Origin of the sequence: Desulfotruncus arcticus DSM 17038 (genome assembly GCF_900113335.1) — a bacterium.
Classification (GTDB): Bacteria; Bacillota; Desulfotomaculia; order Desulfotomaculales; family Desulfallaceae; genus Desulfotruncus; species Desulfotruncus arcticus.
The window spans coordinates 1-108,394 of the sequence record NZ_FOOX01000020.1 but is presented as its reverse complement, the minus strand read 5'-3'; the positions used below and the strand labels follow the sequence as shown (position 1 = coordinate 108,394).

149 protein-coding genes, 1 tRNA gene and 2 pseudogenes are annotated in these 108,394 nt (G+C 44.9%); 135 read left to right on the top strand and 17 right to left on the bottom strand.

Translation table 11 applies throughout. From position 1 onward, the window contains the following. Window positions 1-242: pseudogene (locus tag BM056_RS26680) on the bottom strand (hypothetical protein); the annotation flags it as partial. 306 nt (window positions 243-548) lie between these two features. On the opposite strand from BM056_RS26680, the gene BM056_RS21575 reads away from it, so the two are divergent. The 8 genes from BM056_RS21575 (at window position 549) to BM056_RS21540 (ending at window position 8,548) form a co-directional block, all read left to right on the top strand. Then, on the top strand, window positions 549-1,415 hold the full coding sequence (locus BM056_RS21575) for an amidoligase family protein (RefSeq protein WP_238456595.1): 867 nt from the start codon (window positions 549-551) through the stop codon (window positions 1,413-1,415). 72 nt (window positions 1,416-1,487) lie between these two features. Then, entirely contained in the window at window positions 1,488-1,769 is a 282-nt protein-coding gene (locus tag BM056_RS21570) for a hypothetical protein (RefSeq protein ID WP_092474357.1), read from the top strand. A gap of 101 nt (window positions 1,770-1,870) precedes the next feature. Next, complete coding sequence (locus BM056_RS21565; RefSeq protein ID WP_092474355.1) at window positions 1,871-2,530, top strand: gamma-glutamylcyclotransferase family protein; 660 nt, start codon at window positions 1,871-1,873, stop codon at window positions 2,528-2,530. Window positions 2,531-2,664: 134 nt separating this feature from the next. Then, the gene (gene terL / locus BM056_RS21560; protein WP_092474353.1) at window positions 2,665-4,377 is read left to right on the top strand and encodes a phage terminase large subunit; all 1,713 of its coding nucleotides are present in this window, start codon (window positions 2,665-2,667) and stop codon (window positions 4,375-4,377) included. 56 nt (window positions 4,378-4,433) lie between these two features. Continuing rightward, the gene (locus BM056_RS21555; RefSeq protein ID WP_238456594.1) at window positions 4,434-5,963 is read left to right on the top strand and encodes a phage portal protein; all 1,530 of its coding nucleotides are present in this window, start codon (window positions 4,434-4,436) and stop codon (window positions 5,961-5,963) included. Then, window positions 5,963-6,856, top strand: a complete 894-nt coding sequence (locus BM056_RS21550; protein ID WP_092474351.1) for a phage minor capsid protein — start codon at window positions 5,963-5,965, stop codon at window positions 6,854-6,856. Before BM056_RS21555 ends, BM056_RS21550 begins: the two co-directional genes overlap by 1 nt. 92 nt (window positions 6,857-6,948) lie before the next feature. Beyond that, complete coding sequence (locus BM056_RS21545) at window positions 6,949-7,566, top strand: OmpH family outer membrane protein (protein WP_092474349.1); 618 nt, start codon at window positions 6,949-6,951, stop codon at window positions 7,564-7,566. Between the two features lie 82 nt (window positions 7,567-7,648). After that, window positions 7,649-8,548 carry a major capsid protein gene (locus tag BM056_RS21540; protein WP_092474347.1) on the top strand — a complete coding sequence of 300 codons (900 nt, stop codon included), beginning with the start codon at window positions 7,649-7,651 and terminating at the stop codon, window positions 8,546-8,548. Window positions 8,549-8,673: 125 nt separating this feature from the next. On the opposite strand, the gene BM056_RS21535 is transcribed toward BM056_RS21540, so the two are convergent. Then, window positions 8,674-9,681: an ATP-binding protein gene (locus BM056_RS21535; RefSeq protein WP_092474345.1), complete on the bottom strand. Its 1,008-nt coding sequence runs from the start codon at window positions 9,679-9,681 to the stop codon at window positions 8,674-8,676. A 248-nt stretch (window positions 9,682-9,929) separates the two neighbouring features. Between BM056_RS21535 and BM056_RS21530 the strand changes: the two genes are divergently transcribed. The 24 genes and pseudogenes from BM056_RS21530 to BM056_RS21420 all read left to right on the top strand — a co-directional run bounded on the left by BM056_RS21530 (window position 9,930) and on the right by BM056_RS21420 (window position 30,616). After that, entirely contained in the window at window positions 9,930-10,280 is a 351-nt protein-coding gene (locus tag BM056_RS21530; RefSeq protein WP_092474343.1) for a hypothetical protein, read from the top strand. Next, window positions 10,280-10,597: a hypothetical protein gene (locus BM056_RS21525; protein WP_092474341.1), complete on the top strand. Its 318-nt coding sequence runs from the start codon at window positions 10,280-10,282 to the stop codon at window positions 10,595-10,597. The genes BM056_RS21530 and BM056_RS21525 overlap by 1 nt, the downstream gene beginning before the upstream one ends. Beyond that, on the top strand, window positions 10,598-11,041 hold the full coding sequence (locus BM056_RS21520; RefSeq protein WP_207648232.1) for a hypothetical protein: 444 nt from the start codon (window positions 10,598-10,600) through the stop codon (window positions 11,039-11,041). It begins immediately after the preceding gene. Between the two features lie 13 nt (window positions 11,042-11,054). Next, on the top strand, window positions 11,055-11,417 hold the full coding sequence (locus tag BM056_RS21515; protein WP_092474340.1) for a minor capsid protein: 363 nt from the start codon (window positions 11,055-11,057) through the stop codon (window positions 11,415-11,417). A 39-nt stretch (window positions 11,418-11,456) separates the two neighbouring features. Further along, a complete protein-coding gene (locus BM056_RS21510; RefSeq protein ID WP_092474339.1) occupies window positions 11,457-11,876 on the top strand; it encodes a phage tail tube protein in 420 nt (139 codons plus the stop codon). Window positions 11,877-11,956: 80 nt separating this feature from the next. Continuing rightward, complete coding sequence (locus BM056_RS21505; RefSeq protein WP_092474337.1) at window positions 11,957-12,247, top strand: GTA-gp10 family protein; 291 nt, start codon at window positions 11,957-11,959, stop codon at window positions 12,245-12,247. Then, on the top strand, window positions 12,247-12,570 hold the full coding sequence (locus BM056_RS21500; protein WP_092474335.1) for a phage tail assembly chaperone: 324 nt from the start codon (window positions 12,247-12,249) through the stop codon (window positions 12,568-12,570). Before BM056_RS21505 ends, BM056_RS21500 begins: the two co-directional genes overlap by 1 nt. 87 nt (window positions 12,571-12,657) lie before the next feature. After that, a complete protein-coding gene (locus BM056_RS21495; protein ID WP_165613653.1) occupies window positions 12,658-15,192 on the top strand; it encodes a phage tail tape measure protein in 2,535 nt (844 codons plus the stop codon). A 1-nt stretch (window position 15,193) separates the two neighbouring features. Next, a complete protein-coding gene (locus BM056_RS21490) occupies window positions 15,194-18,424 on the top strand; it encodes a distal tail protein Dit (protein WP_165613652.1) in 3,231 nt (1,076 codons plus the stop codon). Between the two features lie 51 nt (window positions 18,425-18,475). Then, entirely contained in the window at window positions 18,476-21,772 is a 3,297-nt protein-coding gene (locus BM056_RS21485) for a phage tail spike protein (RefSeq protein WP_092474329.1), read from the top strand. A 17-nt stretch (window positions 21,773-21,789) separates the two neighbouring features. Beyond that, entirely contained in the window at window positions 21,790-22,146 is a 357-nt protein-coding gene (locus tag BM056_RS21480; RefSeq protein ID WP_092474327.1) for a hypothetical protein, read from the top strand. Between the two features lie 18 nt (window positions 22,147-22,164). After that, window positions 22,165-22,911 (top strand): cell wall hydrolase, encoded by a 747-nt coding sequence (locus BM056_RS21475; protein ID WP_238456593.1) that lies wholly within the window; start codon window positions 22,165-22,167, stop codon window positions 22,909-22,911. 67 nt (window positions 22,912-22,978) lie between these two features. After that, window positions 22,979-23,221 (top strand): BhlA/UviB family holin-like peptide, encoded by a 243-nt coding sequence (locus BM056_RS21470; RefSeq protein WP_092474325.1) that lies wholly within the window; start codon window positions 22,979-22,981, stop codon window positions 23,219-23,221. A 2-nt stretch (window positions 23,222-23,223) separates the two neighbouring features. Beyond that, a complete protein-coding gene (locus BM056_RS21465; RefSeq protein ID WP_092474323.1) occupies window positions 23,224-24,000 on the top strand; it encodes an N-acetylmuramoyl-L-alanine amidase in 777 nt (258 codons plus the stop codon). A gap of 75 nt (window positions 24,001-24,075) precedes the next feature. Continuing rightward, window positions 24,076-24,309, top strand: a complete 234-nt coding sequence (locus BM056_RS21460) for a hypothetical protein (RefSeq protein ID WP_092474321.1) — start codon at window positions 24,076-24,078, stop codon at window positions 24,307-24,309. Window positions 24,310-24,385: 76 nt separating this feature from the next. Continuing rightward, entirely contained in the window at window positions 24,386-25,066 is a 681-nt protein-coding gene (locus tag BM056_RS21455; RefSeq protein ID WP_092474319.1) for a CAP domain-containing protein, read from the top strand. Window positions 25,067-25,092: 26 nt separating this feature from the next. After that, the gene (locus BM056_RS25905) at window positions 25,093-25,527 is read left to right on the top strand and encodes a hypothetical protein (RefSeq protein ID WP_131820813.1); all 435 of its coding nucleotides are present in this window, start codon (window positions 25,093-25,095) and stop codon (window positions 25,525-25,527) included. Continuing rightward, window positions 25,473-25,655 carry a hypothetical protein gene (locus BM056_RS21450; protein ID WP_165613651.1) on the top strand — a complete coding sequence of 61 codons (183 nt, stop codon included), beginning with the start codon at window positions 25,473-25,475 and terminating at the stop codon, window positions 25,653-25,655. The genes BM056_RS25905 and BM056_RS21450 overlap by 55 nt, the downstream gene beginning before the upstream one ends. 115 nt (window positions 25,656-25,770) lie before the next feature. Next, a complete protein-coding gene (locus tag BM056_RS21445; protein WP_092474315.1) occupies window positions 25,771-26,007 on the top strand; it encodes a hypothetical protein in 237 nt (78 codons plus the stop codon). Further along, window positions 26,004-26,816 (top strand): helix-turn-helix domain-containing protein, encoded by an 813-nt coding sequence (locus tag BM056_RS21440; RefSeq protein WP_092474313.1) that lies wholly within the window; start codon window positions 26,004-26,006, stop codon window positions 26,814-26,816. Before BM056_RS21445 ends, BM056_RS21440 begins: the two co-directional genes overlap by 4 nt. 2 nt (window positions 26,817-26,818) lie before the next feature. Further along, window positions 26,819-27,598 carry an ATP-binding protein gene (locus tag BM056_RS21435; protein WP_092474311.1) on the top strand — a complete coding sequence of 260 codons (780 nt, stop codon included), beginning with the start codon at window positions 26,819-26,821 and terminating at the stop codon, window positions 27,596-27,598. Then, window positions 27,595-28,848 (top strand): DnaB-like helicase C-terminal domain-containing protein, encoded by a 1,254-nt coding sequence (locus BM056_RS21430; protein WP_092474309.1) that lies wholly within the window; start codon window positions 27,595-27,597, stop codon window positions 28,846-28,848. Before BM056_RS21435 ends, BM056_RS21430 begins: the two co-directional genes overlap by 4 nt. 318 nt (window positions 28,849-29,166) lie before the next feature. Continuing rightward, window positions 29,167-29,553, top strand: a pseudogene (locus BM056_RS21425) (HIT family protein); the annotation flags it as partial. A gap of 118 nt (window positions 29,554-29,671) precedes the next feature. Continuing rightward, window positions 29,672-30,616 (top strand): toprim domain-containing protein, encoded by a 945-nt coding sequence (locus BM056_RS21420; protein WP_092474306.1) that lies wholly within the window; start codon window positions 29,672-29,674, stop codon window positions 30,614-30,616. A 16-nt stretch (window positions 30,617-30,632) separates the two neighbouring features. Here BM056_RS21420 and BM056_RS21415 read toward each other — a convergent pair whose 3' ends face one another. Further along, a complete protein-coding gene (locus BM056_RS21415; protein WP_092474304.1) occupies window positions 30,633-31,121 on the bottom strand; it encodes a hypothetical protein in 489 nt (162 codons plus the stop codon). After that, the gene (locus tag BM056_RS21410) at window positions 31,122-31,550 is read right to left on the bottom strand and encodes a helix-turn-helix domain-containing protein (RefSeq protein WP_092474302.1); all 429 of its coding nucleotides are present in this window, start codon (window positions 31,548-31,550) and stop codon (window positions 31,122-31,124) included. Window positions 31,551-31,904: 354 nt separating this feature from the next. Between BM056_RS21410 and BM056_RS21405 the strand changes: the two genes are divergently transcribed. The 13 genes from BM056_RS21405 to thyX all read left to right on the top strand — a co-directional run bounded on the left by BM056_RS21405 (window position 31,905) and on the right by thyX (window position 42,138). Further along, on the top strand, window positions 31,905-32,534 hold the full coding sequence (locus tag BM056_RS21405) for a hypothetical protein (protein ID WP_092474300.1): 630 nt from the start codon (window positions 31,905-31,907) through the stop codon (window positions 32,532-32,534). A gap of 66 nt (window positions 32,535-32,600) precedes the next feature. Next, complete coding sequence (locus BM056_RS21400) at window positions 32,601-33,290, top strand: hypothetical protein (RefSeq protein WP_238456591.1); 690 nt, start codon at window positions 32,601-32,603, stop codon at window positions 33,288-33,290. A gap of 64 nt (window positions 33,291-33,354) precedes the next feature. Continuing rightward, window positions 33,355-34,101: a PhoH family protein gene (locus tag BM056_RS21395; RefSeq protein ID WP_165613650.1), complete on the top strand. Its 747-nt coding sequence runs from the start codon at window positions 33,355-33,357 to the stop codon at window positions 34,099-34,101. Further along, a complete protein-coding gene (locus tag BM056_RS21390; RefSeq protein WP_092474296.1) occupies window positions 34,088-34,477 on the top strand; it encodes a group I intron-associated PD-(D/E)XK endonuclease in 390 nt (129 codons plus the stop codon). The genes BM056_RS21395 and BM056_RS21390 overlap by 14 nt, the downstream gene beginning before the upstream one ends. Window positions 34,478-34,488: 11 nt before the next feature. Then, entirely contained in the window at window positions 34,489-36,756 is a 2,268-nt protein-coding gene (locus tag BM056_RS21385; RefSeq protein ID WP_092474294.1) for a DNA polymerase, read from the top strand. Next, entirely contained in the window at window positions 36,744-37,649 is a 906-nt protein-coding gene (locus BM056_RS21380) for a PD-(D/E)XK nuclease family protein (protein WP_092474292.1), read from the top strand. The genes BM056_RS21385 and BM056_RS21380 overlap by 13 nt, the downstream gene beginning before the upstream one ends. Then, window positions 37,649-37,984 (top strand): PDDEXK family nuclease, encoded by a 336-nt coding sequence (locus BM056_RS21375; RefSeq protein WP_092474290.1) that lies wholly within the window; start codon window positions 37,649-37,651, stop codon window positions 37,982-37,984. The genes BM056_RS21380 and BM056_RS21375 overlap by 1 nt, the downstream gene beginning before the upstream one ends. Before the next feature lies 1 nt (window position 37,985). Next, on the top strand, window positions 37,986-38,354 hold the full coding sequence (locus tag BM056_RS21370; protein ID WP_092474288.1) for a hypothetical protein: 369 nt from the start codon (window positions 37,986-37,988) through the stop codon (window positions 38,352-38,354). A gap of 2 nt (window positions 38,355-38,356) precedes the next feature. Then, window positions 38,357-38,800: a 4Fe-4S single cluster domain-containing protein gene (locus tag BM056_RS21365; protein WP_092474286.1), complete on the top strand. Its 444-nt coding sequence runs from the start codon at window positions 38,357-38,359 to the stop codon at window positions 38,798-38,800. Next, window positions 38,797-40,704, top strand: a complete 1,908-nt coding sequence (locus BM056_RS21360) for an anaerobic ribonucleoside-triphosphate reductase (protein ID WP_092474285.1) — start codon at window positions 38,797-38,799, stop codon at window positions 40,702-40,704. The genes BM056_RS21365 and BM056_RS21360 overlap by 4 nt, the downstream gene beginning before the upstream one ends. A gap of 142 nt (window positions 40,705-40,846) precedes the next feature. Continuing rightward, window positions 40,847-41,332, top strand: a complete 486-nt coding sequence (gene dut / locus BM056_RS21355; protein ID WP_092474283.1) for a dUTP diphosphatase — start codon at window positions 40,847-40,849, stop codon at window positions 41,330-41,332. Beyond that, a complete protein-coding gene (locus BM056_RS26390) occupies window positions 41,333-41,488 on the top strand; it encodes a hypothetical protein (RefSeq protein WP_165613649.1) in 156 nt (51 codons plus the stop codon). A gap of 11 nt (window positions 41,489-41,499) precedes the next feature. Further along, the gene (gene thyX / locus BM056_RS21350) at window positions 41,500-42,138 is read left to right on the top strand and encodes an FAD-dependent thymidylate synthase (RefSeq protein WP_238456597.1); all 639 of its coding nucleotides are present in this window, start codon (window positions 41,500-41,502) and stop codon (window positions 42,136-42,138) included. On the opposite strand, the gene BM056_RS21345 is transcribed toward thyX, so the two are convergent. Further along, on the bottom strand, window positions 42,135-42,356 hold the full coding sequence (locus BM056_RS21345) for a helix-turn-helix domain-containing protein (RefSeq protein ID WP_092474279.1): 222 nt from the start codon (window positions 42,354-42,356) through the stop codon (window positions 42,135-42,137). The two genes, thyX and BM056_RS21345, sit on opposite strands and share 4 nt — an antisense overlap. A gap of 149 nt (window positions 42,357-42,505) precedes the next feature. Between BM056_RS21345 and BM056_RS21340 the strand changes: the two genes are divergently transcribed. The 6 genes from BM056_RS21340 to BM056_RS21315 are packed head-to-tail and all read left to right on the top strand — an operon-like array spanning window position 42,506 to window position 45,628. Continuing rightward, window positions 42,506-43,018 carry a hypothetical protein gene (locus BM056_RS21340; protein WP_092474277.1) on the top strand — a complete coding sequence of 171 codons (513 nt, stop codon included), beginning with the start codon at window positions 42,506-42,508 and terminating at the stop codon, window positions 43,016-43,018. Beyond that, on the top strand, window positions 43,008-43,238 hold the full coding sequence (locus BM056_RS21335) for a hypothetical protein (RefSeq protein WP_092474275.1): 231 nt from the start codon (window positions 43,008-43,010) through the stop codon (window positions 43,236-43,238). The genes BM056_RS21340 and BM056_RS21335 overlap by 11 nt, the downstream gene beginning before the upstream one ends. After that, on the top strand, window positions 43,239-43,802 hold the full coding sequence (locus BM056_RS21330; protein ID WP_337833536.1) for a deoxynucleotide monophosphate kinase family protein: 564 nt from the start codon (window positions 43,239-43,241) through the stop codon (window positions 43,800-43,802). Next, window positions 43,712-44,158: a sigma factor-like helix-turn-helix DNA-binding protein gene (locus BM056_RS21325; protein WP_238456590.1), complete on the top strand. Its 447-nt coding sequence runs from the start codon at window positions 43,712-43,714 to the stop codon at window positions 44,156-44,158. The genes BM056_RS21330 and BM056_RS21325 overlap by 91 nt, the downstream gene beginning before the upstream one ends. Next, window positions 44,151-44,534 (top strand): hypothetical protein, encoded by a 384-nt coding sequence (locus BM056_RS21320; protein WP_174549990.1) that lies wholly within the window; start codon window positions 44,151-44,153, stop codon window positions 44,532-44,534. Before BM056_RS21325 ends, BM056_RS21320 begins: the two co-directional genes overlap by 8 nt. After that, a complete protein-coding gene (locus tag BM056_RS21315; protein WP_092474271.1) occupies window positions 44,519-45,628 on the top strand; it encodes a DNA-methyltransferase in 1,110 nt (369 codons plus the stop codon). The genes BM056_RS21320 and BM056_RS21315 overlap by 16 nt, the downstream gene beginning before the upstream one ends. Window positions 45,629-45,825: 197 nt before the next feature. Here the strand turns inward: BM056_RS21315 and BM056_RS21310 are convergent, their stop codons facing one another. Next, window positions 45,826-46,251, bottom strand: a complete 426-nt coding sequence (locus BM056_RS21310; RefSeq protein ID WP_092474269.1) for a hypothetical protein — start codon at window positions 46,249-46,251, stop codon at window positions 45,826-45,828. Window positions 46,252-46,500: 249 nt separating this feature from the next. Here BM056_RS21310 and BM056_RS21305 point away from each other — a divergent pair, with 249 nt between their 5' ends. Together BM056_RS21305 and BM056_RS21300 are read left to right on the top strand one after the other, a co-directional pair. Next, entirely contained in the window at window positions 46,501-47,778 is a 1,278-nt protein-coding gene (locus BM056_RS21305; protein ID WP_092474267.1) for a hypothetical protein, read from the top strand. A 512-nt stretch (window positions 47,779-48,290) separates the two neighbouring features. Beyond that, window positions 48,291-48,365 (top strand) — tRNA-Cys (locus tag BM056_RS21300). On the opposite strand, the gene BM056_RS25900 is transcribed toward BM056_RS21300, so the two are convergent. The 7 genes from BM056_RS25900 to BM056_RS21270 form a co-directional block, all read right to left on the bottom strand. Further along, window positions 48,344-48,568: a hypothetical protein gene (locus BM056_RS25900; RefSeq protein ID WP_131820812.1), complete on the bottom strand. Its 225-nt coding sequence runs from the start codon at window positions 48,566-48,568 to the stop codon at window positions 48,344-48,346. The two genes, BM056_RS21300 and BM056_RS25900, sit on opposite strands and share 22 nt — an antisense overlap. A 173-nt stretch (window positions 48,569-48,741) precedes the next feature. Further along, the gene (locus BM056_RS26385; protein WP_165613648.1) at window positions 48,742-48,891 is read right to left on the bottom strand and encodes a hypothetical protein; all 150 of its coding nucleotides are present in this window, start codon (window positions 48,889-48,891) and stop codon (window positions 48,742-48,744) included. 44 nt (window positions 48,892-48,935) lie between these two features. After that, window positions 48,936-50,135: a recombinase family protein gene (locus tag BM056_RS21290; protein WP_092474263.1), complete on the bottom strand. Its 1,200-nt coding sequence runs from the start codon at window positions 50,133-50,135 to the stop codon at window positions 48,936-48,938. A gap of 83 nt (window positions 50,136-50,218) precedes the next feature. After that, the gene (locus BM056_RS21285) at window positions 50,219-50,455 is read right to left on the bottom strand and encodes a hypothetical protein (protein ID WP_092474262.1); all 237 of its coding nucleotides are present in this window, start codon (window positions 50,453-50,455) and stop codon (window positions 50,219-50,221) included. Beyond that, window positions 50,455-50,910, bottom strand: coding sequence for a hypothetical protein (locus tag BM056_RS21280; protein WP_092474260.1), 456 nt, complete (start codon window positions 50,908-50,910; stop codon window positions 50,455-50,457). The genes BM056_RS21285 and BM056_RS21280 overlap by 1 nt, the downstream gene beginning before the upstream one ends. Before the next feature lie 84 nt (window positions 50,911-50,994). Beyond that, window positions 50,995-51,735: an ImmA/IrrE family metallo-endopeptidase gene (locus BM056_RS21275; RefSeq protein ID WP_092474258.1), complete on the bottom strand. Its 741-nt coding sequence runs from the start codon at window positions 51,733-51,735 to the stop codon at window positions 50,995-50,997. A 70-nt stretch (window positions 51,736-51,805) separates the two neighbouring features. Further along, the gene (locus BM056_RS21270; protein WP_092474256.1) at window positions 51,806-52,195 is read right to left on the bottom strand and encodes a hypothetical protein; all 390 of its coding nucleotides are present in this window, start codon (window positions 52,193-52,195) and stop codon (window positions 51,806-51,808) included. Window positions 52,196-52,363: 168 nt separating this feature from the next. Here BM056_RS21270 and BM056_RS21265 point away from each other — a divergent pair, with 168 nt between their 5' ends. Continuing rightward, entirely contained in the window at window positions 52,364-52,630 is a 267-nt protein-coding gene (locus BM056_RS21265) for a hypothetical protein (protein ID WP_092474254.1), read from the top strand. A gap of 93 nt (window positions 52,631-52,723) precedes the next feature. On the opposite strand, the gene BM056_RS21260 is transcribed toward BM056_RS21265, so the two are convergent. Both BM056_RS21260 and BM056_RS21255 read right to left on the bottom strand, forming a co-directional pair. Beyond that, the gene (locus BM056_RS21260; protein ID WP_092474252.1) at window positions 52,724-53,011 is read right to left on the bottom strand and encodes a hypothetical protein; all 288 of its coding nucleotides are present in this window, start codon (window positions 53,009-53,011) and stop codon (window positions 52,724-52,726) included. 35 nt (window positions 53,012-53,046) lie between these two features. Continuing rightward, complete coding sequence (locus BM056_RS21255; RefSeq protein ID WP_092474250.1) at window positions 53,047-53,388, bottom strand: helix-turn-helix domain-containing protein; 342 nt, start codon at window positions 53,386-53,388, stop codon at window positions 53,047-53,049. A 113-nt stretch (window positions 53,389-53,501) separates the two neighbouring features. On the opposite strand from BM056_RS21255, the gene BM056_RS21250 reads away from it, so the two are divergent. From BM056_RS21250 to BM056_RS21220, 7 genes are all read left to right on the top strand, one after another. Beyond that, window positions 53,502-53,717, top strand: a complete 216-nt coding sequence (locus BM056_RS21250) for a helix-turn-helix transcriptional regulator (RefSeq protein ID WP_165613647.1) — start codon at window positions 53,502-53,504, stop codon at window positions 53,715-53,717. A 17-nt stretch (window positions 53,718-53,734) separates the two neighbouring features. After that, entirely contained in the window at window positions 53,735-53,941 is a 207-nt protein-coding gene (locus BM056_RS21245; protein WP_092474248.1) for a hypothetical protein, read from the top strand. Window positions 53,942-54,084: 143 nt separating this feature from the next. After that, a complete protein-coding gene (locus BM056_RS21240) occupies window positions 54,085-54,294 on the top strand; it encodes a hypothetical protein (protein WP_092474246.1) in 210 nt (69 codons plus the stop codon). 40 nt (window positions 54,295-54,334) lie between these two features. Beyond that, on the top strand, window positions 54,335-54,670 hold the full coding sequence (locus BM056_RS21235; RefSeq protein ID WP_092474244.1) for a ParB N-terminal domain-containing protein: 336 nt from the start codon (window positions 54,335-54,337) through the stop codon (window positions 54,668-54,670). Further along, the gene (locus BM056_RS21230; protein WP_131820811.1) at window positions 54,637-54,879 is read left to right on the top strand and encodes a helix-turn-helix domain-containing protein; all 243 of its coding nucleotides are present in this window, start codon (window positions 54,637-54,639) and stop codon (window positions 54,877-54,879) included. Before BM056_RS21235 ends, BM056_RS21230 begins: the two co-directional genes overlap by 34 nt. Before the next feature lie 686 nt (window positions 54,880-55,565). Beyond that, entirely contained in the window at window positions 55,566-55,934 is a 369-nt protein-coding gene (locus BM056_RS21225; RefSeq protein WP_092474240.1) for a hypothetical protein, read from the top strand. Continuing rightward, complete coding sequence (locus BM056_RS21220) at window positions 55,924-56,139, top strand: DUF3970 family protein (RefSeq protein WP_092474238.1); 216 nt, start codon at window positions 55,924-55,926, stop codon at window positions 56,137-56,139. Before BM056_RS21225 ends, BM056_RS21220 begins: the two co-directional genes overlap by 11 nt. Before the next feature lie 239 nt (window positions 56,140-56,378). Here the strand turns inward: BM056_RS21220 and BM056_RS21215 are convergent, their stop codons facing one another. Further along, window positions 56,379-56,831, bottom strand: a complete 453-nt coding sequence (locus BM056_RS21215) for a ferritin-like domain-containing protein (protein WP_092474236.1) — start codon at window positions 56,829-56,831, stop codon at window positions 56,379-56,381. A 510-nt stretch (window positions 56,832-57,341) separates the two neighbouring features. Between BM056_RS21215 and BM056_RS21210 the strand changes: the two genes are divergently transcribed. From BM056_RS21210 to BM056_RS21195, 3 genes are all read left to right on the top strand, one after another. After that, window positions 57,342-57,530: an aspartyl-phosphate phosphatase Spo0E family protein gene (locus tag BM056_RS21210; RefSeq protein WP_165613646.1), complete on the top strand. Its 189-nt coding sequence runs from the start codon at window positions 57,342-57,344 to the stop codon at window positions 57,528-57,530. Between the two features lie 1,470 nt (window positions 57,531-59,000). Then, complete coding sequence (locus BM056_RS21200; protein ID WP_238456589.1) at window positions 59,001-60,911, top strand: DNA cytosine methyltransferase; 1,911 nt, start codon at window positions 59,001-59,003, stop codon at window positions 60,909-60,911. Window positions 60,912-60,990: 79 nt separating this feature from the next. After that, window positions 60,991-61,848: a tyrosine-type recombinase/integrase gene (locus BM056_RS21195; RefSeq protein ID WP_092474228.1), complete on the top strand. Its 858-nt coding sequence runs from the start codon at window positions 60,991-60,993 to the stop codon at window positions 61,846-61,848. Between the two features lie 619 nt (window positions 61,849-62,467). On the opposite strand, the gene BM056_RS21190 is transcribed toward BM056_RS21195, so the two are convergent. Continuing rightward, window positions 62,468-63,172: a helix-turn-helix domain-containing protein gene (locus BM056_RS21190; protein ID WP_092474226.1), complete on the bottom strand. Its 705-nt coding sequence runs from the start codon at window positions 63,170-63,172 to the stop codon at window positions 62,468-62,470. Between the two features lie 259 nt (window positions 63,173-63,431). Here BM056_RS21190 and BM056_RS21185 point away from each other — a divergent pair, with 259 nt between their 5' ends. From BM056_RS21185 to BM056_RS20860, 71 genes are all read left to right on the top strand, one after another. Next, a complete protein-coding gene (locus tag BM056_RS21185) occupies window positions 63,432-63,698 on the top strand; it encodes a hypothetical protein (protein WP_092474224.1) in 267 nt (88 codons plus the stop codon). Window positions 63,699-63,756: 58 nt separating this feature from the next. Beyond that, a complete protein-coding gene (locus BM056_RS25895) occupies window positions 63,757-63,957 on the top strand; it encodes a hypothetical protein (RefSeq protein ID WP_131820809.1) in 201 nt (66 codons plus the stop codon). Window positions 63,958-64,015: 58 nt separating this feature from the next. Further along, window positions 64,016-64,225 carry a transcriptional regulator gene (locus tag BM056_RS21180; RefSeq protein ID WP_238456588.1) on the top strand — a complete coding sequence of 70 codons (210 nt, stop codon included), beginning with the start codon at window positions 64,016-64,018 and terminating at the stop codon, window positions 64,223-64,225. 16 nt (window positions 64,226-64,241) lie between these two features. Continuing rightward, window positions 64,242-64,565 (top strand): hypothetical protein, encoded by a 324-nt coding sequence (locus tag BM056_RS21175; protein ID WP_092474222.1) that lies wholly within the window; start codon window positions 64,242-64,244, stop codon window positions 64,563-64,565. Between the two features lie 183 nt (window positions 64,566-64,748). Further along, complete coding sequence (locus BM056_RS21170; protein ID WP_174549989.1) at window positions 64,749-66,824, top strand: Mu transposase C-terminal domain-containing protein; 2,076 nt, start codon at window positions 64,749-64,751, stop codon at window positions 66,822-66,824. An 18-nt stretch (window positions 66,825-66,842) separates the two neighbouring features. Beyond that, window positions 66,843-67,805 carry an AAA family ATPase gene (locus tag BM056_RS21165; protein WP_092474220.1) on the top strand — a complete coding sequence of 321 codons (963 nt, stop codon included), beginning with the start codon at window positions 66,843-66,845 and terminating at the stop codon, window positions 67,803-67,805. Between the two features lie 11 nt (window positions 67,806-67,816). After that, window positions 67,817-68,026, top strand: coding sequence for a hypothetical protein (locus BM056_RS21160; RefSeq protein ID WP_092474218.1), 210 nt, complete (start codon window positions 67,817-67,819; stop codon window positions 68,024-68,026). A gap of 23 nt (window positions 68,027-68,049) precedes the next feature. Then, the gene (locus BM056_RS27375) at window positions 68,050-68,184 is read left to right on the top strand and encodes a hypothetical protein (protein ID WP_274377573.1); all 135 of its coding nucleotides are present in this window, start codon (window positions 68,050-68,052) and stop codon (window positions 68,182-68,184) included. A gap of 4 nt (window positions 68,185-68,188) precedes the next feature. Next, a complete protein-coding gene (locus BM056_RS21155) occupies window positions 68,189-68,443 on the top strand; it encodes an AbrB/MazE/SpoVT family DNA-binding domain-containing protein (RefSeq protein WP_092474216.1) in 255 nt (84 codons plus the stop codon). A gap of 2 nt (window positions 68,444-68,445) precedes the next feature. After that, window positions 68,446-69,078 carry an ABC transporter permease gene (locus BM056_RS21150; protein ID WP_092474214.1) on the top strand — a complete coding sequence of 211 codons (633 nt, stop codon included), beginning with the start codon at window positions 68,446-68,448 and terminating at the stop codon, window positions 69,076-69,078. A 6-nt stretch (window positions 69,079-69,084) separates the two neighbouring features. Then, the gene (locus tag BM056_RS21145; RefSeq protein ID WP_092474212.1) at window positions 69,085-69,495 is read left to right on the top strand and encodes a phage protein GemA/Gp16 family protein; all 411 of its coding nucleotides are present in this window, start codon (window positions 69,085-69,087) and stop codon (window positions 69,493-69,495) included. After that, window positions 69,479-69,835: a hypothetical protein gene (locus tag BM056_RS21140; RefSeq protein ID WP_092474210.1), complete on the top strand. Its 357-nt coding sequence runs from the start codon at window positions 69,479-69,481 to the stop codon at window positions 69,833-69,835. The genes BM056_RS21145 and BM056_RS21140 overlap by 17 nt, the downstream gene beginning before the upstream one ends. After that, on the top strand, window positions 69,729-70,574 hold the full coding sequence (locus BM056_RS21135; RefSeq protein WP_092474208.1) for an ATP-binding protein: 846 nt from the start codon (window positions 69,729-69,731) through the stop codon (window positions 70,572-70,574). The genes BM056_RS21140 and BM056_RS21135 overlap by 107 nt, the downstream gene beginning before the upstream one ends. Next, window positions 70,574-70,813, top strand: coding sequence for a hypothetical protein (locus BM056_RS21130; protein WP_092474206.1), 240 nt, complete (start codon window positions 70,574-70,576; stop codon window positions 70,811-70,813). Before BM056_RS21135 ends, BM056_RS21130 begins: the two co-directional genes overlap by 1 nt. Window positions 70,814-70,855: 42 nt before the next feature. Further along, window positions 70,856-71,092, top strand: coding sequence for a hypothetical protein (locus BM056_RS21125; protein WP_092474204.1), 237 nt, complete (start codon window positions 70,856-70,858; stop codon window positions 71,090-71,092). 61 nt (window positions 71,093-71,153) lie between these two features. Further along, complete coding sequence (locus BM056_RS21120; RefSeq protein WP_092474202.1) at window positions 71,154-71,681, top strand: phiTE_072 family protein; 528 nt, start codon at window positions 71,154-71,156, stop codon at window positions 71,679-71,681. A gap of 42 nt (window positions 71,682-71,723) precedes the next feature. Continuing rightward, window positions 71,724-72,140, top strand: coding sequence for a hypothetical protein (locus tag BM056_RS21115; protein WP_092474200.1), 417 nt, complete (start codon window positions 71,724-71,726; stop codon window positions 72,138-72,140). A gap of 8 nt (window positions 72,141-72,148) precedes the next feature. Beyond that, window positions 72,149-72,562 carry a hypothetical protein gene (locus tag BM056_RS21110; RefSeq protein ID WP_165613645.1) on the top strand — a complete coding sequence of 138 codons (414 nt, stop codon included), beginning with the start codon at window positions 72,149-72,151 and terminating at the stop codon, window positions 72,560-72,562. A gap of 4 nt (window positions 72,563-72,566) precedes the next feature. Further along, the gene (locus BM056_RS21105) at window positions 72,567-73,367 is read left to right on the top strand and encodes a glycoside hydrolase domain-containing protein (protein ID WP_092474369.1); all 801 of its coding nucleotides are present in this window, start codon (window positions 72,567-72,569) and stop codon (window positions 73,365-73,367) included. Between the two features lie 66 nt (window positions 73,368-73,433). After that, the gene (locus tag BM056_RS21100) at window positions 73,434-73,763 is read left to right on the top strand and encodes a Mor transcription activator family protein (RefSeq protein ID WP_238456596.1); all 330 of its coding nucleotides are present in this window, start codon (window positions 73,434-73,436) and stop codon (window positions 73,761-73,763) included. Window positions 73,764-73,881: 118 nt separating this feature from the next. Then, window positions 73,882-74,307, top strand: a complete 426-nt coding sequence (locus tag BM056_RS21095) for a guanylate kinase (RefSeq protein ID WP_092474196.1) — start codon at window positions 73,882-73,884, stop codon at window positions 74,305-74,307. Continuing rightward, entirely contained in the window at window positions 74,308-74,604 is a 297-nt protein-coding gene (locus BM056_RS21090; RefSeq protein WP_092474194.1) for a hypothetical protein, read from the top strand. After that, window positions 74,597-74,911 carry a hypothetical protein gene (locus tag BM056_RS21085; RefSeq protein ID WP_337833535.1) on the top strand — a complete coding sequence of 105 codons (315 nt, stop codon included), beginning with the start codon at window positions 74,597-74,599 and terminating at the stop codon, window positions 74,909-74,911. The genes BM056_RS21090 and BM056_RS21085 overlap by 8 nt, the downstream gene beginning before the upstream one ends. Then, the gene (locus tag BM056_RS21080) at window positions 74,911-75,480 is read left to right on the top strand and encodes a phage protein Gp27 family protein (protein ID WP_092474192.1); all 570 of its coding nucleotides are present in this window, start codon (window positions 74,911-74,913) and stop codon (window positions 75,478-75,480) included. Before BM056_RS21085 ends, BM056_RS21080 begins: the two co-directional genes overlap by 1 nt. Then, window positions 75,477-75,971, top strand: coding sequence for an antiterminator LoaP (loaP, locus tag BM056_RS21075; protein ID WP_092474190.1), 495 nt, complete (start codon window positions 75,477-75,479; stop codon window positions 75,969-75,971). The genes BM056_RS21080 and loaP overlap by 4 nt, the downstream gene beginning before the upstream one ends. Before the next feature lie 118 nt (window positions 75,972-76,089). After that, window positions 76,090-77,829: a phage terminase large subunit gene (gene terL, locus BM056_RS21070; protein ID WP_238456587.1), complete on the top strand. Its 1,740-nt coding sequence runs from the start codon at window positions 76,090-76,092 to the stop codon at window positions 77,827-77,829. Window positions 77,830-77,835: 6 nt separating this feature from the next. Further along, window positions 77,836-79,374, top strand: a complete 1,539-nt coding sequence (locus BM056_RS21065) for a phage portal protein (protein WP_092474189.1) — start codon at window positions 77,836-77,838, stop codon at window positions 79,372-79,374. After that, window positions 79,374-80,990 (top strand): hypothetical protein, encoded by a 1,617-nt coding sequence (locus BM056_RS21060; protein WP_092474187.1) that lies wholly within the window; start codon window positions 79,374-79,376, stop codon window positions 80,988-80,990. The genes BM056_RS21065 and BM056_RS21060 overlap by 1 nt, the downstream gene beginning before the upstream one ends. Beyond that, entirely contained in the window at window positions 80,974-81,207 is a 234-nt protein-coding gene (locus tag BM056_RS21055) for a hypothetical protein (protein WP_092474185.1), read from the top strand. The genes BM056_RS21060 and BM056_RS21055 overlap by 17 nt, the downstream gene beginning before the upstream one ends. A 69-nt stretch (window positions 81,208-81,276) precedes the next feature. After that, complete coding sequence (locus BM056_RS21050; protein WP_092474183.1) at window positions 81,277-81,624, top strand: hypothetical protein; 348 nt, start codon at window positions 81,277-81,279, stop codon at window positions 81,622-81,624. Window positions 81,625-81,895: 271 nt separating this feature from the next. Then, window positions 81,896-83,017 (top strand): transcriptional regulator, encoded by a 1,122-nt coding sequence (locus tag BM056_RS21045; protein WP_092474181.1) that lies wholly within the window; start codon window positions 81,896-81,898, stop codon window positions 83,015-83,017. Beyond that, window positions 83,014-83,196, top strand: a complete 183-nt coding sequence (locus tag BM056_RS21040) for a hypothetical protein (protein ID WP_092474179.1) — start codon at window positions 83,014-83,016, stop codon at window positions 83,194-83,196. The genes BM056_RS21045 and BM056_RS21040 overlap by 4 nt, the downstream gene beginning before the upstream one ends. A 13-nt stretch (window positions 83,197-83,209) precedes the next feature. Continuing rightward, window positions 83,210-83,635 carry a DUF2190 family protein gene (locus BM056_RS21035; RefSeq protein ID WP_092474177.1) on the top strand — a complete coding sequence of 142 codons (426 nt, stop codon included), beginning with the start codon at window positions 83,210-83,212 and terminating at the stop codon, window positions 83,633-83,635. 15 nt (window positions 83,636-83,650) lie between these two features. Next, window positions 83,651-84,697: a hypothetical protein gene (locus tag BM056_RS21030; RefSeq protein WP_092474175.1), complete on the top strand. Its 1,047-nt coding sequence runs from the start codon at window positions 83,651-83,653 to the stop codon at window positions 84,695-84,697. A 27-nt stretch (window positions 84,698-84,724) separates the two neighbouring features. Then, window positions 84,725-85,084: a hypothetical protein gene (locus BM056_RS21025; RefSeq protein WP_092474173.1), complete on the top strand. Its 360-nt coding sequence runs from the start codon at window positions 84,725-84,727 to the stop codon at window positions 85,082-85,084. Next, entirely contained in the window at window positions 85,084-85,464 is a 381-nt protein-coding gene (locus tag BM056_RS21020) for a hypothetical protein (RefSeq protein WP_092474171.1), read from the top strand. The genes BM056_RS21025 and BM056_RS21020 overlap by 1 nt, the downstream gene beginning before the upstream one ends. A 35-nt stretch (window positions 85,465-85,499) precedes the next feature. After that, complete coding sequence (locus tag BM056_RS21015) at window positions 85,500-85,913, top strand: hypothetical protein (RefSeq protein ID WP_131820808.1); 414 nt, start codon at window positions 85,500-85,502, stop codon at window positions 85,911-85,913. 2 nt (window positions 85,914-85,915) lie between these two features. Next, on the top strand, window positions 85,916-86,755 hold the full coding sequence (locus BM056_RS21010; protein ID WP_131820807.1) for a hypothetical protein: 840 nt from the start codon (window positions 85,916-85,918) through the stop codon (window positions 86,753-86,755). 15 nt (window positions 86,756-86,770) lie between these two features. After that, a complete protein-coding gene (locus BM056_RS21005; RefSeq protein WP_238456586.1) occupies window positions 86,771-86,998 on the top strand; it encodes a YqzN/YkzM domain-containing protein in 228 nt (75 codons plus the stop codon). Continuing rightward, on the top strand, window positions 86,999-88,438 hold the full coding sequence (locus BM056_RS21000) for a phage tail sheath subtilisin-like domain-containing protein (protein WP_092474165.1): 1,440 nt from the start codon (window positions 86,999-87,001) through the stop codon (window positions 88,436-88,438). Window positions 88,439-88,453: 15 nt separating this feature from the next. Then, on the top strand, window positions 88,454-88,885 hold the full coding sequence (locus BM056_RS20995) for a phage tail tube protein (protein ID WP_092474163.1): 432 nt from the start codon (window positions 88,454-88,456) through the stop codon (window positions 88,883-88,885). A gap of 4 nt (window positions 88,886-88,889) precedes the next feature. Beyond that, window positions 88,890-89,333, top strand: coding sequence for a phage tail assembly chaperone (locus BM056_RS20990; protein WP_165613643.1), 444 nt, complete (start codon window positions 88,890-88,892; stop codon window positions 89,331-89,333). A 5-nt stretch (window positions 89,334-89,338) separates the two neighbouring features. Continuing rightward, window positions 89,339-89,494 (top strand): hypothetical protein, encoded by a 156-nt coding sequence (locus BM056_RS26380; protein WP_165613642.1) that lies wholly within the window; start codon window positions 89,339-89,341, stop codon window positions 89,492-89,494. Continuing rightward, window positions 89,487-92,174 carry a glycine zipper domain-containing protein gene (locus BM056_RS20985; protein ID WP_092474159.1) on the top strand — a complete coding sequence of 896 codons (2,688 nt, stop codon included), beginning with the start codon at window positions 89,487-89,489 and terminating at the stop codon, window positions 92,172-92,174. The genes BM056_RS26380 and BM056_RS20985 overlap by 8 nt, the downstream gene beginning before the upstream one ends. A gap of 63 nt (window positions 92,175-92,237) precedes the next feature. Next, the gene (locus BM056_RS20980) at window positions 92,238-92,867 is read left to right on the top strand and encodes a hypothetical protein (protein ID WP_092474157.1); all 630 of its coding nucleotides are present in this window, start codon (window positions 92,238-92,240) and stop codon (window positions 92,865-92,867) included. Window positions 92,868-92,904: 37 nt separating this feature from the next. Further along, window positions 92,905-93,561 (top strand): LysM peptidoglycan-binding domain-containing protein, encoded by a 657-nt coding sequence (locus tag BM056_RS20975; protein ID WP_092474155.1) that lies wholly within the window; start codon window positions 92,905-92,907, stop codon window positions 93,559-93,561. Further along, window positions 93,558-94,559: an XkdQ/YqbQ family protein gene (locus BM056_RS20970; protein ID WP_092474153.1), complete on the top strand. Its 1,002-nt coding sequence runs from the start codon at window positions 93,558-93,560 to the stop codon at window positions 94,557-94,559. The genes BM056_RS20975 and BM056_RS20970 overlap by 4 nt, the downstream gene beginning before the upstream one ends. Next, window positions 94,540-94,938 carry a hypothetical protein gene (locus tag BM056_RS20965; protein ID WP_092474151.1) on the top strand — a complete coding sequence of 133 codons (399 nt, stop codon included), beginning with the start codon at window positions 94,540-94,542 and terminating at the stop codon, window positions 94,936-94,938. The genes BM056_RS20970 and BM056_RS20965 overlap by 20 nt, the downstream gene beginning before the upstream one ends. Window position 94,939: 1 nt before the next feature. Then, a complete protein-coding gene (locus tag BM056_RS20960) occupies window positions 94,940-95,395 on the top strand; it encodes a DUF2634 domain-containing protein (RefSeq protein WP_092474149.1) in 456 nt (151 codons plus the stop codon). Beyond that, complete coding sequence (locus BM056_RS20955) at window positions 95,395-96,480, top strand: baseplate J/gp47 family protein (RefSeq protein ID WP_092474147.1); 1,086 nt, start codon at window positions 95,395-95,397, stop codon at window positions 96,478-96,480. The genes BM056_RS20960 and BM056_RS20955 overlap by 1 nt, the downstream gene beginning before the upstream one ends. Beyond that, window positions 96,477-97,238 (top strand): putative phage tail protein, encoded by a 762-nt coding sequence (locus tag BM056_RS20950; RefSeq protein ID WP_165613641.1) that lies wholly within the window; start codon window positions 96,477-96,479, stop codon window positions 97,236-97,238. The genes BM056_RS20955 and BM056_RS20950 overlap by 4 nt, the downstream gene beginning before the upstream one ends. 11 nt (window positions 97,239-97,249) lie before the next feature. After that, window positions 97,250-97,507 (top strand): hypothetical protein, encoded by a 258-nt coding sequence (locus BM056_RS20945; RefSeq protein ID WP_092474143.1) that lies wholly within the window; start codon window positions 97,250-97,252, stop codon window positions 97,505-97,507. 15 nt (window positions 97,508-97,522) lie between these two features. After that, window positions 97,523-98,452, top strand: a complete 930-nt coding sequence (locus tag BM056_RS20940; protein ID WP_092474141.1) for an Ig-like domain-containing protein — start codon at window positions 97,523-97,525, stop codon at window positions 98,450-98,452. An 11-nt stretch (window positions 98,453-98,463) separates the two neighbouring features. Then, window positions 98,464-99,390 carry a hypothetical protein gene (locus BM056_RS20935; protein ID WP_092474139.1) on the top strand — a complete coding sequence of 309 codons (927 nt, stop codon included), beginning with the start codon at window positions 98,464-98,466 and terminating at the stop codon, window positions 99,388-99,390. A gap of 13 nt (window positions 99,391-99,403) precedes the next feature. Continuing rightward, window positions 99,404-99,790 carry a hypothetical protein gene (locus BM056_RS20930; protein ID WP_092474137.1) on the top strand — a complete coding sequence of 129 codons (387 nt, stop codon included), beginning with the start codon at window positions 99,404-99,406 and terminating at the stop codon, window positions 99,788-99,790. Beyond that, complete coding sequence (locus BM056_RS26375) at window positions 99,790-99,960, top strand: hypothetical protein (protein ID WP_165613640.1); 171 nt, start codon at window positions 99,790-99,792, stop codon at window positions 99,958-99,960. Before BM056_RS20930 ends, BM056_RS26375 begins: the two co-directional genes overlap by 1 nt. A gap of 136 nt (window positions 99,961-100,096) precedes the next feature. Continuing rightward, window positions 100,097-100,363 carry a hypothetical protein gene (locus tag BM056_RS20925; protein WP_092474135.1) on the top strand — a complete coding sequence of 89 codons (267 nt, stop codon included), beginning with the start codon at window positions 100,097-100,099 and terminating at the stop codon, window positions 100,361-100,363. Between the two features lie 154 nt (window positions 100,364-100,517). Then, complete coding sequence (locus BM056_RS20920) at window positions 100,518-101,273, top strand: DNA adenine methylase (protein ID WP_092474133.1); 756 nt, start codon at window positions 100,518-100,520, stop codon at window positions 101,271-101,273. 107 nt (window positions 101,274-101,380) lie between these two features. Then, on the top strand, window positions 101,381-101,638 hold the full coding sequence (locus tag BM056_RS20915) for a helix-turn-helix domain-containing protein (protein WP_092474131.1): 258 nt from the start codon (window positions 101,381-101,383) through the stop codon (window positions 101,636-101,638). A gap of 145 nt (window positions 101,639-101,783) precedes the next feature. Beyond that, on the top strand, window positions 101,784-102,185 hold the full coding sequence (locus BM056_RS20910) for a DUF932 domain-containing protein (protein WP_092474129.1): 402 nt from the start codon (window positions 101,784-101,786) through the stop codon (window positions 102,183-102,185). 242 nt (window positions 102,186-102,427) lie between these two features. Then, window positions 102,428-102,808, top strand: a complete 381-nt coding sequence (locus BM056_RS20905) for a hypothetical protein (RefSeq protein ID WP_131820806.1) — start codon at window positions 102,428-102,430, stop codon at window positions 102,806-102,808. A 100-nt stretch (window positions 102,809-102,908) separates the two neighbouring features. Beyond that, the gene (locus BM056_RS20900) at window positions 102,909-103,343 is read left to right on the top strand and encodes a hypothetical protein (protein ID WP_092474125.1); all 435 of its coding nucleotides are present in this window, start codon (window positions 102,909-102,911) and stop codon (window positions 103,341-103,343) included. A gap of 145 nt (window positions 103,344-103,488) precedes the next feature. Further along, on the top strand, window positions 103,489-103,623 hold the full coding sequence (locus BM056_RS27370; protein WP_274377572.1) for a hypothetical protein: 135 nt from the start codon (window positions 103,489-103,491) through the stop codon (window positions 103,621-103,623). A gap of 117 nt (window positions 103,624-103,740) precedes the next feature. Continuing rightward, window positions 103,741-104,325, top strand: a complete 585-nt coding sequence (locus tag BM056_RS20895) for a CHC2 zinc finger domain-containing protein (protein ID WP_092474123.1) — start codon at window positions 103,741-103,743, stop codon at window positions 104,323-104,325. A gap of 14 nt (window positions 104,326-104,339) precedes the next feature. Then, entirely contained in the window at window positions 104,340-104,684 is a 345-nt protein-coding gene (locus BM056_RS20890; RefSeq protein WP_092474121.1) for a hypothetical protein, read from the top strand. A 105-nt stretch (window positions 104,685-104,789) separates the two neighbouring features. After that, window positions 104,790-105,530 (top strand): RadC family protein, encoded by a 741-nt coding sequence (gene radC, locus BM056_RS20885; RefSeq protein ID WP_238456585.1) that lies wholly within the window; start codon window positions 104,790-104,792, stop codon window positions 105,528-105,530. Between the two features lie 89 nt (window positions 105,531-105,619). Continuing rightward, window positions 105,620-106,012, top strand: coding sequence for a hypothetical protein (locus BM056_RS20880; RefSeq protein ID WP_092474119.1), 393 nt, complete (start codon window positions 105,620-105,622; stop codon window positions 106,010-106,012). Between the two features lie 151 nt (window positions 106,013-106,163). Then, complete coding sequence (locus tag BM056_RS20875) at window positions 106,164-106,481, top strand: hypothetical protein (RefSeq protein ID WP_092474117.1); 318 nt, start codon at window positions 106,164-106,166, stop codon at window positions 106,479-106,481. Between the two features lie 83 nt (window positions 106,482-106,564). Then, complete coding sequence (locus BM056_RS26560; RefSeq protein WP_174549988.1) at window positions 106,565-106,951, top strand: FmdB family zinc ribbon protein; 387 nt, start codon at window positions 106,565-106,567, stop codon at window positions 106,949-106,951. 13 nt (window positions 106,952-106,964) lie between these two features. Beyond that, window positions 106,965-107,369: a hypothetical protein gene (locus tag BM056_RS20865; protein WP_092474115.1), complete on the top strand. Its 405-nt coding sequence runs from the start codon at window positions 106,965-106,967 to the stop codon at window positions 107,367-107,369. A gap of 167 nt (window positions 107,370-107,536) precedes the next feature. Next, window positions 107,537-107,926: a hypothetical protein gene (locus tag BM056_RS20860; protein ID WP_092474113.1), complete on the top strand. Its 390-nt coding sequence runs from the start codon at window positions 107,537-107,539 to the stop codon at window positions 107,924-107,926. Window positions 107,927-108,394: the final 468 nt, after the last annotated feature.

Sequence of the window (108,394 nt, the reverse complement as noted above, 5' to 3'; positions counted from 1 at the left end):
ATCGAGAAAACCAAACAAAAAACTGTTAGACAAGAGAATCCCAATCCTTTAACTATGCCAGCTTTACGTAAGTAATTTGATATTTTTAATTCTAAAAACGTAGATTGGAGACTTTTTGGCAGTTGCTTAACCCCTGCGTTTTTTATTATCATGATCATGGACACCTTCCTTGGTCTGGTAATTTTGGTTTTTGGCAATTCCATTTTACCAAAAGGATTGGTGTCTTTTCTATTTTTTCTCAATGATTGTCAAGGGCTATTTTATTTTCCAGCAAGGCCGCTTAAATGTTGGGATTAAGGTTATTTTGCAAGTGGGAAAGTTGAGTTACGTATTATAAGAATTATTCAACCTTGGTCTGTCAAAGAATTATGAAGGTTATTGTATTATAAAGCTCCTTATTTAAGGGCTTTTTGTTTTTTAGATAAAGTGTCATTCTGCAAAAAATAAAGTGTCAAAATCTCCTTGACTTGTACTAGATTACGTAATAAGCTACACATGCGAGACAGCAATAACCCAACATCAAGCGACATCAAGGAGGACACGACAAAATGCCAATGAGAGAACAGGAATACCGAGTAACCTTCAACGAATCAAGAACCTTTGGCGTAGAAATCGAATTTTTCGGCATCACAGCCCCAAAAGCCCTGGCAGCCTTAAACGAGGCGGGGATTAACGTACACCACGAAACTTACAACCACACAACCCGTCGCCATTGGAAATTAATTTACGACGTTTCCGTAAACAACAAGGGCACCGGCCTAACACGGGGTGGCCACGAATTAGTAAGCCCCATCCTGAAGGGCAGGGAGGGCCTGAAAGAATTGAAAGCCGTAATGAACGCTCTGGGCAAGGCGGGGGCCAAAGTTGACCGGACTTGCGGCCTTCACGTCCATCACGATGTAACAGACTACCAAGTAGAAAACTTTGTTAACCTGTACGCAATCTACTACAAATTTGAGAATTACATGGACGCCATATTACCACCCAGCCGTAGGGGAAACGGTAACAGATATTGCAGGGGTTTCAACGCCGAGGAATTAAAAGCATTGCTGGCGGCTAAAACCTTAAACGACATTAACCGAGTTATGTTCAACCGTTACAAAAAACTAAATTTCCAGGCTTATTACCGCCACAACACCATTGAGTTCAGGCAACATGGCGGCACTCACGAAGCCGAGAAAGCCGTTAATTGGGTAGTATTCACCCAGGCCCTGGTTGAAAGGGCCAAAGGCGGCAAAATGAGAATAGCAAAAGGCGACTGGGACAGGGACGCCCATACTTCCATCGACCACGAACGCCGCCTTCGCCGTATCCTATTCGGAGACGTAACAAGGGACAGCCTAAAAACCGAATACGGACAAGCCTTCAAATACCAAATGAAACGCAGAGAACACTTTGCAAGCGTAGCCGCCTAAGACCACGGGGGCCAGGGGGATTGAAAACCCCTGGCCGTTCGGCTAGAATAAAACGAAAGGGGAATAATATATATGATGCCGGAATACTTGGGCGACGTGAAAGGCGGCTTGTTACCATTGCTAACAGTACACTTTATAGATGGGCTCACCTTGACGGGAGAAGACTGGGACGAAATTATAAATAGACTTCGTGATTCGTCATGGAAACCGGAGGACAGCGTGGAACAGTACATGAAGGAACTGGCCCGCCGCACCGAAATTCAAACAGGGGTTAAAATTGATTGGCAGGACAGCGAGGAATTCGTCAAGGAATTAAAACGTGCGGGCATTATAACACAGATTATTCAACACTAAACGGTAAAAGGCGGTAGTACAAGCTACCGCTTTTTTTATAGTTGATGTGTACGCCATTCCGTAATATAATACAAGTATAAAACATCACGGGAGGCGGCAGCATGAAAATAAACACATTCAAAAAAATTCATATAGACAAGAAAGGCTACCTTTTAATTCCGTACTTCGCCTACGGATCAAACTTACACCTGAGTCAAATGAAGCGGCGTTGCCCGTCAGCCAAGCCCCTTGAGGCTGTAAAGTGTCATGATTACCGCCTAACATTCAAAGGAAACAAGCGGGGAAACGGGGTGGCTGACATAGAACCCGCCCAGGGCGAGGCGGTGGCTGGTGCCTTGTACAGAATAACCATTAAAGACCTGGAAGCCCTGGACAGGTACGAAGGCTACCCTCGACTGTATAACCGTTACATAGTTGAGGTGGTGAACGCTTACGGCGAAAAGAAGGCAGCCTTCGTTTACCGGATGGGGCCGCAGTACGTTGAAGCCCCGCCTTGGGAGGAATACTATGAAACCATACTATCAGGCTTCCAAAACTGGGGCCTGGACGTAGCCCCGCTACAAGCGGCACGGATGGCGGCAGACCCCTACTTTTGGCCAGTAACCTGGGAAGACGACGACGCAAGCACGGAAGGTGCGTGTGAACGGGAACGGGTAGACAGCGAATGGTGGTGCGTGAACGGCCACGGCTGTTGCATCTATAACGACGGGACAGATTGTTGCACCCATCCAGGGGGCAGCAAAATCCCGCTGGAAGACTAAAACTTAATAACTGTAAAAACGCTTAGGAGGCCCTTTACGGGGCCTTTTTTTAATGCCTAATATAAACGCCCCACCCTTGTACTAATGTACGTAATAAGGGTAATTGTGTGCGTTGTGTGAGGGGGTGAGAGCAATTGGACATCACGAACACCGGCCAACGGCGTGACCGTATCAAGTTATTGGAGCAGCAAGTTCGTCTTATTAACCGAAAACTTGAGCTGGGCAAGCGGCCAACACCCGACCAAATGACCCAACAAAAAGCAGACATGGCCGAACTGCTTAAACTAAAAAGAATTGACCACGCGGAAGAATCCGTGCTTTATTTCATGTACGAATATTTTAGCGATAACCGCAACCCGGAAAACGAACAGAACTTAATTCCCGCAGGAATAAACGTGGAAATGGCCCCAACCTTTCACGGAGAATTATGCGGCATTTTGGATGAGGTTTCTAACGTTAATATAACGGCACGTATTGGTTGGGCGGCCCCCAGGGGCCACGCCAAGTCAGCTTATTTGTCAAACGCCTTCCCCATTCACCAAATTGTCTTCGGTAAAAGAAAATATATTTTAGTGATCTCTGAAACTGACACTTCCGCTAAGAAGTTTATTGAATGGGTCAGCCTGCAGCTAAAATATAACAAGAAACTACGGGATGACTACGGCGACCTGCTAAGCCCGAAAAAGTCCCTTAACGACAAGGACAACCAAGAAGCCTTTCTGACTAAAAACGGCGTAGTGGTGGAAGCCGCTTCAATGGGCAAACAGCTTCGAGGCAAAAGGAACGGCTCTTACCGTCCTGACCTTGTAATCTGCGACGACCTGGAAAGCCAAAAGAACACCAACACCGCCGAACTTCGGGACAAAAACCTGCACTGGTTTAATTCCGTGGTAATACCCATCGGCGACCCAGACCGGACGGCCTTTATTTACATGGGAACCATTGTGCATAGGTCCGGTTTATTGCCCCATATCCTGCAGCGGGCCGACTTTCAAAGCAAAGTCTATGCGGCTATAGTAAACCCGCCGGAACGGGAAGACCTATGGGAAGAATTTGAAAACATTTACCGTGACCAGGGGAATGAGAACCGCATGGAAGACGCCCTGGCCTTTTATTATGCCAACAAAGAAGAAATGGACAAGGGCGTGGAAGTGCTGTGGCCCGCCCGTTTTGATTACGCAAAGCTGATTTTAGAAAAAGTAAACATCGGAAGCCGTGCTTTCGGCTCTGAATTTATGAACAACCCTATCAGCGAGGAAGACCAAATTTTTAGGCCCGACACATTCACTTATTTTGACTACGGCGACCTGAAAAATGACAAAGGAAGACCCCTGCCCCTGGAATACTTCGGGGCCTGGGACTTGGCCTTCGGTAAAAATTCACGTTCAGATTATAACGCTATAGTAATAGTGGCCCGTGATAAAAGGACGGGCCTTATTTATTGTGTTGACGTCTGGGCCAAAAAATGCCCGGCACACATAGCCCTTGAAACGGCAGTAGACAAAATCGCACAGTACCGGCCCCGCGTTTTTGCTGTGGAAACAGTACAGGCCCAGATTGACTTCTTCCGCCAGCTGCGTGAACGGCTGGCAAAAGAAGCCCTATACACTACCAGGCTAAAAGGCGTAACTAGTAAGACCAAAAAGGAAGAACGTATTGAAAGCCTGGAACCACTGTTTGAAAATGGCGTGCTGCGGCTGATGAGGCACCAGCGGCTCTTGATTGAAATGCTTGAACAATTTCCCACCCATGACCATGACGACCTGCCGGATGCCCTGCAAATGGCTGTGGAATTGTGCGGAAGCGGGAAAAGGAGGACATTCCACAAAAAGCCCTCCGGCTTGTAAATACCGGGCCGGGCTACCGTATTAGGTGAATCTAATCTTACAAAGGAGGGCTTTCTTTGCTGGGCGTAATCGGCTATGCAGAAGAACTGGAACAGTATTACCTTCCGCCTACCCCGCTGTTTGCTATAAATGAGTATTTCCCGCCACCATCGCACAAGGAACGTATTGCCCGTTATAGGGACAACCGCAAGTTATTCATGGGCCAACATTACGATGTGTTCAAACGAGTACAGAACCGGCTGACTAGCCGCCAAAATGACGTTATTTATATATCAGTAAACTTGCCCGCCATTATTTGCAAAAAATCGGCGGACTTTCTTTTCGGCGAACCCACGGCTTATTCAGCGGGCAAGGACGACAATTCCAACGAGCAAAAAGCCCTCGACCGAATAAACGGGGACAATAACCTGGACATTATTAATTACGAAAGTGCCCTGGGTAACGCTTACCGTGGGGACAGCTTTTACAAGATACGCTGGGGCCAGGAATATGACGGCATGGTAGACGCCAGGTATGACCCCTTCAGGGCCATAATCGAAGCCCAAAACCCGGAATACGTATTCCCTGAAACTTTTCCAGGGGACGCGAACAAAATCATGGCCTACCATATCGCCGTCCCTTTTCTGATCCGCGACAACAAAAAGGGTGACTATTGGATATTAAACGTGGAAAGCCACTTCCCTGGCCGGATTATTTACCGCAAATTCAACTTGAACCCTGTGACTATAACCTATGATAACGAGATAACGGAATGGCGTATTTATTCGGAAATCAAAGACGCCTATAAACTGGTGGAGACTGACGTGCCCTTTCCCTTGGTGGTGCACGTTCCCAACTTTGCCACAGACGAAATCTGGGAGGGCATTGACGACCTTTCCGACAACAAGCCGCTGTTTGATGAAATTAATAACAGGCTCTCGCAAATTGCGGCCATATTGGACAAGCACGCAGACCCAGCAATGGCCGTTCCCGCTGGGTTATTAAGTGAGGACGAAGAAGGAAACCCCGTTTTCCGTGTGGGCTTAAATAAAATCTTTGAAATCATGGGCAAAGAAGACGTCGTGCCCCAGTATATAACATGGGACGGCCAATTACAGGCGGCTTTTCAGGAATTGGAAAAACTTATAGACATTTTACTTATCAACGCTGAAATTCCCGCCGTGGCCCTGGGCAAAGGGGACAGCGGCACAAGCGGCAGCAGCGGCCTGTCAATTAAATGGCGAATGAACAGTATTCTGGCCAAAATCAACCGGAAGCGGCAATATTACAATAAGGGATTGAAACGCGTCTTAACCATTGCTCAAATGCTGGAACACGCACGGGGCGGTAAACAGAATTACCAGCTTTTTACCCCGCTGATTAAGTTTAGGGACGGCTTGCCGGATGACGAAACCGAAATGGCCAACATTATGGCAATTAGAACAGGCGGTAAAGCTACCATTTCCCAGAAGTCCGCCGTTATGTGGCTGGACAGCCTAACCGAAGAACAAGCAGAAAAGGAACTGGAACGCATAAGGGCCGAGGAAGCCGTGGCCGACCCGTCAATATTTAATAATGACACTTTTAAACAGGCGGGTGGTGAATAATGCCACGCTTTATTCCTCAGCCCAGTTACGAACGGGACGAAAGGCGACTGGTGAAGTATTACAAAGACGCTTTTAAAAAAATAGTTTACCAGCTAGGAAGCATAACCAACGGCATTGAGGCGGCACAAGCCGTTTCTTTGCTTAATCAAATAGCATTTATACTACGAGAACTGGACGGCAACACCCGGCAATGGGCTGATGATGTGGTGGCCCATGCTTACCGTGACGGCCAAGCGACGGCCCTGGTTGAACTGGGGGAAGCCCGCACACTGGCGGAAGCGGTAGCAGGGGTGTCTTTCTCCCTGTTGGCCCGCCAACAAGTAGAGGCACTCGTCAATGACACTTACAACGACCTTTTAATGGCTACCCAAAATACAGAAAGAAAAGTTAAACAGCTTGTAAGAAGTGTCGTCGGGGACACTTTAAGGGTGAAAGCAATTGAGCAGCTGGGCCGCCGTACCACCCGCAACGAAATTATAGACAAACTGACCAAAGCGGGCCTTTCCAAGAAGCTGGAAAGCGAAGCCTGGGTAGGTATAGTTGACAAGGCGGGCCGCCGCTGGAACCTTTCGACTTACGCGGAAATGGTGGTAAGAACAAAGCTACAGCAAGCCCACGTAGAAGGCCGACGGGAGGAACTTACCGAAAGGGGCCTCGACCTAGCTGTGGTATCATCCCACGGGGCCAAAGACGCTTGCCGGAGTTATGAAGGTATGGTAATTTCCATGAACGGCCTGACCCCAAGTTATTTAACCTATAACGAGTTAAGGGACAGCGGCAAAATATTTCACCCGAATTGTCAACACACCGTGCACGCATTAAGGGACTTTGACCTGTTGCCCACCGCCCTTAAAGATAAACACAACAGAAAAATGACTGAATTAGATCAGTAAGACTTTGGCCCCCAAAAGGGCCTTTTTTTATTCTCCCTAACACCGTGGACGCAACCACGAAAACAAGCGAAATTCGAAAGGGGATTTAAGTAATGTCTGAACAGAACACTAACAACACCAACCCAAACGAAAACCTGAACACCCAAAACCCTACGCCTGACGGGGCGAAAAACACGGAAAACCAGGACGGGGATAATTCAGGCGGCCACCAGGATAAAGAACACATGATACCCAAGCACCGCTTTGATGAAGTGAACAGTAAATACAAAGAATTGATGAAAGACCTTGAAACCTTGAAAGCCGAAAAAACCGAAAGGGACAAAAAAGCGGTTGAACAGGAAAAGAAAGCCAAAGAACAGCAAGGCAAATTCGAGGAACTGTATAAGACCACTTCGGATGAATTGAACCAGACCAAAGAAACCTATTCCAAAGCTACCGAACGGGTGGTTCAGCTTGAGGGGGTAATAAACAGTCTTCTGGAAGCACGGCTGGAAAACGTGCCCGAAGAATTCAAAGACTTACTGCCCCAGCACATGAACCCCGAACAAAAGCTGGAATGGCTGGCCAATGCCGAAAAGAAAGGATTGTTTAAAACAACTAAAAAGGACACCCCACTGGGTGAAAGGACGAACCCCCAGGGCAGCCAAAATGCTGACCTAAATAAACTCTCCCCAATGGAATTGTTAAGAGCCGCTTACGGCCAAAAGTAACACCTTCACAGGCGTGGAAACCCCACGCTTTTTTTATTGCCCACAATGTACGTAATTACGAAATTTGAGGAGGAAATAAATAATGGCCCTGACTATACTTGAAGCCTCTAAACTATCCAATGACGTTCTGCAAAGAGGCGTAATTGAAACCTTTGCACGCAATTCCGTTATTTTCGAACTGCTTCCCTTCCAAGAAATCGCCGGTAACGCTTACAAATATAATCAGGAAGGAACCCTGCCCGGTATCGCTTTCCGTGGCGAAAACGAAGGCTACACCGAAAGTGTTGGTGTAATCAACCAGGCTTCCGAGGGCTTATACATCCTGGGTGGCGACGTTGATGTGGACAAATTTATTGTAGCAACTCGTGGCAACCTTCAGGACATTAGGGCCATTCATACCGGAATGAAAGCCAAAGCCCTTTCCCTGGCTTACACCAAGTCTTTTTTCAAAGGTGATAATTCCACAAATACCAAAGAATTCAACGGACTGGAAAAACGGTTAACTGGTAAGCAAATAATTGATGCAAGTGACGCTAACCTGACCCTGGCCATGATTGACGAACTGATTGACGCCGTTGAAGGCGAACCGGACGTACTGCTGATGTCCAAAGCTATGCGTCGGGAAGTTAAGAAAGTCCTACAAGGCTCCCAGCACTACATTGAAAATGGCTCTGATGCTTTTGGCCGCCCCGTTTCCACTTATGGTGGTATCCCCATTCGCATTGTTGAAACTGACGCCTCCGGTAATGAGATTCTTGGCTTCACCGAAGGGGCTTCCAGCAACACCGCTTCCATTTACGCCGTAAAATTCGGGGCTGAAGAATACGTATCCGGCCTCCGCAACGGCATGATTAACGTCCGTGACCTGGGTGAAATTGATGCCAAGCCTGTATTTAGAACCCGTATTGAATTTTATTGCGGCATGGCGGTTTTTCATCCCAGGGCTGCTGCACGGTTAATGGGCGTAACTAAATCCATTTAATTTAAAAAAGATACATTAATACACAGGCGTGACGGTAAATTTCCGTCACGCCAAAGCAGGAGCAAAGTTACGCTAGTTTTGTCCGCAGCTTCTAAATATAAAAACTATTATTTTTCACTACTTAGTTAAGGCTTTATTTTAGATAATAAAGATTTAGAAGCCTTTGAAGCAGATAAAACTGAATGTGTTTTATTTTCTCTAGCTTTCTTTTCTCCTTCATTAACTAAATGTTGCAATACTGTGTTTAAATTGCCTATCCTAGATGCAATCAATCTCATCCTAATTGCTGTACCATTAAAGCTAGTATCAAATATTTTTTTTGTAAACTTATTCATTAGCAGTGTTTTACTGCCGCTACAAATAACAAAACTACCACCTTGTTGACAAATCTGACTTGTCATATATAAGCCATATCCCGTGTTACTCCAGACGTCGTTTGGTCTTTTTCTTTTTCCAAAAGCTACACCAGATATCCCTGGTTCTAAAGCTAGTATTAATGCGGATTCATCACTATCGATTTCAAGGTGCGGGTTATTGCGTAGGCTGTTTCTAATTCCAACTCCTTCATCAAGTATGGCAATTTCTACTAAATCCCTTGACGGCCAGTATTGTCCTGCAATCCATATGCTATTAGATTCACTATGCTCAACAATATTCCTTAGAAGTTCTCTTATTGAATATGTTAGATATTCAGTCAAATTAAAGTCCTGTCTTGCTAACACTAATGCCAGATCTTGAGATTTTTTTTCAATAGTTTCTCCTACATGTTCAAAATTTTCAATAGCTTCTTTTTTTAAGGCATTTGTATTAATTTCTGTTATTGGTATATATCTTGTATTTCCATTAGCCTCTCCAGGTCTATTACCATAATCCAAGTATATACTCTGAAAAAACCCCATATGAGCTGCATAGTTTTTGCCTGAAAAGTTACAGCCTTGGTGATTTGAATTTGTGTGACTGTTAATGAACTTCCTCATTGCTGAACCAACTAATAACATCCCAAAAGGTTCTACAAGACTTAATAAACTGTAATCATATAGGTAATCAGTATACTCACTAACAAGCGTATTTAATTCTTTGCAGAACCTTAATGCGTTAGAGAGATCAAGGTTATTAGGTAAATAAATTCTCATTGGCACACTCCATTATTTATAATTGGTATTAGCTATTACCAAAGAAAGCTAAATTATTAACTTAAAAACTTCTAACAACATATTACTGCAGAAGAATAATTTTCCCTCTATAAGTTCACAAATTTTAAATCATAATTTTTAAGCATAAATTTCTTTAATTTAAAAACGTATAACTTTTGATATTAAACAACTGAATTGATCCGTTGCATATAACAACCTAACAGCGACAAAAAAGTGAGGTGGCTTAAATGGCGGCAACCGTGGCCAATGCTGAGGCGTATTTTGCCACTCAAGTTTTACACAACGACGAATGGGTGGCGGCTGACCCGACCCAGAAACAGCGGGCACTTGCCAACGCCAAAGCCCAACTTTACCGGATATATAGAAACTTCAACGACGCTGAAAAGCCTCTACCAGATGAGGCCGTTTTTGAACAATCCTTATGGCTTTTACGAATTGACGATACACTACGGAAAGCAGAAATGGGTGTGAAAATCATTTCCGTGGCTGGTGTGCAAATTGCGGTAGATAAAGCAGCCCAGACCGTGGCACCCCAGGCCGTCCTAATCATAGGACGCCGGGTGGGGAGGGCTGTTTAATGGCCCTCATACCTCTAAATCAAAGTGTCAAAATCACCAAAGGCGGTGATCTGGATGAGTGGGGCCAACCCCGCCCAGGCCGTGGAATGACACTTAAATGTCGGATAGACCAACACAGCCAACTAGTGAAAACCCAAGACGGCAAAGAAGCCGTCACAAGTGCAACCATTTTATTAAACGGGCTTGTAACGGTGAACTACAGCGACCTATTAGAGTGGAAAGACGAAACGGGCAACCAATACAGCCTTCACCCATTAACCGTGGCTATCGTTCGGGACTTTACCGGAAAGCCACTATTTACAAAGGTGGCGGTATAAATGGCTAATATTAGCGTAGAAGTAAGGATTGATCTTGGCAGACTAACGGGCCTGGAAAGAGAGCTTGAAAACGCATTAAAACAGGCCGTGCAGGACTGTATTGACGACCTGGCCCGCACCGCTTCCGAAAGTGCCCCGCATGACAAGGGAATACTTGAACAGTCCTACGAAAAGCAAGTCAACGCAAGCGGAACAAAGGCCGAAGGCACCGTGGAATTTGCTGTAAGGGAAAGCTATAGCGGCGGCAATTATAACTACGCTATGAAAATGCATGAGGGCACCTACAACTTAGGCCCTGGCTCACAGGCCAAGCCTGGGGGAACGGGTATGAGTGGAAACCATTACAACGTCGGGCCGAAATTCCTGGAAAGACCGCTAACAGGCGAACAGGATGCCTACAAAGAACATATTGAAACCGAACTGCAAAGACTTGTGGCAGGATAAAGGGGGGTGAACCGTGCGGGTATTAGACCTTATAAGTGTCATTAAGCAAGGGCTGAATTTTACATTTTACCCCAACACCATCCCTGCAACCGCCGCCCCTGACTGTGCAACGGTATCCCTGACAGGCGGGGCCGCAAGTAACAGCCAAATTACCCGCCCCGCTTTCCAGGTACTTCTAAGGGCCACGCACCCAGGGGAAGGGGAAGCTAAGGCGTGGGAAATATATAACTTTATGCACCAAAAGCGAGACTTTGACGTGGGCACAACCCACGTTATTTTTTGTACCGCCGCCCAAAGTACGCCGCTGTATATCGGTACGGACGAAAACGGGCGGCACCTTTATTCAATCAACTTTAGAACCCTATGTGAGGCTTAAACGGCCTCTTTTTTATTTTGATAAGGAGGAAAACAACAAATGGCAGGAACAAAAATTGCTGGCGTTGACGTGCTTATTTACGTTAAAACCGGCCCGACCGATACCGACCTGACCGTATTAGGCGGACAAAGCAACGCCACCTTAAACAGAAGCACCAACATTGTAAACGCCACTTCCAAGGACGACGGCGGCTGGGCCGCAAACCTGGCGGGTATCAACAGCTGGGGCTTGGAATGTGAAGGCTACCTTATGGCTTCTGACGCTGCCCTTGACCAAATGGAAACTATCTGGGCAAGCCGTCAAACCGTTTTAGCTGAAATTCGTATGCCCAGCGGCAAGAAATACACCGGTGAGTGTATCATTTCCGACTTCCCTGCTGAATTTCCGCAAGAAGACGCCGCAACCTACAAGCTTTCATTTACCGGCACCGGGGCTTTAACCGTAGTACCTGCCGCTTAAAAAATGACACTTTTAATTAGATAGACAACTGACCGGAAAAAATGACACTTCTAAAAAACCTTTTGGGGGTACTTATTAAAATGGCAAACACACAAAGACATATGATTGAACTGGAACTGGGCGACATGACCTACACCATGCGTTACACTTTAAATTCTCTAGCTGAAATCGAAGACCGCCTGGGCGTGCCCCTGGCCGAACTGGGGAACATTCAAATGTCTATGAAAGCCGTTCGGGTAATGCTCTGGGCGGGCCTTATCCATGAGGGCTTAACGGAAGAAGAAGTGGGCGAATTGGTGGACTTCGGTAACTTTGAATATGTCCAGGCAAAACTGGCCGAAGCCTTCCAAATGGCAACAAGAAAAAACTAATGGAAGCGGGCTGGGGCGAACTTAAAATGCTGGCCTTCGGCCCGTTACAGTTAAAACCCGCAGAATTTTGGGAATTAACCATAACCGAATTTGCCGAAATGTTAGAGGCTTACACCGAATTCAAACACCAAACCGAAGAAGCAACATATCACCGAACTGCATGGCTGGCGGCCAACCTTATGAACGCTACCGGAAATTATAGAACATTAATTACGCCTGAAAAACTTTTAGGCAAAACACAGACCGCCGCCGCAAAACCTATTACCAGTGAAGAACGGGACATACAATTCCAAGAACTGTTGAAGAAATTCAACAAAGCATAGAGGCAAAAGGGGCCGCTATTTGCTATTCCGATGGTGGGTAGCGAATGGCGGCCCTTTTTTTATTGCCCCAAGAAAGGTGGGTGTTTTTTGAGTGCGTTAAGCAGTGTATTAGTACGTTTTACCGCAGACATCAGCGACTTACAGCGACAACTGAACTCGGCTCAGCAAAGCGTATCTGACGTGGGCACCAAATTAACAAGTATAGGTAAAACCTTGTCGCTGGCCGTAACGACCCCCCTTACAGCCCTGGGCACGGCTGTTGTGGCCGTAGGCAGTAACTTTGACGCCACCATGTCAAAAGTGCAAGCCGTTACGGGGGCCACGGGCGGGGAAATGGATAAACTAACCGCCCAAGCAAAAGACCTCGGCTCAACAACCCAATTTAGTGCCACGCAAGCCGCCGAAGCCATGACCTTTTTAGGACAAGCCGGTTACACCACAAACGACATTATGAAGGCTATGCCTGGACTTTTAAGCATGGCGGCGGCAGGGGCCGTTGACCTGGGAACCGCCGCTGACATTGCTTCCAATATCCTTTCAGGTTTTGGAATGTCCGCCGACAAAACGGCCCACGTTGCCGACGTGCTGGCCAAGTCCGCCGCCGCATCTAACACCGACATTCAAGGGCTGGGGCTGGCCTTTTCATATATAGCACCTATTGCTTCCGCTGCTGGAATGTCTGTGGAGGAAATGTCCGCTGCAATCGGGCTTTTAAGTAATGCGGGCATTAAGGGTGAAAAAGCTGGCACGGCCCTTCGGGGTATCATCTCCCAGCTATTGAACCCAACCACAAGGACAACTGACGCCTTAGCTAAAATGGGCCTGACCTTTGACGACGTGAACCCGCAGACCCATTCCCTGGCCGAAATATTAACCACGCTGAAAGGGGCGGGCATAGATACTGCCACCGCTATGGAACTGGTGGGTATTGAGGCTGGCCCTGGACTTTTGGCACTTCTTCAGCAAGGTGGAGACGGCCTGGAACAATTTACAAAGGAACTGGAAAACTCCGACGGGGCGGCCAAGAAAATGGCCGACACCATAACCAACAACACCAAAGGCGGCTTTATTGAACTATCCTCCGCCGTGGAAGGGTTAATGCTTTCCTTCTACGACGTAATGAGGCCCGCTATAGAAACCGTTACAGAACTTGTATTAAAACTAACCCGCACTTTTAGCGGCTTTTCACCGGAAGTAAAAACCGTCATTGCTATAGTGGCCGCACTCGCCGTCGCAATCGGCCCTGTTTTGGTAGTTATGGGACTTCTGGTGACGGCCTTTACCGCCGTGACCTTGCCCATGGCGGGAATCGCTGCAGGGGTAACGGCCTTAATTATGGTACTGGGCACCTTATACGCAAAGTCCGACGAAATAGCCGCGTTTTTAAAGAAATCCTGGGCTGAACTTGAAAATAAAGCAGGCGAAACCTGGGACGCCATAAAGGATACTGTTTCAAAAGCCTGGGATGATACGAAGGCTTTTACTGAAACCGGCTGGGAAGCTATAAAAAGCTCCATACAAACAGCATGGAAAGCGATATCGGACGTTACCAACACTTCTGCTGAAAGTGTCAAAAATGTAGTGCAAAACGGCTGGGACGCTGTCAAAAGTGTCACGGACACCGTGTGGAACGGTATTAAGACCATGTTGCAATCAATATGGGACTTTATAAAACAAATGTTCCAAAACGATCTGAACTGGACTAAAAGCACGGTGGAAACAGCCTGGAACGCGATTAAGTCCACAACGGAAACCGTGTGGAACGCTATCAAGTCCTTCTTGCAATCAACCTGGAATAGCATTAAACAGTTAACGGACACAACCCTGAACAACCTAAAAGCATTGATCCAAAATGCCTGGAACGCTATTAAGTCCAATACAGAACAAGTTTACAACACTATTAAATCTTTCCTGCAAACAACATGGAACAGCATTAAACAGCTCATCCAAACGACCATAGACGCTATTAAACAGCTTATACAAACGGCGTGGAGTAATATCCAGTCCAATACAACCAGTGTGTGGAATAGCGTTAAGTCTTTTCTTTCAAGCACCTGGACGGCTATTAAAACAGACGTTTCAAACGCGTGGAACAGCATTAAAACCACCATTTCCGATGCCATAAATAGTGCCAAGTCTACCGTTACCAATGCCGTTGATAGTATGAAATCGGCCTTAAATAGTGTTCTGGATACTATTAAAAATGTGTTACAGAAAGCCCAGGATGCCTACGACAAAGCTAAAAGCCTGGCAAGCAAGGCAGCATCCAAAGCCGCAGACGCCGCCCGAAGTTCGGCAAGTGCCGCCAAAGGTACTGTAAGCGGCGGAAGTAGCAAAAATAACGGCAACCCCCCAGGGTACGCAAATGGCGGTATTTTCACAGGTGCTTCAAACATTATCATAGGTGAGGCTGGCCCGGAAGCTGCCATACCATTACAGGGAAACCGTATGCGGCCTTTTGCTGCGGAAATCGCCAACCAAATGCAACAAGCTGGCGGAGGTGGCGGCGTCAACATTAACGTGCAGCAAATGGTAGTACGTGAAGAAGCCGACATAGAACGCATAGCCGCAGAACTTTACAGACTGACCAAGCGGAGCCAACGTGCGAAGGGGGTACTATAAAGTGTCATTTTCTTTTAATGGAATAGATAGTAAAACCTACGTGACAGTAAACGTGGTTAGGCAAAGCATTTTACCTCCTGTGGCCTCTAAAACAGTGAGCATACCAAAGCGGGCGGGGGCCTTAGACTTTGGCACGGAACTGGGCGTAAGACAAATTGAGGTGGCCGTGACCATAAAGGCGGCGTCATGGGAAGAGTTACGCGTAAAGGCCCGTCAACTGGCCGACTGGTTATACCAGGACGACTTGAAGCCGCTTGTTTTTAGCGACGAACCCGACAAAATATACATGGCACGGGTAACTGGTGAAACGGATATTGACGAAATCGTTTACAACGGACAGGGAAACCTGCTTTTTTTATGCCCTGAACCCTTTGCCGCCGGGCAATTGATTAACCAAACCGTGGCCGTGGCCAAACCTAACCCGGTGTTTGCCAGGGCCTCGGCAGCCTTTCTGGAAGACGGCACATCCTACTCTGTAAACCAGCCACGCTATAAGGCGGGCCAGTACGGGGAGGCCGTCTTTATTGAAGAAGGAACCACAAACCATATGCAAACTGCAGAAGCCCCGGCGGAAGAAACCTTAACCGCGTTGACACCTGGGGCAATTTATACCCTTTCAACCGAAGGGACAGACCAGGCCGTGACACTCGAACACGTCTTTATGGACGACCTGGCCACAGGCACCCAAAGCGGAGTTCATACCGATGATACAGATTTAAAATTGACACTTGAACCAGCTTTCAGCAACGCCGACACGATCCAGGGCGACTTTAACGGAACCCACAGCAACACCCAGGCCACGGCGGGCGGCCTTGTGGAATTAACCAAAATACCTTCGGGCACCGACTACGCTAAAACCGAAACGACTCAGGCCGACTTTCTAGGGGGCACGCTTACAGACGTTACGGCCAACGCAAACGGTGAACTGAAGCTGGCCACCGAGCAAGTAACAAGCACGCAACACATAATTAAAAAGGCCACCTTTGAAGATGACGAAAGCACAACAGTGGGTAATTTCTTTCAATGGTATTACTTCGACAATTCTTCAAATCAGCATTGGAGTGGCGATTATTCTTACACTACAAATTATTACGGGTACACTATTTTTGTCATTCCGGCGGGGGCTGAGAACGCAAAAATGAATTTCCCCACGTATCCCAGTAGCGGAATAACGGAAATTTACGTGAACGGCACCCTGATCAGAAAATTATCGGCGGCCAATTACTGGACATTTACAAGCTATAACTTAACCCCTGGGCGGAGCTATAACGTCAGCTGGGAAGACGGCGGCCACGGCTACCGCTGTTATGTGGACGACTTTACCGTACAGTGGGACGAAACCACGACCACAGACCAGTATAAATCCACGGGCAGCCGCGTGTCCCCCGCTTACAACATTTCAACCGTGGGCACCGTGGCGACAAGCCGTATCGCATGGACGGAAATAACGCCTTCCGCCAGCACAACCGTAAAGGTAGAAGTGACGCTTGACGGCGGGACTACCTGGGCACAATGCACCAACGGTGGGGAAATTCCTGGCCTAGCCCCCGACACTGACGTGGCGGGCAAAAGCCTTAAATGGAGGGTAACGCTAGCCACGTCCGATCCGACGCAGACCCCGAAAGTGTCTGATATTACCGTGGAAATCGCGGCTAAAGACGTTTACAGATTAACAGGCACCTATACCTCCCCCATTATGACACTTTCGCCGTCCATCGTTATGACTTCAACCATAACCTGGGGCAGCGTTGTGCCCACCGGGGCGGGCCTGACCGTGCAAACCAACTACGCCCCAGACGGGACGACCTGGGCGGGCTGGCAAACTGTAGCCAAAGGCGGGGCCGTCCCCGGCTTGCCTAGCGGTTCCGTGATTGCAAGCGGAGCGAAGCTGCAATACCGAGCGACACTAACCCCGACCGCCGACCAAAAGCAAACGCCTCAGTTAACAGACCTAGCTATAAATATAAGCAAGGCCAACACCGGCACAAGGAGTTCTGCGGCCTACGATATTTCCAACGTGGAAGCCTATTTTTCAAGTGTCATTTCATGGACGGCCACCGTGCCCGCCGGTGCTTCCCTTACCGTAGAAACCAGCGTGGACGCCGGGACTTCGTGGCAGGCGGCGACCAACGGAGGGGCAATTTCCGGGCTAATCCCCGGTCAAAGTCTTTCAGGTATAACCGTTATGACTAGAGCTACCCTTAAAACAGTAACGTCACCTGAACCACCGACCTTACACAGCCTGATCTTTAAAGTGTCAAACCACAAAACCGGAAACCTGATTACCGTGACCCCGGCCACGGCGGAATTAAAGCTAACCCCCAGCGGCGTGACCAAATGGCAGCTTGAAGAAAAGCCCTATCAAACGACCTGGACAGTGGGCACCCGTGAACCGGAAACCCTGACCCTGGACATGGGCGGCGGCCTGGAAAGCGACCAGGGCACCTTCGAAGTCAGGGCTTTTGAGGACGGGCGGACTGACCGCAACGCCTTTTTATGGGACAGCCACGGGGCCGAAGGAAGCCGCTTCCTATTTAAAAAGCTGACTGACGGAACCTATGAATTGCATTTTAACAATACTCTGGTCATTAAAACTTCGGGCATTGCCATGGTGGGCAGCCACGTCTTTGCGGCCCGCTGGAACGGGAGCCAGGTGTGGCTTTTGATTGACGGCGTGGAGTGGGGCACCGCGACCCTGGCGACCCCCGCCAACATAGACGAAAAGGGAACCATATTCCTGGGAAGCAGTTTTGACACTTCCGAACAATGGAACAACACCATTGATGAAGTAAGGGCTTCTAAAATAGTCCGCACAACCGCAGAACTGGCGGCCAATGATACAGGCGGCCCGCTGCCGCTGGACGAAAACACCTCCTGTCTAATGGCTTTTGACGGCAACCTGGGCGTGGGGGCCGTAGAATCCCCTTGCTTGACGTATAACGGAACCGCAAGGACTTACCCGTTATTTACCATGAAAGTAAAAGCCCCGATCCCTTACGTCAAGTTACAGAAGGGAAGCAAGCACGTATTAGTGACTTATGACTTCCAACACGGGGACATACTTGTAATTGACAATGACAGGGCGACTATAGAGGTGAACGGACTGCGGGCCATGAACTGCCTGGACGTGTCTTCTGACTTCTTTATGTTAGACCGTGGCTTGAATGAATTTACTTTGGAACCAGCTGCAAAGTGTGACGTAACCATACAATATCAAGAAAAATGGCTGTAACAACGGCGTCCTTTGGGATGCCGTTTCCTTTTAATTTAAGGGGGTGGATAAATGGCGTCCATAACAAAAAACCATATTCCTGGCGGGCGGCCAAACAGACCCAAACTATATATCAACCCTTCTTGCATTGTTATACATGACGCCGACAACCTGGCGGCTTACGCAGACGCCAATTTTTACGCCAACCTTTTGAACACCGACGACACTGCCTTAAATTCCTGGCATTTTACCGTAGATGCCCTGGGTATAGTTGAACACGTGCCAACCGACGAAATGACGCTTAATACCTCGACGGCCACCGACGACCCAGGGAATGACACTTCTATAAGTATCACAATTTGCCGAAACGCTGGAGGCAACCGTGGGCAAGCCGAGCAAAACGCCCTGTGGTTAATCCGGTATTTACAGGCCCTTTATTCCATACCCACAAAGAATGTGGTGCCCCACCGTTACTTTGACCAGGGGGCCGACTGTCCCAAACTTTTGCTGCCTCGCTGGGACGAATTCGTAAGGAACCTGGAACAGCGGGACACCGTTATAAACCCTGACCGCCATTTATTCATATTTGATAAAAGCGAAATCATACGGGCGGTTCTAACTAACGGAAGCCCTACGGCATGCCCTTATTACGACGCCGTGCATAAGGAACAAATAAACGGCGAAAATACCCTGGAATTTTATATGCCCGCACAGCACGAAGACACCCAATATGTCGCTACAGAAAGCCTCGTGGCTATTAAAGACCTGGACGAAGAATTTTACCAGTTATTCGTAGTCAAAGAAGTGGAGGAAACACACGAAAGCACAGTATATAAGAGGGTTTTTTGCGAACACGCCGCCCTGGAACTGGTGGATGAAATCGTGGAAGACAGGCGGCCCGAAAACGAAACGGCTCGCAACCTTCTGGCGATCATGCTTTCGGGCACCCGCTGGGAAGTGGGTATTGTAAGCGAAATGGGCACCGTGTCCCAGCTAAATTTTTATTACGAAAGTGTCCTTTCCGGTATCCACAAAATTATTGACACTTTTAATTGTGAAGTGCGTTACCGGGTGAAACTGGCGGGCGGTAAAATCACGGGCCGCTACGTTGACCTGTTGCAAAGCAGGGGCACCAATACAGGCCGCCGCTTTCAGTACACCAGGGACATGAAGAAGGTAACACGCACAGCGGATAGCACAGTGGTAAAAACGGCCCTTTATGGCCGGGGCAAGGGCGAAGAAAGCGGGGACGGCTATGGACGCCGTATTAACTTTGCCGACGTGATATGGGAAAAAGCCGACGGATACCCCGTGGACAAACCAATGGGCCAGGAGTGGGTAGGCGACCCCGACGCCCTGGCGACCTTTGGCCGCATTAACTATGACGGCACCTTACGCCACCGTTTCGGTATCTACGAAAACGAAGAACAAACCGATCCTGAAGCCCTTTTGCGGGAAACCTGGGAAGCCCTGCAACAAAACAAAACGCCCCTGATGGAATACGTTATGGACGTTGTTGACCTGGAAAAAGTAACGGGCTACGCCTCCGAAAAAGTCCGCCTGGGGGACAATGTTGTATGTATTGATAATGAATTCAACCCGCCCCTATCGGTGGAGGCCCGTGTCATTGAACTGGCCCGTCACCTGGATGAGCCTGAAAAGGCCGAAGTTAAGCTGGGCAATTTTTTGCCGAAAGTGTCGGACACCCTGGCCCGCCTGGAACGGGTGGAAAAGAAGATCAATGACAAAGAAGGAGTATGGGATAGCAAAGTGGGGACGCCTAACGGCTATATTGACACTTTGCGGGCCGAAGTTCGGGCGGGACAGGGAACCGTTAAGCTGTCGCATCATAACGGAATTTTAATTACAGACAACGACTACAGCCCGACAAAGGCCATGCGGCTTTTAGGCGGCGTTTTAGCCATAGCGAACAGTAAAGACCTCGTGACGGGGGAGTGGAACTGGACGACCTTTGGCACCGCCGACGGTTTTACCGCTGACCTAATAACAGCGGGAACTATGTCCTTTGACCGTGCCCGTGGCGGAACTTTAGTACTAGGCGGCCCAGGGAACGGGTATGGCCGCTTGCAAGTTTATAACGAAGGCGGAGACGTTATAGCCGACCTGGACGCACGGGTAGGCGGTTTCCGTGAACTTTATGTTGGCAAGCTAACCAGTAACACAATACAGGTTAATTATGACAACGACATTTACTATATAGACGCCGTAAACGGGCGGGACGACAACACGGGCCTTGATCCCTCGCAGCCTTTACGGACTATTCAAAAGGCCATCGACAAAGTGCCTCGCTTCAACTTTGGAGTAGTGACCATTCAGTGTGCCGCTGGCCAAACCTTTTACGAAACTATAGCCATTCAGGGCTATTACGGAAGTGGTCAATTAGCAATAGAATTACAGGGCAGTGTATTAAACGGTAATATAGCCATTCATTCAAATGGTATGGATGTTTTTTTAGAAGACGGCATCATAAATGATGTGCCCCTGGCCGGGGAACTAAACGGTCAAGCGGCCACGGTATATGTTACAGACAGCCGACTGCAAGCCCTTCGTATAGACGTAAACACAAATAGCCTTTGTCAATGGGGCCTTTTGGCGGCTTCTAGTTACATTAGTTTAGACCGATGTTCATTTTACGGGGCTGCAGACGTGGCTGTCGAAGCCGGTGAAGGAAGCACCGTAAACATAACCGATTGTACGGGCACAGCACCGACGGGCTTACGGGCAGACGGGCCTTCTATCATAGCCGGAGGAGGAACTGCACCCCAGGGCGACACAGCCAACACGGAAACTATAAATGGGGGCCAAATTACAGGCGTATTTACCGCTGAAGCTGGCAACGAAAACACTAAATTTGAAAGTAACACCTGTATTATGGGACATTATTCCACAAAACTGGCCGTATGGAATGAATACGAAAATTGGAACGGGGACTATAAAGGGGCTATACAGGGGGCCTGGGATAATTCAGGAAACCACAAATCATTGTATTTTCTACCAGTAGACTTTATTAAAGAGAACTGGTACGAAATTAACCCTAAAAGTGTGCTTAAATGCTTTCTACGGCTAACAAGGTATGCCGAAGGGGGCTACCCGAAAGAAGAACCCCTTTACTTATATATGCACAACTACACCGACATACCTTACCAAGGAGAACCCCAGTTAATATTCCCAATAGGAATAATGCCTGGGCTAGCTTGGGGAGAAGAAAGGTGGGTGGAAGTGCCGACCTGGACGCTGACCCAGATTATTAACGGCAACGCTAAAGGCTTTGCGTTATATTCACCGAACGGCGACCATTATGCCAAATACAAGGAATACCTTACATATAAGGCAGTCCTTGGACTTTAAATAGGAGGTAATTATAATTGCCTAACCTGGGGAATCAATACCATTTGATTATTTATTCAAATGATAAAGACGGCCCAAAAGTATTGCAGGCCACAAATGGGCTTTGGGAAGTGGAAGTGGATGGAAATAATGTGCGTCACAAATTCGGGGAAATCAGGGACATTAAACATCCTTTTGTTGTTATTGACGACCGCTACGTGGCCGACAAGATAAAAAAGGGCGACGCTATGAAGCCCGAATGGATGAAAAACGACGAAAAACCCCGGAAAATCCCCAAAGCCCAAAAAGAGGCTAACCGCATGAAGGCCCTTGAAGACCGCTTGCAAGCCCTGGAAGACAAGCTGGCCAAGTTGGAAGGGGGGCCTAATACTTAATGAAAGGAGCAAAATTTAGTGTTTAAAACCTGGATTCGTGTTCTGGTGCTAGCTGCCGTTATAATGGCGGCTTTTATTTTTGTGGTCAACGCCGATGCCTCGACCCTGCACCAAGTCAAACCAGGGGACACCCTCTGGAGAATAAGCAATGTCAACGGCGTGCCTGTTAATACATTACAAACCGTAAACGGTATGGCTGGAGGCAATATCATTTACTCTGGTCAAAAACTATTGATACCGGACACTTACAGAGTACGTGCAGGGGACAGCCTTTGGAAAATCTCACGGAACTATGGGGGCATACCCATTCAGGCTATTAAACTAGCTAACGGGTTGAATAGCGACTACTTATACGTGGGCCAAATTCTATATATTCCTGCCCCTGTATTAGTACCCGCCTCGGAATTCACCCCTAAAGAAATGGATCTATTTGCCCGTATGATCTACGCCGAATCAAAAGGCGAACCGTATAAAGGACAAGTTGGTGTCGGGGCTGTTATTTTAAACCGCGTTAAAGACAGCCGCTTTCCCAACACCATTGCCGATGTGCTTTACCAACCGTGGGCTTTCTCCCCTGTTTATGACGGTAGTTTTTACAATACCCCGAATGATACCGCAAGGCAGGCTGCCCAGGACGCCGTGAGCGGCTACGACCCGACTTACGGGGCCTTGTATTTCTGGAACCCCTCCCTGGTGGGAGCTTACAACTGGGTATGGACAAGGGAAATAACAACCCAAATAGGCAACCATATTTTTGCACGTTAGTAGCCTAGCCTTCGGGCTTGGCCTTCCTTCTTTACTGGGAAAGGGGGTGGCTTGAGTAGAAGAAACCATTTTCAACTACGCCTTTAAAGAAGGGCTTTGGGCTGTTCTGTTCGTGTCTCTTTACTATTACCAGCTGAGAGAAAGCCGCCGACTGCAGGATGAAGCCAAACAACGGGAAGACAAGCTTACTGCATTTATCCACGACATTACCAAGCAGTTTGAATTACTGACCGAACAATACCGGAAAATTGCCGACGACGTAAACGACATAAAGGTATCAATCAGCAGTAAAAAAGGGGGCAACCCATAGCAATGATTATAAAGAAGGAAATTTTGCCCGAAGGACTTAAAGCCCGCACGGGCTGCCCAATGGAACCGAAATACATTACCATCCACAACACCGGAAACAGCAATCCAGGGGCCAACGCCGCAGGACATTCCAGGTATTTACAAGGTGGAAACAGCGGCTCGACGGGCTGGCATTTTACTATAGACGACAAAGAAATAATTCAACACATACCGGCTAACGAAGTGGTCTACCATGCTGGCGACGGCAAAGACGGCCCCGGTAACACTACTTCCATAGGAATAGAAATCTGCCAAAACAAAGACGGCGACCTGGAAAAAGCTATTTCCAACGCCGTTTTTTTAATTCGCCAACTGATGGAACAGTATAACATTCCACTGGAAAACGTCGTACCGCACAGACGCTGGAGCGGGAAGTATTGCCCGGAAAAAATTCTACCCCGCTGGGACGAATTTATAGACACGGTGGCAGGCATTTACACCGTTAAGCCTGGGGACACCCTGGGCCAAATTGCAAGCCGTTTTAATATTGGGCTGGCTGACTTTATCAAACTTAACAAAGTCTCAAATCCCGATATTGTAGCTGTCGGTACTAGGTTAAATGTATTAATGCCCATGACCTCTACCCAGATCCCAGCCACCGATCCGCTGGTTGGCGTGCCCGACTGGGCACGAGGTGCCGTTTTAAAGGCTTATCAAAAGGGATATATCACGGAACCCCAGGGGGACGTTACCTTTTACCGCCTGCTCGTTCTGCTGGACAGGCTGGAAGTCCTGAAATAATTTAAAAAGTTAGTGTCACAAGCCGGAACTTTTACGGTAGATAGCTTTCGAAGCTCGTTGAAAGGGGGTGAAACAATGTACGAAGCCGCTTTTGTTGTAGCAGTTATCATGGCACTGACCCAATTTGTCAAAGGTTACATTCCCGGTAAATATGCCCCGCTTGTAACTCTGGTACTCGGTATTGTTGCTGGTATTGTCTACCTTCCCGCCGCGAACATTCAGGAAGGCATTATGAATGGCGTTATCATTGCTCTGTCTGCCAACGGTATGTTTGACGTTACCAAGATGCTCCACAAAACGACTCTTTAATAATTACCTGTTATAACAAGCCCGCTGGCCCAACGCTGGCGGGCTAATTTTTACTTGCGAAAGGGGAAGACCTTTAATGAATAAGAAAACAATGGCGGTAATACTGGCTCTAGCCGTTTTGTTAGCTGGACTTTTTATGTATATGACCAAAGCCGAAGCTGCCACAGGCGAATCTGTTCAAAAGTATTACGCTTATAAAGTAGCTTTTTACACTACTAATTTCACTGTTTACCAGTATCTTAAAGAACGCGGCTTCCGCGTAATCTATAAGAACAACGAAGAAACCCCTGCATCGAAACAACCGCAACCCGCACCTCAGCCGAAGCCCCAACCAAAGCCCAAACCTCAACCAGCACCGGCAAGCGGGTTGACTGCTGACGAGCAGCAAATGGTAAGCCTGGTCAATCAGGAACGGGCCGAAGCTGGTCTAAAACAGCTAACTGTTGACATGAGGCTCGTTAAATCAGCCCGTGTAAAATCCTCTGATCTCGTTAATAGTAATTATTTTGCACATACTTCACCAAAAGGAACAACTCCGTGGGATTTAATACACGCCCAGGGCGTGAGCTATTCTCGTGCTGGCGAAAACTTGGCGGGGGCAGCAAGTGTAGATAGGGCACACACCTCCCTTATGAATTCACAAGGTCATAGGGCCAATATATTAAACCCTAACTTTACTCATATCGGGATAGGCATTGTGGACGGCGGCCCATACGGTAAAATGTTCACCCAGCACTTTGCCCAAATAAAAAACTAAAAAATGACACTTTAGGGGGAGATTAATTGCAAGAGAAGAACGGCATTTTACTGGTAGTTGTTGCTTTGGCGATAGCCCTGCTTTTTGCCGTGGCTCATACCCATTTTAATGCACCGGCGAAACAGGTTCAAACCGAAAAGCCAAAGGTGACGCAGGAAGAAGTGTCAAAGCCGAAAGCGGAACAACTACAGCAGCAAGAGCAAAAACAAGAAGCACCCAAGACGGAAAAACAGCAAGCTACACCGGAACCTCAACAACTCAGCAGGAACGGCAACCAGTACCGGAACAGCAACAACCTAAACAGCCGACCCCACCCGAAGACACACCGGTCCCACCCAGTGGGACAACTGATGAAGATACGCACCAGGGGCAGGGTGTCTACATGGGCCGTGCAGATGATAACACCGTGGAAATTCAAGTTAACAAATATCCTTCCACCTATGCCCTGTCGGATAAACTGAAAGCCGAACTGGACGCCAACCCTGATCAACTAAAAGAAGGTGATGAGATCACTTTTGGGTATCAAGACAACCCGGAAGACGCTGCTTATCAAGTTGTTATTACTTGGATTAATAAAGTTGAACAATAGAATTTACACTCTACCCGCTGGCCTTTGGGCTGGCGGGATTTTTTTTGTTACCATAATTTACTCCGTCACGTTTTAAGCCTTTCCCGGTAGAAGCATTACGAAAGGGGTTAAAAACATGACACACAAAAAATTTACAACGGCACCTTTTAAGAAACCGGACTACGAAAGAAGACATCGCAAAAACGCGATGTGGTGCCCCTATTGCGGCGAGTGGCGGGTATTTAAAAGGAATATTTACGGGACGAAATCATGCCCCGAATGTACCATGTGTGACAATGACTTCTGGGTAAGGACGGCTAACAAAACCTGGGGCTTTGGCGTAAAACCCAGGGGAAGGGGCGGGGGTGAATGAGTGAAGTTTATTTCCGTGTCTATACCCAAGCGTTTAGAAGCGGCCTCGTGCGGGCACTGGGGAAGGAACGCTGGCTATTACTAACCGTTCTGGCCTCATATATGGACGAAAGCGGTAAATGCTACCCTACCCAGGAACAACTGGCCCAGGATATGGGGGTAAGCCGTTATACGGTAATACGGCTAATAGCATTATTAAAAGACTTCACCTTTAACGGTAAGCCCATTATAACCGTAGAAAAACACGGCAACGGTTTTAATAATAACAATGTTTATTCCATATTACCCAACGCCCTAATAGCAATATTCAACGGTCAAGTTAATAATGACACTTCTAACCCTGGAATGTTACAGCCATATAACTATCTAAACGGTAAAACGTCGCAAGAAACTAACACTAACAATATACAGCTTATATCTAATACTACGGTAAGTAATGATAAAGAACTACTAAAAGACGGAAGGGCTGTAGCCACATACTTTGCCCATAAATACCGTGAAACCTACAATGTCAATTATTCAATTAACTGGGGCCGCGACGGGGCGAACGGCAAAAAGCTTTTAAGGATATTTACCCCGGATCAATTAAAAGACATTATTGACGTTGTTCTTAGCGAATATGAAGAACGCTGGAAAAATAGCAAATACCCACGGCCCACCCTGGGCCAAATTGCATCCTGGCTGGGTAACGAAGCTATGGCTTTGGTTGAACAGGTAAAAGAACGGGAGGCACGCCTGGAAGCGGCAGAACAGGAACAACCCCAAGACGTTGAAGCAATCATGGCACGCCTTAACAGAAAGAAGGTGTAAGGATGGACGTAATAAATGACAAATGTTTGCTGGCCCAGCGATGTAAAAAGGCGGGCGAACCTGGACAGTGCAACCGCCTTTGCTTTCCTTACACCAAACTACAGGGCGAAACAGGCACGGGTGGGCTATGGGGGCTGGCGGACATACCGAAAACGTACCGTTTTATTATAGCTGACCAACTCCCATTCAGAAAAGCTAATCCAGCGGCCTGGGAAGTTATATGCCGTTATTGCAAACACGTTCTGGATTTCGTACAGGAACAGCATATGGGCCTTTACCTGTATTCAGTACCTAATAAAGATAACCCAAAAGGCAGCGGAACCGGAAAGACAACGGCAGCGGTGGCTGTGGTAAATGAATTCCTGGTGGCCCGCGTAATACAACATGTCAAAAGGGAAAAGCTCATCAAAAAAGTACCTGCCCTTTTCATAAGTGTCCCTCGTTTTCAGAATGTGTTTAATAAGCAATTCCGTGGCCCCAGGGATCTACATGAAGAAGCCAGCCTCAAGTATTACAAACTGAAAGAATTAATGATGGAAGCTGAATTATTGGTACTGGACGACGCCGGAATTAGGGAAAGCACGGCGGCTTTTAACGGGGAGTTTTACGAGGTTATTGACGAACGGGCTGTAGAAGCACGGGCCACAATTCTGACCAGTAACGAACCCCTGGCCACCATTGCAAATATATATGACGAACGCACGGCCTCCCGCATTGAGGGCTTTACCGTTCCCGTAAAATTCTTCGGTAAGGACTACCGGAAAGCGGGGTGGACTGAATGATAGAAGCCCAGCTTTTAAGTAAGGTGCTGGACGAAAAAGACCTCAACATATTACGCCGCTACAACGTAACGGCAAATGAATTCCCCACCCTGGGGCCTGTATATGGCTTTATTCGGGACTACGTGCGAGAACACCATATAACGCCCGACTACAGAACCGTAGTGGCCGAATTTGAGAACTTTGAATATATACCCGAAGTAGCCGACGACTTTAAATACCTTTGCCACAAAATCAAAGCCCAGTATGCCAAGCGGCAAGCCTTTGAACTGTTACAGCACCATGCCACAAAGAAGTTTTCAGAATTACCGGGGGACAAATTCGTGGAATGGTTGCGAGAAGAAGCCCAAAAGATTGAACAGGCAGCGGCCTTGGGCGATCAGGACGGCACTGATTACGCTGCTAACGGTCTGGAACGGGCTGACTGGTACAAAGAGGCCCAACAAAACAGGACACGGCAATTTATACCGACTCCTTATCCTAGTTTGACTGACGCCCTGGGAGGCGGTCTAGAACTTTCGGACTACGTGCTGTTGATGGCCTTTACGAACAGAGGTAAAAGCTGGTTGGCTTCACACATCGGCCTGGCAGCTTGGAATAATGGCTTCGACGTTTTGCACTACAGCCCAGAGTTGTCGAAACGACAGCAAGCTTTACGCCTAGACACCTTGGCGGGCCATTTTGACAATGTGAAGTTAAGGCGGGGCAACCTGGACAACGAACGCCAGTACATGGACTTTTTAAGCCAATTTAACGGCGAACACGAAGCACGCTACATTATTAAAACAATGGAAGACCTACCGAACGGGCTAACTCTGGAAGCAGTTGAAAGCGACCTGCAGACCCATAAGGAAACAAAACTGGTGATAATAGACGGCTTTAACCTTATGGCACACGGCAGGGGAAAAATGCGGGACGGTATGACTTACACAAGCCGCCGCCTCCGCCAAATCTTTGGCCGTTATAACGTGGCGGGCCTGGTGGTACACCAAACCCCTGGAGCCGCAGAAAAGGAAAAGAACAAAGATGAAGACGGCACTCGAATTGTAAAGCCACCGAAGCTGACGGACTACAGCGAAACCATAGCCGTAATACAGGACGCCGCTACGGCCCTTACGTTCGATCAGGCTGAAGGCGTGGGACGGCTGGCTATAGAGAAAGCAAGGGAACCAAGTGTGGGCCTTGTGGTTGAACTCCGTTGTGATTTTAACCTGGGCTATATCAAGGAAACCCAACTGACCGACATATTTTAAAATAACACTTTGAAAGGTAGGACTGTTTATGTCTGTACGTGAAATATGCGTTTGTAAAAATTGTATTTGCAAAGTGTGCGTATATACGGACGCTTGCTGTGCATATTGTGACGACGAAATGATAACCGAGTGTTCAATGTTTATTGAAGACGACGAAACCGTGTGCCCGTTATTTACTGAAGAAAATTGAAAGGTGGGGGCCTGATGGCAAAACCGCAGGATAAATGCTGGATAGCAAAAAAAGGTGGTAACTGGAAACCCATTCCCCTTCCTGGCACCGTTAACAAAATCACCTGTCACACTTATTGCATCTATGGCATGGACGGGCAAAAAACCTGTGACTTTTGGGAAGGCCAAAAAAATGACACTTGCCCATTCTGCAGCCCCGAAGAAACCGGAAGTATTATTGCCACGTCGGAACGTGTATTTGCAATATATGATAACTACCCAGTTAGTGAAGGCCATGCCTTAATAATACCTAGGCGGCATGTTGAAGATTATTTTGAGCTAAAATTCGGCGAGAAGAAAGACGTTTGGGCCATGGTTGAAGTGGTCAAGTCCTTATTGAACTACATTTACAGGCCCGACGGGTACAACATTGGAATTAATGTTTTAAGGGACGCTGGCCAAACAGTACCCCATTGTCACGTCCATTTGATACCCCGTTACAAAGGCGACGTTGAGAACCCAAGGGGTGGCGTGCGGGGCGTAATCCCCGGTAAAAAAGTTTACACCGTCAAAGATGCAGACGGTAACAAGTATATAAAATGGCTGGAAATAGAAGGCGATAAAGTGGCAAGAGAGTATAAAAAGGTAATTTCTAATGCGGATTAAAGGCTATACAACCCCCGTGGACGTAGCCGCCGAACTCAACAAATACGATTGGCGGCGGCCCAGGTGGACGGAAAGGAAATTTCAAGCCTGTTCCCCTTTTAGGGACGAATGGCACCCTTCTTTCGCCGTTCATCTGGAAACGGGTGTTTTTATAGACAGCGGAAGCATCAGCGACGAGTGGCGGCAGGGTAACTTCGTCAAGCTGTTGGCCTACCTTCGAAACGAAACTTACGAAGAAACCCAGGACTATTTACTGGAAACTTACTGCCCGACCTTGGGCAACCTGGACAGGCTAAAATTAACTTACGACCTGACCCTGGCTGAAGAAGCAAACAAGCCCCTGGACATGGCCGTTTTAGATGAATTCAATTACCGCCACCCCTACCTTGATAAGCAGCGAGGCATTGAAGAAAAGTGGCAAAGGGCCTTTCGCGTCGGGTACGACCGGAAACATAAGGCCGTAACCTTTCCCTGGTATGACCGAATGGGCCAACTAATAAACATCAAATTCCGAAGTGTCACGGATAAACGCTTCTGGTATTATGCCGACGGCCAACCAATTAAAAACCATGTTTACGCCCTTAACTTCATCTACAAAGCGGGCAAGAACCTGGCTTATATAGTAGAAAGCGAAATTGATGCCATTACACTTTGGCAAGCAGGCTTCCCCGCTGTGGCCCTGGGCGGGGCGAACCTGACTCCCAGAAAGCGGGAATTATTATTGCAAAGCCCTATAGAAACTTTCATATTGGCCACAGACAACGACAAAGCGGGCCGTCGTATTGCCCAGACCATAGCTACCGAATTAGTAGGCTTTAAAACAGTCCTGGCCGTTGCGTTACCTACCTCTGTTAAAGACGTAAACGACCTGACTAGCAATGAACTTCTAACCGTGGCCGCCGCCATCCAACCAGTGATCCCCCACTTTAATTGATAAAGGCGGGGGGCTTTTATTTTGCTGTTGCTGTATACCCGATTACCGATATGTGCATGGCCAGAACGAAGGAAAGAATTGCAAAGATGATTGACAGGCCCCACAGCAGCCAAATAAGGTATTTTGCACGCCTGCGACTTTTAAAGACGGTGTATCTTTTAGGAAACAACAGCAACAACCAATAGGAGGTAAAGGAGTCCAAAACATCAGTTACCGTTCCCCCGTCAATATAAATAGATGGCCGCCCCTTAACGGGGGCGTGTTCACTTTCTCCTACAACCCGGAGGGCTGCAAAATCTGAGTCCTGTAACTTGTCGTGGTACTTAATCCAGTTATCCCGTACCCGAAGTATTAGATAGGCAAATGACCAGGCCATTATTGAAGCACCAATTATCACGCCACCAATGAATAATAAGGTGTCTTCCAGTCGTAAAACAAAAGGCCACCCAAATTTTGCAACCAGCCATTTTTCCACCGCTAAAGATTCTTGCCAAATACTTTGCATTTAACTCCCTCCTTCTTCTTGTCCTCCTCCCCCTTTATTGACAAAATCCTTATAAATGTCATATAGCTTGTCGTACAGCTTGTGCTTCTGTTCTTCTGTCAAATTTTTATTTTTATTTATTTCCAATAGTGTCTTTTGTAAAGCCGTATTTTTCTCTAATTCTTCAATAGCGGGCAGTGGTATTTTTCGGTATTTATGAAATAATTCCGTTTCGTCCATTTCATAAAACCTAGCAAGCTTGGAAATTAAAATATCAGACGGTAATTTAAGGCCCCGTTCAATTTCTGATAAATAGGTGGGACTACAGCCAACTATTTCCCCCACCTGTGCTAATGAACAGCCTTTTTCAGCCCTCTTTTCCTGCAATAATTCACCGGCTTCGGCTTGTCGTAATAATTGCTCGGCTTTATCTCTAGCGGAAATAGCCATATAAAAAACCCACCCCAAGAAAATCGTAACATGAAAACTCTCTTTTAATTATGTCAACTATATATTATTCCCAAACAAAGCACAGACTTACGCAATAGATTACAAACCCCCAATATGTGGCTTATTGGTGCGGCAGCCAAACACTCCATAATGACATCCTGCACATTAATAATTACAATACATACGCTAACAGCGTACAGAGTACGGCTCATATATGAGCTGATTGCGTAGGTGTAGCAACTAAACTGGAGGTATTTTTATTTTTTTAAAATGAGGTGTCACAATTTAAAAATTTTCCGGTAGATAGCTTCCGAAAGGGCAACAAGCCAAAACACAAATAAGGAGGCACAAAACTTGGGACTTGCTGAAGCTGATCTGGCGGATAAACTGGCCACCCGGTACGCCGCAACCCGTGACACCGATACCTTTGATGAACTTTACCATGTTATGTATTCAATCGTAAGGAGGGATGCCAAAAGACATTATATTAACACAAGAATTTACGGAATAGCGTACGAAGATCTAGAGAGCATTTTTTTACAATGTTTATATGAAGAAGCATTGATCCACAAAGGAGGCGGGCTGTTTATAAGAAACTATAGAGCCAAATGCAATAGAGAACTGATAAAAGAAATAAACAGAAAAAAGGCCCAACGTAGATATAAAGAAGGACTACCGCCCATATACACCTCTGGGCTTGACCGATTAGAAAACCTTCGACTAAGTGGTAAATTCATAAGAAAAAGCCTGGAAGATGAAATAATAGACCGTTTAGACGCAAAAAAATTGCTTGCGGACTTTGTAGCGAAAGCCCACAAGCAATACAGCAAAATAATTCTGTTATTAATTGACGGATACACTAACGAAGAAATAGCGGCTGTATTGGGTAGCAACCGTTACAGCCCCAAGATTAGAAAAACCGTTTCACGGGCCAAAAAAACATATAGGCTGCATTGTGAAGCGGAATTATTAAAAGCAAGTTAGGTATCCTGTCCCTTTTATAGTACACCATCACAAAATATTTTTCAAATAAGGAAAGGGGATTTAATCATGTCAGTAATTACTGCAAGAGGCCAAGCCGCTGGTGAAAGTGCCAAAAAGAAAGCCCAAAGCGTTGACTTTAAAAAGGTATACATTCGTTTGAAAGACGGGGACAGTGTACGGGTAAGATTATTAAGCCCCATTGATTACGTTGAATATAAAGCCCATGGTGATTATGGTCTGGGCATTTACACCCAGCCCTGTACCGACCCAGCTAGCAAAAAATGTGCCCTGTGCGAAGCTGCAAACTCTGGCCTGGAAGAATTCGAAAAGCTATACGCCCGCAAACGCTACCTGTTTGCTATGGCCGATATTGACGATGGCACAATTAGGATATTTGACGCCACCAAAGGCCAAGCTGCAAACCTTATTGATACTATTGAAAGCTATAAGGACGACCTGGGCGAAGTGGCGTTTACCTTTAAACGCACCGGAAACAAAATGGACACCGTGTATAGCCTGAATCCCATTTTAAAACTAAAGGCTCAAGATAAAGAAAAATGGGCCAACTTTGACGGCCAAGTAGTGGATGACGAATTTTTTGATACAGTGCTAAATCCTCGCAGCCGCGAACAACAACTGGAAGACCTAGCCAAGGCGGGCTTTCCAATCAATCAACTGGAAGATGTGCCTTCGTTTGAGACCGAAGAAGCAAAACCAATACTAATGATGACCCTGACAATGTATTTTAAAAATTAATGCACCGCTGGGGAAGGCCGACTACTTCCCCTTTCTTTTTCTCTAATTGACGGGAGGGCGAAAAGTGGCAAAAAGAAAAGGCGGCGACATTAAATACAAGTGGCTTGAAGAACGGGGTGTAAATGTTCTAGCTAACGAAAGCCAATTTAATTTTGTGCAAAGCCTGTGGGCGTCTGTTGAAGAAGTACAAGCCGTCTTCTGCGAAGCAAGGGCAGGCACCGGAAAAACAACTCTGGCCGTACTATGCGGGGCGTATGAAGTAGAAGTGGGCCATTATGACAAGCTAGTTTATGTTCGAAACACAATCCCCTTGCGTGAAATGGGCTTTCTGCCCGGTACGGTTGGGGACAAGGAACTGCCTTACATGACCCCGTTAATCGGGGCTTTGGAACAAGTACAGCCTGGACTGTTTGAGAAGTGGACACGAGCCGACTTTACACGCAGGGAACCCCCAAAGGTGGAGGCCATAAGCACCGCCTTTATTCGGGGCCTCAACTGGAAGCGGGCTTACGTGATATTAGACGAAGCCCAAAGCTTTGACTTGGAAGAACTGCAAACCGCTTACACCCGCTGTGATGACGACTGCAAAGTGGTAACACTGGGAAGCCTTCGCCAAAATGATAACCGGAAATTAAGGCGGGTGGCTGGCCTTACCCCGTTTGAAATTTATATGGAACACTTCAAAAACATGCCTATGGTTGCCTTCCATAGCCTTGAAACTAATTACCGTGGATGGCTTTCAAACCATGCCGACGACGTTATACAAACCGTACAGAAGTTGGAAGGGGGAATTTTAAATGGCTGTGCGTGACACTTACCACATTGGCGTAATTACCGAACGTGCAGCGGAACTGGAATTTTTAAAAGAAGGCTGGTCAACGTACTATCCCACAACGGTGGAACGCTGCGACTTTATTGCCGTAAAATGGCCCCATGTCCTACGGGTGCAAGTAAAGACCGGAAGTGTGGAAAATCAAAACCGTTCCATTGTGGCCAAATCAAACCGGCCCTACAGCAAAGAAGAAATTGATGTGGTGGCCATTTCCGACCCCCAAAATGACACTTTCTATTTCATTCCCGTTGAAGACCTGAATGGAAATGTGATTCGGCTTCGGCTGGACGACTATGTGAACGACGTGAAAGATCCTAAAGCCCTGCCTAGCTGGGAATATAAGAAAATAGCATAGGGGGCGAACGCATGGTATTAAATCTGGACATGACCCAAGCATTGGAAAAGGCGGCTTTCAAGGAAAAGGAGGCCGCCGCCCGTGTGCAAGATGCCAAGACCAAAAAGAAAGCCCGGCAAAAAGCCACCGACTGGGATGGCCGCTGGGCACAGTTATTCGGCCAAGCCCAGTTTAAAAACAACGCAGCCAAAAGGGAACGGGCTATACAGGTAAAGGCGGCCTGTGAGGCTGGCACCATTAGCATGGAAACCCCACCGGAAAAAATAAGCGGCGTTTTAATTGAAGCTAAATACAGGGAACTGGAACGGCTGCAGCGGGACGACAAAATAAAAAGGCTATTGACCGCCAAGCCTGACAATTATCACTTAATCAGGACGGAAGAACAGCTTGACCAATTAATCAACGACCTTGACCTTGAAACTATTGTAGCCCTGGATACTGAAACCACGGGCGTTAATGTCTACAAAGACGAACTGGTGGGCCTGTCGTTGACCCTGCCCCAGGCTGATTACCACGTGTATATTCCCGTAAAGCATATGGAGGCTGGCCCCCAGCTTCGCACAAATTACGTGCTAAACCGTCTTAAGAGGCACCTCACGAACCCAGCCCTGGGCAAAGTGCTGCATAACGCCAAATTTGACATTCATATGCTGATACGCTACGGGGTACGCCTACAGGGTCTGGCCCATGACACAATGGTGGCCATGGCCATTTTAAACGAAAACGAACCCAGCAACGCATTGAAAAAACTGGCCACCAAATACGGAAAATATTTTGGCTTCGACGGTGATAGTGACACTTTCGAAGACTTGTTCAAAGGCCAAACCTTTGATGAAGTGCCTCTGGACGTGGCCCTGGTATACGCGGCCAAAGACACGCATTTAACCTGGGAACTTTACAATTGGCAGAAAAAACACCTTGCCAAACTTTCTGACCTTGAAAAGCTTTATGACGAAATAGAAAACCCCCTGGTAGAAGTCTGCGTTGATATGGAACAAACGGGCTTTCTAATTGACCAGGACTTTGCCCAAGAATACGGCCCGGAACTAAAGGCAGAAATTGAAGACCTGGGCTATCAGTTAAAACGACACTTCGGGGAAATTAACTTCAATTCTCCCGTGCAGCTGGCCGAAGTGTTATACGACAAACTGGGCCTGCCCCCCAGCAAGAAGCGGGGCAAAGATAGAAGCACCGATGTAAAGACACTTAAAGCTCTTAAAAACGAGCATCCAGGTATTGAAGTCCTACTGAAATACCGTGAATACACCAAATTACTGGGCACCTACGTTGAGGCTCTGCCCAATATCGTACAGGCGGACGGCTTACTGCACGGCACCTTTAATCAAGTAGCGACCGTTACAGGACGTTTCGCAAGCCGTGAACCCAACCTCCAAAACCTTCCGCCCAGGGCAAGACGGCTAATCATAGCCCCCGACGGCAAGTTAATTCTGGGCATTGACTTTTCCCAAATCGAACCGCGTGTACTGGCACACATGAGCGGCGACCCTCACTTCATGGAACCTTATTTAAACGGGGAAGACCTTTACAGCACCCTGGCGGCCCGTGTGTTTAAAGTGCCGCTGGCCGAATGTGGTGACGGCACAAAATACAGAAAGGCTATGAAAGTGGGCCTTTTGGCGGTAATGTACGGGACTTCCATGTGGACACTGGCCGAACAACTGGGCATTACCGTGGAAGAAGCCCACCAATTCATTGAAGATTTTTACCGTGAATACCCGCAGGTGTACGAATTCATTAAAGCGACCTGGCAGGAAGTAAAAGAACGGGAATACGTTACGACACTTTACGGGCGAAAACGCCGCTTCCCCGGCCACCGTGAGCAGGCCGTTATTTACGATAAGCTGGTCGCCCAAATATGTGCCATTACCGGGACTGCAACTGTACCACTGGACTATTGGACAAGAAAAGACATTCCCAGGGATTTAAAACACAGCTTTATAGCCGTTAAAGGCGATGTGGAACGTGTTCGCCGCATGGCTGTAAACGCACGAATTCAAGGAACCGCCGCCGACATTATGAAGCGAGCCTTGCTGAACCTGTACACCTATTGTAAAGCCAAAGGCTGGGCCATCAACGGCACTGTTCACGACGAAGCCCTGCTGTTAGTGGATAACACCGTAACACTGGCCGAAGTGAACGAGCTGGAAGCCTGCATGATCCAGGCCACGAAATTAACCGTGCCCGTCAAAGTGGACACCGAAGTAATGACCCGCTGGGGCGACGGCATTAAAAAGGAGGAATACAAATGGGCCGCTTAACCAACCGAGAAGGGGCCGCCCTTCTTCGTGAACAGATACAAAACGCTGAACGGTGCGATGTTTTGGCCAGGGATATAGTCAGGCATTTAAACGACATTCACAGTATCAACCCGCCCGTTGATATGGAAATTGAACGGCTATTGTTGGAGGATGAAAGATTGGCCCTGGAAAATGACACTTCCCACTTAAAATTCACAAACGGCCTTGTGACCTTCTCCCCATCAGGGGCCTCTAAATGTAAACGGGAACTGTTTTACAAGGCGTGCCAGCTGCAAGGCGACCCGAAAACCTTTTACCCGTTCCAACGGCGGCAAATGCGAAACGGAAGTGCTGTACATGCCGCAACCCAAAAAGACTTGCTTTATGCAGAAAAATACTTAGAAAAACCAAATTTTGAAGTGGTAAGAACAAAGGCTGGCCGCCCGGCCTGGGAAAAGAACATCAGGCAGGTAAAACAGTTTGAACACCGGGGCGTCCGTTTCCAAATATACGGCATGATGGACGGCGTGCTTAAATACACTCCCGACGCCACAAAGCTGGGCTTGGAATTCAAAACGAAATCCACCACCATATCAAGCATAGGTGATTACAAAATGAGGGACGCCCAAGAAAGCCATAAACAACAGTGCATAGCTTATTCCCTGATTTTTAACCTGCGTGAGTTTTTAATCGTCTACGAAAGCCTGGCCAAAGACAGCTGGACAAAAAACGAAAACGCCAAACCCGACCTCCGGGCCTTTTGCGTAGAGGTGTCGGACAACCAACGGGAAGCCCTGTTGGACAAATATGCAGAAGTGGCGGAAGCTCGATATAACGGCGAAATCCTCCCCGCTGAATTTGACAAGTGTATTTTTTGCACTTATAAAACCCAGTGCGAAGAGATGGCCTCGTAATGGCCCGAACTAATTACCAGAGGGGTTACGAGGTAGAAAGAAAGATTATGGAGCAACTGGCGGAACAAGGCTTTTTAGTCCTTCGTTCCGCTGGCAGCCACAGCAAAATTGACGTGCTGGGCCTACGCCGTGACCGCATTATTGCGGTACAAAGCAAACGCACCAAAAAACTTTCTTTCTCCGGCTATAAAAAGGAAGTGACCGCCATTCAAAGTGTCATTTTTGAATACGGTCTGGACAATGTAGACTTCGAATTATGGGTATGGGTAGACAGGCAAGGATTTAAAAAATGGGCCATAACGGGCCAGGACATAAAAGAAAAGGGGGCTTCTTAATATGGCATATAAGGATATAGGTTTCAACTGGGATGGCGAAGACGGCAACGACGGCGGCGAAGAAATGACCCTTTCTGAGGAAGGCATGTACTTTCCTGAAATAAATGTTTTTGTATCCTACCATGACTTGTTGAGGTACGCCGCTGTTGGCCTGATGAATACGTTAACCCTTCAGGGGGAACGGGTTCGGGTAGAACTAATACGAGTTAATCAAGTAATGGCCCAGACTCAAATTAGCTACGGATCAATGAATTACTTGTTAATCAATAATTTAACAACCAAATCACTAGATTTGGAAGTAAAACTAACCGAGATTTTAACCTTATTGGAAACCCTTAGCACAGAAGTTGTTTTGCGGGGGTGGTTATAAAAATGAGAATTACCGTAGGCGGCTTTACCGACATATCTACCATTGATGCGGGTAACTTACTGGCCTTTACGGTCTTCTTCCAGGGATGTAAAAAACGCTGTCCCGGCTGTCATAACCCAGAGCTACAGCCTTTTGACGGCGGCATGGAACTGGACATCCGGCAAATTAAAGACCGCATATGGCGGAACCGCGACTGGTACGAAGCCGTCGTGCTGGCGGGCGGAGAGCCGCTGGAACAGCCTGAAGCTTTGGAAGACCTTTTGGAATTCCTACGGGGAACAAATATTGAAAGCTGGCTTTATACGGGGTACGAACCGGACGAAATACCGGCCACAATTAAAGAACTGGCGGACGTTATAGTGGCGGGGCCGTACAGACAGGACCTTCACGCAGAGGGCTTCCCGGCGAGCAGTAATCAAAGAGTTGTAAGGAGGCATGAGGATTGATTATTAATGTAACATTTGAGGACGGCTTTGACCGTTTATACCGTAAATTCGTAAATGACCCGGTAGGCCGCAGGCTGTTAAGGCTGGAAGGTATTAGCCCCCGTAAAGTTGATGCGGGCCAGATGTCCCACGACTATTTCACCATGAGGCTGGCGGATAGTAGTGTGGACATGAACGCCAACGCCAATGAGGAACTCTCCGCCAACAACTACCAAGCCGAGGTAACGAAAGGCATTTTAAAGCTGGAAGGCTATTATTTATTGTGGCGGTATGCCAAGAAACGCTTTAATACCCGCAGGGCCAATGAATTACTGACGGCTATATGGCGGGGCGAATTATACTTTCACGACGCAAGCGGCTACGGAATACAAGTGCCCTATTGCTTCGCCTATAGCACGGCCCTATTGATGATAGAAGGACGGCCCTACGGGCAACTACACAGCACGCCTCCTAACCGTTCGGATAGTTTTGTGGCCCAGGTAATCGAAACCACAATGGACTTGTCACAGGAATTCGTCGGGGCTGTAGCCCCTGGGGACTTTATCGTGAACCTTTGCTGGTATTTGAAACGGGAAGGTATAAACCCCAAACAAATGGCCGACCGTAAATACATTCGTAACCAGTGGCAAAAATTTACCCATGTAATGAACAATAAATTTAGGGTGTCGGGCCAAAGCCCTTTCAGTAATATTTCCATTTTTGACCGTGTGAACTTAGAAGAACTGTTTGCTGAATACCGTTACCCAGACGGTACGGCTATAGACGTGGACTATATCATGCACGTTCAAAAAATTATAGCTGAATTTCACGCTCAAGGTGATCCAACGACGGGACTGCCTTACCGCTTTCCCGTAATGACCGCTAACTTATCGGTAGACGAAAACAGGGAACCCCAGGACAAAGACTTTACGGAATTCGTGGCCCGCACAAATAGTTCCAAAGGCGTGTTTAATATTTACGCCAATGAGGGAAGCAAAATCGCCATGTGCTGCCGCTTTGTTAACGACACCGAACGCATGGGATACAGGGCGGACTCCTTTGGCAACGGGGGCTTAAATATCGGTGCCCACCGTGTTGTTACTTTAAACTTCCCCCGGCTGGCTTTAGACGCCAACGGGGACATAGGAACCTTTTACAAGCTGTTAGACAAGCGGCTAAAAATGGCCCGTGATCTATTACTGGTACACCGTGAAGAAATACTCCGCCGCCGTGTGGAACGGGGTTTCTTGAAATTCTTTGAGCCTTTGAAGTGGTTTACTTTGGATATGTTTTTCAGCACCATCGGAATTCACGGCCTTTATGAAATGACCCATTTTATGAGCCTACCTATGGAAACCGCCGCAGGCCAGGACTTTACGGAAAATGTATTGAAAATGACGGACGGCTACGCCCTGGACTTCTCAAAAGCAACGGGGCACAGCTTCAATACGGAAGAAATCCCGGCTGAAAGCACGTCCATTACGCTGGCCCGCAAAGATCGGGTAATTTACGGCCTTGAGAAACAACCCTTTGAATTATATTCAAACCAGTACATTCCGCTTATTGCCGAAATTGACGCCGTGGAACGTGTCAAACTGACGGGCCGCTTTATGAAGCACGTTTCCGGCGGCGGTATCTTGCACTTAAATATCCAAAACTGCATAGAAAACGCCGCCACAATGGAAAGGCTGTTAAGACTGTCTTTAAAAGAAGGCGTGGAACACTTCGCGATAAACTACGGCTTTGGGGTATGCACCCAGGGGCACACAACCGTTGTGGGCACAGGTGCGTCCTGCCCTATCTGCGGTGAACCCATAACGGACTACATGACCCGTGTAATCGGATATTTTACCAAGGTTTCCAGTTGGGGCGACACCCGTAAGAATTACGAATACCCAAAAAGAAAATTTAAAAATGCGGCTTAAATCCGGGGGCCTTCGGGCCTCCTTTTTTTGCCTTGTCACATCTTTGCAGTTTTCCGGTAGATAGCTTACGAAGAAGAAAGGAGGCAAGGTAAATGCTAAAACTCATAATTAAAGTGTCATTACCAGGGGGAGGGGATACGCCGTGAATGTAATCGTTAAGAAGTTGCATGAAAACGCGATTATTCCCCGGCGGCAAACAGCCCTGGCAAGCGGCTTCGACCTGCACGCACTGGACGTTATACGGCCTGGGGAAAAGAAGCCCTATGACGTTGAAGCACCGTTATTTATTATGTGGCCTGGTCAAATAGCCCTTGTTAGAACGGGGTTGGCCGTTCAGGTGACCAAAGGTATGGAAGCCCAGGTAAGGCCGAGAAGCGGACTGGCTCTTAAACACGGCATAACCGTTTTGAACAGCCCCGGCACCGTTGACGCTGATTACACTGGGGACGTGGGTGTAATTCTAATTAACCACGGCCAAAAGCAATATAGCATTAGAGCGGGAGACAGAATAGCCCAGCTTGTATTCGCCCCTGTCCACCATGAAACCGAATTAATGGAAGTGTCATTTATAGATGAAAGCGAACGTGGTGGTGGCGGCTTTGGGAGTACGGGAAAGGGGGTGGCGTAAATGAACCTTAAAGCCGGTAAAGATCTTGTAATAATAAGCTTGCTTATCGTTATAGCCCTAATCCTGTGTTTTGTAGTTTCTTTTGGCTTTGAAGTTCGCCGTGAAGAAGCGGTAGTGGCTTTGACAATTCTAACAAATACATTCATAGGAGGCTGAGGACTTTGAAAGTGTCATTAATAGACTGCACACCCCTTGACGTTATTAAAAAAGCGGCGGCCATGCCCTACCAAAGCCCTGAAAGTGAAGAACTTATAGGGCGGGTATGGGACAGCGGCCACCGCAGTATCGCCCGTCACGGCATGGCGTCCTTTCTGGTGGAAGGGGTAAGCCAAAGCCTTTTAAGGCAATTGTCAAGACACCCACATATTAATCTAACCGTGAAATCAAGCCGGTATTGCAGTTTCGAAGACACCTTATACATCGTGCCTCCTTATGTAAAGCCTGAAGACCGGCTGGATTACAGCAAGGACTTGAACACACTGGCCGCCATCTACGAACGCTGGAACAAAGACAAAAGGGGTTACAGCACCGAACACAGCAGGGAAATTTCAAAGATGCTGCTACCCCTTGGTGCCACCACTGATTTAATAATAAGCGGTAATTTCCAGGGACTTTACGAGTTTTTACAGCTTCGCCTTTGTTTACGGGCGGAATGGGAAATAAGAGGGCTGGCCTATGAGATGGCTGAGATCCTAAAAGACCAAATGCCCGTTATATTTAGCGGGTTGGGCTGCAGGGGCGACGAGCGGGGGTACTGCCCGGAAAGCCACGGGCGTTGCGGCAAACACTCCCAAAAGGCCGCCTAGCCTTTCGTTTCAACGACTTCTATTATTTCTGTAATATCTGTTATATTTAAAGCTTCCATTATTTTAATCAAGTGTTGTTTGTTTATTGTCGTGCGGGCACCTGTGGCCAATTCGGAAATGGAGGGGCGGCGAACACCGGATATTTCAGCCAATTGCGTCTGGGTTAACCCCCTTTTTTCCAAAACTTCCTTCAATTTAATACGTATCGTTAAGGCCAATGTGTGCGACCTCCCTTCTAGTGTAAGTATTATAGCACGTTTCAAAGTACGTAATCAAGTACAAGGGGTATTGATAAGAGAATTTAAAAGTGTCACAAATCCTTCCTTTTCCGGTAGATAGCTAGCGAAAAGGGGGAAACAGTGACACCATGTACGCCTTTGACCGTTATCGAATGGACAACCGCACCGTGGAGCAGTTTGCCGAAGACATAGCCCAGGGAACCAGAGTTGAACGGGAAATTATTAGCTGGTACGTCCGTTATTACGAAATGAAATACAAGATAGCTTTAGAGGTTGAAGACAACGGCTGCGATAACTCCGGCAAGCTGTTGGAGCGGGGCGAAGTGAACACCCTGGCGGACTTTAAGCTAAACGGGCAACCCGTGGAAGTAAAATTTAATAACAAAAGGCTTTTAAGATTTCATTTTAAAGTTGACCAGTTAGAAAGTTATTTAAAACAAAGGGCCTCCGTTATCTGGGTGAACGGCTACGAAACGGATAGCCCGGTGTTTACCGTCTTAAAGACCGTTGACCTGGAACGAATACGCAAAACTAGAAAACCCGTAGCCTTTCTGCTGTGGGGCGGGAAAATGTGTTATGAAATTCAGGCCCAAGAATTTAAGTGGCTTAAATTTGAAGGGAGAACGACAGTTGAGAAATGACAACGTAATAAGCTACAAAGAATTACTGGCTGACCTGAAAACCGAGTTGGAAGAATTCGAGGCGGATATTATTGAACTGGCCGACCCTGAAAAGCCCCTTTCCATGCAAAACATTCTGGAACGGCTGGACATTATTGAACGGGCTTATTATGAACACCTAATCAAACGAATTAAACAGCTTGAACAGTGGCTGGCTGTCGAAGAAGGGCGGGAGGTTTAAATAGAAGGGATTGACGTATTAAAAATTGCCCTGACCGGAAGAATGAGAAGCGGCAAGGACACGGTGGCCCAATATTTAGCCGACATTCATAACTTTCAAAGCTTTGCCTTTGCCGACGGAATACGCAAAGTATGTGCCCTAGCCTTTCCCGGCATGCTGACCCAGGGCCGTAAGCCCAGAAAGCTTTACCAGGGCTTAGGCCAAGACTTACGCAAGTATGACCCTGAAGTATGGATTAAATACACTTTCAATGAAATAGAAGCGGCCCGGAATAAAAGTGTCATTATTACGGACATGAGACAGCCCAACGAATACAGAGCCTTACGTAATAAGGGTTTTTCCATTGTACGGGTAAACGCCTCTCACGCCACCCGCCTGGAACGCATGCGGGCCGTCGGTGACGAATTCGAACCCGCCGACCTTGACCACGAAACCGAAAGGCATATTAACACTTTCGTAACGGACTTTGAGTTGTGGAACGAAGGCTCCGTGGAAGAACTGGAGATCCAGGCGGAACAGATGTTGGAATTTTTACAAAGGAGGGGAACGCCCTGGGTAGCGTAAAGATTGACCTGGCTACCAAAGAAAAGCGGCTGGAAGACGCCTACCCCCTGGATAAGGTAAAAGGTGTTTACGCCCTGCTGTTACAGATGCACCGCATAAGGGAAGTCCGCTACCTTCAAGGTGACTTTGACGCCTGTATTTTGTTGATGGACTTTTATCAGAGCATAAAGGAGGCCAAGTTAACCGAACGCCAACAAGAAGTTATTTACCATGTATTTATAAAGGACTTGACCCAATACGAAGTGGCCCGAATTCTTACCATTTCACAACAAGCCGTAAGTGACCACGTAAATAACGTCGTGCGGAAAGTGGCCGCCAACAACAAGGCAAAGGAGGAGGCCCAAGACATTGTATGACGGTAAATTCAGTAAAGACAGCGATTACAAAACGGCCTTTACGGAAGCTGTAAAGGAACTAACGGCAAAAGAAATGCCCATGCCGTGGCGTATAAAAGCCGTGGACGACCTTTGCGAAGCCTATGTTAATCAGACGGGTGAATTACCCGACACCAAACCGCTGGAATGGCTGGCCAATTGCATTTTAAAAGATGATCTGGCCGACAAGTGCCCCGATAAAGTGACCCGTCAAGAATATCCGTTCTTATCTGATGGACAGGTGAAGGTACGAAATAAAAGGGAAACTCCCAGGCCAGACCTTTCTTATTACAGCTACTGCAAGACCTTCCCTAAAAAAGATAAACGCAGGAGGCATAACAAATGCAGCAGTTTATAAACGTAGTTACCCTGGGCGACAGCTATGATGTGTTAAAGGAACTGCCTGAACTGTCAATTGACTCGGTGGTAACTGACCCGCCTTATGGCCTTTCCAAAGAACCGGACATTAGGGAAGTCTTGACCCACTGGATGAACGACCAGGAATACAGGCACCCCGGTAAAGGCTTTATGGGTAAGGAATGGGACAGCTTTGTGCCCAGCCCTTCCCTTTGGCGGGAAGTTTACCGTGTGCTAAAACCTGGGGGACACATCCTTTGCTTTGCGGGGACACGGACACAAGACCTTATGACCACGGCCCTTCGGCTGGCGGGCTTTGAGATTAGGGACGTAATAGAATGGCTGTACGTGAAAGGCTTTCCCAAAAGCATGAACGTAAGCAAACAATTTGACAGGCAGGCTGGGGCCGAACGGGAAGTAATAGGCACCCAAAAGGCCGGTATTGGAAGCGGTAAAACTTATGCCTTCCAAGACGAAAACTCCCAGGCAGTAAAGGAGGTGCCAATTAAGTTACCTACCACCGATCTGGCAAAACAGTGGGACGGGTGGGGGACGGCCCTGAAACCAGCCCATGAACCGATACTTTTAGCGAGGAAGCCCCTGGAGAAAACTGTGTGCAATAACGTTGAAACATATGGAACTGGAGGGCTGAATATTGACGGCTGTAAAATTGGGGAGATGGGCCGCTTCCCGGCAAATTGTGTCACAATTGACCCTGACCAATGGTATGCCCCATATTTTAATGTAACATCACGGGAACTGTCCAAAAAGGCAAGCAAGAATGACCGGAACACCGACTGGCAGGGCAACGTGATCAGCCTTGAAGAAAAATGCGGCGGTAGTATGTGCGGAAGTGCTGACGGAAGTTTAACTGGCGGTAAAATTCCGAAATACCGGAATAACCATCCCACGGTAAAGCCAAGGGACTTGATGGCGTGGCTTTGCCGACTAATAACACCTCCAGGAGGTATCGTGTTAGATCCCTTCGGCGGGAGTGGCAGTACGGCGGTGGCAGCCAAAAGGGAAGGGTTTAATTTTATTGTGATTGAAAAAGACCCTGATTACTTTGAAATAGCAAAAAGCCGAGTGGCGTAATTACCTGGGGGTAATTACGTTGTGGCGTGGATTTAAAAACTTAATTACCACCCTGTTTACAGGGGCCGTATCTGCGGCTTCTTTTTTGCTATCTTGTTACATTAAAAATCGAACGCCCTTGGTCGTACCAAAAGCGACGCAGGGGCTTTTTACGCAAGATTTAATTAGAGAACAGGGTATGTTTGTAATGTGTAAGTTTATAGTTCAACACCATATTTCTTCTTGAATTGTTTCTTTCCAATAAATATATTTTTTTGAACCTCAGCTAAGGGTATATTTTCGCTTTTAAAATAGTTTAATCTATTTATTATTGTTTCAGGCCCTTGGATTAATCGTCTTGGACTATCACTAATGACTTCAATATACCTATCCCCAAATATTTGCCGATAAAGGTCGAATTGTTTTCTAGTTGTTTCAACTGCTTTTCCAAAGATAGATGGAGTATGGACAAAGAAATCATGTGCGGATTGTTCATCAAGCCCTTGATTAATAAGTTCATTAAATGCCGATTCGACTTTTTGGGGGGAAAGTTTTAGTGTGTTTTTAAATGTATCTGCCATTTTGTTGATCTCGTCTTCAGTAAAGCCCAATTGTATTAATTTTATTTTAGTTTGTTCGTTCAATATTAACACCACCCAGCTGATATTATTTTTTATATTCTGCTTATTTGTTAAGAAACCTTTGTATAATTAAATAGATATATGTCGATTTTACTGTAGCCATCATAATGAATAAGTAGCGTAAATATGGTGTATATAATAACCTTAACCTTTACTGGAAATATTAATATATTAAGTGAAATGTGTTATAATGTAAGTCATTCGGGTGCGGCGAATATACCCATTCCTAATATGTATAAAGGGAGAAATCATATGGCAACAATAACCGTTTATAAAACACAAGATGTATTTGGAATTTCAAGAAATGTACCAGAGAACTATGTGGCAAGAGAAGGTATTGATGATAAGTTTAAAGAGCTTAAAAGAGATAAGCATATAGTTATATTCGGAAGTTCAAAACAAGGAAAAACAAGTCTTCGAAAAAAAAACTTAAAGCAGGAAGATTACATAACTATCCATTGTTCTAATCAATGGGACATCGGAGACATTAATGCAAATATTCTTAAACGGGCAGGTTTTGAAATTAAGCAATCTGTCGTTAAGACCGAGAGGGGAAAAAACAAGATTGTTGCTTCGCTTACGGCAAAAGTTTTAGGTATAGGTTCATCTTTACAAGGGGAAAAACAGCAAGAAAAGGAGACGGCAATAACAAGTGTTCAACTTGAATTAGATATTGATGATGTAAACGACATAATTAATGCTCTTGCCCAGATGAAGTTTAGTAAACTAATAATACTTGAAGATTTTCATTATCTTAAACCTGAAACACAAAAGGATTTTGCAGTTGAACTCAAGGCTTTTCATGAAAATTCTAACTTATGTTTTGTAATAGTTGGAGTATGGCTTGAGGAAAATCGCTTAATTGTTTATAATGGCGATTTAACTGGTAGGGTTATGGCTATTAACGCCGATAAATGGACTAAGCCTCAACTTCTTGAGGTTATAAAAAATGGGGAACAACTTCTATATATTACCTTCACGGATGATTTTAAGAATAATTTAATAAATAATTGCCAGGAAAGTGTTTATATAGTTCAAGAGGCATGCTATAAAGCATGTGAATTAAAAGGAATCGAAGAAACTCAAGAAGAAAATATTGTTGTCAATGTTGATAAATCAGTCCAGGATATTATAAAAGAAATAGTCAATCAACAGTCGGGTAGGTATAATTCATTTATAATTCAATTTGCGGATGGTTTTCAAGATACTACTCTTCAAATGTATAAGTGGCTTCTTTATCCGATACTGACAGCAACAACGGAGGAATTAGAAAAAGGATTAAGATATTCTGAAATAAGAAAAAAGCTAGAGCAAAAGCACCCCCGTGGTGAGGAATTGAACTCTGGTAATATTACGCAAGCACTTAAATTTACTGCATCGTTACAAATTAATAAGGGCGTTAAGCCAACAATTTTAGATTATGATGAATCTAACCTAAGGCTTCATGTCGTAGATAGGGGCTTTATATTATGGCTACAATACCAAAAAAAGGAAGATTTGCTTGATGCAGTTGGATTACCATTGGGTTAATTAAATTAAATTAGAGAAGGAATCAGTTCGGAGGGAGAAGCGGTGCGTACTGAACAAGTATACCGCTTCTCTGTGTTTAGTTATGTTTAAATAACAAGTATAAAGGGAACGGGGTATTTAACAATATTGTGTTTATTAAAATAAGATAGCTGAGGGGAATAAAAGGGAGCTTAATACCCCCGTTTTAATTAATTGTTTAAAAGCCTGTCCACCGGGTTAAACTGCATATGCATTGCCTGCAAATCTGTTTCCCAAAGATTAACGTATATTCGAACCATTTCCAACATTGCATGGCAAAGGAGTTTTTGGAGTAGTTGCCATAAGGAGTGGCTTTAGAAATATTATGGAGTTATAATGACGACGGAGGACTTTAGCCAGCGGCAGAGGATTTTCGAAATAGCGGCAGGGGACTCAGGCCAAAAGTTAATAAAATTATTAGTTTGTTAATATCTGGATAGAAGGTTTAGGCCGCACCAGATGCGGGGTTGCGTTTTTGGGGAGGTCTTTCCCAAGGCGACATAGCCAAGTGGTAAGGCAGAGGACTGCAAATCCTTCATCCCCCGGTTCAAATCCGGGTGTCGCCTCCACCTAAAGCCGGGAAAGTCGGAGAGCTGTTATCTCCGGCTTTTCTGCTTTTTAGCGCCTCGGTAACCATCGGGCTGGCCTGGTCCACCGGTGAAGGCCAGAAATATATATGAAGCATATTTTCTACTGGGTCATATTGAAGCTGTTTTACAAAGCCCTTAACAGCTATTTTTTTATCGCGATTACTGACTTTATCACTTCGCAAAACCGTTTCAAGATAATTTATTTTTTTAATTATAGCTGCCTAATCAATTATTACAGACTTTGGCTTGTCCAATTTGATTTCTTCCAAATCGCTTAATAAAGCTGATTTTTCCTGTTGTAGTTTGTCAAGTTCAGCTGTTAGTGTAGGCATAATAGAACGGTCCTTGGCGAATTTTAACGCTCAAGAAGGTTACTGATAGCCTGCTGTTTTTCTTGAATAGATTTCTCCAAGTGTTTTATAGCCCCGTCTTGGTCGCTATTTTCCTGTCCCAGAATTCTCTCTGCCTCTTTTACTATTTCGTCCAGCATTGCTGGCGAAAACATTCCCTTAATGTAATCAATAACAACTTTTTCGATTTCATCCTGTGCTAAGTGAGCATTATTATCACAGCTTGATTATCCCTATTTGAACATATATAGTACAAATAACCTCCTGACGGTGAACCTTTCATCGGACCGCCGCAGCGAAGGCAGGTAAACATATTCTCACCGATTAGATTTTTTCCTGTAAATAAATATCGACTGTTTTCTGCCCGAGGAGGTATGAACCCGGATTTTTTTCTTTGCTCCATTTTTAAACCTTTCACTTTAACTAACTTTACAAATTCTTCATCTGTAATAATTTTAGGGTGGGCATTTTCTAGTCGAAGCCATTCCTCTGTATCTTTCCACTTTTGGCCGGTACCAACTAGATCCTTACTGGTGCGATTAAAGTAACCTACCCCGTTGTAATACCCCTCCATCGCCTTAACACACATCTCGCGAATAGAGGTTAGACTCCAAGGTTTGTTTTTAGCGTTTAGAACCGGTTCACGTCGTCCGTCCCATTTGGGTTCATTAGACTGTAAATGGTTTCTTATCGCCTTGAATGTCATGTTTTTTTCTAACCAACAAGTTAGCACAACGTAACGGACAATTGGTGCATGCTCGTCATTGATGTCCCAGATAAGTTTAACGATATCTTTACCTCTGGGGTCTTTGCCTCTGGTTACATGGACATTTTTATAGCCGTATGCCGGCGGTCCACCGTTACGGTAACAATGACCGGTTTCGGGATCTCGTTCCTGGAAATTGCGTAACATGCCACGCATGGTCCAGTAAGCTGTTTCCATGGAACGAGCCTCGTCCTTGGTTTCGCTCATACCCTCCCACCATACACCCATAATGGAATTACGGTCATAGTGAGGTTCACTGACACCAATAACTTCAACGCCATGCTGACGGAGTTCATGTGCCCACATTACGCGAAGAACTTTACGTCTGGCAAATCTGCTTTTTTCATCAACCAAAAAGAAACTGACTCGTGGATCTGATTTTGCTTTTTCAAGTAAATGTAACATTCGGGGATCTTCATCCAGGCCTCGATAAGCAGAGTGGTCGATATCTTCCCTGTCAATGATTATAACGTTGTTTTTCAAAGCCCATTTATCTATACGGCTGTTCTGCTCGGTAATAGAATTACCTCTTATGAATTGATCCTCGGTTGATGTTCGAAATACGGCTACGGCATAGCGGATAGAGTTGTTTTTTTCTTTGTATGTGTTACGGAAGTTGTATATCTGGGTCATATTAACACCTCGGTTAAAATTAGCTTAATTTATGATCTTTAATCACCGGGACTTGTTCTCATTTGATTTAAATGTAAATTTTTCTAGATAGCTTTTAAAAAATTATACATTTCTTCTACCGAGGAAAAACCTAGTTCTCTTGTGGCGATCTTCTGTGCTAAACCACTTCCTATATTACCTTTATGTTTGGCATGGATAACACAGGTACGCTTAATTCCATCTGGCCCTACACCTTTCCAAACAGCGGTTTTGCCTTGTTTTTTCATCCCTAATTTGCGGCAAATTTTTTCGATGTCATCCCAAGTAAAGGTATACCCCATTAATCAACCATCACCTTATCTAGTTCCATTAACTGATAAATTCTTTCTTTATTTCCTTCGCAGCGAAGAATACGCCGTAGATACCAATAATGTCCACGACGGCCACCGGATATGCTTAAATAAAATGGAAGGTCGTTAAAATATACATTAGTATAATCCACGATATTATCAATAAAATCTTCTACAGCTTCCTTTTTTGTGGGGCCGATACCATATACTCCGGTTTCATGGTTATAAAGCGAATAATTATCACTTTCTTTTCCCGGTTCATCAGGCCATCCGAAAGAAAAAGTTTTACTCTCACATAGTTCATCTAGTAAAGCTGTTGAAATGAGTGATGCTGGTTGGTCGTCTTTTCTTTTTGTATCAGCTAATAGAAATTCTCTACCAGCTATGGCTTCACGTCTTAAAGCACTTAGTTTATTTTTCGCCTCATGAATAGGAATGCTTGGCATGGGTAAATCACCTCTATGTTATTCTTACATTAATTATAATACAATATGGCCATTATGGCCATTTACGAAGGTAAAATTAATTACCTAAGCACGCAGGATGAAGATAGGTCGTTTTTCTATAAACGGTTTTGGACTCTCTTCTACCAAAGCTATTAAAAAATTTCCACTAATGAAACGTTTGATATAACAATTGACAGGAACACCGTGTATAGTTTCTTTACGTGTTATTAAGCAACCTTTGTTAATCTTGGGTATGTAATTAATATTTTCTGTATTAAGTTCAAATCCATGAGTGCTATAAGAAAAAAATGTATCATTTTCATTAAAGCAAGTAAAAGTGCCATTAAAAATTTCAAGTTCTAAAATTCTTCTGCACGTCATTTCCAGACTAACATCATAACCGCGTAAAATTTTATGAATTAGGACCATTGGCTCATGGTATCTATGGGCTAGCATAAGTATACTATGTTTAGGTGTAAGCATTTCGGTTGAAAAGTCATCGGCTTCTGTGTGAAGGACAGGGTCTTCCTCTTCTTCAATAAAACTAATATTCCCTTTGTGGCCCAGGTATAGGTGCGCTAATTCATGTATCACGCCAAAACGCCGGCTTGTGTGAGGCCTATTAAGGTTTACACAAATATGTACAGAGGTATATATGGGCTTGTCCAAAATCATGGCACATATATTCATGGGGAAATCTTGCTCATCAAGTATAACAGGTTTATCAAGTATTTGATTGGCTAACCAGGTAACCTCTAAAGGATATTTAGGTTTGAGCGCATTGACTAATAATCTCGCCTCTATTGTAGCATTTGATTCAGTCAAAATGTCATCTCCTGTTGAATAATGTCGAATGTTTAAAAAGCAACAAAACCACCGCTATTTTTGCGGTGGTTTATTTTTTCTTATTTTGTTCTTTTATTTTTTGTTTTTCTAAGGCATCAACCATTTCAACGTAATCATAAACTTTCTTTTTTCCTTCCGGAGATAGTTTGCCAACGGCTCGTAAAAAAAACATATCCAACCCTTCAAGTGCCTTTGGTTTTGGAGGGTCTTTTTGATCGAGGTACCCGGCAGCTGCCATCAAATCTTTATATGTGACATCATTGTATGCATTATCAGCTAATTTTTTTATTGTTTGAGGAGATGGTGGCGAATCTAGTATAGCCCTTGATAATCTAGATATGTGAGCTGATGTAACACCGGTATGTAAAGCATACTGATTAATTGATCTGTCTCCTCGTGCCCTGTTTAATAATTGAGCAAATTTTTGTTTATCAAACATATAGATATCTCCTACTCCTTTTACCTATAGTACATATTATATAACAAAATCATTGATTGCAATCAATGACCAACTTTTTTTAAAAAATCCATTGACTGCATGTAATGGCAGTGTTATAGTATTACATGTAATCAATGTTGATTACATGTAATACCTGGAGGTGTAATAATGTTTTTAAATAAAGAAAAAGTGAAAAAATTGATGTCTATACATGCTGAAGGTAATTATCATGAGTTTGCCCGTCAGCTTGAAGTTGACGTTGCTCAATTACATAGGGTATTGAATACCAAAAGTGTAGCAGGTCCTAAATTTCTAGGAAGGTTTATGAAATTTTGCAAGAAAAATGGACTTGACTATAATGAATATATTTTTTTGGATAAACCATTACATGTATGTAGTGGTGGTAAAAGACATACAGGCACTGAAGGAAGCTAACCCATGGAACCTAAAAAAGATCGCCACGCCAAAATTTGTCCGGTATTAACTGCTTATCTTAAAGACAACACTGCCGGGTTAATGCCAATAGGATTACTTTGCTTTACGCTTATTAGCTTTGGTTTTATCCAGCACGGAAATTTGGATGTCGTGGCTTTCGATTTTACTTTCAATGCGGTCAAGTTGCTCGGTGTGGCGGTCAAGTATTTGAGTTTTTTGCTCATGGCCGTCTAAAAGGATACTAAGTTTTTCGCCGTGGTCGGTTTCTATGCGAGTAACTACATTTTCTAATTTAATTTGGCGTTTATCAACGGAATCTAATTTCTCATAAACCTTTTGAAAGTGTTGGAGTACTAATGTTTGGAATTCTTCATTAGTCATGGTTGCTCTCCTTTCGGTTTAGTGGCGGTGAGGATTTAGTTAGATTCAACCCATGTATCTAAAACTGATTCGAGAATTTTAAGCTTGTCTGGTGGCAATTGTTTTAACTTCAATACTATGCGACGAAACTCAAGAGAGGTTCCCGCAAGCAAAAACTCTGATAACTCAGGTGGTTGAAAATCGGGATCTATAGCAAAAACAAACGGGGGTACCCCCAATGCAATACTAATTTTTCTTATAGTATCAAACGTTGGTGAAGTATTACCAAGTTCGATTTCACGTAATGTTGATTGTGCGATGCCAGCCAGTTTGGCAAGTCTGGTTGTGCTATAACCTTTTTCTTTCCGAAGCTTGATAATGTGTTCATTAATATCCATGGCAAATTTTCCTTTTAACGGAATATCGTTATTTAAACTATTTTACATTAGTTTTTTTAGGTGCAGTTAACGGTTTTTCGTTGACTATAACGAAATATCGTTTAACATGTTAAATGGAGGTGGATGAAGTGTTTGGAGCTCAGCTCAGATACTTTCGTAAAAAACAGAAGCTGTCGCAACTGGAATTAGGCCGGTTAGTTAACAAGCCACAAACAACTATTTCGGATTGGGAAACTGGTAAACTATTGCCTGATATAAATGAAGCGGTGAAACTGGCAGCTACTCTTGGTGTAAAGCTTACCGACCTTCTCGAAGAGCAAGCCAGTTAACTAAAAGGAGCTTAACAATGGAACCTAAAAAAGATCGCCATGCCAAAATTTGTCCGGTATTAACTGCTTACCTTAAAGATAACACTGCTGGGTTAATGCCAATAGACCAGCCATGTAAACAAAGCAGGTGCCGCTGGTGGATAGGAGACGATTGTGCGGTACCTTGGGCAGGTCGATTAGCCAGGGCCATAATAATGAAGCAAATCAACAAATCAATTGATTAGTTTAGTAGCTAAGTAAAATATCCAGCTTTTTAAGAATCACAAGCGTAATTATATCTTACCACGGCGACCTAAAAATTAATGTAAATGCGTGTCGGACCCGGGGTAAATGTTTGTTTAAAATGCGCAATAAGGAGAGGTGCCCTGTGGCACGTAAATCGCGTTGCGAATCAATAAAAATCAAAACTTATCAAGTACCCCCTAAGGATCGAGATCAGTTGGCCATAAACCAGGGTTACCAGATGATGAAGCGACTAATTGCAGAGGCTGTTATTCGTGATATTTCCCTTTTAAATAATACCAGGGATAAGAAAGATCATGAGGTTAACTCTCGTGTAGAGCAAGCACCTATCTAAAAGATGCCATTAATTTTCCTATATTGCGAAGTGAATACATATGAAAATAAATAATATCGCCATCGACGAAACCATATACCCGAGAACGAATTTCGATCCGGATACAGTCGAGCGCTACCGCGAGGCCATGGCTGCTGGCGCAAAATTTCCGCCAATAGTGATAACCCGGGATAACCGACTCCTGGATGGACGGCACCGTTTTGAAGCATGCATACAAATAGGTACGGATGACGTAGAAGTTATAATTGAAAATCCGGATGACCCAGCTGCCCGGGCAGTAGAATTGAACCTGCATCACGGCAAACCACTAACTAGGGGTGAGATGAGAGAACTGGTCAGGCGGTGGTACGGGACCAGGCCGGTGACAGAGAGATAGCGAATGTTATGGGAGTGACCCGGCAGACGGTGCAAAACTGGGTATCAGACCTGGAGGCACAGCGTGAAGAAGCCAGGGAAGAAATCAGGGAAAAGGCATTGGAAATGCGGGCGGAGGGGAAATCACTAAGGCAAGTAGCAAGTGAACTGGAAGTGAACCCGGTTACAGTAGCAGGTTGGAAAAAGCGTTCCATGATCTCAGGGAATTAGTATTGAATTTATCAAATGCGGTATAGTCTATTGATGCTTGGCGGGGGGGGTAGGGGGGAGGAAATTAATAGCCTATCTTGACAGTAGGCCCCCGGGCAGCGACAAACTGCCCGAAGGCGTGCCGTCAAAATCGGCAGTAGGGCGTGAACCGTCCGATGTTATGCCTGTAAACATCATGTGTAATTTACATAAATAAAAACAGGAAGCTCCCATCCGGTAACCGGGAGCAGTTTACCGGTGGCCGCAAGCCGGTTTGATCCCTGACAATTGCATTAGAACCCCGTCACGTTACTGGTTGAAAAACCGTTGCCTGGCGGGAAGATGATTGATAATAATAGTTTTGGCAGATATCGGCAAAGAGAGCCGGGAATGAACGGCGAAGCAAATGGTTTATTTTTCGCGGAGGTTTGAGAATAGATAAATTTATGCGGATCTAAATTATGTGTTATCAAATACCACGTGAATTAATAACCAGGCGCATAGATGCTAAGAGCTCCCCCACCGTATATCGGCAACGGGGCTTGACGAGCTCCCCGTAAAGGGTCAAAGGATATCGCCGCTGTTATAGCGCAATCATGTTTATTCATAAAAAACAGCGTTATTATGCGCTGTCGTACGGGGTCGGATTGTCATGCCGGCCCCTTGGAGAGTGCGTAGTAAAAAGGCATTATACGGGAGGGATGGTATTGACTGAGATATTAGGTACTAAATCTGAAATTCAAACAGCATGGAAATTTGAGCCTGAAATGAGAACCATTATGGTTAGATTCATGATGAAAAACTGTGGGCATGATGGAGTAAGGGCTTTAGCTCACGTACTTGACATGAGTTACAGTAGGTTATATGAAATTGGCGGTATAGAAGGTTGGTTGAATAAGCGCAAATGCCAGCGCCGACAAAGGCGTAACCGCCAGAAGAACAAATTACGTGAATATAACGTGGAAGTTACATATGCAAAAGAACCTGTTTCGATTGGCGGAGGAAAGCGCGGCAAAGGCGGCGGCTTACAGGATGCTGGTCTCCGGGCAATTATGCAGGCTGTTAATGGACAATAGTTTTATTAACTTTTTAAATGAAAATAGAGGAGTTTTTGAAATGGTAAAAATCCGTCTTCAGGGTCTCCCTGCAGAAGTGGAAAGAATGATCCTGAGCCTTCGTGAGAAAGGTTATCGCATTCTATCTGAATCGACCCAGTATCAAAATAGAAATTCTGAGTATGTACGAGTATATTTGGATGTTAAAATTTCTAAACAAACTTGAGAACCGGTTAACGCCGGTTTTTTTTTATGAGGGGTTATATCTTATTGGTTCTTTTGGAGTGTTTTTATGTTTACATTATGGGATGTGCTCAAAGAAGCATTTAAAAAAGGGTTAAGCACGGAGGCGACGGTTATGGCTCAATAGATTCAGAGAATATTATCTTTAAAATAGATTTATTAGCTTTTTTGATTTTAAAAAGATTTGTCGTTAATAATTTATAATCTTCTTAAACAAGTAGTTTATACATGTTCCAATCTTGTAAGATGTTCCTTAAACCAGAATTCGTGTTGCTCTTCATCAACCATAAAATATGCCAGTTTCTTATTTAACTCTGACAATTCGGGATCATGGCGTGTCATTTCAATAAACTCATGATACATCTGGACGGCTTTATGTTCGACTGCTATACCGAGCTTATACCGATCTTTAAGGCTCAAGAGGTCTAGTGTCTTTCCAGAAACAATACCGGCAAGCGTAAAAGACGGACCCGCCAAATTGATACCTACGCCAAGGTTTTCAAGCTGTTGTGTTATAAAGTCTCGGTGTTCTTTTTCCCGAACAACAAATCTTTCATATACATGCTTGATATGTGGATCTTCAAGTGCTTGTATTTGAGATTGGTAAAGTTTTACCTGATAAGCTTCCAATGCTGAAAACTCCTTAAGCTTATGGACCAGCTTTTTTTTATCCAAAGTTGGTTATCCCCCCGGCTGTTAAGGCATGGTAGCATTAACTTTAATAGTAATAAAAAAATGATAAAAAAACTACATCTAATCTAAATAATTATACTGTTTACCTTATCTGAAATTAGTTTATTTTTTACCAAAATAAGCAGAAACTATTCCATAAACAACGTGTATAAATAAATCTACACCGGTTTCAACTTTCGAATGATAAAAAATAAATTTGGGTCAACGTTGCTCAAAAAAATAAAGTATAATTGTTAACGTCCCTAATTAAAAATCATAGCACCTGAAGCATGTAGTTACCAGCAAAGTGAAATTGAAGAATGAATTCTCATCCGCAGGCTAAGACCCAGGGCACTCAAGCCGGCAGAAGAAGAAGAAGGTACATGCGAATGTTTTAGCCAGGCCCCGGAAGGGGCGGCGTAATACAGCGTAATAAAAGTGGTTGTTAAAAATTGGATGCCACCAACCTTTTCGAAGGTTTGTGGCTATTTTTGTTATAGGGAGGTGTCTTATTTGGAAAATATTGACCAGAAAATTGAGAGTGCACGGCTAAAATTATACGCTACTAAAGGTTCTTTAGTAAGCTCCGAAGTCGTGAGCGCTAGCCAGGAACTCGATGAGCATATTGTGGCTTTCTATAAGGAACAAATCACTTGGTACCCAAATCGCTTGGTACCAGGAGGAAAGGCAAGCAGTAAATAAATAACGCTATGTTCATTATAGTGCGGCGGTGTCAAGGATATAAAAAGATATTATAAAAGGGATGGTCGACGTGCCAAATCTTCCACACTATAGAAGTTGGAGCGATGTTCCGAAGAATCTGGTCAGCAAAACAGTGCTTCGGAACCAGAAACTTAAACCGGGTACGGTTCGTGCTACCGTTTATAGAGGTTAGGGCATCAGACTCTGATTTAATAATTTGTAATTCTTTATAAAGATGCTGCTTCCTATCTTGAACGCTTTGCTCGGTGGGCAAATAGGAGACTGTACAAAGTGTGCCGATAGAGTGATTATGAACTGGCAAGAAATTTAGGAGGTATAGTTCGTGGATGGAAATAAAATGTTTGCATTTATTATAAGTTTGGTAATTCTTCTATATATTTTTGCTTTTTATTCAGTTTTAGTAAGTATTAATGGTATCATGAAACTCCCAAGGACTTATGAGTTTAATTATGAATGAACTTGTTTCGACTTTTTGCCGAGAAAAGAAACCGGAAAAGTAAAAATGTATATATAGTAGCAGTGGTGTTATTAGTGAAAAGCAACAAATCAAAATCCAGTTTATGTCTATTAAAATTAAAAAAGATAATAAATAAACGGAAATGTGACTAATGATAGAGAAAAACGCCCTAGCAAAATTCCATAGAGTTGAAGTTTTTAAAATATGATTTTTAATTTCAAAATCTAATAGCTCTGCAGATAATTCATTGTTATTTATAACCTGCATTTGAAATTGTTTTGTGTAATGCTTCCAATACGATAGTAGATCTTCATAATATTCCGATGATAGGTGATCACTCTCTCTAATCTGTAAACGATATAGTATTAGTTTTTTAATAATAGTCTCGTTTATTTCTTGACCGTAATTTAAGGAGATAAACGACATTATAATTGTAAGTAAAAAATAGGCAAAAGGAATAACTCGAATATTGAAGGGAGTAAATTGTTCTAAAATATTGTTTATGTTGTGGCCAATAAGAGGTTGTGAAATGGACATTGTTATGAAGCCAGCAACAAGCCATGTAATTATCATGAATGGATAGTATTTCCTTGAAATTACCTTGAATATGTATGTCATATTTACCCCACTAATTCTAATAAATTACTAAAGATTTAATTATAAATAATTAAAAAAGAGATGTCTTATATAATAGGGTAGTATTAGTTCCTAGAACAAATATAAAAAATTGGATAAATATTGCATTGATAAAAACTTTCCTTAATTTTATCACAAATCTAGTATTAAAGTTTGTCGGAAAAAGTCACTAAAACAAAAAATTTGAATAAGAGGTCTTATACGAAGAAATAAGGCTAAAAACTTCGGATAAGTTGTAAAAACCCCCTGTTTAACGGGGGTTTTTTACTTCGCATAAGAAAACCACAAAGAAATTAATAGAAATTAATGCGCGTTTAAAAAATATGCTGGAGGACGAGATGATGATAAATACGTGCTTGAAAGCACAGGAGATCCTTTTTGATGAGATTACCGTCGTAAACTTTGCTGGTGGAGGCGGAGCCGACACGGGTATATCAATAGCGACCGGCGCGCCGGTGACGATCGCCGTCAACCACGATCCAGACGCGATTAGAATGCACCGTACAAATCATCCCTATACACAGCACCTGCAGGAGGACGTATTTGACGTCGATCCAGTTAAGGTGTGCGCCGGTCGGCCGGTCGGCATTGCTTGGTTCTCCCCGGACTGCCGACATTTTTCCAAGGCGAAGGGTGGAAAACCGGTCGAAAAGAAAATTCGCGGCCTGTCATGGGTTATCCTTCGGTGGGCACTTGCCGTTCGGCCTCGTGTTATGTTCATGGAGAACGTCGAGGAGATCCAGACCTGGGGACCGCTGATCCAGCGGTCGGATGGTAAGTGGTATCCCGATCCGGATCACGTTGGAGAGACTTTCAAGGCATTCATTGGTATGTTGACGACCGGTATTGAGCCTGATCACCCTGCGCTGATGGAAGCTTGCGAGTTCCTGCACATCGCGCCGTTCAGTCCAGACGCACAGCGCCTTATCAGGGGGCTTGGCTACGATTACGACGGCTGGGAACTTGTAGCAGCGGACTATGGAGCGCCTACAATCCGCAAGCGATATTTCGGTGTGTTTCGGTGCGACGGGCAACCGATTGTTAAGCCGAAACCAACACACTCGCGGGACGGAAAAAACAGCCTGCCAAAATGGCGCAGCGCCGCCGAGATCATTAACTGGTCAATCCCTTGCCCGTCTATTTTCGCCAGCAAGGCAGAGATTAAGGAGCAGTACGGTGTCAATGCCGTCCGTCCCTTGGCGGATAACACACTAAAGCGGGTGGCGCGTGGTGTGGATAAATTCACGATCAGGAGTGGTAAACCTTTTATTGTAATTACAAATCATTCGGGTGGATTTAGGGGCGGCAGCATTGACGACGTTATGCAGACTGTTACGGCAAAGCATGGATACGGAGTAGCAGCGCCGGTGATAACCCCCTTCTACATGCATAATCATGAGAACGCGAGTGGAACAGACATGAGGGTGCCGATGAACACGGTAACCAGTTCCGGAAGTCAAATGCTTATAATGCCCTCCCTGATCCAGTATCACAGCGAAAAAAAGCAGGAGTACGTCAGAGGACAAAACCTTGCGATTCCTATTATGACCATTGATGGTTCTAACCGCTATGGGTTGGCGGCTGCTCAGATAGTTAAATATTTCGGTACTGAAAAGCATGGTCACGATATGGATAGCCCATGCCACACAATAACGTCAAAAGATCGGGAGGCATTAACAACAGCAGTGCTATCCGAATTCCACGGCAAAGCGAGTGTTGCGCGAAGCGTGGAAGAACCGGTAAACACCCAACTCTGCAACAGTCATACGGCTGTTGTTACTTCACACATTATTAAATTCAAGGGAACAAATATTGGGCAAATTCCGCATGAGCCATTGCAAACATTAACAGCTGGTGGCGGTGAGTTCGGGACGGTATATACGACTCTTGTAAAAGCCATGCCAGGAGCAGATCTTAAAAACTGGCCGAAGATACGTGCATTGTTAAATAAATACTGTAGCTATATTTTAGCCGACGATGAAGTAATCCTTCTCTGGATAAATGGTACTGCGTATTTTATCGCGGATATCGGCATGCGGATGCTGACTCCGCGCGAGCTTTACAACGCTCAAGGCTTTCCGCCGGATTACATGATTGACAGGGACTATCTCGGCAAAGCGTACAGCAAGACTGCCCAAGTCGCTAGATGTGGTAACGCCGTATGTCCCCCTGTTGCTACCGCGCTAGTGAGGGCGAATATTCCCGAGATGACAACGGCCGTTAATATAACGACTATGGCACAATTACTTGAACAGATGGCTGTTTAAAAGAACAGATATGCAAATTCAAGAGGAACACCTATAGGATCAATCACCTTTATGCGGTTAATAAGGAAAGGAGTGAAAAGTGGAAAAATTTTTAAGTAATTTCAAAACGAACTTGCAGGGGCGGGGCCTATCCCAACGTACCGTGCGCTCTTATATGCAGACGATACACCGGTTTGCCGGGTGGTTGGCCCAAACCTATGGCCGGTTCGATCCCCGTTCCGTAACTGCCCTGGATATAGCCAATTATCGCAACAACCTTATCAATCAGAAGAAAAAACCGGCCACGGTCAATCATGCCCTGGATGTAATTAATAGCTTTTTCACCTGGGCATGTATTGTGGATTTAGTTAAAACCAACCCGGCTACGGGTATCAAAAGGGTACAGGAGCAAAAAAATGCCCCACGATGGCTTGACCGGAGGGAACTTGGAGCTTTAATCAGAGCAGTTCAAAAATATGGTAAGGAGAGGGATACTGCACTGATTATGTTGCTTTTACATACCGGTTTACGAATATCTGAAGCTGTTTCATTGCGAATTGAAGACATAACTCTTCGTGAACGTTCCGGATTTGTTATTATCCGTCAGGGCAAAGGAGATAAATATCGGGAGGTACCGCTAAACGTAACAGTGCGCAGAATATTGGATGTGTACGTAAATGAAGCGAAATCGGGGTGGTTATTTCCCGGTCGCCGGGGTGCACATATCACAACTAGGTCTGCCGAGAATGTACTAACAAAATACGCACGGTTAGCAGGGGTGGATGTCACTCCGCATATGCTGCGACACACCTTTGGGAAAATGCTCGTGGATACCGGGGAAAGCCTGGACAGGGTGGCCGCGTTAATGGGGCATGCTGATCTTAATACAACGGCCAGGTATACCAGGCCGTCGGTTCAGGATTTGGAGCATGCGGTGGAAAAGTTGGCATGGGTGTAGATTAACAAAATAACTGACAATAGGTTTACTAGAAAAGATGAACCGGGAAAGGGTGGGAAACACAGAGATGACAAGGGATTAGGTGGGATTTATTAAAAAACGGCGAACAATTATTTTGAGAATACATTTATTGTCAGGTAAATTTTAAAAAAAAGAGGCAAAAGCGCTGGAAGCCTTGCTGCATTAGGGATAAGCGCTTTTTTGTTTGCCCTTACATTAGTTTACCACGAGTGCCGGTCAATTAAAACCGCCAGGGCGTGATCACGCTGGCGTGAATGACCGTGAATGAATCACGCGAAAAGCTTAAAGAGAAATTGAAAGCATTTAAAATCAGGGGTTACAGGGTTTATAAAAAAACGCCGTCGCGTGAATGCGCGTTAACGGCGTGAATAAAACGTGATTAAAACACTAGAAAAATAGCCCCAAAAGGCTATAAGCAAAGTGACATTTTAGTGATTTTCAAAAAAACCTGTCACATTGCAGTATTCATGCTGGTTTCGGCTAGTCTTCAGCAGCTTAAAAAAGGCCGTAGCAAAGTGACATCATTTAGCGAGTTACTTCCGATATTAATGTGAAAAATTGAAAAAGATATAAAAATATATCATTTAGGGTTAAAAAATTAGGCGTATTCTTTAGCAGCCGCCTCTTCCCCGCTTCCTATTCCTCCACTCCCGGAGCCGTATGATCTTCCCCTTTTAACCATTCTTTCATATTTCATGTCAATAATTTCTTTGATATCACACTGATCTCTGGCGTCAAGCAATCGGTACTTTAAGAGTATTTGCCGCTCTTCACTCGATAACGGCAGCAGTTCTTCGTCCTCCTTATTAGTTATAAACTGGCCCTTTTTAGTACCTTTAATTACTACAATAACCAGTTGTTCTTTTTCCCGGTATTCCAGATGGGTCAGCTCTTTAGTAAGTTCGGGGTAACCCGTACCATCAACACCCTTTTCCAGTGCTTCACGAATGTCTTCCAGCATCATTGCTTTATCGGTGATCATCACTGTTTCACCGGCATAACGGACTGTTACACCTGCCGGTACTTCGATTATTTTAGGCTGGGCGACCGCGTATCTTCTAACTGCTTCTTCAACCAAATGTGCTTTCCCAGCAGCTTTTGTTTCTTTGCCGGACAGTAACCATTCCATTGATACATTACATAAATTAGCAAGTTTGTAAAGTATTAAAGTATCAGGAATTCTACCAGATACATAATTAGTTATAGCATTTTTAGAAAGTCCAAGTTCTTCTGTGGCCTTAGCCTGGGTGTATCCGGCTTGTTTAAGAGCCTTTTTAAGTCGCTTCCCAAATTTTTCAGACACAGCTCTCCCCCTTCCCACAAACGTATGGTATTAAACCCCTTGGTTGTTGGGTATTTAACCCCATAATCGTGGGGATTTTTATTGACACCCCACAAGCGTGTGGTATAATTGAAATGATAGATTCATATACCACAACAACATTCTATCAGGTAGGCAGTGCGAAAAAAAGAAAATTATGGAGGTGATTAAAAATTTTCAAGGCACCCACAAAAGTGGGTGATTCCTAAATCGGATTTCCCAAAGGAAGGATGGCGATGACGTGTTTTTGTTAGCAGACAGCATCAGGAAAACAGCTAATATTCTTGACGGTTGGCAGGTTGGGAATTTGGTAATTGAAGACGGGGTTTTTATTCAGCTGGATAGCGGCGATTTAATGCCGGTCGCGCCAGGCGCAATTTTGGAAGTTTGTAATGACGGCCAGTGGCAGCGTCTAAGCGAGTCTGATATTGAGGTTAAGACAATTGATGGGTGGCCGGCTTATGCCGGCATGGATGCTAGGTTTTTTGTTGGAGGTTTGGCGATATAGCAGTAAAAACTGCACCGAAAATTTGGTTACTAATCAAATTACACGAGGGGGTATGGCCATGGCGATGCTTGTGGGGTTTTTAGGTCAATACCCCGGATGCAGATGTATGTTTCGCACTTTAGATATTAATAACGAGTGCAGATTTAAGTGTCCCAAGCGGGTAGATAGTTGTGAGATTTGCCATTTTGGCGGCAATAAAGGTTTACCCAGGAAAACTACTGATTCGGGCAACCGAAGAAAAAGAGACAAGAAACGTTAACTCACGGGAGGTGGTTTTATCTGGTTCTGCAAGACCAATGGTGAAAGGAGGGATCAAGGTGGGACGAGAGCTATCACCTTTGGGCAAAGTCATAAAGAAGCGCCTGATCGACATTAACAAGAGCCAGGTATGGCTGGCTGAAATAGTAGGAATGAACGTGAAATACCTGCACCTGGTGCTATACGGCGAAAGATCGGGCAAAAAGTATCTCCCTGACATTATTAGAGCCCTTGGTCTCGACGAGGAGTTAATCCAAAAAATAGCATGAGGGGAGCGATAAGTAAGTGAACACTGAAGTATTTCTAAGTGAATTGACGGCTATGAATCAGAAACTCGGCCGTGATGAAAGTAACTTATCAGCGGAAGATAAAGCTAACTTTTTAAAGAAGCAGCTATCCGAATACCGTCAAAAGGAAAAGCTAATCCAAAATGATATAAAGCGCGAAATTGATGATTTCTTCGCCTGGGCGAACATGAAGAAGGCTGGTATCGAAGCTTTGAATAGCATGCGTGAATATTTGCGCCTGGAGATTTCCAGAATGGAAGATCTTATAAACGGTGGTCCGGAGATTGTCCAACAAAAGCTTAGCCAGACTGAAAAGGTGTAGTGATACAAAATTGAAGGAGTGTATTCGTGATTTGTGCGCCGGTATTATCAAAAAAGTTGGCAATAAAAACGGAGTGCCTTCGCCTCCCTTTTAGCCGAAGGCACCCCGCAGGCGCAGAACAGGGAACCTGTTCGGTTACATTGTACTACGGATACCCTCCTTGCGTAAAGGAGACGGAGGATTTTGGCAGATGCTTATATCACGCTGGAAGAGGCTGCGGAATACGAGGGTATCAAGTATAACACCCTAATTCAACGCATGAAGCGCAATCCCGAAGCCTTTAAGACCAAAACAGAGCCAGCCGTAAACGGCGGCAAAGAGCGGGTTCTGGTTGCCGTATCCTCCCTTTCGAAAAAAGCGCGAAGGGCGCATAAGGAAGCCCAAAGCATTGAAGGGGGGGATGTTGTGGTTGATAAACGGATAACGAACAGCATGCCATGGTATGTCGATGTGGAATTAAACTGGTACGTCGAAAACCATGGCGGCCAGTATTACAAGGCGGTGGAATTCACCAAGACCGTTCAGGAGTTTCTGAATTACGCCGGTGATAACCGCACCGAGTTTGCCCAGGAGTTCGCTGATTTAAAAGGGATAAGCCTACGAACCTTATACCGGCAGGCGGAAAACTACCTGGAGGCAAGCGCCTGGGCCGTGAAGTTAAACAAGGAAGACGGTAAAAATTATGATTTTTTCAAGGTTTTAGCCTTGTGCCGGAAGCCTAAACAGCGATTCACCTTTCCTTCACTGACTGATAGAGCAAGGGCTTTCATTGAAAATCTGTGGTTTGATAAGGAATTTGCTGCCAATAACAGCACTGTTGAGATGCTTTACGAAAAGATGGAGGAAGTCGCTGGAAAGAATGGTTGGCCTTACCCCTCCTACCAGACGGTGGCCAGGTATGTAAACTATCTGATGGAGGAAAAACGGGGCAAAAATGCCCATTTCTTAGCGGCTAGAGGCGCCAGGGAATACCGGAATAAAGTTATGGTCAAGGCTTCCCGTGATTCTAAATCCCTGCCGGTGATGGGGCTTGTCCAAGGCGATGTTCATACCTTTGACGATTGGGTGAAGTATACACACCCTAATGGGAAGGTAACAGCCATCAAGCCCAACCTGGTGGCCTGGGTAGATATTAGAAGCAGGGCCATTCCCAGCAGTGTAATGTGCTTACACGCCAACGCTGAAATCATGAAGCAGTCCATTCTAAAGATGATCTACAACGAAATTGGCGGTAAACCGTGCGGGGTTCCTCAATGGATCAACATCGACAACGGGAAGGAATACACCGCCGAAACCCTAACGGGCCGCAAACGCAAATATCGGGTCAGCTTCGATAGTGAGACGGTAGGCTTTTACAAAAGCGTTGGCATCCAGGATGATATTCGAAGCCTGCCTTATCAGCCATGGAGCAAGGCATATATCGAACGTTTTTTCGGCATAGTGTGCAGTGAGTTTAGTAAATGGTTGGCCAGTTACACCGGAACGCTAACCGGCTCGCGCACCGCGGGTAAAGTCAGAAAAGATATTAAGGGAATGCTGGAGCGGGATGAGCTGCTAACACTGGAAGAATTTTATGAACTGTGGCAGAAGTGGCTCAATGAGAAGTATCACCAGAAGGACCACAAAGGCTTAAAAAAGGCAAAAGAACAATGGAGAAAGCCTGCCGAGTTGTTCGCTAATGCCGAAGAGCGCTATTATAAGCCGGCGCCGCCTAGGTCATACGCCAGTATGTTGATGATGAGGGCCGACCGGGTCCATGTTTATAACACCGGAATCCATAAGTTTGGTTATGAGTACCGGGCGGACGAGTTATGTGACTACATCGGCGACAAAGTAGATATTCGTTGGGACCAGGAAGATGTGACTAGGTTGTATGTTTACACCTTAGACGGCAAAAAAATCTGCGAGGCTTTAAGTCAGGATCTGCTCTTAATTGCTCCAAAGGTACCTCAAAAGGCTTTGGAAGAGCACATGAAGGCCCAGCACAGGCAGCTTAAGCGGGACAGAGAACGCATCAAGGAATACACTACCCCATTTGAACAGCGCATCAACCAGCATGTCAACGGGCCAAGTGATACGGTGGGCGGTTTTGTCATTAAGAAGCAAGGCAAAAAACCGGTTGACAATGTGGTTGCCCTGCCGGAAGATAAGCAGTTTAAGGATGAGGTTAGGAATAAGAAGCATAATGACCAGTTAGACAATGAATTTTATCGAAAAAAAGCGGAGAAAGCATTGGCTGTGCTCCGTAAACTGGGATAAAAACGGAGGGATAAATAAATGGAAGCTGCTGCAAAGATTTATTCCATTGCGCCGCAGGATGTGGCCAGAATGGCTAAGGATTTTATGGAGAAAAGCGGATTGACCATTACGGAAGTGGCCAGAGAAATAAATTACCATAGAACAGCACTTTCAAGGTACTTAAATGGCAAGTATGAAAGCGATACCACCGATATTCAGGCAAAACTTACTCAGTTTCTTCGGGAGCGCGGTAAGGTCGTTACACCTATAACCCAAGCGCCAAAGTTGCAAAAACCAGAGTTTTTTGAAAGCCGGGATGCCTCCGGCATCATCGCTGTATGTAGCACCTGCCAGGACTTTACCGGACTTGGTGTTGTGGTTGGAAAATCTGGCTACGGCAAGAGCCGCACTCTGGAATATTACACTAAGATGCCTCGAGTTGCCTATGTGGAATGTGACGATATTATGAGTTGTCGCGATATGGTAGAGGCAATTGAGAAGGCATTGGGCATCCCTTCCGGGTACGGCACCATTTGGAAGCGGGTAAACGGTATTAAGGAGTTTTTTAACTTTAATAAAGGCTATTTGTTGATTATAGATGAGGCGGATAAGCTAATCAGCAAGTACACCCAAAAGAAAATGGAAATATTGCGCTCTATATTTGATCAGTCGGATGTAGGCTTGGTCGTAGCCGGTGAGCCAAAGCTGGAGTCACAAGTTAAAGGGTACTTGGCACGGTTTGCCAACCGGGTGGACAACTATTACTCCCTACAAGGGCTGACCAAAAAAGAAGTTATGGAGTACCTGGAGCCCTTCCCGTTTACGGATGAGGCGTTGCAGGAAATGATCAAAAGGGCGACCAACAGCCAAACCGGTTGTTTCAGGCTGATGGACAGGACACTGAATAATATCATCCGGCTGATGGATGGCCAGGACGGTGAAGGTATAACGGAGATCACCCTGGATACTATCGCCAAAGCAAGCAATATGATGATGCTTTAGGGGGCACGGTTATGAAGAAAGTCCATGAATCGATCTGTAAGGCGGTTAACGATGTGATCACGATGCCCCGGGAATTAAATGATTTGGCCCGGGAAAAGACGGCTGAGGGGTACCAGGTAGAGCGCGGCGTGGCCGGTACGGTGATAGTTAAATTGGATGACGGTGAGATTCATTTTGTACCGGCGGCCGGATGCATTAAGATGATTGCATTTGCTTATTAAAAATACGGAAGGTGGTGCTATTTATGGCAATGGCAGCAGTGGAGTGTGTCTTGGACAATATTAGCATTTGTGAGTTGGACAGTCTTTACCGGGAAGCTGGTCTGGTGATGCTGTGCGAGGATGGTCATGCAGTTAAAACTTTTAAAGAGGAGGAGTAAGCGATTGGAGCAGTTTAACAAAAAGCTTAGTAAAAGCGGCTCTATCACGCTACCAGCAGCCATGCGCCGCAGCAGTTTTGGTATTGATAGCGGAGAACGGTTTCGTATTAGCGTCAACAACGAGGGAAGTATTGTTTTAAAGCGTATTCAAGGTGAATGTGTTTTCTGTAAGTCTGATGTTGATCTTATCGCTCACGCAGGACGGTTTGTTTGCTCGGGCTGCTTGCGGATGATGAACGAGAAAACCAGGGAGGGTTAGACATGCAAGAGGAATTATTCAGCTTGGTTGATGAGGCCATTTCCTTGGAAAAGAAAATGAAAAAGGATAAAAAGACCTTAGATCAGTTAAAAGCCAAACTTACCAATGCGGCTTATGAGGAAATGGATAATAAAAACCTGAAGTTTATGCAAATTTTCGGGCTATATGGTAGTTTTAACGTGGTTCATAAGGAAAAGCTTGATATTGATAACTTTAATCGGCTGGTCGAAGTGTTAGGGGAAATCGCAAAAGCTAAGATCACACGTAAAGAAGAAATCAAATATGAAACGGAATCAAGATTTAAAGAAGCTTTAATTGCCCTTTGCAATGATGATTACAGCGATGAAATATCTATCGAACAAGTACTGGAAGTCCTAGAATTGGATGATAAAGCAATTAAGGCAGTCAAAAAGAAGTTGAAAGGCGATTACTTAAGAGACAAAAAGGTGCTTGAAAGTGTTGGTGTGTTGGGAGATTGTGAAGAAGAGTTGCACTATATCAGGTTATATAAAAACTTTGAGCTGGTGGATCGGTTCTTCGGAGAGCTTACTGACGAACAAATAGCGCAAATTAAAAAAGCTGTTTTCATCGAAGCTGGTATCAGTGTCGGATTGGAATACGAAGGACGAAGGTGATGCCCCATGAAAATAAGCTATGATCAAATTAAGAAGATATTTGCCCTGGCAAGAGAAGCCGGTCTTGATAATGAGGTGCTTCATGAGCTGGTCACTGCGGTGACCGGCTCTGAAAGCATTAAGGCCCTAACTAAGAGACAGGGCATCAGGGTGATTGACCGGCTAAATCAGATACTTGGCCACACCACTACCGCTGACAGAGCAACCGGTAAGCAAGTGTGGCAAATTAATAAGCTGGCTGAGGAGTTGGGCTGGAAAGATAACCCCAGGCGGCTGCGCGGTTTTTTGGAGAACAGGCAGGGGGTCAGTCATCCAAGATATTTAAAATTTAGTCAGGCCAGTGATGTAATTGAAGCTTTAAAGGCTATGAAAAAGCGCATGCAAAGGGAGGCAGCCGGCAGTGGAAAAACTCCTTGAAAGATATACGCCAGATCAGCAGAAAACTATCGCTGATTATTGGGATACTATCCGCTTCACCAGAAGGAGCAATAGAGTATCCGTTGGTATCAAGCAAAAGGAGCTGGAATACTGGGCTAAGTTTGACCCGGAAGTAGTGATTAAAGCCTTAAAAATTCACATTGAGAAATACCCCCATATAAGAGAGAATTACACTCGTGGCATTTTGAGAAATCTGAGAGGTGGTTCAGTCCATGGAGGGGATCACGATTCAAGAAAAACTGCTGAAGCGGCAAAGCCGTCCGGTAAGCGTGACTCAAGAGCCGAAGAAGCCTTTAAACGGAGACTCTCCGGAATATGAGTGCGACCTGTGCCAGGATAATGGTGTAATCGACGACCCAGGCCTGAATGTAGCCTATCCCTGCAAGTGTATGGAGCGAAGAAAACTGCAAAAGCTTCTAAAATCCTGCAATATCAGCGATGAATTCATCCACAAGAATTTTGACAACTTCGACATTAATGATACGGATCGCCGAGTGGTTAATGCGTATAGCATCGCCAGGGAGTATTCAAAGGGATTAGTAGCCAGGGTGAAACGTGGCGAAAGCCTGCAAGGGTCCCCTTGGATGGGACTATTGGGCACCTCTGGTTGCGGTAAGACTCACCTGGCCACTGCTGCCGTCCTTCCCCTTATTGAGTTGGGAATTTGCCCGATGTTCTTTAACTGGGTCCAAAGTTTTTCTGAATGGCTGTCCTATTACAATAAGCCAGACGAAGCATACAAGGTAGACGAAATCAGGCAAAAGCTTTATACTTGCGATCTTTTAATTATTGATGATGTGTGCAAGGAAAGCCAGAAAGATACATGGATTAAAGAGTTTTACGGGATTGTAGATTACCGGTACCGGAAGCAGCTCCCTATCATCTACACCAGCGAATACTTTCACCAATTGATTGGTTTTCTCTCCAAGGCTACGGCTGGCAGGCTCTTTGAAAAGACCAGGAATCAGCATACGGGCAAGATGTACCTGGGCAAAATGCTCCTCCGTGAGGATGAAGACCCACTGGCCCTGGATTACCGGTTTAAGGGGATATTGTAATGAGCGCTGCAATTGATATTTACAATGACAACAATGGTACGGTCTACATAGCCGGTGAAGTAAGGCGTCAGATATTTTGGATCTGCGAGGCTTTAGGTAAAGACCGAAGGCAAATTCGATATAACCAGGACTTAAAATGTCATGTGCTGGTGCTGAGTAGTGATGCTGATAAGAAGGTTTTTAAAAAGTTCCTTTCTCAAAATAAGTGGCAAAAGAAGCGTGGAAAACGACACAATTGATGCTCTGCGTAGTAGCTAAAAGAATGCGAAGGAGGAAAATGTATGAAATTAGACGTTGTCAAAAAGCTTTTTGTTGAAAAAGACACCAATCAGGGCGACGAAATGGATGATAATTTTGAATTAGGTCCCTATGATTCGGCAGACATTTGGACAAAAGATGGCAGTTGTCATGCGGCAGAGATTTATGAAATACTTGACGATAAAATTGTTATTGCGGATGAGGATGGCAATATTACTAACATACTTTTGACAGAGATTGAAGATATACAGGAAGCTTAGTTCACAGTACAACCAGGGAACGGCAGGAGCTAAAAAGTGTGAAACAAAGGAGGATTAAGATTTGAGCGATATTAAGTTCTGGCGATATTCACTGCCACCTATTGACAGCATCGAAGGTTGGGGAATATTCCTCCTAGACTCCACTGGGATGTTTGCGGCAGTAACCGATTATGGCAATTATGCCTTTAAGTGGACACATCACGGCTGTAAGGACTTCCGGGAATTTTTCATCGACATTAAACATGGTTCAGATAACGAGTATTACATTAAAAAGCTTTTTCAAGGACAAGAAAAGGAGTTTGATGGAGAAAACACCATTAAGTCAATTAAAGAACATATCCTGTACTACCGCCGCGACGGTTCTTACTCAAAGGAATTTGCCAGAGAAGAATGGGACCTGATAAAGGAATATGAACATAATTTTATATCGGTAATAGATTTCACTCGCTGGCACGACGAGACGAAAATTGATGAAGCCCACGAATTTGCCTGCTACGATTATCCTTCCGACATCAAGGCGTTTGGGCAAAAGTTACTGCCCAGGTTGGCAGATGTGTTGCGGGAGGAATTGCAGAAGGAAGCGGCTTAGTGAACATTTCAACCAAAAACATTTAAAAAAGGGACGTGAATTATGCGCGAACAAATGGTACCGCTGGAATTAATAGAACGTGCCCTTGGTGTGAAACTCTATCCATGGCAAGTTGACTTCATTTTTCATGGAAAGGATTATCCATTATATATATGCCCGTGTGTAGTTTTCGGTAGTGGAAATTTTGAGGGTGCCAGGTTGAGTCATAACCATGACGGAAAATGTTACATCGAGGGGCGCGGAACCGGTCACACTTTTGCTTTTTGCATAAAACTTGCTCTGTTCCAGGGTAACCCGTTAGACATTAGAAGGCCGGAAAATTTTAGTGACTATGGCGACGGAAGTATACGTTATGCCAGGGGATACTTTAGACACATGTTTTACTATGATGTGTGGTTTCCTCTGAAGAAAGCAGGAGTTCCCGTAAGAGAGTTGATTGGAATTAACCAGTTCAAGTAAATAAGGATGTGGTTAAATTGACTAATGAAGATTGGAAAGAAGTTGAACAACAATTGCAATCTATATTTAGTCACGTTGAGCTGAAATGTGATGGGTATAAGGTTGCACTTGTTTTGAAAAGACTCAGTCAAATGAAGAATGGGATAATAGTATATGTAAATGGTATATTTGAGTATAAATGGTTATTGGATGATTGCGAAGAGAGGCGGCGCTTTTGTTGCCCAGTGAAAAAATCAGTTTATAATCAAAAACATAAGGCTGCAATGAAAAAAATATCAAAGCGTTTGCGCGGTCTTCAAGATCCTGAAGCTAAATATACTTACTATCTACCATATTGGTCATCGTTTAGGTCATTAAAAAGCCATTTAATCAAGAACAATAGCTCCATTGAATTAATAAGAGAGAAAAAGGACGGTGAATAATAATATGAAAGGTATTGATTGCGCCACGCCGCTAACTGTTGAAACAGCAAAGACAATAGCAGCCACCGGGATGAAGTTTATTTGCCGTTATTTAGTGCCTAATACTCCGTCAATGGCATGGAAGCGTCTTACTAAACAGGAGGCTGAAGCTATTACCACTGCCGGATTAAATATAATAAGCGTGTTTGAAACATCAGCAAACCGGTCTACTGGTGGTGCAGCCGCTGGAAAAGCTGACGGGGCACTAGCACTCAAAGAGGCCTTGGAGATTGGTCAGCCCAAAGGCACAGTTATTTATTTTGCAGTGGATTATGATGCTCAACCAAAAGACTATTCAGTAATTGAACAATATCTAGGTGCAGCTGCCAGCGTTTTAGTTGATTATAATATTGGTGTTTATGGCTCATTTAACGTGGTTGAGGAGATGGCCAGACGTGGTGTAGTTAATAACTTTTGGCAAACTTACGCTTGGTCACAGGGCAAAAAAAGCCAATATGTAAACATATATCAATATAAAAACGATCAAGCTTTAGCGGGAATTAATGTGGATTTTAACGAGTCTTACGGAAATGAAGGATGGTGGAACACAAAATTTAAGGAGGAGATTTTGTCAATGTTCAAGGATATTATAGGACACTATGCCGCTGGTGACATTGAGTGGTTAGCTAAAGAAGGACTTGTTTCAGGTTATAAAGATAATAAATTTTATCCTGATAAGCCAACTACAAGAGCGGAAAGTGCAGTATTTATGCGACGTACCATTGAGTATGTGCTGAATAAAGTTGGGGTTAGTACGCAGAAATAGTGTCAATTAAAAACAAGGCATTTCCTTTAAACCTTTTTCGGCATATAATAGGGGGTGATCCTGTTGGTGCTAGAAAGTTGGATAAATGATCTGACTCTGGATATGATTCCTGATTCTTATAGAGAGCTGGCTGAGATAATCGGAATTGAGAATTTTATTAAGCTGGCTAAGATATTAGGTGGTAAAACGATTTATATACCAAAAGCAGATACATTTTTAAGGCCGGCCAGGGATATTAACATTAAAAAGGAGTTTAATGGTTATAATCATGCCGAACTTGCCAAAAAATATAATTTAAGTGAGCGCTGGATAGTTGAAATATGTGGTCCAGCTAATGACGGTCAATTAACTCTCTTGGATTTCGGGTTTGGTTTAGATGAACAAGATGCTTCATAAGAGTTAATTCTTAGAAGTGCTTGGAATATAAACTTACGGCCAAAATTAGTAGAATACCGGTATAGGCAAAAGCCTTGCCGGTATTTTTTTATTTTATAAAGAAAGGAGGTGGACCATAGTGGAAGGGTTAGTGCAGGATTTTTTGTACAATTTGTCTTTGGCAGTATTAACTTTACTTGCTTCGATCGCTATCTATGGCATTAAAAAAATGACAGATAAATTGGTTGCCGAGACCAACAAAATCGATAGCGAAGAAGAGCGCGGGCTCATCCATGATGCTATTTTTAGACTGGATGATGTAGCTGAAAAGACTGTTAAGAAAATTGAACAAACCGTGGCTAAGGAGATGCGGCAGGCTGTTAAAGACGGCGTCAAGAGTAAGGAAGATTTGATCGAACTATCAAAAGTTGCATTTAATGAAATTAAGAAGACTATGGAGCCTGAGTATGTAAATGCTTTGAAAGCTACCCTGGGCGACGTTGACGCATACATTAGGAACACCATTGAAGCCAAGGTGCTGGAAATCAAGGAAGGTGCTATCTAAATGGACTTTGGCTGGATGATGCAAACGGCCACAATGATTGGAATAGGCATAATTGGTTATTTTTTAAAAACCACTATGAATGACCTGAAAATCAGAATGAAGGAGAACGAGAATCGGGTTCAGGATGTGGAGGATAAATTAAATAACCTAAAAAGTGACCTGCCTTTTATCTATACCACCAGGGAAGATCATGCAGCTGCCATGAATGCGGTTGACCGGAAAATAACCGGTATGGATAAAAAGCTGGATAAGCTGCTGGAATATCTAACAATTGAAAGGGGTGGTAGGCGTGATTGAAGGCGGACAGCAGATGGCTGCTAAGAACGCCGCAGTTAGAGGCTATATTATCCGGTCACTTGTAAAAGGACATAACAATAGCCTGCTATGTCGCCAATTGGTAAATGTCATGCTAAGGGATGGAATAATTATCTCCCCCGACATTTCTGTGTATTTAAACTATCTGGAGAAAAGGGGCTATATTGAGTACACCAACGATAAGGTGACCTCTTACACTGCTTATTTAAACGATGCCATGATCAGGCTAACCCCGGAGGGAGAATTACTGGTTGAGGGCCACAAAGATGATCCGGGAGTTGACATCTAGTGGGTGAGCAAAGGCAACGGACAAGAACAAGGTCTAAAGTGGATGAGCTGCCGGAAGAGCTGAAATTAAAAGTTGAGGCTATGCTTCTGGATACCAATAATACGTACAATGATATATCCGAGCACCTAAAGTCCGAAGGGTATGACATCTCCAAAAGCGCTATCGGCAGATATGCGCTGCGAACCAATCACGCTACCCAAAGGCTGCTGGAGGCCCAGGAACAAACCAGGATGTTGATTGAGGCAATTAAGAAAAATCCCGATGCCGACTATACCGAAGGGGCGCTGCAGATCATGAGCGGTGAGCTAACCAAGAAGTTGGCCCAGGCCCAAGAGGAATGGGATGAGATGCCCCTGGATAAGGCGGCCCGGGTAATGGTGGCTCTGTCGAGGACTAAGGTTTATAAGGATAGAATTAGGGCCGACCTGGCTCAGGAAGCTAAAATTGCCCTGGCGGAATTTAAGAAGGAAGTTTATGCAGAGCTTGAAGGAGTGGAGCCTGAATTGTGTGAAAGGCTGATCCAGGTAGCCAACAGAGTGGCTGAAAGATTGGAAGCTGAAGAATCATGAAATGGTATGTGCTCCACGTCATGACTGGGGAAGAAACCACTATCAAGGAGAAGCTGCTTCTGGATCTACCCGGCATAAATGCCCTGGCGCCCAGGCAAAAAGTTATTGAACGACACAAGGGTACTTTTAGGGAAGTCGTCAGAATTCTTTTCCCATCGTATGTTTTTGTGCAAATGGATCTGGATGAAAAGAATTATTATGCGGCCAGGCGAATAGCAGGTGTCATCAATTTTTTAGCTCACCACAGACCCATTCCAGTGCCTGATGATCAAATGGCTAATGTTTTGTGGTTGTGTAAGGATGATGAATTGGTTGGATTGTCCACCCTGGAAATCGGCGAATCAATTAAAGTTATTAACGGCCCGCTTACGGGCATGGAAGGCTATATTGTAAAGATTGATAAGCGCAAAAGAAGAGCAAAGGTCAGGTTAACGCTCTTTCAGAAAGAAATGGAGGTTAACCTCGGGATTGAGTTTATTCAGGCATCGTAAGTAAAGCGGCACCTGTTTCGGCGGTGACGTGGCGCTACGAGAACAAACGAAGTAAAGTGCTGCACTTTGAAGGAAAGTGTTGGATGGCGAAGCTATGCCCGGGGATGGAGGTGGTCAAGTGAGCATTTTAAAAGACATCAGGGAACGAAACCTGGAAGTGCACCAGGGGGTGGAAGAGCTAAAAATGCTCATGGAGAAATACCTGCAGAGGGACTCTTCGCCCGAGCGTTTGAAGCTTTTGCAAGACTACCGGGATGGAAAGCCCCTGACCGGCAAACACGGGATAAGAAAAAAGCTTGGGGCTATCGATCTGGAGTATTTCGGGAAAGCATATTTCCCCCACTACTTCAGCCGCCAAACTCCTGATTTTCACAGGGAACTGGATGCCATATGGCAAGATGGTGTTTTAAAAAACCAGTCTGCTATTCTCAAAAATATTGGCAAAAAAATAAGCAAACTGCCGGGATGCAAACGCGCAATTGCGGCACCACGTGGGCACGCCAAGTCCACAAACGTTACATTTAAAGATACCACCCATGCAGTTCTTTACGAATATAAACACTACATTGTGATTATCTCCGATTCCTCTGAGCAAGCTGAGGGCTTCCTTGAAAGCATCCGGGAGGAGCTGGAGGAAAACGAGGCCATTCGTGAAGACTTTGGCGACCTGGTGGGAAAGGTTTGGCGTAATAACGTATTACTCACCTCCGCTGATATCAAGGTTGAGGCTATAGGTTCAGGGAAAAAAATCAGGGGCCGGAAACATCGTAACTGGCGTCCTGATTTAATTGTTCTTGATGATATTGAGAATGATGAAAACGTCAATACACCTGAACAAAGAAAAAAGCTGAACAATTGGTATTTCAAAGCGGTAAGCAAGGCCGGCGACAGTTACACAGATTTTATTTATATAGGTACCTTACTTCATTATGACAGCTTGTTGGCTAAGATATTAAATAACCCGGGATACAGGACCGTTAAGTATAAAGCTGTTCTTTCTTTCGCCCAACGGCAAGACCTTTGGGATCAATGGGAAGAGATTTATATTGATCTTTCCAATGAGAACCATGAAGAAGACGCACGGTCCTTTTTTATGTCCAACCGTGATAAGATGCTTCAAGGAACCAAGGTGCTTTGGGAAGACAAGAATTCTTATTATAAGTTGATGGTGGACAAAGTAACTGAAGGTGAAGCATCATTCAACAGTGAGTATCAGAACGAGCCGATCAACCAGGATGATTGTTTGTTTCAAGAAGAATGGTTTGAATACTACAATGAAGCCGCTATTGATTTTAGGGAAAAACGGTACCGTTTCTTTGGTTTTGTGGACCCCTCCCTGGGGGGCAAAGGCAAGAAGAAAAAAAGCGACTTTTCCTGTATTATTACATTGGCCAGGGATATTCAGACAGGATATTTGTATGACCTGGATGCCGATATTGAGCGACGTCATCCGGATCAAATAATTGAGGATATTCTGGAAAAGGAACGCTGGCTGAAGCTAACATATGGTCGTGGTTATACCTTGTTCGGTTGTGAGACCAACCAGTTTCAGTGGTACCTAAAGGAAGTATTGGCTCGGCGCAGTGCTGAGGAAGGTATTTATCTGCCTATTGAAGAGATTAATCAAACAGGTGATAAATATGGCCGCATTCAAACTTTGCAGCCTGATATCAAGAACCGCTACATCAAATTTAATGCCAGGCATAAGCGACTTTTAGAACAATTGAAGTTCTTTCCCATGGCGTCGAATGACGACGGCCCTGACGCTCTGGAAGCCTGCCGCACTTTGGCAAGGACTAAGCAGCAGGTTGACCAAAGTCTTTTGGATGTGCTTAAAAAACTTCGGATATATAGGTGAGCTTAAATGAGAAAAACCGTTAATAAAGCTGCATGGTACAAAAGGGCTGCCGGTGAGATTTCCAAGCTGCGTAACGCTTTTAGTGTTTTTACCTCCTTTTGGGCTCTGCGGACCGGGTCATATTTTTCAGCCTATAAGCTTGATTCCAGCCGGGTTGATTATGCCCGGGCCAGGGCGCTGTATGACAATACTGACGATAAATATAAACTTGGCGCCGGCTTTTCCAAAGGTGTAATCAATACCACTGCCGGCTTTATGGGTGTGCCGAGATTTAAGTCTGAAGACGAAACGGCCCAGGAGGTACTGGATGATTTTTTCAGCAATAACACCTCGCGAATGATGCAGGTGCAGCGCAATGCCATGCGGGACGGTGACTGGTTTGTTTGGATCACCAGGGAGGAAAATCACGAGCAAGCTCTCTATCCCGAGCAAAAAGTAAGGCTGATATTTAATATGCTGCCGCCTGAACAAGTAGTGCAAATTATTAAGGACCCGCTTAATAATAACCAGGTTAAAGAATATGTGATCCAAGCGGCCTACGATTGGCTTGATGACCTTGATAATGCCAAAAGGGCCTTGGTGACGCAAAGGATTTCAGCCACCAGAAGAGTTATCGGGATATCAGGAGATATCCCGGCGGGCTTGGCGTCTTATATAGAGGAAGACAACCCCTGGGGCTTTATCCCTATTGTCCACTTCAAAAACGAAGGTGACGATACTAAAGAATTCGGTCAGAGTGACTTAGAGCCGATTGAGCCATTTTTAAAGGCTTACCATGATGTGTTGCTGCATGCACTGCAGGGTAGCAAGATGCATAGTACGCCAAGGTTGAAATTTACGATAAAGGACTTGGCCGGATTTCTGCGTAACAATTTTGGTATTAGCGACCCTTATGCTTTTGCCAGCCAGGGCGGCACCATCAGCTTGGATGGTCATGAGTTTTTTTTGTTTAGTGAAGATGAAGATGCCGAATTCATTGAGGTTAAAAGTGCTATCGGTGATACCACGGAGCTTTTGAAATTCCTATTCTACTGTATCGTGGACACATCGGAAACGCCTGAGTTTGCTTTTGGAGTGCATACTCCCAGCTCTTTAAGTTCGGTTAAAGAGCAAATGCCCATTCTGGTGCGTAAGATTGCCCGGAAGCGGGAACAGTTTACCGAGAGCTGGCAGCGGCTGGCCCGGATCGTGCTGGCCTTGACGGACTTGGCCGGTGATAAAAAGGCCGGCTCCTATGCCACGGTGTTAGAGTGGGACGAGGTTGATCCCAGGGATGAAAAAGAAGTGGTTGAGATCCTGAAAAATGTAACTGAAGCCCTGAAGACGGCTCTTGAAGCTGAGATTATGAGTGATGAGGCTGCTACTGAATTTTTGAAACAGTTTGTTAATACCATGAATGATTATATAAGCGATGATCCGGAAGTGCCCGGGGAACGGGAGCGGATTATGAAGACTAGGTTGCTGCGGCAGCGGCTGGAGGACAGCCAGTTCCTGGATGAGCAAAAAGCTCGGATCGACAGGGAGTTGGCCGGTGGTAATCAATAATGGCTGATGAAATCACCCAAACCAAGGATGTCTCCGGCGCCTATACCAGGTTTGCCCTGGAGGCCAGGAAAAAGTATATTGCCATCCGGGAGCGCCAGGACCCTGAGATAAGGAATAGGTATATTCGCCTGGCGGACAGGGTGGCCGCCAGGGTTAAGGATACGGCTAAGGCTAATCCTTTGACGCCGTTTAAGAAGTCCCACTTGCGAAACGTGGAGCAAATGCTGCTGGGTGAGGCGGATAAGCTGCGCGATGGGTTAAACTCCACCTTGCGCCGGGATATTCAGGATGCAGTGGAAGCCGGCGCAGGCATTTCATCCGGAATTACCATAAAGCTTCTGGAGGGCGGCGGGGTAAAGATTGATGATGATATTAGGTCATCTTTCTACCGGGTCAATAATCGGGCAGTTGAAGCCATGTGGCGCCAGCACACCAAAGGGCTGAAGCTATCCGACCGGATTTGGCAGCAGGGTGAAAAGTCACGGGAAGCGATCCAGAATATCCTGGAGGAGGCGGTAGCAACCGGCCAGAGTGCGATTGAGACAGCTAAACTGCTGCAGCAGTATGTGCGGAAAGATGCCGTAACTCTGGTGGAAGACTATCCTGATATGATGAAACGGCTGCAAAACAGGATACCCAAGGATATTTCATATGAGGCGCTGCGTTTGGCCAGAGCGGAGACCAGCAAGGCATACTGGAAGGGTGTTGTGGAATCAGGCCGTAATTCACCCAGCTACAAAGGTGTCAAATGGATTTTAAGCAGTTCCCATCCGATAGCTGATATCTGTGATGCTTACGCCGATCATGACGAAGGTCTTGGGCATGGTGTTTATGCGCCGGGCAGCGAGCCGGAATATCCTCATCCAAATTGTTTATGCACCATTGTTGCTGTACATGAGCAGCCGGAGGAGCTTTTGAAAAAACTTAAAAGCTGGCAACAACAAGGTCCGAGCGTTGAAACTGCCAGGATTGAAAGCTGGTTTCAGCGGGTACATAGACAGCCTGATGCTGAAGTTAAGGGATTGCCTATATATAACATGACACCTGATTATGATGATGCAGCGGACAGGGAAGTAATCAGCCAGGCGCTGGAAAAGCTGCCGGATAATCATATTGATATTTTGAAAGCGATGGGTGTCCAGGTTGCCACAGGATGGACTGAAGGTTGGTCCCGCTATGACAGGCTGGGTAAAATGTACTTGCTGACTAAAGATGTTGGGGTGGAAGACGTTTTACATGAGACCGGGCATGCCATAGAGGATTTCCTACAGGTTTACCATAAGAAGGAATTTATTGAGGTTTTGGAGAATGGTATACCGCTGGAAGAAATAACCCTTGCCAATTTTGTTACAGAGGTTGGCTTTCAAAAACCATTCTTGCGTTTGGAACATAGGGAAATTAATAAATTTATAAGTGTTTATCAATCCTGCCTGCTGGAAGAATTAGGGCTGATATATCAAAAAAGCGGAAAATGGTTCTTTAATCCTCGGAGTTTAAGAGAGTACTTTGCAGAAGGTTATAGGGAATACATTTTTAATCCGGAAAATTTAAAGGCAAGAGATATTTTGCTTTTTGAATTTATCAGGAGGCTGATGGGCGATGCGGGAGAAGCTTAATATGCCTGACGATGCGCTTAAGCGCTTTATGCAAGCCGGTACGTTTGAAGATTGTAAGGAAGTTTTAAAGGCAACTTTTCCGGGGTTGTACCCGGATATACAGTTTAACCAGCTTCCCGATGAGGTTAACCGGCATATGGTGGCGGTGATGAAACGAGGCGTCAGGAACTTATACGACCCGCCGGGAGATTTCCGGGGTTTTTCTCGTATTCCCTAAATGGTCTTAGCGGAGAAGATTACGGCATCTTTTGTAGGGGCGAATAACACATAAAGGTGTTGATTATAAATGGCGAATCCACTACCGAAAAGTATAATTGCTGCCCCGGGGCAATTACTACCAGTGGTTGAAAAATCACTTAGCGGTAAGCTTGGTTATTTTGACCGGAAAACAGGTGAAATTGGTATCGAGGTTGACCAACATCCGGTTGGTAAACATCATATCCTATTACACGAAATGCTGCATTTGGCTGCTGAAAAGGTTAAGCAGACGGGTTTGGTTAAACGTCAGCCCTCAGAGAGTTTTATTACTTATCTTACAGGAGCATTATTTCCAATGCTCGCTATGTCTGACCTATGGAATGGGGTGACTCCGAAAGAAGCATTTGAGTTTATCGGACATGTATCAAGTGAGTAATCAGTTGAAAGACTAAATAAAGGGGTAAGGGTAAAGTTTGAAATCAATTCTAAGGCCGTGATCACGCGTGATCACGGGGGTAAAAAGTTATTTAGGTGTAAACATACTACCTATATAAAAAAGGTGGCTTAAAACGGCTTTTAAGCGGCCAGTGAAATTTGTAACCAGCTCTTGTGTATGAGCCTAAAATTTAATCTGTAATAAGTTAATTGGGAGTAAGAGCCTTTTAAAGGGCTTTTATTTTTTTACCAATTTGCAGGGAGGTGAATTTATGCAGGTATTTTGGTTGTTACAACCGGTTGGAGAAATGGCCGGCCATAATGAGCCGGTGGTTTATCTCCAGGCCGGCATTTCCGGTGAAATAAAGCCGGATGATATACCATTAGCGCCTGGGGTAGACTTGACAACCCTTAAAGCCGGAGATGAAGACCCGCTGGAAGTTGTGATGGAAGTACCGGCTGGTAGGTCCAAACGAGGCTGGAATTACAAACCGGAAGCTATTCAAGCCATCGTCAAGCACGTCCAGGAAAAGACACTTTCAGGCTTCTTGGGGCATCAGAAGCCTGAAGATGTGGAAAGTGAGTTTAAACCACCTGTAACTCACTGGGTAGGCGCTGCCTGGAAGGACGGAAAGGCCTATTTTCGAGGTGTGGTTGATGCTGCGGCTAAAGACTTGAAACGGTGGATCAGGTCCAACCGTATCAACCAAGTTTCTATCTTTGGTATTCCGAAACTCATAAAAGTCGCCGGGGAAACGCAAGTAGTGGATTATATGCCCATGTCCATTGACTGGACGCCTCTGGACCGGGCCGGGATGCCGACGCGCATTGTGGCCACGGGAGAGATGGATCAAATTATTGGAGGTGCTCAACATATGAATTTTCAGGAACTGATTGCAGTGTTGAAAAAAATGCTTAATGGCCGGGAAATCACCATGGGCCAGTTGGCCGGCGAAATGGGCTGGACAGCCTCGTCTCTGGCCGGAGAATTGGACGCAAAATGGCTTGAGGCTATGAAAGGTAACGAGGAATTGCTGGGTAAAGTTCGGGAAGCACTGGGGATTACAGGTGAGATGGATGTATTGGCCCGGGCCAAGGAAGCTAATGAAGCTCTGGAAGAGAAGAAAAAAGCCGGCCAGGCTGAGCTGATTGACCAGGTCATTAAAGAAAAAGTCAGTGGTGAAATTGCCCAGTCACTTGTTAAAAAGATGCTGGCCATCCCGGAAGGCGCTACTAAAGAACAGGTTGCCGGTGAAATTGATAAGGTACTGAATGACCAGGCGTTAAAAGATGCTTTGAGTAAGTTGCTTATTGACCGGCCTGCGTATATCGGCGGCGGGCAGAAAACGAAAGAGTCAGGCGGTATGCTGGTGGCCAGGAAGGTGTCTATATGAGTCTGGTCAGGTTCAATCCCCAGTCACAATCATTCGTCAGTAATGGCGCCGGCGGTAAATTTGAAAACCGTCCTGTCAGCCGCCAGGGCATAATCAAGAACACGCCGGCACAACAGCCCGGGCCAAAGGTGTTGTCAAACGGAAAGCCGGCTTCACAGCAGGTACAAGTTTTAAGCTAAGGAGGTAAGAATCATGGGTAGAAAAGTTAGTGACGGTCAATCCGTGGTGGTTAGCGTGCCGGCAAGCACGGTCATCACGCAGGGTAATTTTTACTTGTTGGATGGTTTTTTTGGCATGGCGGTGCAATCAATAAAAACCGATGCTGACGGCAATGTTATCAGCTACAAGGGCTCTGCAGTTGCATCCGGTTCGGTACCGGCGGAAGTGACTTTAAATATTGAGCCGGCGGAATATGAAAACAGTCAGATAACCGTGGCGGACGCATTTGATAAGGGCGACAAGATATATTGGTCGGTTGGTACCGGTCTATTGACTACAGCGCCAAACAATGATGCCAGCGGAAATCCACAGAACCGGCCCGTGGGCCGTGTGACCCAGGCCAAGGACACCAATAATGTTATCTGGCTTAAGCTTGGGCCGCAGGTCCTGGCCCATTAATGGAGGTGGAAAGCTTTGAAAATCATAAGCAGTGAAATTCTGAAGGAAGATCGACGCAAGCAAACCATTGAGGCGGATGTGCTTTACGTTTCCCCCAGTGGTGAGATTAAGTCGGTCAAGAAGAAAATTGTTAATGGAGAGATGGAAGTTTTTGAATTGGCCAATCCTGTGGGTGAAATGATCACCACTCCTGCCGGGCTGGAAAATGTGGTGCAGAAATCAGTAATTGACTTGGAACTGGGCCGCGAGAGCGTTCCTTTACTCTATACTCCCATTTATCGCCGGACGGAAGATGCTAATTTCACTGAGTTTGTTGATGTTAAGCCTTTTACCGGAGCTCAGGTGATTTTTTTGGTGCATGCGGAGCTGGAGGAAGTTAAGTTCGGTACCCGCAAGATCGGTGTCAAAGATACCGTGCCGATTATCACTTGCGCCGCCGGGCTGCAGTGGACCGAGGATATGGTGCTGTACGATAAGACCTGGGAGATGGCCGAGGCCAATAGGTCTTTTGGTGAAGCATATAACGCTTTGCTGAACCATATTCATTTAAGCCCCATTATAAAATTCAATTATGCGGCCAAAAACAAAACTGCAGCGGATGCTGCCGGCGCTACAAAGTTGGAAAAGCTCCGCAATACCATCAAGGCCGGGTTGATTCATGCGTCCCTGGACAAGAACACGGATACCAGAAGCCCGCGGCGTCCCAATATTCTACTGGCCCATTCCAGTAATCGCTGGGATATCGAGGAATGCCTGCAGCGCATGCAAATCGGCGGCACCATCTATCCCGCCATCAGTCAGATTGATACTCTTATTTTTTATGATGGTTGGAGCGCGGTGGTTGGAGAAAAGACTTACGACTATTCAGGCGTGGATTCCGGCAAGGCATACCTTATCGAGGGTCAGAAATATTTCCGGGAGCTGGTTAAGCATGATCTGCGCATTGACGCTTCCGGAGCAGATATAACCAGGTTAGTGGAAGATGCCATGGTGGGCCGGGCGCGGCGCGGTGTGATTGCCTCCCCCGCCAATGCAGTGGAAGAGCTAACTCTGCCTGCCTAATAATGTTGCAGAAAGGCGGTGCTGTTGATGACTTCTACTGCAGAATTGCGAATCAGGCTTAGAAAATATCTGAATGAGATTATTCCTGCCGGAGGTACGGAGACTGACACCAGGTTCCTGGAATCGGAGCTGGATGAGCTGCTGACGGAAGCGGAAAATGTTTACCAAGCTGCCGGCAAGGGGTGGATTATTAAGGCCAGCCTACTGCAGGGCGATATTGAAAGTTACAGCGTGGGTCAGGAGAAATATGATCTGACGTCACTGAAGGATCAATTGGCTCACGCTATAACTATGGCTAACCAATACACTTCTCTAGGCACATCGGCAACTAATGGTAAGGTATCTTCCGGCGTCATTCTCAAATTGACTAAACCGGGGGTAATATAATGGATTTGGTGACAACAAGGAGAAATAATATTATCTGGTCAATTAATCAAAACCCGGTAACTATTATCATTAACCGGACGGAAAAGCTGGAAACGGAAGGCCATTTTACGGATGTTTCATCTCAAATTGGCCCTTTAAACGTTCGGATATTCCAGGTTGGAGATAGCACTAAAACAGTTTCGCACCTGGTTGGCAATAAGGATATTGCTGATGGCTGGGGGTTATTGGCCGACTGGCAGGCTGATCTGAGGCAGGGCTCTAATATCACTGATGAATTCACAATTATTGGTATCGGTACATTTAACATAGTATCTGTGCAGCCCCAAATAGTTCAAGGCCAAGTGGTAGGCTACCAGGCAGCTTTGGAGTTGGTGAGCTGATGGGTATGAATATTGGGGGGAGCGTAGCACGGTTTATGCGGCAGAAAATGGCCGGTTTTCATGGTTTACTTGATGCCTGGGCTGGGAATCTGGAGCAATATGCCAAGCAAAACGCTCCATGGAATGATCAGACCGGGCATGCCAGGCAGGCTATTCATTCCGGTGTGGACCTGGAGAGTGACGGGTTTCACCTATACCTGGCCCATGGAAAGGATTACGGACCAATGTTGGAGGAAGGCACCGGGATATTCGGGCCTTCCCGGCAGCCTATAAAACCGGTTAATGCGAGAGTACTGGTTATTCCCGGCATTCCCAATCCAAAAGATCCAAGCAAGCCTCTGATGGTGCGGCAAATTAAGGGTATGAAAGCAAAGCCGATTATAAAGCCGACCCTTGAAAGTCATAAGAATCGCCTGAAGCAAACTATTCAGGATTATTGGGAGGGTTGATGGTGCGAGAGACAATAAGGCAAAAATTAGCCACCTCCCTCCCCGCTATTGGTGGTCGGGTTTATGAACCACATGCCGCCGGCGCCAAGACCGTTAAACCATATCTGGTGCTAAGACTTGGTTCTGAAGATGATAAAAGCTCTTGGGTAAACTTTCAACGTCATGTTGAGATATGGCCTTGTGTGGCCAGGACAACATTTGGTGATCTTGATCAACTGGGCAATGATACAGTGGCAGCTATGCATAATACCAGGCTTGAAACTCTGGATAATGATGCGTTTACTCTTATGTATCAAGGTGTTTTGGGCGACGACACTGTCGTAGACGAATGGGATGTGCTGACACGCTGCCTGCGCTTTACAGTCATGGCCCTGCGTCCTGGCCAGGTACCGGAAACGGTGCAGGATGATCCATGGCTTACTGCGCTGGCAAGCTGGACGGCGCAAACTATCGGTCAGGATTGGACAATATATGTTAACCGCTGGCCGCGTGGATATATGCGGCCTTCGGTTTTATGGCGGTTATCCGGATACAGGTCTGAAAATGCTGGTAAGGCAATTTATAAGGTTGTGCGTCAAATAAGCGGACATGTACTTGGCCGTACGCCTAATGATGAAATGCAGGCGGCGCTGCTATTGCTTGGAAAGCTGGAAGAAAGCATTAAGATACCGCTGAACCTGGAGGACAGGACTTATATGACGATTCAGAATCCGTCCTGTGATTTTAAGGCGGATGCGATATCCAAGGGACAGCTTACTTTTAACCTTTTCAGATATACCAGCAGGCCGGCAGCCGATGTGCCGTTGATGATGCGCGTTGGCAGCCGGGGAACAATTAGTTAAGGTGGTGGTTCTTAAATGCCAGCAAGTGAAATTACCAAGGAAAACATTGCTAAAAAAGAAACAGTCGCTGGTCCGGTTGAATGTAAATATCCCAAAAAAGATTTGGTTGCCAATGCGCAAGCCATATTTAAAGTGCCTCCCGAAGTGGTGATCGGCGCCCTGCACGGTAATACGGCAAATGAATTTACCGTAGCCGAAGTGAAGCAGGCTGTTAAGAAATTTATGAATAAGAAGGTGAAATAAATGGCTGGTGGAACCTGGTCTGAAACGGATAAACCTGAACGTGCGGGGTTTTATATGCGTTTTGTTGCGGCAGCCCTGGCGGCAATTCAACCTGGTGTAAGGGGCATATTGGCCATGCCGGTAAAGGCCAACTGGGGGCCTGCGAAGGAAATAAAGGAAATTACCTCCGAGAAAGAGCTGAAAGATACCTACAACATTGAGGATACAGGTAATTACACCGCCTACCCGTGTATACGCCTGGCCTTGCTCGGCGGTATTAAAACCGTCCTGGCATACCGCTTAGTGGATGGGGTAGCAGCCAAGGCAAGTATTAATCTGCAAGATGGCGCTGCGGCAAATGTGCTAAAAATTGATTCCAAATATCCCACAACCAGAGGTTTTAAAGTAACTACCAGAGAGAACCTGGTTGATTCAGTAAATAAACAGGATCTTGTCCTTTATGAGAATACCACTGAGCTATTTGTCTTTACCTTTGACAAAGGGGTTTCAGTGGTAGATAATGCTGTGGCCGCAATTAATGGAAACTCTCAAAACGTTTGGATTGATGCCACAAAATTGGATAATGGAGCCGGCACCATTGCTAATGTGGTTAGCCAGCCTCTGGCCGGTGGCAATGATGGCAGTGCCGGAGTTGTTAATGCTGATTATATTGACGCAATGTCGGTTTTTGAGGCCAGAATTTTCAACGCCTTTACTTTGGACGGGGCTACCGACGCGGCGCTCCAGACTTCGGTGGCCGCCTGGGTTGCCCGGCTGCGCAATGAAGGTAAAAAGATTATCGCCTACCTTGGCGGGTCGGCAACTGATGATGCTGATATTACTGTAGCTAATGCCAGGTCCAACGGCTTTAATTATGAAGGTATTGTAAATGTTGGGGTTAGCGCTCAGTTGGACGGGGTGTTATATCCCAGCAGTATGGTGGCCTGCTATATAGCCAGCAAAGGCACCGGCCAGGCGCTGCGCGAAAGCCTAACTTATGCAGTAACACCGTTTGATGACGTGCAGCCCAGGCTAACGGATAACCAATTCGTGAGTGCCCTTCGGGCCGGTACGCTGGTTTTAATGCATGATGGCGAAAAGGTAATTATTGAAAGAGGTATCAATACCCTTACCACCCTGTCAGAAGACCAGGATGATGCATGGAAAAAGATTAAGATCATCAGGATCATTGATGCTATTGATGTGGATACAACCCAGGCTGCCCATGATAATTACATTGGTAAGGTGCTCAATAATAACGATGGGCAGGCGGCGCTGCTTTCCGCCATTAAGAAATATTTTGAAACCCTGGCTCCTACCCTGATAAATGGCGACTTTACAGTGGAAGTTGACACTGAACTGCAGGCCAATGCTCTCGGTGATGAATTTTATTGGAAATGGAATGCCCGGGTGATTGATAGCATGGAAAAAATCTTCGGCACCGGCATTATCCGTTATTAAAGGCGGTGATTATCAGTGGATGTTGAACGCATTGTAAACGGCTCTTATGGTGAGCTTTGGGAAAACGGCGAGCACCAACAAAATGTCAATGCAGTTACGGCTGAGGTGACTATTGATAAAGCCGATGTCCGCTTGTCCGGCGACAGGTGGTTGCATAAAAAGGTTATCGGACTTTCAGGAACCGGGACTATTACCGGCTTTAAAGTGACCAGCGCAATGATTCAGAGGCATGCCTGGGCGCAAGGCGCCCGGGGCGTTCCCACCAAGACGGAACTGATAACTAAACTGGATGACCCGGAAGCATACGGAGCTGAACGTATTAGGCTTAAAAACGTCAGCTTTGATAAGATTATCCTGGCGAATTTCAAACCAAATGAGCTTGTAACGGAAGAAATACCGTTCACTTTTACTGGGTATGAATTGCTTGATCCTATTGAGGAGGCGTAAACCAATGAACGAAAAGGCTATTTTGGATAAACTGTTTGCGGCCAGTGAGGAAGATAATATTCCGCAGAAGACTGTGGGAATTTCCCGCATAGGTCTCTCTTTTACGCTGCAGGGTCTAAAGGAAGACAAGTTGGAAAAACTGCAAAAGCAATATACAAATATTGAAAAGGTACGCGGGGAAGAAATTGAAAAACTTGACCGCAAAAGGTATAACAGGGCTGTGATTGCAGAGGCCACCATTGCCATCGGCGATGATAAAAATGTCCGTTGGAACCATCCCGAGTTGCTGTCGAAATACCGGGCTTCCGGAGCCGAGCAGGTAATCAAAAGGGTATTACTTTCCGGAGAAATAATGCAATTAGTTGATATTGTGATGGATTTATCAGGCTTCTACAATTCAACCAAGGAAATTGATCAAATAAAAAACTTATCCGAGGGCGACGAATAGCGTTTATGCTGTGGGAAGCTGCCAAAGCTCTGGGTAAAACCCCGGGAGAGATTTGGCGGCTTCCGGCAAAGGAAAAAAGGTTTATATTCGCCGCCATAAGGGTTGAATTTGAGAAAAAATACAAGCAGAAGGTTATGCGCGGTGGTGATTTGAATGGCTGAAAGAGAGATTTACCGGTATGACATTGTTATCGACGTTCAAGATGAGGAAGCAATCAGACGGGCACAGGCTGCAGAAGAAAGATTACGTACAGTTTTTGAAAGAATTACAAGGCAATCGCAAGTTCTAAACAGGTCCGTAGCTACCCCATCCGTCAGGCTGGAAGATCATTATACAAGATCAGCCAGGATTATCGAATCACAAAACCGCAATCTAAATAGGATGGAAGCTAATCCATTCGTCCGGTTAAGGGACCGCTTCACCGAGCCTGCCAGGAGAATTATAAACACTATAGATCGTATTGGACACAGGACTGTTACAGTTGCTATTCAAGCTAGAGACATGACCGGTGGAATAATTACTAAGCTTATCAGTCCACTTGGTTTGTTAGGGGCTGGCGCCGGGGTGTATGGAGTTGGCAAACTAACTATCGGCGCAGCTATGGATTTTGAGATCCAACAAGTTAGTATGGAGCATTGGCTGGGCGGTAATAAGAAAGCAGCACAAGAAGTAACTAATTGGTTGAATAGTTTTGCTGCCAAGACTCCTTTTGAAATGGGAGATTTATTTCCAGCCATGAGCCGCGGTATAGGTATTAGCGGCGGTGATATATCAATGGCCAAACAGATGGTATCTCTGGCAGGAGATATGGCTGCATTAACACCGGGAAAAACTGTACAGGATGCCATGGAAGCGCTTGCTGATGCGCAAATGGGTGAGTTTGAGCGTATGAAGGAATTTAGCATGAAAATGACCCAGGAAGAATTTAAAACCCTGGGTGGTTGGGTTGGATTCCTTGAAAAAGCCGAGCAAAAATTTGCTGGTGGCGCTGAAAAGCTGTCACAAACAGCTACCGGACGATTTAGCACCATTACTGATACAATCAAGACATTATTCCGTCAAGCTGGCGTTGGATCTCTAGAAGAGATAAATCCACGCCTCCGAAAAATAACTGATTGGTTTGATAAAAATGAAAAGACGATAGAAAGATGGAAAGATAGCTTGGTCAAATTTGGTGGCCAAGCGGCAGATGCAGTTCTTTCGAAAATGGAAAGGGCCTTCGAGTATATCCGGGTGAGGTATCTTGATAATCCGGAATTTCAGGAGTTAAGTTTTGACGGCAAAGTAGATTTCATTATGAAGGATATCTCAAAAGCCCTTGATAAGATGGTTGATGATATGAACACCTGGGTATCCGGACCGGGAGGAAAGCGAGTTGAAGAATTATTTATTAAGCTGGCCGAGATAGCAACTAGAGCATGGATTACAGCATTGGGTGGGATGGCTAAAGGATCTGTGGATGCAGCTCTACATGGTAATATTATCGGTTCTGCCGGACTTGCCATGGGTGCCGGATTGCTCGGTGGCGGCATGGTATTGCGTGGCGCATGGGGTGCCGGTAGGGGGCTTGCGAACGCAGGTAGAACGATCAATACCTGGATGAACACAAGAAATGCTGCAAGGATTGCCGCTCTGGAAACAACTAATCCGTTGGCTGCCAGTATAGCCAGGGCAACATATGGTGCAGGGGCCGTGAACGCTGCTTCCAGAACCACAGACATGGTGGCTAATGCTGCTAATACTGCCTCAAGGAGTTCGGTAGTAGCAGCTGCAGCAAACACATCAGCGCAAAATTCAAGAATAATATATGGGCCATCTGGCAATATCCTTCGGGAAGTACTACCAGCCGCCTCATCAGGGGCTGCTACTCCTGCAGCGGAAATTGCAACATCAAGTAGAGTTTTAGGTTCGTTGGGTAGCGGTTTATCAACGGCAAGTAAGGTAATCGGTAAGCTAGCCTGGCCTTTGGCAATTGCCGGTGAGGCGGTTGGTATTGCGCAAGCGGAAAATAAAGTTACTGCTACTGGCAAGGCGGCGTTTGGTCTGGGCGGAGGATGGGCAGGTGCTGAAATAGGTGCTGGCATTGGTACGGCAATCCTACCTGGTATCGGTACAGCCATTGGAGGCGCTTTGGGTGGTTTAGCTGGTTATATTGGCGGCAAATGGACTGCAGGGAAACTTTTTGATAAATCTCCTGCTGCTGATGCTAATGAAAAACTAGCTAAGTCTGGTGAGGCTGCAAGTAAACAGCAGGAGCGCATTGCTCAAACAGGCCAGGTTTACCTGAATAGCCAGGGAGATATTATTACGTCAAATGGCTTTGTGATTAACTCGCAAAATAATTTAATGCAGGCATTTACGACTTTAGCACAAGCTGTAGATTTCGCTAGTGCAAAGTTAATTGCATTTTCTGGGATAAAAGCTTTAGAACCTATCAAAACGAGTGTTGCTGATTTTAAGCACTTTGATTATGAAGCTCATGCTTTTGGAGGCATTCTCACACGACCACACTTAGGTCTGGTGGCCGAGGCCGGACCGGAGGCTATTATTCCATTATCGCCAACTAAAAGAGACCGGGCATTTAGACTTTGGCAACAGGCTGGGGAAGTAATTGGGGTTAAGCAGTATGCAATGGGTGGTTTTTCTGGTACCGTTCCATCACCTATGCCGGCTACGGATGCTGTTAGCGGTGCTCCGAAGATATATCTTAACTTTGATCTTGCCGGACTTGTTGGACAAATTATAGTGAACTCTAAAGAGGAGTTAGATGGAATTGTAGAGCAGGTGGCCAGTGAAATTGTGAAAAAGTTAAAGTCAATATTAAATAATATCCCGAAATAAAAGAGGTAAAAATTAACTTTGTATAGAAGTTTCTATCCAATTTTTTAGAATGGAGGTTGTGCAATGAAAAGCAAATTATGGTATCTATTATTGACGGCTGCTATTTTAATGCTTATAGTATCTGGATGTGGAAAGGTGCAAAATACGGATAAAAATGCCGAAAGCAATTCGACTAATGACACAGAGGTTAGTAGTAACGTAGAGAGTAACGTTAACACTCCAAAAAGCGAACCACAAATTGATTTAGTTTTTGATGTACCGGAAATTCTTAATAAAAATTATAACGATATAGTTTCTCTCTTGGGAAAACCTAGTAGGCAAGAAAATAAAGATTCAGATACGGTAGTGTTGGTTTATCAGACCCCAGAATTCGATATTGAAATAACGCTGTTCATGGATCTACCAGCATCTGTTGATATAACACCAAAAGAAGACTATGTTTATGGCCCGAGTGATGAATATGCTCTAAAAGAAGTTCCTGATGATGTAATGAAATTGTTAACGGAACTTGGCCTTGAAGGTGTGGACGGCGCAGAGGGTACTTCGGCTCAAAGACTTTTTAAATATTTTGATTATGGTTCGCCTTTGAGGGAATATGATGTTATGGTTAACTGCGATGATTGGCGAACGGTAGACGAAGGTAAAACATCAAAGGTTAGCTTTGTTTATATTAAGCTGGTTAAAACAAGTTAATCATTATTACTAGAAACAATGAAACTTGGTGGTTTTAATGGAGTTCTACCTCATAGACCCCGCCGGTCCGCAGCTTCAGTTACCGGTAAATCCGTCTGAAGTTACTATCCGGCGGGAAAAACAATATGAAACGATCAATATCATAAATCTGGGAGAAGTTGATTTTCCCACAGGTGAAAAAGTGAAGGAGATTTCCTTCTCTTCTTTTTTTCCTGCCTATTACGATTCATATTGCAGCTATCAGGATATTCCAGATCCGCAGGAAGGCATGAACCAACTTACGTCCTGGATGAATAGCGAAAAGCCTATCCGTTTACTAATTACCGACACAATTATTAATGTCCTGGTGCTGTTAGCTGTGCATAACACCACATTTAAAGGTGGTGAACCGGGGGACGTATATTATGAATTGGTCTGCCGCACCTGGCGTGAGGTTAAGGTTAGGACAACTGCAGAGGCGGCCTTCCCCGCTTCTACAGCTGGCGTTGCCCAGAACCAACCAAGGCCAAGGGTAGACGTTAAGCCGGTACCCAAAATACAAACTGTAAAGCCTGGAGATACTTTATGGGCCATAGCAAAGCTGGCATATGGAGACGGTTCCAAATGGCAAGCAATCTATGAGGCCAACAAAGAAACAATCGGACCCAATAAGGATCTAATCATCCCGGGCATGAAACTGGTGATGCCGGCATGATTTCACCGGGATTAAACAAATATGAAGTCGTACTGGCAAACAGGTATTACCTCCGTGAACTGCTGGAGAGTATTACCCTGGAGGACTCGCTTGGCGAAATAGCATATAAGGCTACTGTAAAAATTGTTGTAACACCTGATTTTCCGGGAATAAACCCAGGTCAGGAAATACGTGTTTCCGGAATACCATTTGGCGGGTCAAGCATGGTCTATCTTCTCCATCCAGGAGTTGTCTGGGATTGTGACAGCATTACTCGGGGCCAAAAACACCTACCAGTAATAGTTTATGATCAGTCTATATATATAGCAAAATCCGAAGACGAATACCTCTTCCCTGCCGGCCAGACCGCTGCGCAGCGCCTGAAAAAATATGCTGCTGATTGGGGAATACCTCTTGGTCAAATACCAAATACCGGGGTGCAACTGGCCAAGGCTATATATAGGGCTCAGCCCATATATAACATGATTTTAACTGATTTACAAGAAACGGTAAAAAAGGGCGGCAAGATGTATCGCCCCCGGATGACGCCGTCTGGTCTTGAACTGTTTGAACTTGGTGCCAATAAGACGGTTTGGGCATTGGAAACTGGACAAAATGTAGAAGAAGTAAATCAACGCCGGACCCTGGAGGGGGCCGTCACTCAAGTAAAAGTATTGGGCGCCGGCCAGGAGGAAGGACGGTCACCGGTACTAGCACTGGAAAAGGGTGATACCGCCAAGCTCGGTACCATTCAAAAAGTCATCCAGGACAGTAAAATAACTACCGTTGCGGATGCCAAACAATCTGCAAAAGAAATGCTTGCCGGGGTACAGCAAACCATTCCTGTAATTGGTATTGATATTAACACTATCCGCGCTGGTGACAAAGTTCATTTAAACGATTGGCCTTTGCTGGTTGTTTCAGTGAAGCACGAGTTGGGCAGTCCTGGGCGTATGACTTTGGAATTGGCCGAAGAATCTTATGTAAGGAGGAACTTCTATGCCACCAGACCCGTTTAAAGAGCTGGTCTCTGTGCTGGAAATGCGGATGACCGGCAATGCCGCAAAGGCTGTTGCCGGGGTTCCGTGCGAATTGGGCACCATAACTGCAACTGGTATTAAACTGGATAAATTCAAGCATGAAATACAGGATTACTTGCTTGCTGATTGGCTGGTTAAGATGTACCTACCGGACTTTTCTATTACCGGAACTCAATCAGGATTAAAGGATAGCCTTGGCGGGGCAGTTACGGGAACGGCAACGTTTGAATTTGAGGCGTCAATAATTGATCAGGTACGCTTGGAACTAAAGACCGGCCTTAAGCCGGGGGACCGGGTACTTGCAGTACCGGTTAACGGCGGCCAGGATGCTGTTATTGTGGCCAAGGTGGTGAGTTAATTTGCCCAACCTTTTCCCAACGGAAGCGATTGCATCGAGTCAAGAAATAACTGAACAGAGTACTGGCCAGGTGAAATTCCCCAGGTCCTGGCGCTTTGATTTTGAAAAAGGGGATTTTGTGCAGACTACGACGGGAAAAGTTGCTACGGCTGACGATATCCAGGCATATGTTGAATGGTGCTATAAAGCGCTATTAACGTCGCGTTATCGGCATCTTATATACAGCCGCAGTTACGGCCAGGAGTTTGAGGACTTAATTCGACGCAACCTTACCCGGGCTGGAAACGAAAGCGAGATAAAACGAATAGCCACTGAAACCTTAATGGTTGACCCACGTACGGCAGATATAATAAATTTTAAGTTCGTCTGGGAGAGTGGCACTGTATATGTAACGTTTGATGCAATAACCGTACGGGGTGACAAAGTAGAAATTACAACACAGGTGGTGAGTGGATAATGCCCTTGCCGAATTTCCTTGATGAAACCGAAGAGAAGATTTTGGCCCGGATGTTGGCTAGGGTGCCAGATGATATTGATAAATCAGAAGGATCTTATATTTGGGACGCCTTATGCCCAGTTGCTATTGAATTGGCTCAGGCATATATAAATTTAGATATAGCCTATCAGCAGACCTTTGCAGGAGATGCCGACGGGGAGAATTTAGATAAAAGGGCAGCGGAAATGGGTATTGTAAGGGTTCCAGCAAGCCCTGCAATCGGAAAAGTAGTATTTAATGGCACGGAAGGGGCTGTTATACCGGCGGGATCAATCGTATCCACACAAAGCGGCGTGGAGTATGTAGTAGATGAAGAAGTGGTAATTGATAGTTCCGGGTCAGCTCTAGCGAATATAACAGCGATTGAGGCCGGAGCTGACGGCAATGTTCCAGCCAATAGTATTACAGTTTTATCAGCACCTATTCCTGGGGTTACATCGGTAAATAATCCAGAACCTACTTACCAAGGTGAGAATGAGGAAAAAGATGATAATTTCAGAGATCGTTATTTCGATGAAATAGGTAATAAAGCAATAGATGGAAATATAGCACAGTATAAAAAATGGGCAAGAGAATACCCTGGCATTGGACGCGCAAAAGTATTTCCGCTTTGGAATGGGCCTAATACCGTAAAGTTATCAATATTAGATGCGGAAAACCAAGTTGCAAGCGCGGGATTGATAGCAGACTTTCAGGAGTACATGGACCCCGGATCTGAGGGTCTTGGCAACGGTGTGGCCCCAATCGGATCAAAGGTAACCGTTACATCGGCAAATAGGGTTAATATTGAAATTAGTGCCAATTTAGTACTCGCGGAAGGATACAGCGAACTTAGTGGTGTTGATGATGCGTTAATTTCCTATTTATCAGAGTTGGCGTACGTTAAAAATACAGTAACTTATATAGGGATAGGGGCTGCCATACTTGCGGTGTCAGCAGTTGATCAGGTCCAAAACCTATTACTTAATGGAGCTACTATAGATATCACTCTTACGTCTGAGCAGATACCGGAATTGGGCACTACGACATGGACGGTGGTTACATGATCGTAAAAGTAACGATAGACGGCCAGGATATTTACCTGGAGGAACAGAGCAATGGCACCTGGGAGAAGCTTATTGCTGCGCCTGCCTATGGTGGAGTATATCCCATTACAATAACAGTGCAATCCGATAACGGTTTAATTACCATAATAGGTACTGATGACCGAGAGCTTGGTGAATTGCTTAAATTAATTGTACTGGGTAAAAGTATCGCTGCGCAGCGAATGCTGCAATATCTACCGAGGTTTTTACATGATTCTATTCTAATACGGAACATATTAGAAAGTCAGGGGCACGAAATAGACCGTTTTCTGGATAATATACAGATTGCAATAAATGATGCCTACATAATGTCAGCTTCTGAAACTCGAATACAAGAATGGGAAAGAAGATTAAAAATTGTCCCTACCGGCACGCTTGATCAACGGAAATCATTTTTGATTGCTACTCTTAGAGGACAAGGTAAACTTAATGAAGCAAAAATAAAAACTATGGTCAATGCTTTTACCGGCGGCGATGCGATAGTAACCTTTGAAAATTCTGTTTTGAATGTAAAAATTCTACCACCGAATAATGGTGATGTGTACTTATTTCCGGATGTTGAACGAGCTTTAAAGCCCCAGGTACCGACTCATATTGGTTTATCTGTCCGCCGCTGGTACTCAACATGGAATGATATCAAACAAAACTTTGCAGATTGGGCAAACGTAGCTCAGTCTGGAACCTGGCAAGTTGTTAAAAACTACATCCCGCCACAGTAGGGGGGATAATCTTGATAAAGATAATTGACGTCCAGCTACAAACAACTTATGCCTGGGATGAGGTAAGGAAAAGGGATTTGACATGGCAAAACTTGAAAAACAACTGTTCTGATTGGCGGGAGCTGACACAAACAACTTTAATTAGCCAATCGGTCGACATAAAAGTTGATTTAGTGGAAAACAATTGGGCAGGAGTATACAGTCTTTATGCTACCTGGGATGATGTTAAAAATGGTTTAAGCTCATGGCAAGAATTAAAAGATTTTTAGGAAAGGGGGATGAAAATGGCAGTTGATACGGTGCGAGCAAAAATAAACGGAACATGGGTCACATTAACAAAAAATCAAAGCACGGGTAAATATGAGGGAACAATAGCAGCTCCTAATATAACAAGTTTTAACGTAAATGCTGGCCACTATTATCCAGTAACTATAGAGGCAAAAGATTTAGCCGGTAATATTACAACAGTTGACGATACTGATTCAAGTCTTGGCGGTCAATTAAAACTGTTTGTTAAAGAGACGACCAAGCCAACTATTACTATCACTACCCCCGCGGCCAGCGCATTTTTATCAAACAACACACCTGCGATAACATTCCGGTTACGTGATGAAACAAACGGTTCCGGGGTTAAAATCAGTAGCTTGCAACTTAAAATTGACGGCGGAACAGCGATTACTAATACGTCGCCAGGCATGAGCGTAACTACAGTATCAGGTGGTTATGATTGCACTTACACTCCGCAAACTCCTTTGTCCGATGGAAGCCACACCATTACCATAAATGTGCAGGATAATGATAGTAACGCTGCGACACAAGCAAGTAGGACATTTACAGTTGACACAGTGCCGCCAACATTAACAATAACCAATCCTGCGGATAACTCTTGGCAGAATACATCATCTTTGACTGTTACCGGTAACACCAATGATGAAACCAGTAGCCCCGTCACGGTAACTATTAAGTTAAATAACGTTGACCAGGGAACTATTACAATTGACACAGAAGGTAACTTTAGTAAAAACTTAACCCTGGTCGAGGGTGCAAACACAATAGCTGTGACAGCTACTGACCGGGCAGGAAAGACAACATCAATTATCCGTACAGTAAATCTAGATACTTCGGCGCCAGTGGTAACCGCTGTAACTATTAACCCTAATCCGGTTAATGTAGGACAATCCTACACTATTACGGTTGATGTGACTGATGCGTAAGGAGGGATACAATGCAACAAACAACTAATTACGGTTTCAAAAAGAGGGAGTTAACAGATCTCCCGGACATAACTCAGACCGAGGATAACTGGGATGTCGTTGATACACAAATGAAACAAAATGCTGATGCTGCTGCCGCTGCCGGGGTAACTGCGGTAGCAGCGCAACAGAATATTGATGCGCATAAGGCCGATACTGCGAACCCGCACCAAGTTACAGCAGCACAGGCAGGGGCAGCACCTGAAAGTCACGTCGGGGCAGGCGGCTCCGAACACCCAGCCGCAACTACCGCTGTCGCTGGTTTTATGTCAGCTACTGATAAAAGCAAGCTAAACGGCATCGAAGCGGGAGCAACAGGTGATCAAACGGCAGCTGAAATACTAGCGGCAATTAAAACTGTTGATGGTTCCGGCAGTGGTTTGGATGCCGACCTGCTTGATGCTAAAAACGCAGGCAATGCGAGCGGAAATATTCCCGTAAGTAACGGAACAAAGTGTACTAACTTAAATGCAGATAAAGTAGACGGGATTGACTTCCAAATTGTGAATGGTCAACTCCAATATTACGATGGGGGGTGGAAAGACGTGGGAGTGGTTGTTACGCAGCCGCGAGTAGCCGCAGTTACTATAGATAATCCTACTTTGAATACGTGGTATACAGTGTTAAATATAGCGTCAGGTAGTGGGGTTTTAAACCGTGTAGCTGGAATACATTCAGCCCAAACAAGTGACAAATTTGATTTTAGAATAACGGTAGATGGTGTTGCAAGTACAGTTGATCATAACATTGCTGACATAATAACAGGTTTTAGTGATAATAGCAGGAGAATGGATATAGTTCCAAGAGTAAAGTTTAATTCGTCATTAAAGGTAGAAATACGTGCTACCATTGAAGGTTCCTTTTCTTTAGATGCCTTTGCTGATTATGCCTTAACATAGAGGGGTGGTATTTATGTTTGAAGTGTTAGCTAATGGGCAAGTGTTAAAAACTATAGAAATCATATCAGACAACCAACCAGGCGGTAAGGCAATCATTCAGGAACCCTATACAACGTCTGAAAAAATAGCGCTTACACCCGATAAAACGACCGCCACCCTGGGCGAAACGGTTAACGTTGTCTTACAATGGCAATTGTTTGATTTGCAGCAGGGGCGGCATTTTAATGACCCGGCGAACATCGTACCGTTTAAGGTGAGCGTAGCTGGTGAAGTAGCTGAAATAGCCCCTGTAGATGGGGTAGCAACAATCCAGTTTTCAAGCACGACACCTGGTGAGTTCGAAATTAGAACAACGAATTCTAGTGTCGATAATGTTAGTATCAAGGTGGTGGTTAGCTAATGCCGCAAGTAAAACAAGAAGGTAATAAGTTTACGGTTGAGCTAACTTATGAAGAAGAGCGGGAAAAGTACCTGCAAAAAATCCGTGAAGCTCAGGACCTGGGCGAAACGGACGAGGTTGCCAGGCTACAGGATGAATGGAAGCAGAAGAAAACGAAGTTCGGGAAGTAATGCGCAGTAGGATTAAAAGACGACATAAGCAGTAACGCCGAAAGGCGTTATTTTTATTACTCTGAAGGAGGTGGTTATCGGCACAAACTGGTGGTCGTCACTTAACTATCTAAAATAAAAACAAGGAGGATAAAAAATGGCTAAAGCATATCGTGACAAGTATGGGGTTCTGCATGTAGTTAACAGTTTGGAGATGGCTCAGCGGTTTGCACACAGCGAGATAGTGGATTACACTGGTGAACACGAGTTTGGATACCCTGTAGTGGGCGGCGAGACTGTGTTTGACTATGGCAACCGCGAAGTTTATTTCGGTGGCAACCGAAACGACGGTATTCCCCTGGCTGAACTTGATAAAGCTACTGCTGCTATGGTGCAAGCAGTTTTGGCACAGGTAGGTATTTAAGTATGTATAATCCAGGTCGCGCCACCTTGCGGCCTGGATTATTACCAACTTTAATTAATTATTAATAATGGAGGTGCCAATTCGAAGAGTCCAAGCGGACCCTAGTTAGACGGGGTCAACATAAAGAACTTAATATATGCAAAGGAGTGACATCTTGAACAGTTTTCTTAGCTGGATTGGCGGTAAAAGGCTCCTCCGGGCAGAAATCGTAAAGAGGTTTCCACCTAACTTTGGTAGGTATATCGAAGTATTTGGTGGTGCTGGCTGGGTGCTGTTTTACCGGGACAAACACGCAGAATTTGAAGTTTATAACGACCTCAATTCGGACCTGGTAAACTTATTTAGATGCGTAAAAAACCATTGTTCGGAGGTTCAAAAGGAACTAAGCTATATTCTAAACTGCCGTGAATTATTTGAAGATTATCTAGCCCAAAATACAGTCAGAGGTCTTACGGATATCCAACGGGCAGCGAGGTTCTTCATGATCATTAAAAACAGTTACGGTAGCAACTGCCGTAATTACGGTTGTAGACCAAAAGATATTATGGGTATGACCAACTATTTAAATCAAGTCCAACAGCGGCTTTCCCGTGTAGTGGTGGAGAACAAACCATACGATAGCTTATTAGATGTCTACGACAGACCTGCAGCTCTATTTTATTTAGATCCACCTTATTATGGTACCGAAAAATATTACTCAGCCGTATTTCAACATGAAGAACATGCAAAGCTCAGGGAGATACTGCTTAATATCAAAGGTAAGTTTATTTTGACATATAACGATTGCACTCAAGTTCGGGAGCTATATAAAAATTTTAATATTGTAGCTGTAAGCCGGAGTAATAATCTAAATATTAGATATAACTATGCAGATCATCAATATAAAGAGTTAATAATTAGAAACTATTAAATTTAATTTTTTTTAAAGTTTAAATAACGTATTTCGTGATTTTATAACATATTAACTTAGACAATAACTCACGGTGATACAATTTCCCCGAAATGGGGTGATTGTACGTGATTAAAATACATTTATCGAGACTCCTTGGAGAGCGTAAGTGGACTCAGGCAGAACTGGCCCGGAGAACAGGAATCCGACCGAGCACAATAGGGGATTATTATCACGAGTTAGTAGAAAGAATAAATCTTAATCATCTTGATAAGATATGTGAAGTCTTAGAATGTGAAGTGTCAGACATCTTAGAATATATCCCCAAAAGGAAAAGATTAACAAGTGGTAATAGATCCATAAAACAAAATCGAAAATTATATTAAGTGCCTGTTTATATTAACGGGCATTTTAATCTTAGATAGATTTATTAATAACAATTAACCCTGCTACGAGGATTAAGATAGGTGGTCCTTGATTTTGCATCTTTTAAGAATCAGTTCTTATTTTTGCCAAAAATTTTGAGAATGTTTGCCAAAAATTCTGCGCGGCTACATAGATGCCGCTTATAGTATTGTCGATGATTTTGATACAGCCCAAGAGTCAGTGGAAACGATGAAGTCAACGCAATTGACTCTTCCGGAAGCTAAAGCTTTTGCTGCGGCAGCCTTAACTCTAAAGTACGACGATATAGAGAAGGCTCCAATTTCTTCTGCTCAAGCACTATCGTCTCGCCGTCGGGTTGACGAAAGGGAAGACCTTTGGAGCACCTTTAACCGGGTACAGGAAAACGTAATCAAGGGCGGCCAGCGCGGCAGATCCGTTTCCGGAAGAAGGGTATCGACGAGACCGGTAAAGTCAATTGATAACAATATAAAGCTTAATAAAGCCCTTTGGGTCCTGGCGAATCAAATGGGTGCTTTAAAGAACTAAGGCGAAAATTAATTTATTATAAATCTATCACTGGGCAAGAAAAAGCAGGTGGTTTGCAATTGGGGCCACCCGGACCTAACAGACCAAGTGTCTGTATAAAGAAAAAATGGAGGGAAAGGCGGTTCATAATAGCTTAGGATTGTCCTGGTAAAAAAAATGGGAAAAGGGCCGTGAAGCCCGAATCCAAACATCTTTTTAGGGAGGTGAATTGGATACGGGCGTGGCCCGTATCCGGCATTATCATGGAAGAATTGCGGATAGAGTCAAAAGAAAGTGACTATCAGGAATTAATTCAAAAATGGTTGGAAATAGGTAACAATAATCCTTGGATTAGGGATTCTTATGATCCACCATTTACAAAAGAATCCTTTTACCGTTGCGATACTTTAGAAGAGCTATATTTTGAAATTAGTAAGGGAAATTGGTGTTTAGCGCAAGCATTTTACCTTGGGAATATAGCTTTCATCAACCAGGTTGATGGCGGTGATGAATGGCTGGTTATTCGCGGTGCATTACCGTTTGAAAGTATCACAGTGAGGCGTTTTAAACCTGATGAGTTTTCAAATTTTTACAATAGGTGTATAAAAGCAACTGACGAAGAGTTAACAGAGTTGATGTATTAAAAGAAAACTGGTGTATTTTTAGATATTTGGGGCAATTGCCCGAATCCAACCATCTTTTAATGGAGGTGAATGGATACGGGCACGGCCCGTATCTGAAAGAATGAAAAAAATGTGTCCTTTTAAAGGGTTTACCGAATGTTTGCAAGATGCGTGTATGGCTTGGAACGGTAGTGATTGCCGCATGTTTGCGGTGTCTGGTGTGTTTACAAACTTGGCTGGTGTCCAAGTACCTGTGTCACAACCGGCAGCGGATACCGAGATTAAGAATGATCCGGTTCCAAAAAATGAAGGTGGAGAGAAGAAAGAAAAGGAAAACCTGGTAGCCCGGGTCACTGTTACTGAAATAGAAACAACCAAAAACGGTAATACCAGGGCTACTTGCCAGGTTGAAAACGGTTGCGAAAAACAGGTTGTTATTGCTAAAAATGGTGTTGGTAAGGCATTACAAGACGGTAAAAATAAGAGGTTTGAGATCAGTTATAATGTTATGAAGGATGGCATTGCGTGGTTCGCAATTAAAGTAAAAGAGCTTTAATTGCAGGGTAAAAAGAAAGATAGGCCGAACGGCCATGAGTTAAGGAGAACGAATTTCGGGGAATTACCCCGTGCGTTCTCCTTTTGTGTTAAGACGTAACTTTTGGGTAAGTGGGGCCTCCTTCCGAGGAAAGGGGGTGATACCTATGCGGGATTGGCTGATCATAGTGGCGGACTACCTTAAGCTGATTTCTCAAATCATTACGGCTTTGGCTGCAATAGCTACCGTAATGAAAAAGAGAAAAGCGAAAGGGAAATCTCCCAATCGCCATTCCAAATAGAACACCTCTTGTTGGGGGAGCTAGCCCTCCCCCACTTACCCATAATTATAATTCAAATTAATTACAAAATAAAGCGAAATTACAAAAACAAGGAGAGAAATACGGTGAGGTGATAATATGCGCGCTGCAAATGAAACACAGCGAATTAATATATTTCAACTTGTTAAACAGATAAATATTGTGGAGATTATTAATCGCTATAACATTGTCGAGCTAAAGAAGCGCGGTAGGCGTTGGGCGGCTCGGTGCCCGATTCATGATGATCACTCACCGTCTTTCGTTGTTTTCCCAAACGGAACATGGAAATGCTTCGGCTGTGGTGAGCATGGCGATGGGGTCGATTTAGTAGCCAAAATATTCAATTTAGAACTAATTGAGGCTGCACGAATGATTGCCCGGGATTTTGGTATTGAAGTAAATAAGCCGCTATCATCGGCATCCCGCCGAAAGATAATGCAGCAAGCCAAGAAACGGGAAAAGGAACGGATATTATGCGAGAGGTTGGATAAAGCTTACGAAACACTGTCGCTGCTTGTGCGGACAATTAATTACTCACTTGCAGCCGGCGGTTATCAAGCACACTGCGATTTAGCAGGGCTGCTGCACAAAGTTGACTATTATGAGTACTTGGTTGAGTGTTTATTAAGCAGCAACGCTGAAATTCAGATGATGGCTTTAAATAGCTTCAATAGAGAGTTTTGAAAGGTGGTTTAAAAATGAATCTGAATGAGATTCTTAATATTTCCAATAAATGTGCTGCAAATTTAAATAAAATTTTAAAAGAGGTTGAGTCATATAGTTGCAATGTTAATATAGAACGTAATGACAGAATTAGAATAAGTTTTGCCTTAAGTCCAAAAAATTTTGTTGAATATGTTAAAAAGTATGATTTGGATTTTGATAGTGAAGTGTATAGTGATAAAAGTTGTCAGTTGTTTGTGTGTTTAGAAAATGTAAGATTTTTTACCTTAATATACTTTAAGTATGATGAAGATGAGTATTTTAGGAAAAAGAGAGAAGAAGATTTAGAAATGGTAGAGCAATTTTTGAAGTTTGATTAATCATTATAAATGATTAATTTGTATCAGTGATAACCGGGCGTGCGCCCGTAGACCAATCATCCGAAAGGAGGGATTGGATACGGGCAGCAGCCCGTATCCGTAATCATGCAAAATATGCTGTGGAGTGAAGAGGAGTTAAAACAATATACCAAAGAAGTGCCAAGCTCACGGGATTTGAAAGTGAAACGACCGGTAGGAAGCGTTCATAGAACACTGTCCTTACAAGTCAGGGAAGAAGCTATTCGGTATGGTGTTGAGTCGAGTGAACTGTTTGGCGTACTAGGTTGCATTCTTGGACCTATACCCGATGAAACAATGGAATTTTTGATGAAACAGGGACTTCGGGCACTTGCCCAGATGTCATCTGAAGAATTATTGAATTTGCCTGGTATAGGTATAGAGAAATCGATACGCCTTGCAGCTGCCTTTGAGCTTGCCCGACGCATGACCAAGCTCATGCCGGAGGATTTACCATTTATAAAATCTCCGGAAGACGCTGCAGCCCTGGTGATGGAAGAAATGCGTTACCTGGACCGGGAGCACTTTTGGGCTCTGTTGCTAAACACAAAAAACCAAGTAATAGCCCGGGAAACAATTTCTATCGGCACGTTGAATTCTTCACCGATTCACCCCAGAGAGCTTTATAAAAATGCCGTAAGGCGTAGCGCGGCGGGATTAGTATTGGTCCACAACCATCCCAGCGGTGATCCAACACCCAGCCAGCAAGATATAGAGGTTACCAAACGCCTAATTGAGGCAGGTAATATTATTGGTATCAATGTATTAGATCACCTGGTGATCGGAGATAGCAAGTTTGTGAGTTTTAAAGCTAAAGGATATATTTAACGGTTAATAAAATATGCCCACCACCGGAGCAATAAAAACGGGTGGCCTACTGCATTTGGGCCATCCGGCTCGCAGTAGGTGGAGGGAATATGAGCGCATATATCGTCGGGAAGGAAACAATCGACCGGATTGTAACATTTATCCATGGCAAGCTTATAGACACTATCTATCATTACTATCCGGCAATTTCGGACGCTTACAAAGGAGAACCGAATAAGCTCGGGCAAAACCTTTGGGCCATGAACGTCAGAGCAATAGATCAACGCTACGGAGAAAACAATCCATTAAACTTGTATAAATACAAATGTCAGCCAGAAAGTAAAGTGCAGGTATATAAGTCCCTGAGAGGATTTTTGTACCAATGCATGGAAGGCGATGTGCCAAAATCGCAGCTGTTTAAAGACATGGATAGACTGGCAAATGATCTTGCCGGTGAAATTGTAGGAGAACTACCTGCCTACAAAAGAGCTGAATGGGCATAAAAGACCTGTAAGCAATTGGCAGATTTTGTAGCCAGCTTTAGCTTAACTATGATAACAAGCTACTAACAAGCTCTATTGTCAGTATTCCCCCGGTGGGTGCAAATAAAAACTGCGCCCACTGGGCGCAGAATACAGGAGGGACAAACCATTAATGAAAGTAAAGCCAATTGAAATTGAAAATAAAACTATCGGTGAAGTCTTAAAGGAGCTTGAAAAACGTCTTAAAAGTGAAGATTGTTATCCGGAAGAATATTTTGATACTCTACCTTCTGTAGATCCGGAACAGAAATTCCCGGAATATAGCTGGCTTGTATGTTACCCGTCAACTGGATATGAGGGGCATTATATATTAATTGAAGTTGCAAATGTTGATGAAATTAGGAAAGTAGCCTTATTTGGGGTGACTTATCAAGGTTTTGAGTTTGCTGCGAAAGCTGCGTTAGCATGTGCAAAGCACCTTGGTGCTTAATATTTAAAAGAACATGGTGGAGAGGATAATTATATGAATGCTGGACCACCCCTTTAAGGGGTAGAGAATAGGAGGTATATTAAATGACGTTACAAGAAGCCCAAAGCTTTATAAAAGCCGTTTTAGCACAGCAAGAAATCAACCGCGAAGTGCACGGCAGTAATAAAGAGGATGACGAGCGCAAGCCTATAGAATGGGGAGTGATTGCCGGGGAACATATGGGGCATCTCCTTGGCGCGTTGCGCAGCGGAAACCAGCAACTTATCGAAAATGAAATCTTGCACGTAGCCGGCCCGCTATTAGAGTGCTGGAATGCCATAAAAACCAGTGTAAAGCAGGTGTCCGAATATAAGTGTACAAGCTGCGGTGAAGTTTTCAGCTTGGATGAAAGTAATAATAAATGCCCTCTTTGCGAGAGCAAGCTTGAAAAAGTTAAGGTACCGCATATTTCTGAATTCATTCAAAAGTAAGGAGGTTGGGCTTATGGTTAAGAAGCTGACTCATGAAGACCTGATGCGTGAGACATCAGAACAGGAATCCCTACGGATGAAAGCGGCGGAAGAAACTATTAAAGCAGCCGGCTGGTATGAGGCCGGCGGAATCGGTTTCTACTTTCACTCAAATAGCTATTATTGGATGGATTTAAATGCAGGTATCATTGAGATCTACCATAAGGACCGCAAGGACGTTGGTGGTATTGATAGTGTTGCTGACGGCTATGCCTATACCGGCGAAGATGCACTTGGTTGGGTTCAGAAACATGATAATAGCATGAAAACAGATCCGCTTAATCCCTGTCCAACATGTGCAAATAATGGAAGCGTAGCTTGTAAAGAATGTTGCGGCGATAATGGTTATATGTATTTTGCCGAAAGGCTAAAAAAATGATCTAATAACCAAGCCGGAAGGCCGGTAAATCCAATTCGAAGGGAGGGAATACCGGCTAGTAGGCCGGTATAAAGATGATGAATGAGCACCTAGTGGTATTAACTAAAAACCGGCTTTCAGGATTACAGTGTTGATCAGATAAATCTTTAGTAATGAGGGAGTTTTAAATGCTAACAGAACAGGAACAACAGTATTTTGACGATATAGTTACCAATATTAAGTTGAAATTTAACATAATCATTCCTATTCTTGCTTATGACCACGGAAAGGTTGAAGGATATGAAAATGCTTTAGGTATTGCATATGCCGATGAAAATAAAAAAGTATATCAAATAACTGTAGATGAATTTTTCATCCATGAATGTTATTGTGATCATCGCTGGAGCCAGGGAATAAGAGGCGCAAATTCATGGCCTAAACTAGAACCTGAATCATTAGAAGGACTTATATGCCACGAAATAGCTCACATGAAATATTTAAGACATGGTAGATGGCATAAAAGAGAAACTGAAAGATTATTTAATGTGATATCCAATGAACATTCTCAATCTGCCTAACCTAAAAATCCTAGATATCCAAGAAAACGACCACGATTACTGGTGAGGTAGAAATATTAATTGTAAGTTAACTGGCCTGGCGTAAGCCGGGCCACTCCGAAAGGGGAAAGTGATCATAGTGATCAATGGGCAACGAAGTTGCCGTTTAATTTTCACTTGGTAGATACCAGGTTAGTCGGAGGGTTCGTTAGAACCCGTGGCAGTGGTAACTGCTAATAATCCGGGGATGGCATAAGCCATCCGGACCAACGGCGTCATAGGGTCCCGCGCCATATACGCGCCATCACGGTAGTGATGGAGGTCGTTTAAAGGGACACGGTTTAAGATGGGGTCTCACTATTCGCCGCCCGCCGGTCCCGGGTGTCGGAGATCACCCGAATAAAAACCTGCGAAAGCAGGGTTTTTAAAAAGGCTTCGGCAGAAGCCAGCTTTGCTATGTTGTTTTTTGGTAGAGAAAAAACATAGCAA

Bases quoted from the DNA above. Each gene is read 5' to 3' on its own strand.
- BM056_RS21370 (WP_092474288.1), top strand. From the start codon at position 37,986: ATGGCATATAAGGATATAGGTTTCAACTGGGATGGCGAAGACGGCAAC.
- BM056_RS20880 (WP_092474119.1), top strand. From the start codon at position 105,620: ATGAGCGCATATATCGTCGGGAAGGAAACAATCGACCGGATTGTAACA.
- BM056_RS21540 (WP_092474347.1), top strand. From the start codon at position 7,649: ATGGCCCTGACTATACTTGAAGCCTCTAAACTATCCAATGACGTTCTG.
- BM056_RS21280 (WP_092474260.1), bottom strand. From the start codon at position 50,910: ATGCCAAGCATTCCTATTCATGAGGCGAAAAATAAACTAAGTGCTTTA.
- BM056_RS20975 (WP_092474155.1), top strand. From the start codon at position 92,905: ATGGAGTTCTACCTCATAGACCCCGCCGGTCCGCAGCTTCAGTTACCG.
- BM056_RS20940 (WP_092474141.1), top strand. From the start codon at position 97,523: ATGGCAGTTGATACGGTGCGAGCAAAAATAAACGGAACATGGGTCACA.
- BM056_RS25895 (WP_131820809.1), top strand. From the start codon at position 63,757: ATGGCGATGCTTGTGGGGTTTTTAGGTCAATACCCCGGATGCAGATGT.
- BM056_RS21090 (WP_092474194.1), top strand. From the start codon at position 74,308: ATGGACTTTGGCTGGATGATGCAAACGGCCACAATGATTGGAATAGGC.
- BM056_RS21550 (WP_092474351.1), top strand. From the start codon at position 5,963: ATGCCACGCTTTATTCCTCAGCCCAGTTACGAACGGGACGAAAGGCGA.
- BM056_RS21135 (WP_092474208.1), top strand. From the start codon at position 69,729: ATGGAGGGGATCACGATTCAAGAAAAACTGCTGAAGCGGCAAAGCCGT.
- BM056_RS21365 (WP_092474286.1), top strand. From the start codon at position 38,357: ATGAGAATTACCGTAGGCGGCTTTACCGACATATCTACCATTGATGCG.
- BM056_RS21105 (WP_092474369.1), top strand. From the start codon at position 72,567: ATGAAAGGTATTGATTGCGCCACGCCGCTAACTGTTGAAACAGCAAAG.
- BM056_RS21455 (WP_092474319.1), top strand. From the start codon at position 24,386: ATGAATAAGAAAACAATGGCGGTAATACTGGCTCTAGCCGTTTTGTTA.
- BM056_RS21020 (WP_092474171.1), top strand. From the start codon at position 85,084: ATGGATTTGGTGACAACAAGGAGAAATAATATTATCTGGTCAATTAAT.
- BM056_RS21420 (WP_092474306.1), top strand. From the start codon at position 29,672: ATGCGGATTAAAGGCTATACAACCCCCGTGGACGTAGCCGCCGAACTC.
- BM056_RS21410 (WP_092474302.1), bottom strand. From the start codon at position 31,550: ATGGCTATTTCCGCTAGAGATAAAGCCGAGCAATTATTACGACAAGCC.
- BM056_RS20865 (WP_092474115.1), top strand. From the start codon at position 106,965: ATGGTTAAGAAGCTGACTCATGAAGACCTGATGCGTGAGACATCAGAA.
- BM056_RS20905 (WP_131820806.1), top strand. From the start codon at position 102,428: ATGGAAGAATTGCGGATAGAGTCAAAAGAAAGTGACTATCAGGAATTA.
- BM056_RS21160 (WP_092474218.1), top strand. From the start codon at position 67,817: ATGAAGAAAGTCCATGAATCGATCTGTAAGGCGGTTAACGATGTGATC.
- BM056_RS26375 (WP_165613640.1), top strand. From the start codon at position 99,790: ATGCCGCAAGTAAAACAAGAAGGTAATAAGTTTACGGTTGAGCTAACT.
- BM056_RS21385 (WP_092474294.1), top strand. From the start codon at position 34,489: ATGGTATTAAATCTGGACATGACCCAAGCATTGGAAAAGGCGGCTTTC.
- BM056_RS21535 (WP_092474345.1), bottom strand. From the start codon at position 9,681: ATGAGAATTTATTTACCTAATAACCTTGATCTCTCTAACGCATTAAGG.
- BM056_RS21115 (WP_092474200.1), top strand. From the start codon at position 71,724: ATGCGCGAACAAATGGTACCGCTGGAATTAATAGAACGTGCCCTTGGT.
- BM056_RS21040 (WP_092474179.1), top strand. From the start codon at position 83,014: ATGAGTCTGGTCAGGTTCAATCCCCAGTCACAATCATTCGTCAGTAAT.
- BM056_RS20930 (WP_092474137.1), top strand. From the start codon at position 99,404: ATGTTTGAAGTGTTAGCTAATGGGCAAGTGTTAAAAACTATAGAAATC.
- BM056_RS20965 (WP_092474151.1), top strand. From the start codon at position 94,540: ATGCCACCAGACCCGTTTAAAGAGCTGGTCTCTGTGCTGGAAATGCGG.
- BM056_RS21035 (WP_092474177.1), top strand. From the start codon at position 83,210: ATGGGTAGAAAAGTTAGTGACGGTCAATCCGTGGTGGTTAGCGTGCCG.
- BM056_RS20875 (WP_092474117.1), top strand. From the start codon at position 106,164: ATGAAAGTAAAGCCAATTGAAATTGAAAATAAAACTATCGGTGAAGTC.
- BM056_RS20890 (WP_092474121.1), top strand. From the start codon at position 104,340: ATGAATCTGAATGAGATTCTTAATATTTCCAATAAATGTGCTGCAAAT.
- BM056_RS21505 (WP_092474337.1), top strand. From the start codon at position 11,957: ATGGCAAACACACAAAGACATATGATTGAACTGGAACTGGGCGACATG.
- BM056_RS21570 (WP_092474357.1), top strand. From the start codon at position 1,488: ATGATGCCGGAATACTTGGGCGACGTGAAAGGCGGCTTGTTACCATTG.
- BM056_RS21220 (WP_092474238.1), top strand. From the start codon at position 55,924: ATGGACAATAGTTTTATTAACTTTTTAAATGAAAATAGAGGAGTTTTT.
- BM056_RS21060 (WP_092474187.1), top strand. From the start codon at position 79,374: ATGGCTGATGAAATCACCCAAACCAAGGATGTCTCCGGCGCCTATACC.
- BM056_RS26390 (WP_165613649.1), top strand. From the start codon at position 41,333: ATGAACCTTAAAGCCGGTAAAGATCTTGTAATAATAAGCTTGCTTATC.
- BM056_RS20935 (WP_092474139.1), top strand. From the start codon at position 98,464: ATGCAACAAACAACTAATTACGGTTTCAAAAAGAGGGAGTTAACAGAT.
- BM056_RS20985 (WP_092474159.1), top strand. From the start codon at position 89,487: ATGGCTGAAAGAGAGATTTACCGGTATGACATTGTTATCGACGTTCAA.
- BM056_RS21530 (WP_092474343.1), top strand. From the start codon at position 9,930: ATGGCGGCAACCGTGGCCAATGCTGAGGCGTATTTTGCCACTCAAGTT.
- BM056_RS21440 (WP_092474313.1), top strand. From the start codon at position 26,004: ATGAGTGAAGTTTATTTCCGTGTCTATACCCAAGCGTTTAGAAGCGGC.
- BM056_RS21525 (WP_092474341.1), top strand. From the start codon at position 10,280: ATGGCCCTCATACCTCTAAATCAAAGTGTCAAAATCACCAAAGGCGGT.
- BM056_RS21375 (WP_092474290.1), top strand. From the start codon at position 37,649: ATGGCCCGAACTAATTACCAGAGGGGTTACGAGGTAGAAAGAAAGATT.
- BM056_RS21460 (WP_092474321.1), top strand. From the start codon at position 24,076: ATGTACGAAGCCGCTTTTGTTGTAGCAGTTATCATGGCACTGACCCAA.
- BM056_RS21130 (WP_092474206.1), top strand. From the start codon at position 70,574: ATGAGCGCTGCAATTGATATTTACAATGACAACAATGGTACGGTCTAC.
- BM056_RS21545 (WP_092474349.1), top strand. From the start codon at position 6,949: ATGTCTGAACAGAACACTAACAACACCAACCCAAACGAAAACCTGAAC.
- BM056_RS21290 (WP_092474263.1), bottom strand. From the start codon at position 50,135: ATGACCCAGATATACAACTTCCGTAACACATACAAAGAAAAAAACAAC.
- BM056_RS21250 (WP_165613647.1), top strand. From the start codon at position 53,502: ATGGAGGTGGATGAAGTGTTTGGAGCTCAGCTCAGATACTTTCGTAAA.
- loaP (WP_092474190.1), top strand. From the start codon at position 75,477: ATGAAATGGTATGTGCTCCACGTCATGACTGGGGAAGAAACCACTATC.
- BM056_RS21465 (WP_092474323.1), top strand. From the start codon at position 23,224: ATGATTATAAAGAAGGAAATTTTGCCCGAAGGACTTAAAGCCCGCACG.
- BM056_RS20925 (WP_092474135.1), top strand. From the start codon at position 100,097: ATGGCTAAAGCATATCGTGACAAGTATGGGGTTCTGCATGTAGTTAAC.
- BM056_RS21500 (WP_092474335.1), top strand. From the start codon at position 12,247: ATGGAAGCGGGCTGGGGCGAACTTAAAATGCTGGCCTTCGGCCCGTTA.
- BM056_RS21265 (WP_092474254.1), top strand. From the start codon at position 52,364: ATGTTTTTAAATAAAGAAAAAGTGAAAAAATTGATGTCTATACATGCT.
- BM056_RS21260 (WP_092474252.1), bottom strand. From the start codon at position 53,011: ATGACTAATGAAGAATTCCAAACATTAGTACTCCAACACTTTCAAAAG.
- BM056_RS21125 (WP_092474204.1), top strand. From the start codon at position 70,856: ATGAAATTAGACGTTGTCAAAAAGCTTTTTGTTGAAAAAGACACCAAT.
- radC (WP_238456585.1), top strand. From the start codon at position 104,790: ATGCAAAATATGCTGTGGAGTGAAGAGGAGTTAAAACAATATACCAAA.
- BM056_RS21520 (WP_207648232.1), top strand. From the start codon at position 10,598: ATGGCTAATATTAGCGTAGAAGTAAGGATTGATCTTGGCAGACTAACG.
- BM056_RS26380 (WP_165613642.1), top strand. From the start codon at position 89,339: ATGCTGTGGGAAGCTGCCAAAGCTCTGGGTAAAACCCCGGGAGAGATT.
- BM056_RS21050 (WP_092474183.1), top strand. From the start codon at position 81,277: ATGGCGAATCCACTACCGAAAAGTATAATTGCTGCCCCGGGGCAATTA.
- BM056_RS21255 (WP_092474250.1), bottom strand. From the start codon at position 53,388: ATGGATATTAATGAACACATTATCAAGCTTCGGAAAGAAAAAGGTTAT.
- BM056_RS27370 (WP_274377572.1), top strand. From the start codon at position 103,489: ATGCGGGATTGGCTGATCATAGTGGCGGACTACCTTAAGCTGATTTCT.
- BM056_RS21045 (WP_092474181.1), top strand. From the start codon at position 81,896: ATGCAGGTATTTTGGTTGTTACAACCGGTTGGAGAAATGGCCGGCCAT.
- BM056_RS20980 (WP_092474157.1), top strand. From the start codon at position 92,238: ATGAAAAGCAAATTATGGTATCTATTATTGACGGCTGCTATTTTAATG.
- BM056_RS21565 (WP_092474355.1), top strand. From the start codon at position 1,871: ATGAAAATAAACACATTCAAAAAAATTCATATAGACAAGAAAGGCTAC.
- BM056_RS21445 (WP_092474315.1), top strand. From the start codon at position 25,771: ATGACACACAAAAAATTTACAACGGCACCTTTTAAGAAACCGGACTAC.
- BM056_RS27375 (WP_274377573.1), top strand. From the start codon at position 68,050: ATGGCAATGGCAGCAGTGGAGTGTGTCTTGGACAATATTAGCATTTGT.
- BM056_RS21305 (WP_092474267.1), top strand. From the start codon at position 46,501: ATGGCAACAATAACCGTTTATAAAACACAAGATGTATTTGGAATTTCA.
- BM056_RS21315 (WP_092474271.1), top strand. From the start codon at position 44,519: ATGCAGCAGTTTATAAACGTAGTTACCCTGGGCGACAGCTATGATGTG.
- BM056_RS21165 (WP_092474220.1), top strand. From the start codon at position 66,843: ATGGAAGCTGCTGCAAAGATTTATTCCATTGCGCCGCAGGATGTGGCC.
- BM056_RS21065 (WP_092474189.1), top strand. From the start codon at position 77,836: ATGAGAAAAACCGTTAATAAAGCTGCATGGTACAAAAGGGCTGCCGGT.
- BM056_RS21235 (WP_092474244.1), top strand. From the start codon at position 54,335: ATGAAAATAAATAATATCGCCATCGACGAAACCATATACCCGAGAACG.
- BM056_RS20900 (WP_092474125.1), top strand. From the start codon at position 102,909: ATGAAAAAAATGTGTCCTTTTAAAGGGTTTACCGAATGTTTGCAAGAT.
- BM056_RS21145 (WP_092474212.1), top strand. From the start codon at position 69,085: ATGAAAATAAGCTATGATCAAATTAAGAAGATATTTGCCCTGGCAAGA.
- BM056_RS21575 (WP_238456595.1), top strand. From the start codon at position 549: ATGCCAATGAGAGAACAGGAATACCGAGTAACCTTCAACGAATCAAGA.
- BM056_RS20860 (WP_092474113.1), top strand. From the start codon at position 107,537: ATGCTAACAGAACAGGAACAACAGTATTTTGACGATATAGTTACCAAT.
- BM056_RS21400 (WP_238456591.1), top strand. From the start codon at position 32,601: ATGTCAGTAATTACTGCAAGAGGCCAAGCCGCTGGTGAAAGTGCCAAA.
- BM056_RS21430 (WP_092474309.1), top strand. From the start codon at position 27,595: ATGATAGAAGCCCAGCTTTTAAGTAAGGTGCTGGACGAAAAAGACCTC.
- BM056_RS21005 (WP_238456586.1), top strand. From the start codon at position 86,771: ATGCCAGCAAGTGAAATTACCAAGGAAAACATTGCTAAAAAAGAAACA.
- BM056_RS20950 (WP_165613641.1), top strand. From the start codon at position 96,477: ATGATCGTAAAAGTAACGATAGACGGCCAGGATATTTACCTGGAGGAA.
- BM056_RS20970 (WP_092474153.1), top strand. From the start codon at position 93,558: ATGATTTCACCGGGATTAAACAAATATGAAGTCGTACTGGCAAACAGG.
- BM056_RS21340 (WP_092474277.1), top strand. From the start codon at position 42,506: ATGTACGCCTTTGACCGTTATCGAATGGACAACCGCACCGTGGAGCAG.
- BM056_RS21015 (WP_131820808.1), top strand. From the start codon at position 85,500: ATGCGGCAGAAAATGGCCGGTTTTCATGGTTTACTTGATGCCTGGGCT.
- BM056_RS21380 (WP_092474292.1), top strand. From the start codon at position 36,744: ATGGGCCGCTTAACCAACCGAGAAGGGGCCGCCCTTCTTCGTGAACAG.
- BM056_RS21025 (WP_092474173.1), top strand. From the start codon at position 84,725: ATGACTTCTACTGCAGAATTGCGAATCAGGCTTAGAAAATATCTGAAT.
- BM056_RS21000 (WP_092474165.1), top strand. From the start codon at position 86,999: ATGGCTGGTGGAACCTGGTCTGAAACGGATAAACCTGAACGTGCGGGG.
- BM056_RS21390 (WP_092474296.1), top strand. From the start codon at position 34,088: ATGGCTGTGCGTGACACTTACCACATTGGCGTAATTACCGAACGTGCA.
- BM056_RS21485 (WP_092474329.1), top strand. From the start codon at position 18,476: ATGGCGTCCATAACAAAAAACCATATTCCTGGCGGGCGGCCAAACAGA.
- BM056_RS21150 (WP_092474214.1), top strand. From the start codon at position 68,446: ATGCAAGAGGAATTATTCAGCTTGGTTGATGAGGCCATTTCCTTGGAA.
- BM056_RS21245 (WP_092474248.1), top strand. From the start codon at position 53,735: ATGGAACCTAAAAAAGATCGCCATGCCAAAATTTGTCCGGTATTAACT.
- BM056_RS20990 (WP_165613643.1), top strand. From the start codon at position 88,890: ATGAACGAAAAGGCTATTTTGGATAAACTGTTTGCGGCCAGTGAGGAA.
- BM056_RS21270 (WP_092474256.1), bottom strand. From the start codon at position 52,195: ATGTTTGATAAACAAAAATTTGCTCAATTATTAAACAGGGCACGAGGA.
- BM056_RS26385 (WP_165613648.1), bottom strand. From the start codon at position 48,891: ATGTTTTCGCCAGCAATGCTGGACGAAATAGTAAAAGAGGCAGAGAGA.
- BM056_RS21415 (WP_092474304.1), bottom strand. From the start codon at position 31,121: ATGCAAAGTATTTGGCAAGAATCTTTAGCGGTGGAAAAATGGCTGGTT.
- BM056_RS26560 (WP_174549988.1), top strand. From the start codon at position 106,565: ATGACGTTACAAGAAGCCCAAAGCTTTATAAAAGCCGTTTTAGCACAG.
- BM056_RS21285 (WP_092474262.1), bottom strand. From the start codon at position 50,455: ATGGGGTATACCTTTACTTGGGATGACATCGAAAAAATTTGCCGCAAA.
- BM056_RS21055 (WP_092474185.1), top strand. From the start codon at position 80,974: ATGCGGGAGAAGCTTAATATGCCTGACGATGCGCTTAAGCGCTTTATG.
- BM056_RS21435 (WP_092474311.1), top strand. From the start codon at position 26,819: ATGGACGTAATAAATGACAAATGTTTGCTGGCCCAGCGATGTAAAAAG.
- BM056_RS20895 (WP_092474123.1), top strand. From the start codon at position 103,741: ATGCGCGCTGCAAATGAAACACAGCGAATTAATATATTTCAACTTGTT.
- BM056_RS20955 (WP_092474147.1), top strand. From the start codon at position 95,395: ATGCCCTTGCCGAATTTCCTTGATGAAACCGAAGAGAAGATTTTGGCC.
- BM056_RS21510 (WP_092474339.1), top strand. From the start codon at position 11,457: ATGGCAGGAACAAAAATTGCTGGCGTTGACGTGCTTATTTACGTTAAA.